Consider the following 109,819-nt stretch of genomic DNA (forward strand, 5'->3'; position numbering starts at 1 on the left):
GGCTTGGATGCCTCCTGAGGATGAGGCTCCCGTGGCGGATCCCGTCGTCAATGAGACCACCCTGGACCTCGGTCTCACCCCGGCAGGGCCCGCGGGTTTCAACGGGGACATTCAGCTGTGATGCGCCCAATCCCTTCCGGTCCCAATGGCGGGCAGAATGGACGCAGTCCTGCCCCTGCTCCATGAATCCCCTGCTGTGGCCCGTGCGCAGCTGCGCCAATGGTCTGGGCCTAGCTTGGTGGGCGCGGGTGGAAACCCGTTCACCGGACGCGGTCTACTGGTTTGGGCCGTTTGTGCGTCGTGGCACCCTTGAGGCCCACTTGCCAGCCTTCCTCGCCGATCTGCAGGCTGAATCGCCCGGATCCCTTGAGCATCAGCTGCTGCGCACCCGCCGGGGTGAGCCCCTCACCGAAGTGGGTTGATCGGGGTCAGCTGATAGCGTCCAGACCAGCTAGCAAGTAGGTGAATGGGGATCGCCGCATGGCGTGAGCAACTGCGCAAGGGCGACATCTCGGCCCGGGAGCTCACCGATCACCATCTGGCTCGGATCGCGGCGGTCGATTCCACCGTGCACGCCTATTTGGACGTCACTGCGGAGCGGGCCCGGGCCGATGCCGATCGCATCGATGCCCTCCGGGCCGCCGGTGAAGAGCTGCCTCCGCTGGCGGGGATTCCGTTGGCGATCAAGGACAACCTCTGCACCAAAGGGGTCGCCACCACCTGCTCCAGCCGCATGCTGGAGCACTTTGTGCCCCCCTATGAGAGCACCGTCACCGAGCGCCTCTGGCAGGCCGGTGGCGTGCTGCTGGGCAAAACCAACCTCGACGAGTTCGCCATGGGCAGCTCGACTGAGACCTCAGCCTTTGGCCCCAGCCGCAACCCCTGGAATCCGGAGAAGGTGCCCGGCGGCAGCTCCGGCGGCAGTGCGGCGGCGGTGGCCGCCGGTGAGTGCATGGCCTCCCTCGGCTCTGACACCGGCGGTTCGATACGCCAGCCGGCTGCCTTCTGCGGGGTGGTCGGGCTCAAGCCCACCTATGGCCGCGTCAGCCGCTACGGCCTGGTGGCCTTCGCCAGCTCCCTCGACCAGATCGGCCCCTTCACCACCTCGGTGGCTGATGCTGCCGAGCTGCTGCAGGTGATCGCCGGTGCCGACCCCCGCGATTCCACCTGCCTCAACGCCCCCGTGCCCGATTACGTCGAGGCCCTGCAGCAGCCGGTGGCCGGGCTGAGGGTGGGCCTGGTGCGCGAGTGCTTTGAAGCGGAGGGTCTCGATCCCCAGGTGAAGGCGTCTGTGCTCGCCGCTGCCGCCCAGCTGGAGGCCCTGGGCTGTGAGTTGGTCGACGTGAGCTGCCCCCGCTTCAACGACGGCATCGCCACGTACTACGTGATTGCGCCGTCGGAGGCTTCGGCCAACCTGGCTCGCTACGACGGCGTGAAATACGGCTACCGCGCAGCCGATGCGGCAAGCCTGGCGGAGATGACGGCGCGCAGCCGGGCCGAGGGCTTCGGCGATGAGGTGCAGCGGCGCATCCTGATCGGCACCTACGCCCTATCGGCGGGCTACGTGGATGCCTACTACAAAAAGGCCCAGCAGGTGCGCACCTTGATCCGTCGCGACTTTGACCGGGCCTTCGAGGCGGTGGATGTGTTGCTCACTCCCACCTCCCCCACCACGGCCTTCGGCTTTGGCGCCCACAGGGACGACCCCCTGGCCATGTACCTGGCCGACCTGCTCACGATCCCCGCCAACATGGCTGGCCTGCCGGCGATCAATGTCCCCTGCGGTTTCGATCTCCAGGGCTTGCCGATCGGCTTGCAACTGATCACCGGTGTGCTCGAAGAGCCGCGGCTGTTGCAGGTGGCTCACCACTACGAGCAAGCCGTACGGGTAATGCAGAGCCGTCCGGTGGCTGATCTGGTGCCCTAGCGGCACTCCAGATCTGGTGCCGGTAGCCGCGGGTGCTCCAAGCACCACGCTGGATCTTGCGTAGTCGCCTAACTTGGGCCTGCACCAGGTGCCCGCCGGCCGCTTTTGCCCTTGGCTTTCGTTCCGCTCCACAACCACAGCGACTACAGCCTCCTGGACGGGGCGAGTCAGTTGCCGGCGATGGTGGAGCTGGCGGTTGAGCTCGGCATGCCCGCCCTGGCCCTCACCGACCACGGCGTCATGTATGGCGCCATCGAGCTGCTGAAGCTCTGCACCAAGGCGGGGATCAAGCCGATCATCGGCAACGAGATGTATGTCATCAATGGCTCCATTGATGACCCCCAGCAGAAAAAGGAGAAGCGCTACCACCTTGTGGTGCTGGCCAAGAACGCTGTGGGCTACCGCAATCTGGTGAAACTCACCAGCATCAGCCACCTGCGCGGCATGCGCGGCCGGGGCATCTTTGCCCGCGCCTGCATCGACAAGCAGCTGCTGGCCCAGCACAGCGAAGGGCTGATTGTGGCCACCGCCTGCCTGGGCGGCGAGATTCCCCAGGCGATCCTGCGGGGCCGCCCCGAGGTGGCCCGCGACGTGGCCCGCTGGTACCAGCAGACCTTCGGCAACGATTTCTACCTGGAGATCCAGGACCATGGCGGCATCGAAGACCGCATCGTCAACACCGAGATCGCTCGCATCGGTGCCGAGCTGGGCATTGAGCTGATTGCCACCAACGACGCCCACTACCTCAGTGCCAACGACGTGGAGGCCCACGACGCGCTGCTGTGCGTGCTCACCGGCAAGCTGATCAGCGACGAAAAGCGTCTGCGCTACACGGGCACCGAATACATCAAAGGCGAGGTCGAGATGCTCGCCCTGTTCGGCGATCACCTGCCGCCAGCAGTGGTGGAGCAGGCTGTCGCAAACACAGCCAAGGTGGCTGAGAAGGTGGAGGCCTACGACATCCTGGGCCGCTACCAGATGCCGCGGTTCCCGATTCCCGAGGGCCATACACCGGTGAGTTACCTCACCGCGGTGGCCGAGCAGGGCCTGCGGGATCGCCTGCATCTGAAGAGCGATGCGGCGTTTAAGCCGGAGTACGGCGAGCGGTTGGCTTTCGAGCTGCAGGTGATGGAGCAGATGGGCTTCCCCACCTACTTCCTGGTGGTGTGGGATTACATCCGCTTCGCCCGGGATAACGGCATCCCGGTGGGGCCGGGTCGGGGCTCGGCGGCCGGATCCCTGGTGGCCTATGCCCTGGGCATCACCAACATCGATCCGGTCACCAATGGCCTGCTGTTCGAGCGCTTCCTCAACCCAGAGCGCAAGTCGATGCCGGATATTGACACCGACTTCTGCATCGAGCGCCGTGGTGAGGTGATCGATTACGTCACCCAGCGCTATGGCGAAGCGAAGGTAGCCCAGATCATCACCTTCAACCGCATGACCTCCAAGGCTGTGCTTAAGGATGTGGCCCGGGTGCTTGATATTCCCTATGGCGATGCCGATCGACTGGCCAAGTTGATTCCGGTGGTGCGGGGCAAACCCGCCAAGCTCAAGGAGATGATTGGTGCTGAATCGCCAGCACCGGAATTCCGCGAGAAGTATGAGAAGGACCCTGTGGTCCAGCGCTGGGTGGACATGGCCATGCGCATTGAGGGCACCAACAAAACCTTCGGGGTGCATGCGGCCGGCGTGGTGATTGCCGCAGATCCACTCGATGAGCTGGTGCCGCTCCAGCGCAACAACGATGGCCAGGTGATCACCCAGTACTTCATGGAAGACGTGGAGTCGATGGGCCTCTTGAAGATGGACTTCCTCGGGCTCAAAAACCTCACAATGATCGACAAGACCGTCGACCTGGTGGAGCAGAGTATTGGCATCAAGGTTGATCCCGACGACCTGCCCCTCAACGATGAAGGCACCTATGCCCTGCTGGCCCGGGGCGATCTCGAAGGCATCTTCCAGCTTGAATCGAGTGGCATGCGCCAGATCGTGCGCGATCTCAAGCCCTCATCGCTGGAGGACATTTCCTCGATTCTGGCCCTTTATCGACCGGGCCCTCTCGATGCTGGACTGATCCCCAAGTTCATCAACCGCAAACACGGTCGCGAAGCGATCGATGTGGCCCATGAAAAGCTGGAACCGATCCTGAAGGAGACCTACGGGATCATGGTGTACCAGGAGCAGATCATGAAGATCGCCCAAGACCTGGCCGGCTATTCCCTCGGTGAAGCCGACCTGCTGCGGCGGGCGATGGGCAAGAAGAAGAAAAGCGAAATGGAGAAACACCAGAGCATCTTCGTGAGTGGTGCCACCGAGCGGGGTGTTGATCCGAGGGTTGCGGAAGCCCTGTTTGAACAGATGGTGCTGTTCGCGGAATACTGCTTCAACAAGAGCCATTCCACCGCCTATGGGGCCGTCACCTACCAGACGGCCTATCTCAAGGCCCACTATCCAGTGGCCTACATGGCGGCGCTGCTCACTGTGAATGCCGGCGACAGCGCCAAGGTGCAGCGCTACATCGCCAACTGCAATGCCATGGGCATCGAGGTGATGCCGCCGGATGTGAATGCCTCCGGAATCGACTTCACACCGGTCGGCGATCGCATCCTGTTCGGCCTCTCGGCCGTACGCAATCTGGGCGATGGGGCGATCCGTCAGTTGATCGAAGGTCGACGCAACGATGGCCCCTATGAATCTCTAGCCGAGCTCTGCGATCGCATTCCCGGCCAGCAGCTCAGCCGCCGAGCCATGGAGGCCTTGATTCACTCCGGTGCCCTCGATGCCCTCGAACCCAAGGCCAACCGGGCCCAGTTGATGGCGGATCTCGAACTGGTGATCGATTGGGCCAGCTCCCGCGCCAAGGATCGGGCCAGCGGTCAGGGCAATCTGTTTGACCTGTTCGGAGCCGCCGCGGGGGCCGATTCCACTGCGGCGGGCGTGGCCGATTTGAGTACGGCGCCCAAGGCTGCTCCTGTGCCCGACTATCCCCCCACCGAGAAACTGCGGCTGGAGAAGGAGCTGGTGGGCTTCTACCTCTCGGATCACCCCCTCAAGCAGCTGGCCCACCAGGTGAAACTGCTCTCACCGGTGGCCCTTGGCAGCCTGGAGGAGATGGCCGATAAGGCCAAGGTGAGTGCTGTGGTGATGGTGTCTGAGTTGCGCCAGGTGACCACCCGCAAGGGTGATCGCATGGCCGTGCTGCTCCTTGAGGATCTGACCGGCAGCTGCGAGGCCGTCGTGTTTCCCAAGAGCTACGCCCGCCTGGCGGATCACCTGATGGTGGACGCCTGTCTGTTGGTGTGGGCGTCGGTTGACCGCCGCGATGATCGCGTGCAGCTGATTGTCGACGACTGCCGCTCCATCGACGATCTTCAGCTGCTGATGGTCGATCTTCCGGCCGAACAGGCTGCCGACATCGCCATCCAGCACCGGCTACGGGAATGCCTGCACCGCCACAAGCCACCCCAGGAAGAGGCCGGACTGCGGGTGCCGGTGGTGGCCTTGGTGCACCAGGCGGATCAGACCCGCTTCGTGCGACTCGGGCCCCAGTTTTGTGTGGGCGACGTGGGAGCCGCCCTGGACACGCTGACTGCCGCCGACTTCCGCGCCAGGGTCAGCTCACCCATCCTTGCGGCCTGAGCCGGGCGGCGGCTGGGCATTGCCCCCTGTGCGCATGCTCCGAATTGAGCTGCGCAGGCGGCTGATGTTCACCCCGATCTGCTCGGTGCCCAACAGGCTGCCCGGCTGGTCTTCCCAGCTGGCCGACAGCACACCAAAGCTCAGGCCGAGCAGGCCTAGAAAAAAACAAGCTCCCGATGCCGCCAAGGTGGCACCGGGAGCAATGTCGGCGATCTCTCGGCTCACCAGCAAGTAGCTGCCGACAAACACGCCCATGCCCATCAGGGTGGGGATGCCGGTGCCGATCGCAATGCGCCGGGCCATGCGGTTGGCTACCGCGTCTGGTATCACCTGCTGGCGAGCGGGTTGACGTGAGCCCTTGCCGGCTGGAACTCGGCGTTGAATTCCTTTGCCGGCCATGGACGCGCTCCGTTCAGCCGCGGATGCCGAGCTTGGCAATCAGGGCGCTGTAGCGCTCCTTGCTGATGCCGTTGAGGTAACCGAGCAGCCGCTTGCGGCGGCCGATCATCTTGAGCAGACCCTGGCGCGAGGAGAAGTCGTGCTTGTTCTTCTGGAGATGGCCGGTCAGCTGGCTGATCCGCTCACTGAGCATGGCCACCTGCACTTCCACCGAACCGGTGTCGGTGCCATGGGTCTGGTGACCGTTGATCAGTTCCTGCTTTTTGGTGGTGGTGAGCGGCATGGGCTGGGGAGTGAAGCGCAGGCTGGGCCCGGGTTGGGGACCTACGGTGCAAGCGACCACCATACCGCCCAGGGGTCTGGGTAGCTGTCGGTTCAGGCCACCTGGCGGGACAGCCAGCGCAGGCATTCGCGGATCCAATCTTCCGCCCCAGCCTCTTCCCCGAGCCCGCCTGCGGCCACGGCCCGCAGGGCCCGGTGAATCTCCAGGGCCTCGTAGCCCAGGGCCGCCAGGGTGAGGTGCACCTCATCCCGACCGGCGGCAGGCAGCAGCGGGCCGTCCGCTAAGGGATCGCTGTCGTCCTGCCCCTCCAGCTGCCCCAGGAATCGCTGCTGCAGCCGGGTGCGCAGTTCCACCGCCAGCCGTTCCGCGGTGCGCTTCCCCACTCCCGGGGCCTGGCAGAGCCGGCGCAGATCGGCCTGCACGATCGCCTGCACCAGCTCACCTGGATCCATCACGCCGAGTAGCCCCAGGCCCATCTGGGGACCCACACCACTCACGGCAACCAGTTCCCGGAACAGATCCCGCTCGTGGCGTTCGCCGAAGCCGTAGAGGATCCAGGCGTCGTCGCGGATGGCGTGGTGGATGTGCAGGCTCACGGCGCTGCCCTCCGCCGGCAGCTGCTGCCATTGCCGTTGGCTCACCTGAACGTCGTAGCCCACCCCCTGACACACCAGCATCAGGCCGAAGCGTTTGTCCTGCTGCCAGGGATGGGTGAGTTGCCCTTGCAGCCAGCCGATCATGGGAGCAGTGAAAGGTCCCCCATCGTGCCCGCCCTGCCCAGCCGTGCCCAGGCCTCGCCCGCGATTCGATCCCGGTGGCAATCTCGCCGGCTGCTCGGTTGGTTGTTGCCGTTGGTGCTGGTGGTCTGCACCGCGCTGACCGGTTGCAGTGGTGTCGCTCAGCCACCGCGCTCGGTGTTGTTGCAGGCCTTGGAGTTGCAGATCCAGCTCACCCAGGGGGCCATCGCTGAGGCCCTCGCCCTCGAGGCCGGCGGCACCCCGGAGGTGAGCCGGGTGCGGGTGTCTGAACAGGAGTCGGTGCGGATCGGCGACGCCAAGGGTCTGCGGGTGCTGGGTCAGTTCGACTGGCGCCTGGCCGGCGATCCGATTCGGGTCGACAGCCCCTTTGAGCTCTATCTGCAGTGTGGGGTACGGGGCGAGAGCTGGCGTCTGGCCAGGCCCAGGGGCCTCGCTGCCGATGGCGCTGCAGGGGACGATGCCAACGTGCAGGCCTGGATCACCGACCCCCTGCCGCTCAAGGGCTGACCAGGCTTCAGGACCCTTTCCTGCGTCATCCGCAGAGCTTCTCGACCCGCACCCCAACGCGAACCGCATGGAGACCCCCGCCCCACCCTGGCTGCCTCAGTCCGTGGCCCTCACCTATCCCGGCTGGGTGCAGCGCAAGGCCGTCACCCTGTGCAAGCGGGATCAGAAGCGCGGCGGGAGCGGCAATGTGCAGGACTACCGCCTGGCCATTCACAACGCCGTGGTGGCCTCGGCCGGTCTGGACCACTGGACCGGCGAGCCGCTCGACTGGCACCTGATCGGCACCTACGACAATCGGGAGGCAGCAACAGGCAAGGGCGAACACAAGAAGCAGTACGCCCTGCTGCCCACCATCGACCACCGTTTCAACACACCGAGCCCCGACTTTGTGATCTGTGCCTGGCGCACCAATGACGCCAAGCACGACATGACGCCTGAGGAGCTCCTGGCGTTTTGCCGCCGGGTGGTGGCCCACGCCGAGAGGATCAGCGCGCCCGCTGGCGGTGACTGAGGCTCACCAGGGTGGCGGCCAGAACCAGGGCCGCGCCAGCGATGGTCCAGGCGTCGATCGCTTCGCCGAACAGCAGCCAGCCCCAGCCCCCCGCAAACAACACCTGCACGTAGCTGATGGCTGTAGCCCGCGCCGCCGGCAGGGCCATCAGGCTGCGGGTCAGGTACACCTGGCCCAGCTGGGTGAACAGCCCCACGCCGAGGAGCCAGAGCACTTCCATCGGGGTGGGCAGCACCGGATGGAGCGCCACCAGCGGCAGGCTCAGGGGCAGGGCCACCAGGGGGAAGTAGAAGACAATCACGAGCGGGTGCTCGCTCTGGCCCAAGGAGCGCACACTCACGTAGGCCAGGGCCGTGAACAGGGCCCCGGCCACGGCGATCAGCACAGGTTGCCAGGCCAGGGCCATGCTGCCGCCGGGCTGGGCCACCAGCAGCACCCCAAGCCAGCCCAAGGCCATGGCGGCCACCACCCGCTTGCCGATGCGCTCGCCCAGCATCAGCCAGGCCAGCAGGCCCGTGAACGGTGGATAGAGGTACTGCAGCACCGTGGCTGAGGCCAGCGGCAAAGCGGCCAGGGCGGCATAGACGCAGAGCAGGGCGGCGGTGCCGATCACCCCGCGCCAGATCAGCAACCACCGGCGCTGGCCCCAGGGGGAAATGCCGGCCCGGCGCAGCAGCCACCAGCTCAGGGCCACACTCACAATGGCCCGCGCCAGCACCACCTCGGCGGCGGGAATGCGGCCCCCCACCTGTTTCACACACACGCCCATCAGCGAAAAACTCAGGGCGCTGGCCACCATTCCGAGCATGGCCCGCCTGCCCCGGTCAGAATCGGGCATCGCTTCAGCGCCCACCACCGCCCCCCATCGCCTTGAGCCTGCCGCGCCTCCACCCCCGCACGATCGAGGCCGTCAAGGAGCGGGCCGACATCGTCGATGTGGTGGGCGAGCACGTGGTGCTCAAGAAGAAGGGGCGTGAATACGTCGGCATCTGTCCCTTCCACGACGACACATCGCCGTCGATGACGGTGTCCCCGGCCAAGCAGTTCTACTACTGCTTCTCCTGCGGAGCCGGGGGCAATGCCATCAAGTTTCTGATGGAGCATCAGCGCCAGAGCTTCAGCGATGTGGTGCTGGAGCTGGCGCGCAAGTATCAGCTGCCGATCGAAACCCTCGATGGCCCCCAGCAGGAGCGCCTGCGCAAGCAGCTCTCCCGTCGCGAGCAGCTGCACCGGGTGCTCACCCTGGCGGCGGGTTGGTTTCGCAGCCAGCTGCGCGCTCCCGAGGGAGCCGCGGCCTTGGCCTACCTGCGCGACAGCCGCGGCCTGAGTGAAGCGACCCTGGAGGCCTTTGAGCTCGGCTACGCCCCCGACCGCTGGGACGGCCTGCTCAGCCACCTGCAGCAGGTGGAGGGGCTGGCTCCGGAGCTGCTGGAGGCAGCTGGCCTAGTGGTGCCCCGCAAAGGGGGGGAGGGTTTTTACGACCGCTTCCGCCACCGGGTGATGGTGCCGATCAAGGACCGCCAGGGGCGGGTGATCGGCTTTGGTGGCCGCAGCCTCGATGGCGGCGAGCCGAAATACCTCAACTCCCCGGAAACGGAGGTGTTCGAGAAGGGCAAGCACCTCTTTGGCCTCGACAAGGCCAGCAACGCCATCCGCAAGGACGACAGGGCGGTGGTGGTGGAGGGCTATTTCGATGTGATCGCCCTGCATGCCGCCGGTATCACCAACGCCGTGGCGGCCCTCGGCACGGCGTTGAGCAGCCAGCAGATCACCCAGCTGTGCCGCTGCTGCGAAAGCCGCCGGTTGATTCTCAATTTTGACAGCGACGGTGCGGGTGTGCGTGCTGCCCAGCGGGCCATCGGCGAGGTGGAGCAGCTGGCGCTGCAGGGGCAGTTGGAGCTGCGGGTGCTGCACCTCCCCGCTGGCAAGGATCCCGACGAATTTCTCAAGGGCCAGGGGGCTGGCGACTACCGCTCCCTGCTGGATCAGGCCCCCCTCTGGCTCGACTGGCAGATCGAGCAGGTGTTGGAGGGGCGCGATCTCGCCCGTCCCGACCAGTTCCAGCAGGTGGTAACGGCCCTGGTGGCTCTGCTCGGCAAGCTGCCCCAGAGCGCCGTGCGCAGCCACTACCTGCAGCGGGTGGCCGAGCGGCTCAGCGGCGGTCAGGCGCGTCTGGCGATCCAGTTGGAAGACGACCTGCGCCAGCAGGTGAAAGGCCAGCGCTGGCATGGCCGCTCCCAGAAGTGGGAACAGCCCGGCGAGGCGGGCCTGCGGGAACGGGCCGAGGCGGAGCTATTGCGGCTCTATCTGCACTGCCCCAGCCACCGCGCTGCCATCCGGGCGGAGCTGCGCCAGCGGGAGCTCGACGATTTCGCCCTGCAACACCACCGCCTGCTGTGGGCGGCGATCAGCGCCCTCGAGGAAGACAACCTGGGGGTTGGCCGGCTGGAGGCGATCAACCGCGGCAGCGATCCCGGCCACGACCTTGGCGATCTCGAGCTGCCCCGGTTGCTGGGTGATCAGCTGGTGGTGGAGCAGAGCGCCCTGCTCAGCCGCTTGACGCCCCTGCTGGAGCCCAATGAGTTGCAGCGCATGGCCCTCAGCCAGCCGATGCTGCAGCTGCGCGGTGCCACGGCGGCCCTGGAGCGCCAGAAGAGCGTCAAGCGCTGCCGGCACCTGCTGGATGCCTGGAGCACCCAGCGCCTCGAAACCCTGGAGCGCTGCATCGCCCGGCTGCTGGATGAGGAGCGGCAGGAGGCGCGAGCCGCCGCCTCTGGTCTGGCTCCGGTGAGCGACATGGAGGCGCGGATTGAAGCCCTGTTCACCCAGCTCAATGGCGATGCCCTGCGCTTCCAGGAGCTCTATTACAACGAGCGTAAACACCTGGAGCACCTCGACTCCCAGCGTCGCGCCGGCTACGGGGAGGTGATGGCCCAACCCGCTGCCTGATCCGCTGCCTGATCCTCTCTGCGGCTGTGCTCACCAGGGCGTTTCACAGCCCGTTCAACGGTTTGTTGAACGGTTTGTTCAACACCTCTGGATTCCCTAAACCCATCCCGATCTCCTCGGCCTTGTCCTGATGTCCCCGTCTCTGTTGCCGTCCCGCGTCGCCGTTGTCAGCGGGATCGGCCTGCTTGGCCTGGCTGCTGCTCTGTTGCCTTGCTCCCAACCGGCCCAGGCGCAGGCCCCGGCCCCGATCCAGGCCCAGAGCCAGGCTTGCCCCTGCAGCTGTGAGCAGCCCAGCGTGGGGCTGATTGGGCCGGATGGCTTGTGTCAGTGCCCCTGTGGGGCTGTGCCGATTCCCGGCATCAATGCCGAAACCCTGTCAGGGCCACCCAAGCCGCCCAAGGCCGGGGGACCGGCACCCACCTGGACCGTCGAACCCGGCTTCGAGGATGGCTTCGGAGGTCCTTTCTGGGGTGACTGGTGGTAAGCGCTCATCCATCGCCACCCGATGGCGCTGTAGTGCCCGGATACGCTGGATTTCTCTGTGCACTGCCAATACCTGCGGCCATGGGGTTTTTCGAGGTGTTCTGGCAGGGCGAGGCCATCGGGGATGGTGGCGATCTCGAGGAAGCCCTCACCGCCTATCTCGCTGTGCAGCCTGAGGAGGGCAGCTGGGCTGAGGCCTGCGCGGAAGCGGAGGTGCAGCCATGCATCCGGCGCTATGCCTCCTTCGAGGCCTACCTCGACAACGCCGACGAACTCGAGACGATCCCTGTGAGCGCCGCCATGATCGAAGCAGCCCTTGTGTCGCTCGCCTAAGCGCGGCCCTGCCAGACCCATCAACGGGCCTGCACCACCGGGATGGCGGCCAGCCGCGTGGTGGCGGCACCGGAGAGCCGCGAGCGTCGCATCCGCCAGGGCGTCTGCAGGCCTGCGGCGGCCCATTGCACGGTGCCGCTGCCGTAGTGGCGGTTGAGGCGATCGATGGTGGCCATCAGGGCCGAGCGGCGGTGCTGCTGCTCCAGGGGCAGTGGCACCAGCAGGTGGTGCTGCAGGATCTCCTCGCTCTGCAAGTTCTGCAGCAGAACGCCAGCCTTCTGTAGGGGTTTGTGGGGCTTGAACAGCCGCTCCACCAGGGGCAGGGCCGCCTGCAGCAGTACGGCCGTGTCGTTGCTGGCCAGCGGCAGGGTCACCGTGGCGCTGTTGCTGTAGAAGCTGGTGCCATTGAAGGGGCTGCTGCGCACAAATACCGTGATGGCCCCGGCCCGTTGCCGTTGGCGCCGCACCTTCTCCGCCGCCCGGCTCAGGTAGGTGGCGATCGCCTCCTGCAGCTCGGCCTGGGTGGTGATGGGCTGGCTGAAGCTGCGGCTGACGCAGGTTTCCCGCTTGGTGGCCGGCAGGGTGTCCAGTGGCAGGCAGGCGTGGCCGCGCAGCTCCTGCTGCAGGCGCACGCCCACCACACCGCAGCGGCGCCGCAGTTCGCCGCTGGGCATGTCCCGCAGGGCCCGGGCATGGCTGATGCCGCGCAGGCGGCACCAGCGGGAGAGCTGGCGGCCGATGCCCCACACGTCTTCGATCGCGACCGCTTCGAGCTGGGGATCGGGGTCACCGATGCCGCCGAAGTCCCACACACCGTCGCTTCCTGGTGCCGTTTTAGCGAGGCGGTTGGCGAGCTTGGCCAGCACCTTGCTGGGGGCGATCCCCACCGCCACCGGCAGGCCCAGCTCGCAGAGCACGTGGTGGCGCAGTCGCCGGCCCCAGTCGTGCAGGTCACCGTGGCCGGCGGGCCGGTGCAGCTGGCCGAAGGCCTCATCGATCGAATAGATCTCCAGCTGCTCGACCCACGGCTCCACGGTGGTCATCAGCCGCTGGCTCATGTCGGCGTAGAGGGCGTAGTTGGAGCTACGCACCACCACACCCTGGCGTTCCAGCTCGCGCCGCACCTGGAAGTAGGGCTGGCCCATGCGGATGCCGAGGGCTCGCGCTTCGGCACTGCGCGACACGATGCAGCCGTCGTTGTTGGACAGCACCACCAGCGGTCGGCCCAGCAGTGCGGGATCCATCACCGCTTCGCAGGAGGCGTAGAAGTTGTTGCCGTCGATCAGCACGATCGCTGGCCGGCCGGTGGCCTGAGAGCGGCAGGTCATGGCGCTTCAGCGATGGCCCGTGCCGGGCTCGAGGGTACGGATGACGTGCACGGCCACCCCCCAGAGGTGGGGCTCAGCGCCGGGATCCAGCTCCAGCGGGGGATAGGCGGGATGGGCCGCCTCCAGCCGCAGCCGGCCCCGGTGGCAGACCAGCCGTTTGAGGGTGAAACCACCAGCGAGCCAGGCCACCACGATCTGGCCAGGCCGGGGCTCCAGGCCTCGATCCACGATCAGCAGGTCGCCGTGGGCGATCCCGGCGCCCTGCATCGACTCGCCACTCACCCGCAGCAACACCGTGCTGGCACGGCAGCGGATCAGCTCGTCTTCAAGACTGATGGCGGTGAGGTTGGTGGGGGTGAGGCTGGTGGGGGGAGCGGGGGGTGCCAACGGCGCGCCGCAAACCCAATCACGTTAGTTCAGGTGTACTGGCATGGCGCCGGCCTAGTCCTGCGGGCCGGCATCCTTGGAGCCGGTGAAGCGCCGATAGAGCCACAGGCCGCCGCCGCCCCACAGCAGGGTCCACAGCACGAAAGTGGTGAGCGTGCCGAGCTGGCCCGTCTCGAGGGAATAGACGCCGGCCTGGATCAGCCCGGCATCGATCAGGGAACCGCCAATGCCCCAGCCCAGCACCCAGCTGAGCAAAAAGCCGATCGCCTGCAGATTGCCGGTCATGCCGGCGAGGTTAGGCGCTGGCTGAAGCGGCGGACGAACTGCGCCAGGGGCATCGGCCCGCAGCGGCGCTGCCAGCCCACTCCTTCCGGGTAGCGGCGCCAGCAGGACAGCCGATTGCCGCGGTTGTCGAGACAGATCAGGTAGCGGTAGGTGGCAGTGGCGGCGGTGGACGGGGCCTCCGCGCTGGGCAGGGGCCGCAGCGGCTCAAACACGGCAGCAAGCTCCCGCCAGTTGCGGGGCGGCAGCCCGCTGGCCCGCAGCGGCGCGCCGAGCAGGCTGGCGAGGTGCTGGGGGAAGCCGGCATCGGGAAGCCACCAGTGGCCCTGGCGTGACCGGTGGGACTCGAGCAGGGAGATCACGGCGCCGCAGGCCATGGGCAGGGAAGGGAAGGTCCCTTCACCAGTGCCCGGCCTGTCTCATCCTCAGCTGTCAGGCCGCAGCCAGTGCTGCTCCACCCGGTCGGCCAGGGCGAGGCAGCGATCCATCTCTTCCCAGAGGAGATCGCGCCGACTGCTGTGCACAGCGAAGGAGCGGTGATGCAGCTCCCGGGCCTGGTAGCGAAGGGCATCGCGGATGCGCTGCCAATCGTCGCGATGGAGCGTGTCGCTCAACACTGCTGCTGGGTCAGCCACTGCTGGGTCAGCCAATGGTGGCCATGTGGCGCATCAGGTCGATGCACTTGCAGCTGTAGCCCCACTCGTTGTCGTACCAGGCCACCAGCTTCACGAAGGTGTCGGTGAGGGCGATGCCGGCACCGGCATCAAACACTGAGGTGCAGCTCTCGCCCAGGAAGTCGGTGCTCACCACCTCGTCCTCGGTGTAGCCGAGGATGCCGGCCATGGGGCCTGCCGAGGCGGCCTTCATCGCGGCCTTGATCTGGTCGTAGCTGGTGGGCTTGGCCAGGTTCACGGTGAGGTCCACCACCGACACATCGGGGGTTGGCACGCGGAAAGCCATGCCGGTGAGCTTGCCGTTGAGCTCGGGGATCACGCGGCCCACAGCCTTGGCGGCACCGGTGGAGCTGGGGATGATGTTCTGGCCGGCACCGCGGCCGCCGCGCCAGTCCTTCACCGAGGGGCTGTCCACCGGTTTCTGGGTGGCGGTGGCGGCATGCACGGTGGTCATCAACCCGTTGACGATGCCGAAGTTGTCGTGCAGCACCTTGGCCACTGGAGCCAGGCAGTTGGTGGTGCAGCTGGCGTTGGACACGACGTCCTGGCCGGCGTAGCCGGTGTGGTTCACGCCCATCACAAACATGGGTGTGGCGTCCTGGGAGGGAGCGCTCATCACCACACGCTTGGCGCCTGCGTTGATGTGGGCGCGGGCCGCTTCGTCGGTGAGAAAGAAGCCGGTGCTCTCCAGCACGTAGTCGGCGCCCACGGCGCCCCAGTTGAGATTGTTCGGGTCGCGTTCGGCGCTGATGCGGATGGCCTTGCCATTCACCACCAGCTGACCGTTCTCCACGCGCACTTCGCCCTGGAAGCGGCCATGGGTGGAGTCGTAGCGAAGCATGTAGGCCAGATACTCCACATCGATCAGGTCGTTGATGCCCACCACCTCCACGTCCGGCATGCTCACGGCTCGGCGGAAGGCCAGACGGCCGATGCGGCCAAACCCGTTAATGCCGATGCGGATGGTCATCGCGGCGCTCCTGAAACCCTGAATAAAAAGGCTCGAAGCCACCTTAGGGGCACTGATCAGGCTCCTTGCCGTCAGCCCAGGGCCTGCTGGAGAGCCGCCAGACCGAACACCAGGAAGAGGCCACCACTGAGCCGGTACAGGAGCCGCTCGTTGACGCGCTGGCCGATCCATTTGCCCGCCCCCACCGCCAGCCAGGTGACCAGGGCGTGACCCAGCAGCGTGCCGGCGAGCAGGCCGGTGAAGCTGAACACCTGGGCTGGTGCCGTGGCCATGAAGATCGTGGTGAATTGGGTGCGGTCACCCAGCTCGGCGACAAACACCAGCACGAAGGCTTCCCAGATCACCGCCCAGGCCGTATTGACTGGCCGGCTGGTTTCGGCCGCATTGATCGCTTCCTCGGCTTCCTCAGCTTCCTCCGAGGCCGCGTCCGCTGCCATGCCCTGGGCATCGATCAGCAGCTTGAGGCCAAAGCCGAGAAACAGGGCGGCGGCCAGCCAGGGCACCACGGTGGGTGGCAGCAATTCCCGCAGGCCGTAGCCCAGGGCCAGGGAGATCAGCGTGACTGCCGTGAGGGCGGCAAAGGCACCGAGAAACACCCAGCGGCCCCGATGGCGCACCGCCAGGATCAGCGCCATAAAAAACGTTTTGTCGCCCAGCTCGGCCAGGGTGATGGCGGTGAGGCTGGAGCCGAAGGCGGCCAGGCTGGGGTCGCTCGAAAGAGTGATGCTCATCCTCTACCCCTACCCCAGCGGTGGGAAAAACGGCGTGAAAGCGGCTACGCCAGTGGTAAATCCATGGCCAGCACGCACCGGCTCGGGTCTGCAGCAGCCAGCTCAGGCGTCCTCGTCGTCTTCCAGCAGCAGTTGCTGGAATGCGGTGTAAAGGTCGACGTGGTCCGCGGCCGTGCGGGGATCCGCCCGGCCCACGGTGTTGGCTCCGGTGGGCCTGTTGCGACCCGAGGCGGGAGCGGCTGCCGGTGGAGGGTCCTGCCGGCGGGCTTTATTTCCCGCAACCGCTCCATCAGATGGGGCGGCACGGTGCCATCCGGGCTGACCTGCATCAGTTCGCGAAACAGGGCCTCCGGGTTCTCCTCGACTTCAACGCGATGGCGTTTGTCTGTGGCCTTGGGCGTGCCCTGCTGGGGCGGCGTCGGTGTGGGCAGCGGTTTGGGCAGGCTGCGGCCGAGGGCCTCGAGGCGTTCGCGGCTGCGGGCGTCGAAACTCATGGTTCGGGGGTCAGCTGCAGCCCAGGGAGGAACGGGTGTCGCGGCCGGTGACGGGGTTGGTGCCGCTGGCCACGCCGCAGAGGGTTTTGAGGGCATCGCCCCGCAGCGGCACGTTGGTGAAGTCGGCCCCCTCAATCACCACGTTGGTGAATTTGGTGTTGAAGGCAAAGGCATCTTCCAGCACTGCATTGGTGAGGTTGGTGCCATCGAAGATCGCCGAATCGAGGGTGGCTTCGCGCAGGTTGGTGTTGCTCAGATCGGCGTCCTGGAGCTTGGCGCCGAACAGGCTGGCTCCCTGCAGATCGGAGCCGGCGAAGGTGGCGTCCCGCAGGTTGGTGAGGTTGAAGGTGGCGCCGCGCAGATCCTGGTCGTGGAAATCAGCGCCGATCAGCACCTGCTTGGCCACATCCATGGCGGCCATGGCCGGGGCGGGGGCCAGCCAGGTGGTGCCGAGGGCCAGCAGCAGCGCCAGCACCCAGCGAGCCAGGCGGTGTGGGCCGCGCTTCGGAGACATCGGCGGATGCATGGCAACCTTTCAGCTCATCCCAGCCTAAGGAGGGCCATTCCGCCGGGATGCTCGACCCCTTGTGGGAACCCTGAGGCCACACCGGGGAGGGCCATGCCACGCACCACCGCACGCCGTCAGGGCGACTGGGCCGAGCAGCGCGCCCTGCGCCTGTTGCAGCAGCGTGGCTGGCGGCTGCTGGCCCGGCAGTGGGTCTGCCGCTGGGGCGAGCTCGACCTGGTGCTGGAGAAACAGGGGCGACTGCTGCTGGTGGAGGTGAAGGGTCGGCGCCGGCCTGGCCCCGATGGTTGGGGGGTCGGCTCCCTACGGCGCGGTAAGCGTCAGCGGTTGGAGCGGGCCTGGCATTGCTGGCTCGAGAGCCAGCCAACCTGGGCCGAGAGCCCGGTGGAGATGGTGTATGCCCTGGTGCCGCTCGCCCCGGCGACCGGCCCGGTGCGCTGGATTCGCCCAGACGGCTAAGCGACCACGGCGCATCGGGTCAAGGCCAGGCGTCAGGGTGTCGGGGTCGGAGTTTGTGTCGGAGTGGAGGTGGGTGTGCTGACGGCTGGAGCGGGGCTGAACTCCACCGTGCAGAGATAGCGGATGTTGCCGATCCCCACCTCCACCTCCTGACAGTGTTCGCCGGTGATGACAGCCCCCGGCGGCAGCTGCTGCCGTGCCCGAGCGAGGGCATTGGTTTTGTTCCAGATCGAGGAGGCGGTGGCGCTGCCAGCGCGGGCGGCGGGGGACAGCCCCGCGATGCCAGCCAGCAGCGATCCGGCGAGCAGCGATCCAGTCAGGAGCAGACGGGCCAGCGCGGGGGTGGGCCGCTGGGCGAGGCGGAGAGGGGAGACAGGCAATGTGGAGCAACTGCAGCGTCATCCATGAGTTTTGCTGCCCACCGCGCCCGCAAGCGTTTCGGCCAGCACTGGTTGGTGGATCAGGGGGTGCTCGGCCGCATCGTGGCGGCCGCAGAGCTCGAGCCCGCCGATCGGGTGCTGGAGGTGGGGCCGGGTCGGGGAGCGCTCACCGAGCGGCTGCTGGCCTCGCCGGCGGGGGTGGTGGCAGCGGTGGAGCTCGATCGCGATCTGGTGCACGGTCTGCAGGAGCGTTTTGGCGGCGAACCGCGGTTCAGCCTCACCCCAGGCGATGTGCTGGCGGTTGAGCTGCCGGCAGCCAACAAGGTGGTGGCCAACATCCCGTACAACATCACCGGCCCCCTGCTGGAGCGCCTGGTGGGCCGCCTCGATCGACCCGTTGCCCGCCCCTACGAGCGCCTGGTGCTGTTGGTGCAGCGGGAGGTGGGGGAGCGCATCCGCTGCCAGCCAGGGGCCAGCGCCTACTCGGCGTTGAGTGTGCGGATGCAGCTGATGGCCCACTGCCGCAGCGTCTGTGCCGTTCCCCCGCGCTGTTTTCAGCCGCCGCCGCAGGTGCACTCCGAGGTGATCCTGCTGGAGCCCCTGCCAGCTGCCCAGCAGCTGGAGCCGCTGCTGGCCCGCACCGTGGAGATGCTGCTGAAGCGCTGCTTTGCTGCCCGACGCAAGATGCTGCGCAACACTCTGGCGGGCCTGCTCCCGGAAGCCCAGCTGGCTGAGCTGGCGGCAGCGGCGGGTATCAACCTGCAGCAACGGCCCCAGGAGATCGCCCCGTCAGCCTGGGTGGCGTTGGCGGGCGGCTTGAATCAGACCACCACTGTCACTGCGCCCCCTCCCGCCCATGGCTGACCTGTGCGTGCGGGCCCCCGCCAAAATCAACCTGCACCTGGAGGTGTTGGGCCTGCGACCCGACGGCTTCCACGAGCTGGCGATGGTGATGCAGTCGATTGAGCTGGCGGACACCTTGCGGCTGCAGCCCACCGCCGATGCCCGGATCAGCCTGCGCTGCGACCGAGCCGACCTGCCCACCGATGGCAGCAACCTGATCGTGCGGGCTGGCGAGCTGTTGCGGGCCCGTTCGGGGTTTTCCGAGCTGGGCGCCGAGATTGTGCTTGAGAAACGCATCCCCATCGGTGCCGGGTTGGCCGGTGGCTCCAGCAACGGGGCGGCGGCCCTGGTGGGCCTCAATGCCCTGTGGGGGTTGGGCTTTGATGCCGAGACCCTGCAGACGATGGCCGCCGAGCTCGGATCCGACATGCCGTTCTGCCTCGATGGCGGCACCCAGCTGTGCTTCGGCCGTGGCGAGCGGCTGGAGCCGGTGGAGCGCGCGGAGCCCCTGGGTTTGGCGGTGCTGTTGATCAAGCACCCCGAGGTCAGTGTCAGCACCCCCTGGGCCTACGGCCGCTGCAAGGCGATGCGGGGCGATTTTTACCTCCAGGGCGAGCACGACTTTGAGCAACGCCGTCAGGCGTTGCGCCAGGGGCCGCTGCTGCAGGCCCTGCACCAGGGCGCTGCCCTGCCTGCGCTTCGCAATGACCTGCAGGCCGTGGTGGAACCCGAGGTGGAGAGTGTGCGGCAGGGCCTGGCTCTGCTGCGCCAGGCCGAAGGCCCGCTGGCGGTGGCCATGAGCGGATCGGGCCCGAGCCTGTTTGCCATCTTCGCCGGCCTCGCCGAGGCGCAGGCGGCCCAGGCCGGCTTGGCGTCCCAGCTCGAGCAGGCGGGCTTTGAGGCCTGGTGTTGTGGCTTCAGCAACCGAGGTGTCAGCCTGGAGGCGTGAGCGACCCCAATCCCCCGACCGAGTCCGATGCGGCTCCCCGCAAGGCCCCCCTGAGCTTCCTGTCCGGTTCGCTCACCGCCGGGCTGCTGGCCTGGTTTGCCCTGGGCTTGAGCCGCCGGATGGTGAGCTACTACGCCCTGCACCCGCCCAGTTACAGCTCTGCCATTGCCCAGAGCATTGCCACCGCCCTCAAGACCCTGATTGTGGGCATGGCCTTCCTGGCCACCTTCAGCTTTGCCTTCATTGCCGTGGGGTTGGCCCTGGTGTTCGTGCGCAGCCTGGTGTCCGGTTCCGGATCAGCCCCTGTGGAGTCGGGTAAAACTCCCTAACCTCCATCCACTAGCGCCGTCCTATGACCCCCCACGACCTTGGTCTGTTGGTGACGCTGTTGCTGCCCGGCATGCTGCTGTCGGTGCTGCTGCTCTCCACGTTCGCTGCCGGGGGCTGAGGCCACTGCCGCCGCTAGCGGCTGAGATAAGTTGGCGGCACCACCGGTCCTGTGCCGGAATCGCCTTCCCGCCGTGGCAGAGACGCTTCTCTTCAACGCCCTCCGCGAGGCCATCGATGAAGAGATGGCCCGCGATCCGCACGTCTGCGTGATGGGCGAGGACGTCGGCCAATACGGCGGTTCTTACAAGGTGACCAAGGACCTCTACGAGAAGTACGGCGAACTGCGGGTTCTGGACACCCCGATCGCCGAGAACGCCTTCACCGGCATGGCCGTGGGGGCTGCCATGACGGGTCTGCGCCCGATCGTGGAGGGCATGAATATGGGCTTCCTGCTGTTGGCCTTCAACCAGATCTCCAACAACATGGGGATGCTGCGTTACACCAGCGGCGGCAACTACACGATTCCCACCGTGGTGCGTGGCCCCGGTGGTGTCGGTCGGCAGCTGGGGGCGGAGCATAGTCAGCGCCTTGAGGCCTATTTCCACGCGGTGCCCGGCATCAAGATCGTGGCGGTGAGCACCCCCACCAATGCCAAGGGGTTGATGAAGGCGGCGATCCGCGACAACAACCCTGTGCTCTTTTTTGAGCATGTGCTGCTGTACAACCTTTCGGAAGACATTCCCGAGGGCGACTACATCTGCGCCCTGGATCAAGCGGAAGTTGTGCGCGAAGGCAGTGATATCACGATCCTCACCTATTCCCGCATGCGTCACCACTGCCTCAAGGCGGTGGAGCAGCTGGAGAAGGATGGTGTGAGCGTGGAGCTGATTGATCTGATCAGCCTCAAACCCTTCGACATGGACACCATCGCCCGCTCGATCCGCAAAACCCACAACGTGATCGTGGTGGAGGAGTGCATGAAGACCGGCGGCATCGGCGCTGAGCTCATTGCTCTGATCACCGAGCATTGCTTTGACGAGCTCGATGCCCGGCCGATTCGTCTCTCTTCCCAGGACATCCCCACGCCCTACAACGGCGCCCTGGAAAACCTGACGATCATCCAGCCCCACCAAATCGTCGCCGCGGCCCAGCAACTGCTCGCGGGCCAGATCTGAGATGGCCCGCCAACAGGGGTGGTTTGCCCTGATCCTTGCCCTGGCCATCGCGGCCGGAGCCCTGCTGTTCAGCTGGAACAGCCCCTCCACCCCGCTGGGGCAGAGGCTCGGCCTGGATCTCCGCGGTGGCAGCCAGTTGACCCTGCAGGTCCAGCCTGCCGGAGCCATCACCACCGTCCGCAAAGAGCAGCTCGACGCCGTTAAGGACGTGCTCGATCGCCGCATCAATGGGTTGGGCGTGGCTGAGTCGACTCTGCAAACCGTCGGCGACGACCAGTTGGTGTTGCAGCTGCCCGGCGAACAGGACCCCACCCGGGCGGCCACCGTGCTCGGCACCACGGCCCTGCTGGAGTTTCGGGCCCAGAAACCGGGAACGGAGCAGCGCATGCAGGAGCTGCTCACCCTGAAGCGTCAGGCCACGGCCCTGCTGGCGCGCCTGGGCCAGCCCAGCCAGGACAGTGCACCGTCAACCAGCGATTCCCAGCAGGCAGACCCCAGCCAGGCAGACCCCAAGCAAATCGACCGCGAGCAGGTGCAGGCCGATCTTCAGCGGATCAACGTTGACATCGTGGCGCTCTTTGAGCCGGCCAGCCTCAGTGGCAAGGATCTCGTGACTGCTGGGCGGCAGCAGCAGCAGAGCGGACCTGGCTGGGATGTGACCCTCAGTTTCAACAAGGATGGGGGCGACAAGTTTGCCCAGCTCACCCAGTCGATTGCCGGTACAGGGCGCCTGCTGGGGATCGTGCTCGACGGGCGCTCGATCAGCGAAGCCAGCGTGGGCCCTGAGTTCAAGGCGGCCGGCATCACCGGTGGCTCCGCCAGCATCACCGGCAATTTCAGCGCTGAAGAAGCCCGTGATCTGGAGGTGCAGCTGCGCGGAGGCTCTTTGCCCCTGCCGGTGAAAATTCTGGAGGTGCGCACGATCGGCCCCTCGCTCGGCGCCGAAAACATCCGCACCAGCCTGCTGGCTGCCCTCACCGGCCTGTTGCTGGTAGCGATGTTCATGGTGGTGGTGTACCGCCTCGCCGGCATCGTGGCAGTGATCTCCCTCTCTCTGTATGGCCTGTTCAATCTGGCCGCCTATGCCCTGATTCCCGTCACCCTGACCCTGCCAGGCATTGCCGGATTTATCCTGTCGCTGGGCATGGCGGTAGACGCCAATGTGCTGATTTTCGAGCGGCTCAAGGAGGAGTTGCGCACTGGCAACACCCTCATTCGCTCGATCGACACGGGCTTTTCCCTCGCCTTGTCTTCCATCCTCGATGGACAGGTCACCACCCTGATCAGCTGTATCGCCCTCTTCGCTCTGGGCACCGGTTTTGTCAAAGGCTTTGCGGTCACCCTTGGCATCGGTGTGCTGCTGAGCCTGTTCAGTGCTCTCACCTGCACCCGCACGTTGTTAAGGGTGCTGATGAGTTATCCAGCCCTGCGCCGGATCGATTACTTCATTCCGCTGGCCCAGCGCTCTGAGCGAGTGGCTTGAGTTGACCATGCCCCCCATCCCTGCCCCTTCCTCCACCAGCCGGCCGATGTTCGCCTTCCGCGTCAACCGTCATCGCCGCCGTCTTTGGCTGCTGTCGCTGGTGGCTTTGGTGTTGAGCATCCTTGGGATGGCCCTCAGCTGGACTTCTCCGTCGATCCGAGCCCCACTGCGGCCGGGTCTGGACTTCACCGGAGGCACCCAGATCCAACTCGAGCGGCGGTGCGAGTCCGCTTGCACCCCTCTGACGGTTTCCACCCTGCAGCGGTCGCTCGCTGCCCTGAAGCTGCCCGCCGATGGCGCCAATCCAGCCCCTGCATTGGCTGGGGCTTCGGTTCAGCTGCTGGATGGCGGCCGCTCCCTGGTGGCGCGCACCCCCAGCCTCAGTCCGGATCAGGCCCAGGTGGTGCTGCAGGCGCTCCAGGATCAGGTGGGAGACACGGTGCCCGGTGGTTTGTCCATCGACACGATCGGCCCCACGCTGGGCTCCCAGTTGCTCCAGGCCAGTTTGGTATCGCTGCTGGTGAGTTTTGTGGGCATTTCCCTCTACATCAGTTTTCGTTACGACCGCATCTATGCGGCCCTGGCGTTGTTGTGCCTGGCCCACGACGTGCTGATCACCTGCGGTCTGTTTGCCTGGCTCGGTCTGCTGGCCGGGGTGGAGGTGAACAGTCTGTTCGCCGTGGCCCTGCTGACCATTGCCGGCTATTCCGTGAATGACACGGTGGTGATCTTTGATCGGATCCGTGAGAAGCGGAACCAGCTCAAGGACCTCCCCTTGGCGGATCAGGCCGATGAAGCCGTGATCAGCACACTCACCCGCTCCGTCTACACCTCCCTCACCACCCTGCTACCCCTGATCGCCTTGATCTTCTTTGGCGGCAGCACCCTGTACTGGTTCGCGATTGCCCTCAGTTTCGGCATCCTCGTAGGCGCCTGGTCCAGCATCGGGGTGGCACCCACCCTGCTGCCGGTACTGTCCCGTCGCTGACCGTTCACTGCGGAGGCTTGGCTGGGCGATGGTCCCCGTATCGCTGGGCCTGCTGGCCCTGTTGGATCTGCGGGTTGAGTTGCAGTTGCTCCTGGAACACTTCACCTTGGCAGGGTTGGGGGCGGCGATCCGCAGCCATCCGCTGGCGGTGGCGGTGTTGCTGCTCCTGCCCTCGCTCCTGCAGCGCTACCGCGGTCGGCCCAGATAAAGAACTAGGTCCAGCGATCCATCACCTCCTTCACCACCACTTCCTCGCAAAGCACCTGCAGCACCACCACCAGGGGCAGGGCCAGCAACACCCCGGGCAATCCGAGCAGGGCCCCTAGGCACAGCTGGGCGGTGAGGGCCACGGTGGGCAGCAGATTCACCGTGCGACGCAGCAGCACCGGTGTCAGCAGAAAGGCCTCGGCGTTTTGGAGCACCACCCGCAACACCAGCACCTGAATCATCTTGGCCGGCGAAACCAGCAGGGCCAGGGCCAGGGGCAGCAGGGTGGCAGCGGTGGGGCCGATGGTGGGAACGAAGGTGAGCAGGCCGCAGATCAGGGCGCTCAGTAGCGCCAGGGGCACCCCCAGCAGCGCCAGCCCCGCCCAGGTGAGCAGAAACACGCTCACGGCGGAGAGGGTCATGCCGGCCAGCCAGCCTCCAAGGGCCTGGCGGGATTCGCTCAGCAGGTGGCCCATCTGGAGCCGCAAGAAGCTCGGCGTCAGCGCAACTACAACCTTCTGGTGACTGCGCGGATCCAGCGCCAGCAGGATGGCCAGCAAGGCCATTAACACCAGTTGGATCGACGTGTTGGCGGCCCCGCCGGCAAACCCCAGCAGCTGGCTGCCGAGGGGTTGCAGGTTGTCCCAGGTGCCCAGCTCCATCAGCTGGCGCTCCAGGCCGGGCAGCCAACGCACCTGACCGGCGAGGTCGGCCAACCTTTGGGCGAGGGCCGGCAGCAGCTCCGAGAGTTGGCTGATCTGCTGAAGCAGTTCCGGCAACAGCAGTTGGGCCAGCAGCCCACCCACCAGCACCAGGGCCACCAGCACCAACACCAGGGCGGCGGGCCGGTTCAGCGGCAGCAGGCGCCGCAGAAGTGTGATGGGCACATCGAGGGCCACGGCCAGCACCACCGCGCCAAACAGCACCAGCAGCACCCAGCGCAATTCCCAGCTGAGCAACCCCAACACGATCAGGGCCAAAGCCCCCAGCACCGTGCGGCCGTTCATGGGGTCAAGGGGCCAGCCGGTGGCGTTTCCATGGATCCAGGATGTCGTGGATCAGCAGGGCGCGCACGATCACCTGCAAGCACACCGCCAGGGGCAGGGCGAGCAGCAGGCCGAGGGGGCCGAACACCACCGTGAACAGCAGCTGGGCCGTGAGGGTGAGACCGGGCAGCAGCCGTAATTGGTGGTGCATCACCGACGGGGTGATGAGGTAACTCTCGAGATTTTGCACGGCGACATAAAGCACCAGCACCGCTGCAGCTTTCCACGGGGCATCCAGCAGGGCCACCGACATCGGAAAGAGGGTGCTGAGGGTTGGTCCCACGTTGGGAATGATGTTGAGCAGCCCCGCCAGTAGCGCATTGGCGGCCACCAACTTCACACCCAGCAGGCTCAGGCCGATGGCCGCCAGGGTGCCCACACACAGGGAGCTGATCAGCACTCCCACCATCCAGGCACTCAGGGCCTCGCCGCATTGCACCAGCACCTGGCGGAAACGGCGCCGGTAAAACGAAGGCACCAGCAACACGGCCACCTCGCGATAGGCGACGGGTTGCACCGCCACCATCAGGGCCACTGCAAATACAAACAGGGTTTGCAGCAAGCCGGTGCCGAGACCACCAGCCAGCCCCACCAGTCGCAGGGCGCCGGACCCCAGGCTGCCGCCCAGACCAGACGACAAGCCGCTGGATGCGTCGGCTCCGCCGATCAGGCCATTGCGCAGCCAGGACAATCCGCCTTCTCGGGTGCCGTAAAGCATCTGGCTCACCCGAGCCAGGCCATCACGCAGCAGCTCCAGGAGGGTTTCGGCGGCCGCCGGCAATTTGCTCAGCAGCTGGCTGAACTGGTCGACGAACGGGGGAATCACCGCCGTGGCCACCACCGCCAGCAGCAGGGTTGCCGTGCCCAGGCTGAGCAACAGGGCAACTGGACGGGAGCAGCGCAGGCGGGTCTGGATGGCACCCACGAGGGTGCAGAGCGCCATCGCCAGGACCACGGCAGCAAACAGATGCATCAGGCTCTGGCGCAGGTTCCAGAGCAGCACCAGGGCTGCCACCAGCGCCAATAGCCCCAGCCATTGGCCGAATTTCAAGGGATCAGGCCTCGTCCTGCTCCGCCTGATCTTCGCCCTTGTTGTTCGAGAAGCCGAGATCGTGACTGTCGGCGTAACGCTGGGCAAAGCGCATGAAGCGGTCGAAGTCTTCGGTGCTCTTCCAGGTGTAGGTGCACTCGAGGGCGCTGGCCTTGCCATTGACAAAGCGGGCCTTGACCTCACGGGTCACCAGCTCGCCCTCCTCATCCACCAGGAACATGCCGGTGATGTCTCCCATGCTCTCAGGGGCGAGGGCGTCGGGTTCTTCGAACACGAACAGGGCCTGACCGGTGCGGCCATCGCGGGAGCGGGTTAAGCGGATATCGGGCACGACCGGCTCATCCACCCCGCGGAAGAACTGAATGGCGGCGCCCATGGCAAGCGGGGACAAAAATCAATCCTAGGAGCCAGCCTCAGAGTGGACCGCAGTTGCAACACTGCGCTCCTCTGCCTCCTGCAGCAGCCGGCTGGCGGCGGCATCGGCAGCGATTCCCGCCAGGTCGACGCTGGTCAGCACTGGGCTGTTCCGGCGGCTCAGCTCGTGGTCGTAGCAGCGGTCGTAGTAATCCAGCATCTGGACGCAGGCGCTGGCCCAGTCGCAACGGTCGATTGCTTCCAGGGCCGTGGCGGTGCGCTGAGGCCCCAGCCGACGGGCGATCCGTTCGGTGGCCTGGCGCAGGGCCTCCTGCCCCTGGTTTCCATACACCGCCACGAGCTGCTCGACACGCTCTGCCAGTGGGCGCTGGATCTCGATCGCGGGCGCCTCCCCCATCTGCCGCCACAGACCGGCGGGGATCCGGCAGCGGCCCACCTGGGCGCTTTCCGCCTCGACCCAGATCGGCGCCTGGCCCTCGAGAGCCTGCAGGTTGGACGCAAGACGATTTTCGTAGTGCTCGCTGCTGGGTTGGGTCGGCAGCCCCAAGCCGCCAAAACTGCTTCCTCGGTGGTGGGCAAGCCCCTCCAGATCAACCACGGCTGCTCCCTGACGCCGCAGGGCCAGCAGCAGATCGGTCTTGCCGGTGCCGGTGCGTCCGCCCAGCACCAGCAGCGGCCAGGGCCGCTCGAAGGTGTCCAGCACCCAGCGGCGGTAGGCCTTGTAGCCACCCTCAAGCAGCAGCACCGGTAGCTCCAGGGTGCTGGCCAGCCAGGCGACGCTGCCTGAGCGCATGCCGCCCCGCCAGCAGTGCAGCCGCAGGGGTGTGTTGTGCTGACCCAGCCGGCGCAGCTCCTGGCCCAGCGCTGCCAACTTGGGACCCACCAGCTCCAGCCCAAGCTGGATCGCCGCAGGGCGACCCTTGTGCTTGTAGCAGGTGCCCACCTGAGCCCTTTCGTCATCGCTGAACAGGGGCAGGTTGAGGGCGCCAGGGATGTGGCCCTGGGCAAATTCCTGGGGACTACGTACATCGACGATGGGCCCGCCTGCCGCCAGGAAAGCTGCCACGGTGAGGGGGGGGCTGGCGCCCGGCATCGCTGTTGTGGATCTCTGCTGACATAGTGGTCCCACGCTGGCTTCGCTTCAGGCTTCGACCCCTTCCATGCTTTCCGGTCCTCCGGTCACCGCCACCACTAGCGCCAGCCCCGAGTCTCTGCTTGAGCGCTTTCAGAGCGGCAATCCCCGACAGCGTCGTGCCCTGCTGGCCGCCCTGCAGGAGCAGCGGCAGCTCCTGCGGCCGCTGATCGCCGACCACCTGTCGGCCCTCGATGCCACTGGCGACGACTGGGCCGCCGGTTTCCTGATCCAGTTGTTGCTCGACGAGAGTGACGGCCTGCGCGACGCCTTCCTGGCCCGGTATCCCCTGGGGTGGCTGGCCACGGTGTCGGCGCGAGGACTCGACTACGCGCCGCTGCAACAGGCCCTGATGGCCCAACAGTTTGAGGAGGCCGATCGGATCACCAGCGCCCTGCTGCGGGAGCTGGCCGGGCCGACCGCGGTGCGCCGTGGCTATGTGTATTACAGCGAGGTGCCGCCGATGCCGTCGGCCGATCTCGACAGCCTGGATCGCCTCTGGGTGTGCTTTTCGCGCGGGCGTTTCGGGTTTTCCGTGCAAGGGCGACTGCTGCGCAGTTGCAACGACCGCTGGGAGCTGCTCTGGCCCAAGTTGGCCTGGAAGGACGGGGGCCGGTGGACCCGCTACCCGGGCTCCTTCCAGTGGTCCATCGATGCGCCCGAGGGGCACATGCCCCTGGTGAACCAGCTGCGGGGGGTGCGGTTGATGGATGCCCTGCTCAGCCATCCCGCTCTGCAACAGCGCATCAACGCCTGAGCCAGGGTGCCGGCAGCGGCGTAGGGTCGAATTGGCCCCTGCGGATCCCAGCCGGATGGCGCTGCGCTGGTCAGATTTCATCACGCCTTCGACCCTGCAGCTCGCTCCGCTGCTGGAGTTGCTGATTGAGCCGATCCGCTGCCTGCAGCTTCAGAGCCAGGTGCAGCTGGGTCTCCAGGAGGCGCTGGTCAACGCGGTGCGCCACGGCAATGGTTGCGATCCGGCCAAGTGCCTGCGGGTGCGGCGGATTGAAACCCCGCGCTGGCTGGTGTGGCAAGTGCAGGATGAAGGCCCGGGGCTGCCGCCGGATGCCCGCACCACGTCCCTGCCGGAGCAGCTTGATGCCACCGGCGGACGAGGCCTGTTCTTGATCCACAACTGCTTTGACGACGTGCGCTGGAGCAGCCGCGGTAACCGGCTGCAACTGGCCGTCAGTCGCCAGCGGGCTGCGGTTCTGTCGCCGGTCGGTGGCTGGGGCAACCGGGGTCGCTGAGCTCCCCCCGCAACCAGCCCAGGCCGTGTTCCACCAGTTCGATGGCCTGCTGGCGGGCGGCGCTGGCCTGGGGGGCGCTGGGGTCATCGCCGCCCAGCAGGAGCACCAGGGCAGCGGCCAGCTGCTCCGCTCCCCGTCGGGACCGCTGGGCCTTGAGGGCGTGCCAATCGCGATCGCCGATGGCCAGTTGGCGCTGCAGGGCCAGGGCCTGATCCAGAGCTCCCTCAGGCCAGCACCGGGATGGCTTGGGCGGCGAGGTGGGCACTGGACGTTTGTTGATGGCAGGCCCCATCCTGATGCCACTGCTGCGTTGCTGTGAGCTGGCTATGCCGAGCCGACCCCTGGGCCACCATCTGGTACACCAGCCGATCCGTCTGCTGCACCTCTTGGACGGCTTGTTCACCCAGGCCTCGCTGACGCGCCACAGCTCCGGGGTGACCCAGCGGCGCCAACGCCAGCGCCTGGCCCTGACCCAGCGCCTGCTGGATCCGCTGCCGGAGTCTTTGGCACCCCCGCACCGGGTGGAGGTGTTGTTCTGGCGTGGGCTGCGCTGGTCGACCGCCGGATTGCTGCTGGCCTGGTTGCTGAAGCGTTAACGCGGTTTACGCGCTGTCCAGATCCGCGTCATGAAGTGGGATTCGGCGGCGACGGCTTCAAATCCAGCCTGCCGCATGCGGCCGTCGATGTCGTCGCTGATGTAATCGCGGTAGTAGGGCTCGTGGAACACGCGCCGGAAGTTTTCCATCGCGGCGCTGAATTGGGGGGAATCGGCCAGCTGCACCGAGTCGGCCAGCACCACCACCCCGCCGGGCTCGAGCACGCGATAGGCCTCATCAATCACCGCCTGACGGGCGTCTCCAGGCAGTTCGTGAAACAGGAAGACGCAGGTGAGGCCTTGGAACGTGGCCTCCGCAAAGGGCATGCTTTCGCCATTGCCCTGCACCAGCTGGGGCAGCTCGCCGGGCAACTGGCTCAGCCATTTGTTCGCCTGGCGAAGGTAGGCCGTGGAGAGATCCAGGCCCACCAGCTGGGCCTGGGGCAGGGCGGCCCGGATCTGGCGCAGCGTGCGGCCGGTGCCGGTGGCCACGTCGAGCACCCGCAACTGGCCCGCTGGCCGATCGGTAAAGGCTTTGATGCCTCGCAGCAGCGGCGCCAACACCCGCCGCCTCATCGGATCGGCGGTGCCGTTGAACAGAATCTCCACCTGCAGGTCGTAGAGGGCTGCGGAGTGGTCGCTCAGGTAGCCGTCAGTCTGGTGGTGAAAGTTCTGGAGGTAGTAGTCGGGGTAGGCGGCCGGATCCACATCCTGGGGTAGGTCACGCACGTTGCGCTCGCTGCGGCGGGTCCAGGTGCTGGGCATGTCCAGCCATACCAGTGGGTAACGGCTGGCCCAGTCGAGCCAAGGGGCATCGAATAGCAACGACGCTGGATACAGACCCTGCTCCGCCTCCTGCCAATCACGCTCGTGCAGGCAGTCCATCGACTGCTTGAGCCGGCCCATCAATTCCGGCGGCACCGGCACGGTTTTCGGGGTGCCATCCGGAGCCAGCAACCCCATCAGCCGGGTGCTCACTTCCTTATGGGTCAAGCCCAGCAAAGCCTTGCCCTGCTGCATGGTTTGGTAGGCCAGCTTGGTGAGCTGATCGGGCATGGCTGGGCAATCGCGTGCTGCCATTCCAGCCGATTGGCCCGGCGAGCGCGAGCAGCGAAGACCTGTGCCCCCCCCCCCTTGTGTTTCCAAGCAACGGCTTGAGACACAGCCCCCATGGCATGCAGCGATCCAGGAAGTGCTCGAATTCCAGGCCTGGAGACTCAGCTGAGCTGTGCTCGATCTGAGCTGATCAGTGTTCGGATTCGGCAGGTCCGCTTCGACCATCAAAAAGCCCCGGCCTTTGGCCAGGGCTCAGGGATTGAGCGCAATGCGACAGCTCCTTGATCAGGCGTCGTAATACATCACGAATTCGTGGGGGTGGGGCCGCTGGCGCAGCTGCTGGACCTCCTCGTATTTGAGAGCGATCCAGTTGTTGATGAAGTCTTCGGTGAAGACCCCGCCGGCCAGCAGGTAGTCCTTGTCGGCGTCGAGGGCCTCGAGGGCGCCGTTGAGGGAGGCGGGCACCGTGGAGATCTTGGACAACTCCTCCGCCGAGAGCTCAAACAGATCGACGTCGGTGCCATCGCCCGGATCGATCTGGTTTTTGATGCCGTCGATGCCGGCCATCAGCATGGCGGCAAAGCCCAGGTAGGGGTTGGAGAGGGCATCGCCAGAGCGGAACTCCAGGCGCTTGGCCTTGGGGCTGGGTCCGGTGAGCGGGATCCGCACAGCTGCGGAGCGGTTGCCCTGGGAATACACCAGGTTGACCGGAGCCTCGAAGCCCGGCACCAGACGCTTGTAGCTGTTGGTGGTGGGGTTGGTGAAGGCCAGGAAGCTGGGGGCGTGCCTGAGCAGGCCGCCGATGTACCAGCGGGCGGTTTGCGAGAGGTTGGCGTAGGTGCCTTCGCCGAAGAACAGCGGGTTGCCACCCTTCCAGAGGCTCTGGTGCACGTGCATGCCGCTGCCGTTGTCGGCAAACACCGGCTTGGGCATGAACGTGGCCGTCTTGCCGTACTTCTTGGCAATGTTGCGCACCACGTACTTGTAGATCATCACGTTGTCGGCCGCGCTGATCAGCTCGGCAAACTTGATGCCCAGTTCGTGCTGAGCCGTGGCCACCTCGTGGTGCTGCTTCTCGATCGGCACACCCAGGCTGCCCATGGTGAGCAACATCTCGGAGCGCATGTCCTGAAGGGTGTCGTTGGGCGAAACCGGGAAGTAGCCCTCCTTCAGCTGGATCTTGTAGGCCAGGTTGCCGCCTTCCTCAAGCCGGGCGGTGTTCCAGGGGGCTTCGATCGAATCGACGCTGTAGAAGCTGCTGCCACTACCGGAGGTGTAGCGCACATCGTCGAAGACGAAGAACTCAGGCTCCGGACCGAAGTAGGCCGTGTCGGCGATGCCGGTGGAGCCGAGGTAATTCAGCGCCTTCTGGGCCAGGGCGCGGGGGCAGCGGGCATAGGGCTGGCCGCTGCGGGGCTCCTGGATCGAGCAGATCAGGCTGAGGGTTTTGTGGCTGTAGAAGGGGTCGATCCAGGCGGTGTTCGGATCCGGCACCATCGCCATGTCCGATTCGTTGATCGCTTTCCAACCGCGGATCGAGGAGCCGTCGAAGGCCACACCTTCGCTGAAGGCGGCTTCATCGATCAGGTCGTTGCAGACCGTCAGGTGCTGCCATTTGCCGTGCAGGTCGACAAATTTGAGGTCGATCAGCTCGATGCCCTCGTCTTTGATCTGACGCAGGACCTCTTGGGCTGTTTTGGCCATGACGAACAAAAGAGTGGGTGCCGCCCTGGTCGCGGCGTGGCGGGACCGTACGGATCGCCCCGGCGCCGCTGTGTATCGCTTGTAACCAAATGGTGGGCAGCGCTTGCGTAACCGTTTCTGTCAACTTCCCCAGAACGCGCCCCTGGCCTGGGATTTGGCCAAATGTGAGTGCTACGTTCCGCTGTAGGTGCGTCGATTCGATCCCGCCATGCGCGATGCCATCACTGGTCTGATTGGCCGTTACGACCAGCTCGGCCGCTATCTGGACCGGGACGCGATTGACCGGATCTCGGCCTACTACTCCGAGTCGGAGGTGCGTCTGGCGGCCGTGGAGCTGATCAACCGGGAAGCGGCGGCGATCGTGCGGGAAGCGGCCCAGCGCCTCTGGCTGGCGGATCCCGAGTTGATCCTCCCCGGCGGCAATGCCTACACCACGCGGCGGCTCTCGGCCTGCCTGCGCGACATGGACTACTTCCTGCGTTACGCCAGCTACGCCCTGATCGCCGACGACGCTTCGATTCTCAACGAGCGGGTGCTCAACGGCCTGGACGACACTTACAAGAGCCTGGGCGTCCCCACCGGCCCCACCGTGCGCAGCATCGCCCTGATGGCGGATGTGGTGTGCGAGATGTTGCTCGATGTCGGCGTAACCGCCACCAACGTGGTGCGGGTTCCCTTCGAGCATCTCTGTCGTGGGCTCGGCGCCACCAACGTGCGTGCTCGCTAGGCCGTTCGTCGCTGCTTAGGCTCGATCGATTTGTTCATCCGGTTTTGGTTTCCCTCCCCGTGCTGCCCCCCGTTAATTCCGCCCACCGCCGCACGCTGGGTCCCATCGCCACCCCAAACCGCCTGCTGCTCGGTCCTGGGCCGTCCAATGCCCACCCCACGGTGCTCCAGGCCCTAGCCCGCACCCCGATCGGCCACCTCGATCCGCTCTACGTCGAGCTGATGGGTGAGGTGCAGGAGCTGCTGCGTTACGCCTGGCAAACCGACAACCGCCTCACCATTCCCATGAGCGGCACTGGCAGTGCCGCGATGGAAGCCACCCTGGCCAACACGATTGAGCCCGGCGACACCGTGCTGGTGGCGGTCAAGGGGTATTTCGGTCTGCGCCTCGCCGACATGGCCGGCCGCTACCGGGCCAATGTCGTAACGCTGGAGAAGCCCTGGGGCGAAGCCTTCAGCCTGGCCGAGCTGGAGGAGGCTGTGGCCACTCACCGGCCCAAGATCCTGGCGATCGTCCATGCCGAAACCTCCACCGGCATCTGCCAGCCCATGGAGGGCATCGGCGATCTCTGCCGTCAGCACGACTGCCTGCTCTTGCTCGACACGGTCACCTCGCTTGGGGCCGTTCCCCTCTACCTCGATGCCTGGAAGGTGGATCTGGCCTACAGCTGCAGCCAGAAGGGCTTGAGCTGCCCTCCCGGTCTCGGTCCCTTCACCATGGGGCCCCGGGCCGAAGCCAAGATGATGGCGCGCCAGGGCAAGGTGCCCAACTGGTACCTCGATGTCACCCTGCTCAACCAGTATTGGGGCAGCGACCGGGTGTATCACCACACTGCTCCGGTGAACATGAACTTCGGCATGCGCGAGGCCCTGCGCCTGCTGGCCGAGGAGGGGCTGGACTCGGCCTGGGCCCGCCACCGCAGCAATGCCGAACGTCTCTGGGCTGGCCTGGAGCGTCTCGGCCTTGAGCTCCATGCCCCCGAGCACCTGCGCTTGCCCACCCTCACCACCGTGCGCATTCCGGAGGGTGTGGACGGCAAGGCCTTCACCCTCCACCTGCTCAACCAGCACGGCATCGAAGTGGGCGGCGGTCTCGGCGCTCTGGCGGGCAAGGTGTGGCGCATTGGTCTGATGGGCTACAACAGCCAGCCTGAAAACGTCGATCGGCTGCTCAATCTGTTCGAAACCGAGCTGCCGGCCTTCCGTCCCGCTGGAACCCCTGCTGCCGTCGCTGTCTGAACCACGCGGCCAGCTGATCTCCAGCTGGTTCCCCCAACACTCCGCCGATCACCCGCATGTAGTGATGGGCGCTGGCTGCGGTGGCAAGGTTGTGGCAACTGCCCAGGGCGCCACGCTTGGGATCCAGTGCGCCAAACACCACGGTGCCCATGCGGGCCTGCACCAGGGCACCGGCGCACATCGGGCAGGGCTCCAGGCTTACCAGGAGGGTGCAGCCGTTGAAGCGCCAGTCGCCCCGCAGGCGTGCCGCCTGCCCCAGGGCCACCAGCTCAGCATGGCCGAGTGGATCGGCGTGGGCCTCGCGTCGGTTGCTGCCCCAGCCAATGCAGCGCCCCGCCTCATCCAGCACCACCGCCGCCACCGGAATCTCGCCGCTGGCTCCCACCCGCTGGCTGTGGCGCAGCAGGCGCTGCATCCATTGCTCATGGGTCCACAACGGCGCGTGCTGCGCCAGGGGCTGGGGGTCTGGGGATTGGGTGGACTCCAACGCCTGAGCCGCAGCAGCAACCACACCCTTGTAGCTCACCTCCGCAGGTGAGAATGGAGTCATTCGAGCGTTCCCCGTTGGCAAGCGCGCCACCTGCCCCGCGGGCGAGCCAGCCCCTGCCGTTTGCCAGTCCTGAGCAGCTCGACCCGCAACTGCAGGACTTTCTGGAGCAGGCATCCCGCCAGCTCTGCAGCTGGCTGGGGTCGGCCTCCCAGCGCTCGCCGCTGCCGGGTCTGAGCGTGTTGCCGGGGGTGGAACCCGCCCTGGAGGGATTGGAGCCTGCTGCGTTGCTGGCCGACCTGCAGCTGGTGATGGACGGCGCCTACAACCCCAACCACCCCGGAGCCCTCGCCCACCTCGACCCGCCGCCGCTGGCGGCATCGGTGGCAGCCGACCTGATCTGCGCCGGGCTCAACAACAACCTGTTGGCTGAAGAGCTCTCCCCCAGCCTGACGCGCCTGGAGCGCAGTCTCACGGCCTGGCTGGCGGAGCAGCTGGGCCTGCCGGCTGGCAGCGGTGGCGTGGCGGCGAGCGGTGGCACCCTCTCCAACTTGATGGCTCTGGTCACGGCCCGGCGCTGCCGTGGTCTGGCAACACGGGCCGATGCGGTGGTGCTGGCCAGTGCCGATGCCCACGTCTCCCTGGCCAAGGCGTTGGCAGTGATGGGCCTGCCGGCTGCTGCCTTGCACGCGATCCCGGTGGACCATGAGGGGCGCCTGGATCCTGCGGCCCTCGAGCTGGAGCTCGATCAGCTGGCGCAAACCGGAACGCCGGTGATCGCCGTGGTCGCCACCGCGGGCACCACCGTGCGGGGCGCCGTCGATCCGCTCCTGCCCCTGGCATCGATCTGCCGGAAACGCGAGCTGTGGCTTCACGTCGATGGAGCGATTGGCGCCGTCTTCGGTCTGGTGGCCGGTCATCGCTTCCGGGTGGCGGGCCTGGAGCGGGCCGACTCCATCACGATCAATCCCCAGAAACTTCTGGGCATCACCAAGACCTCGTCGCTGTTGCTGTTGGCCAGGCCCCAGTGTCTAGCTGAGGCTTTTCACACCGGTCTGCCCTACATGGAGCCGAGTTGGGGCAACGGCCACGGTGGGGAGACGGGGTTGCAGGGCACTCGGCCCGCTGAGATTCTCAAGCTCTGGCTTGGTCTGCGCCAGTTGGGTTTAGAGGGAATTGAGGCGGTGCTCGATGGGGCCATTCAGCGGCGCCGCCAGCTCGCGGCCCTGCTGGAGGCCAGTGGCCGCCTGCAGCTGCGTGGGGGATCCTTCCACCTGCTGGCCTTCACACCCCGGGGCTTGGACGCCGCTGCTGCCGAGTGCTGGAGCCAACACACCCGCCAACGGCTGCTGCAAGAGCATCTGATGCTCTCGCGACCCTTGTACGCCGGTCGCCACCACCTCAAGGCCGTGCTCGGCAATCCCCACACCCGCAGCAGCCACCTGGACAGCCTGGCCAGGCTGGTGCAGCTCAGCTTGGACGAGCTGCCATGACCGACCCTTCTGCTGAATCCCAGGCTGGTCGGGGACGTTGGGTCGCGATCCTCACCGGGGCGATCTCGATTCTGATCGGCGTGCTGTATCTGGCCCTGATCGTGGTGCTTGACAGCCGGGGACCGCTGCAGCCGCCTCCGCCGGAAGCCCTTGTCGACAGCGCCGTCATTCGGCCGGAGGCCGGGGCGGCAAGCGCGGCTGCTTCGCCTGCAGCGGTTCCACCACCCGCCTGAACGCCGCCTCGAGAAAGCGGCTCAGCGCCCCATCGCGGCGGCTCAGGTCGTACTGCTGCTGCACCACCTCCTGCACACCGCCATCGCCCCAGTCCTGGTCGCGCTCGAAGTAGGTGACAAAACTGAGGCCCGCCACCCGGGTCAGCCAGGCCGCACTGACCGCCTGAATGGCCCGGCTCACCACCAGGGCGGGCAGATTCAGGCTCAGGGCCGCACTCAGCAGGCTGACCCCACCTTTCACCAGGCCCAGGCCGGCCATGGTGCGCCCCACCGACAGGGCTAGGTCCTGGGCGTTTTGGCGGCTGAGGCTGATGCCGTAGATCCGGCCGATCTCCACCACCATCTGGGCATTGACGGCCGCCGCGCCCAGCAGGTCGAGCCCGGGCAGGGGCGTGACGGCCAGCACCCCGGCGCCGATCCACATGTAGCGATCCACGATGGCTTCGCTATCACTGCGCCGCTGCCGGGCCAGCAGGGAGCGGCTGGCTTCGCTCAGCTGGCGGCACTGCAGCAGCAAGTTGTCGGCGATCAGCTCTTCGCCATCGGCATGGAGCACCGCCGCGATGCGGCGCAGTAGCGCGTCCACTTCAGCGGGCGGTTGGAGCGGTCTGCCGCCCGGCATCGGCACGCTCTGGGGAGCCGCGCTGGACGGCAACACATCCTCGGTGGCGATGCGGCCGCGGGTGCGTTGGCGCAGCAGCTGCAGCAGCCGTGCTTCCTCCTGTTCGCCACGCAAGTCGCACTTGTTCAGCACCAACATCAAGCGTTTGCCGAGGCTGGCCAGGGCTTCAAACACCTCCAGTTCGGCAGCACGCAGATCGCCATCCACCACCAACAGCAGCAGGTCGGCCTTGCCGGCCTGCTCCCGGGCCAGCCGTTCACGCTCCAGCCCCGCCGCGCCGGCTTCGAGAATGCCTGGTGTGTCCACCAGCCACACGGCCCGTTGCAGCCCACGCAGGCGCAGGCGGTAGCGCTGGCTGCCGGTGGTGGAGCCCATGGCGGCGCCCACCTCGCCCACCAGCTCCTGCAGCAGGGCGCGGATCAGCGAGGTTTTGCCAGAGGAGCCGATGCCGAACAGCACGATCACCAGGTCGCCCCGCTCCAGTTCGGCGGCCATGCGCTGGCGCTCCTGGCGCAGGGCTTCCCGCTCGACTGCATCCCGCACCCGGTCGAGGGTTTGATCAATGGCGGCCAGGTTCTGGGCGGCGGCCTCGCGGCGGTTGCCGGGAGGCGGCAGCTGCGACGCCGTGCCAGGGCCTGCCTTGCCCCCCAGGGCGGCCCGCAGCCAAGGCCAGGCCAGCTGCACCAGCAGCAGCACCAGGCCAGCGAAGACCACAAAAAACACCGGCTGGACGATCCAGTACGGCAGATACCAACTCAGTTGCAGGTAAAGGGTGTTGATCGCCTGCAGCACCACACCCACCGCGATCAGGGCCAGCAGGGCCAGACCAGCGATCAACCACAGGCGGGTGCGGGTTTTCATCGATCAAACCCAGGCATCAGGTTCGGGAGGCGCGCAGAATCTCACCCCACAGACTGGCGGCGAGGGCGCTGCTGGCGCGGGTGGGGCTGTTGTCGTCGTTGCCCAGCCAGATGCCCACCACCCAGTTGCGCTGGGGCTCATAGCCCACAAACAGCAGATCGCGGCTCTCGTTGGTGGTGCCGGTCTTGCCGCCCTCCTGGCCCCCCAGACTCGCCATCTGACCGGTTCCCCGCTGCACCACAGCCCGCAACATCTGCTGCATCGCCTGGGCCGTGGCCAGCGTGATGACCTGGCGGCCCGGCTGAGCAGGGGCCTGGCCAGTCCCCGAACCCCCACCGGCAGTTGTGGTCTGACGGCATTGACTGGACGTTTGGCCGCTGCAGGCCTCTGCATCGGTGAGGCGCAAGATGGTGGTGGGGGCATGCCAGATGCCGTCGTTGGCGATGGCGGCGTAGGCGGCGGTGAGCTCCAGCAGGGTCACCTCGCTCTGGCCGAGGGCGAGACCCGGCACGGCGGCCAGCGGGCTGGTGATGCCTAGATCGCGGGCCTTCTGCACCAGCGCGTCGAGGCCCACCTGCTGGGCTAACCGCAGGGCTGCGGTGTTGCTGCTGATCGCGAAGGCTGAGACCAAACTCAGGGAGCCGCTGCAACCGCTGGCGAAGCTCTGACCGCGCCAGCGGAAGGGAGCGCAGCTGATCCCATCCCCGGGGCGCAGACCCCGTTCCAGGGCCACCAGATAGGGGATCAACTTGAAGGTGCTCCCCGGCTGGCGCAGGGCCATGGAGGCCCGGTTGAACTGGCTCTGGCGGTAATCCCGGCCCCCGGCAATGGCCAGGATGCCGCCGCTGCGGGCATCGAGCACCACCACAGCGCCCTCGCTCACCCTCAGGCCAGCACTGCTCTGCAGCCTCTGGCGCAACAGCCGCTCCACCTGCTCCTGCAGGGAACGATCCAGGTGGGTGTCAATCAGAAAGTTGCCTTCGGCGGCCACATCTCGGCCTACCAGCTGATCGAGGTCGCGGCGCACCTGGTCGGAGTAGAAGGGCACGCCGCGCTGGGCTGGGCTGCTGCGGCAGGCCTGGGGTGACAAACGGATGGGGCTGCGGCGCCCACTGCGGGCCTGGTCGGCGGTGAGGCGCCCGGTTTCCCCCATCTTGCTGAGCACGGCGTTGCGGGCCTCCAGGGCTGCCTGGGGATCAAAACAGGGGTCGTAGCCGTTGGGGGAGGGCAACAGCCCCACCAGCAGGGCCGCTTCCTCGCGTTGCAGTTGGCTGGCGGGCTTGCCGAAGTAGTGGCGAGAGGCATCTTCGAAGCCCCAGCCCACGCCGAGATACACCCGGTTGAGATAGCTCAGCAGCAGGTCGCGCTTGCTGAAGCGGGCTTCCAGCTGCAGGGCTACGAGCAGCTCCCGCCACTTGCGGCCCAGGGTTTCCCCCTGGCCCACCTGATCGGGATACAGGCTGCGGGCCAGTTGCTGGGTGAGGGTGCTTCCGCCCTCGAGCACCCGGCCTCCGAGCACGTTGGTCACCAGGGCCCTCGCCGTGCCCACCGGGTCGACGCCCGGATGCCACCAGAAGCGGCTGTCCTCACTCGCCAGCAGCGCATCGATGAGCACCGCCGGATAGTCGCGCAGGGCCTGGCGCTCCCGGTGCTCGAGAGCATCGGCCGTGGTGATGGGCTTGCCCTGGCGGTCGTAGAGCACCAGCGGACCGCGCACCGTGGCCAGGCTGCCGCGGATCGGGGCTTGCACGACGGAGAGGGCCAGAAGACCAAGCCCTCCAATAGCCATGCCCGCCAGCGCCCAGCTGACGCCTCGCAGCAACCGCTGAAGCTGAGGTAGTGGTCGGATCTGAAAGTCCAGTTCGGGCAGGCCCGCTTCCTGACTGGGGCCAAAGCGGAGGCTGTCGCCGTCGCGCAGCAACAGCTGCCGCACGCGGCGGCCTTGCCACCACAGGCCATTGGTGGAGTTCTGGTCACTCAGCAGCCAGTGGGGGCCGCACCGTTCGAGCAGGGCATGGCGCCGACTGACCGCCTGGTGGTCGATGCTGATCTGGCAGTCGCTGTCGCGGCCGATGCCGTATGCGCCCGGATGCAGGGGCAGCAAGCGCGAGGCCTGGCCCGGCTGGTGAATGCGCAGCTGGGCCTGGCCAGGCTGGCTAAACCGCTGCCAGCGGCGGCGCAGGGCCTCAAGGGCGGGGTTGGCCATGGCTCCCCAGTAGATCGATGGCGAAGCAGAGCACCGCCAGGTTGATCGCCACATCGGCGAAATTGAACACCGGGAAGGAGATCGGCACCAGGGCCAGGAAATCGACGACGTAGCCCAGCCGCCAGCGATCCAACCCGTTGCCGATGGCGCCGCCCAGCACGAGCCCCACCCCCAACCAGCGGGCCGGAGCCAGGGCGCCCTGCCGCTGAATCCAAACGATCACCCCCAGGGCCACTAGCAGACTCACCAGGCCGAGCAGTTCAGGGTGGCCCGTGAACAGGCTGAAGGCGGCGCCGGTGTTGCGGGTGAGGTGCAGATCCAGCAGACCCGGCCAGAGTGGTGTTGTGCCAAATAGGGCCAGCTGGGCTACGGCCCAGGCCTTGCTGAGTTGGTCCAAGAGCACCACCACACCGGCTGTGGCATAGGCCAGGGTGCGGGCCCGTCTCATGGCTCCACCAGCAGCAGCCGACGCAACAGCAGGGCCGCCACGGCGACGCCGCAGCACAGCAACAGCTGGGGCAGCAGGGGCGCGACGCTGTAGCTGATCAGCAGCATGCCGAGATTGGGCCCCCAGCGGCCCGGCAGGGCGCCGAGCAGCAAGTTGGCGATCCCGCAGAGTTGCAGCACCGCCAGGCCCACCACTGCTGCGCCAAGCAGGCTGAGCAGATCGTTCATGCCCGGTTGGCGCGCCAGCTTGCCGGTGAGCCAGGCGGCGGGAAGGAAGCCGGCCAGGTAGCCGAAGCCGGGATCGAGCAGATAGGCGGCGCCACCACCGCCGTGGAACACCGGCAGCTGGAACAGCCCCAGGCTGAGGTAAGCCACCGCCGCCAACATGGCGCTGCGGGGCCCACAAACCAGGGCGGTGAGCAGCAGCGCCGGCACCTGCAGGGTGATCGGCAGGGTGGCCAGGCTCCAGCCCCCATCGGCCGCCGGCAGGGGAGCTGCGGCCTGGATCAGTCCCCCCACCAGGATCAGCAACAGGCCGGCAATGGCGCCGCTCCAGGTGGCTAGGGCCCGCAACTGATCCCATCGTGTCTGCGACCATTTTGGGGGGTCGTGCCACCAGGGCCGGTCCCATCTGCCCTCCCACCTGCCGGTATGGACCAACCCACAAGCCCGGAGCCCCGCGAGTCCCAGCTCTTTACGGTGGGCGACGCCGTGCAGCTCAAGGGACGGCAGCAGTACCTGAAAACGGCCGATCCCATGCCGATGCTCCGCCCCCCCGATCTCGTGGATCCGGAGGAGCTGGGTGAGGTGCTGGCGCTGAAAGCGCGCAACCTTCTGGCAGTCCGCTTTCGGCGGGGCACTTTTTTGATCGAGGCCGATCAGCTCCAGCCTCCGGAGCCCCAGAACGCCGACTGATCGGCGAGTCCTCAGCGGCTGAGGGCATGGCGCTGCCAGGCCTGTTCGGCGGCAGCCAGAGCCTGCGGTGGTCCACAGAGGCTCAAGGCCGGCTCGGTTAGTCGCCGTTGGGCCGCGGCCAACAGGGCTGGGGCATCGAGCTGCTGGGCCCGGTCCAGGGTGTCCTGCACATAGGTCCAGCCCAGACCATGGCCGAGCACCAGGGCCTGTCGATCAGCGATCTGGCCGCAGGTCTGCCGTCCCATGGCGTCCTGGCCGCGGTATTTGGCTTTGGCTAGGGCGAGTTCGCCGTCGCTGAGTGGCTGCTCCAGCATGCGAGCCCATTCATCGAGCAGGGAGGTGGTGGCTTCGGCGGCCCGTTCCGCCGAACTGGACAGGTGCCAGATGAAGGGGCTCGCCCCGCGCCGCGCCGGCATGTGCACTCCCACGTCGTAGGCCAGGCCGCGCTCCTCCCGCATCGTCACAAACAGCCGGCTGGACATGCCCATGCCGAGGTGGGCCTGCAGCAGCCGCAGGGCCAGCCCGTCGGGATCCCCCAGGGGCACGGTGGCCACCCCCAGCATCAGCACCAACTGCTCGGTCTCCTGCTCCAGGCTGTTGAAGCGCTGGCTGCAACCGGGCGCCTGCGGGCCTGGGCCCGCTAGGGGCGTGGTGGTGGACCATGGGCTGCGCGCCAGCCAGGCATTGAGCAGGTCCGGCAGCTCGGCCCCCAGATCGCCACAGGCCACCAGCAGGGCACCGTCCTGGCCAAGCACCGGCACCAGAGCACTGATCTGCTCGCCGCCGATTGCGGCCAGCTCCTCTTCCACCCCCAGGGGGTCGTGCCCATAGGGCCCCAGGCCGTAGAGCTGGTGCCGCAGCTGGTCGTGGGCCAATTGGAAGGGATCCTCCCGCTGGCGCTGCAGGCTCTGCAGGTTGAGGCCGCGCTCGAGCTCGAGTTGGTCGCTGCTGAGCCAGGGCTGCCTCGCCATGGACAACAGCAGGGGCAGCAGCTCGGGGGCATCGCTGCTGGCGCACTTGAGGCTCAGCACCAGGCTGTCCTCCGTGGCCTCACAGCGCAGGGCGGCACCCCGACCTTCCACCAGATCGGCCAGGGCTTCGGCGTTGTAGTCGCCGCAGCCTCGCGTCAGAAGCCCGGCCAGCAGCTGGGCAGCTCCCCGCTCGCCTGGACGATCCCCACTGCTACCGCCGCGGATCCAGAGGCGGCAGGCCACGATCGCAGGCCCTGGCCGCCGTTGCCACACCAGGGGCAGGCCCCCCTCCAGGGTTGTGTTCTGCCAAGTGCCTGTTGGCCATGGGGAATGGCTCATGCCGGCACCGCTTCAAGGACGCAGGCCGCCGCTGGATCCAGCAGGGGCAGCGTCCGCCGCACCAGCTCCTGCCGATCCCAGCGCTCGATATCCTCCAGCGGCTGGGCCAGACCGTGCCGCCGCCCCCAGAGCCTGTTGTTGCCGATCAGCCCCGCCACGCCACCGGCGGCCTCCAAACCGAAGCGATAGCCGTTCGCCACCAGCCGCTGGGCCCGCTGCCACTCCACATCCGGCAGCCCGTCCTGCTGCAGTTGCGACCACACCTCAGCGATGGCCTGGCGCACCGCCGGCAGCTCGTCGGGTTCGCAGATCGCCTCCAGCAGGGCAAAGCTGCCGCTCTCCATCACATGCAGATCGAGATCGATACTCTCCACAATGCGGAGCTGCTCGCGCAGTCGCTCCACCAGGCGGCTGCGGCGACCTTCGGCCAACACGGTGGTGAGCAGGTCGGCACCCATCACTCCGTGGAGATCGGCGGCGGGTGGGAGCCCCCAGAGCATCAGCAACCGGGCTGATTCAAGCCGGGGCACAGCCAGTCGGTGCTCACCGGGTTGTACAGCCAGGGGAGGGCGGCTCGGGGGTTCAAGCACCGCCGGCAGGTCGGCCAGGGCGCTGCACTCCAGGCGATCGCCGAGGGCGGCGGGTTCTACGGCACCGCTGAGGGCGAGCACGCAGCGGTTGGCGCCATACAGACGCTGATGGAAGCCGGCCATGGCCTCGGGCGTTTGGGCCAGCAGCAGCTCCCGCTGACCCAGGATCGGTTCGCCGTAGGCATGGCCAGGGCAGCCCAACCGCAGCAACTGCTGCAGGGCGATTTCATCGGGCTGGTCTTCGCTTTGGGCCAGCTCTTCGAGCACCACCTGGCGCTCCATCACAAAGGCGTCGCGGTCCAGCCGCGGGTGCAGCACCAGATCCAGCAGCAGATCCAGGGCGTCGGCAGCGGCCTCAGGCGGAATCAACACGTGGTAGTGAACGTCGTCGAAGCCGGTGGCGGCATTGCTGTTGCCGCCCATCGCTTCGATGCGCAGGTCGAATTCCCCCGGCCCCAGCCGCTCGCTTCCCTTGAACACCATGTGCTCGAGGAAGTGGGCCATGCCGCTCTCCCCGGGACCCTCAAACACACTGCCGGCCCGGCACCAGAAGTCGAGGCAGACCAGGGGGGAGTCGGCCAGGGGCAGATAGACCACGCTGGCACCGTTGGCTAGCGGGTGATCGCTGGGTGACGCCAGCCCTGGCAACAGGGTCTCGGACGGGGCCAGGGTCAAGGCTCAGATGCGTGGCAGGATCTGCATTCTGCTGGCTGCACCCCCTGCCGTGAGTTCCGCCCCCGCTTCCTCCCAGGCTTCCGGTATCCACCCACTGGTCGATGCCCTGGCCGAGCGGATGCGCCAGTGGTGGCAAACCCTGCCCGAGCTGGCCCCCCTGGCGGTGGATCCGGAGCTGGAGGCGATCAGCGGCAGTCTCGATGGCGATGCCCTGTTCATCCGCAACGAGCTGCGCCAGTGCCGAGGGTTGCGCAAACTGCACCTGGAGACGGCGCGCCTCGGCGCGGGGCTGAAGATCCTGCACTGCGTGATGTTCCCCGACCCCCGCTTCGATCTGCCGGTGTTTGGCGCCGACATCGTGGCGGGTCCAGCCGGGGTGTCGGCTGCCATCGTCGATCTCTCGCCGGTGCTGGGGGAGCTGCCAGTGGGCATTGCTGCCGCATTGACCGCCCGGCCTCGCCCCTCCTACAGCCAGGAGCGGGAGCTGCCCGGATGGGGATCGATCTTTTCGCCCTTTGTGCGCTTTGTGCGCCCCACCAGCCCCGAGGAGGAGAAGGCTTTTGTCGATGAGGTGAGCAGCGTTTTGGCTGTGTTGGGCGATGCCATCGCCGCCGCCGCGCCTCAGGACCCAGACCATCCGGCTACGGTTGAGCGCTGGCAGGGGCAGCTCCGGTATTGCAAGCAGCAGAAACAAAACGACAAGACCCGCCGGGTGCTGGAGAAGGCCTTCAACCCCGCCTGGGCCGACCGCTACATCGAGGAACTGCTGTTCGACGATCCGCCGGCTCCGTGAAACGGACCCTTCAGCGGGTGCCGCGGCTGTGGTGGCTGGCTGGTGTCGCCGTGGTGGTGGTGCTGGGGGGGCTGGCCGTCAGTCGCCAGCAGCGTCCAACGCCCATCCCCGCCACAGCTGCCTCCCAGTCGCCTCGCCCGCCTGAGGCCGTTGCAGCTCTGGGCCGGCTCGAACCCGCCGGAGATGTGCGGTTGCTGGCCGCCCCGATCAGTGGCATTGGTGGCAGCCCCCGCATCACGCAGTTGCTGGTGGAGGAAGGCGACACCGTGCAGAGCGGCCAACTCCTGGCCCGTTTTGATACGGCACCCAGCCTGCTGGCCCAGCAGCGGTTGCTCGAGGCCCGGATTCGCAACCTCGACACCCGGCTGCAGGTGCAGACCCGCGACATCAGCCGCTATCGCCAGCTGAGCCGCTCCGGTGCCATTCCCAGTGGTGAGCTCGACACCCGCGAAACCGCCCTGCTCGAGCTGCAAGGGGCCCGCACCGAGGCCTGGGCCGAGCGCGAGAAAGTGAAGGCGGAGTTGCTGCTCACCCAACTGCGGGCACCCATCGCCGGCACGGTGTTGAAACTCCATGCCCGGGTGGGCGAGCGGCCTGCCGACAAGGGCGTGCTCGAACTCGGGGCCAGCGACCGAATGCAAGCGCTGGTGGAGGTCTATGAGAGCGACATCGACCGGGTGCGCCTGGGCCAGCCCGTCTCCCTGATCAGTGAGAACGGCGGATTCCAGGGCAACTTGAGCGGAGAGGTGATTCGGATCAGCCCCCAGGTGCGGCAGCGCTCGGTGCTCTCCACCGATCCCACCGGTGATGCCGATGCCCGCGTGGTGGAGGTGCGGGTGGCGCTCACTCCCACCGACAGCCTGCGGGTTCGCGACCTTACCGGCCTGAAGGTGATCGCCCGGCTCGGTCGCTGATGCTGGGTCGCCTCTGGCAGGGCCGGCGCATTCCGCTGGCCTGGCTGTTGCTGACGCGGCAGCCGGTGCGCCTGCTTGTGGCCCTGGCCGGCATCGCCTTTGCCGGCATTTTGATGTTCATGCAGCTGGGCTTTCGCGACGGGCTGTTCGACGCCAGCGTCACGATCCATCGGCTCTTTGACGCCGACCTGGTGCTGATCAGCCCGCGCTCCAGCAGCTCGGTGAGCATGGCAGGGTTTCCCAGGCGTCGGCTCGTGCAGGCCATGGCCGACCCCGCTGTGGAGGGGATCACGCCGGTGCACTGGAATCTGCTGCTCTGGCGCAACCCGGAAACCCGCGGCACCCGTTCGATCCTCACCCTCGGGTTTGAACCGGGTGATCCCCTGTTCACCGATCCCTCCCTGGCGCCCAAGGCCAAGCTGCTCCAAGACCGGGGTCGCGTTCTGTTCGACGAGCGCTCCAGGCCCGAGTTCGGTCCGGTGGCGGAGTGGTTTCGCAGCGGCCGCACGGTGGAAAGCGAAATCGGCGGCCAGCGGGTGCGAGTGGCGGGGCTCGTGGGTCTGGGCACGTCCTTCGGGGCCGACGGCAACCTGCTCACCAGCCACGAGACCTATCTGAAGCTGCTGCCCAACACCCCTCCGGGCAGCATCGAGGTGGGGCTGATCCGGCTGCAGCCGGGCTCCGATCCGGCTGCGGTGGTGGAGCGGCTCAGGCAGCGCTTGCCAGCCGATGTCACCGTCCTCACCAAGGAGGGCTTCATCGCCTTCGAGCAGAACTATTGGCGCACCAGCACCTCGATTGGCTTCATCTTCACGCTGGGCGCTGCGATGGGATTCGTGGTGGGCTGCGTGATCGTGTATCAGATCCTCTATTCCGACGTGAGTGATCACCTGCCGGAATACGCCACGTTGATGGCGATGGGCTATCGCCTGCCCAGCCTGCTTGGGGTGGTGGCCCGTGAAGGCCTGCTGCTCGCCACCTTCGGCTACCTGCCGGCCTACGCAGCCGGCCAGGGCCTCTATTGGTTGGTGCGCAACGCCACCCAGCTGCCGGTCACGATGAACACGACCCGGGCCCTGACCGTGTTCACCATGATCCTGGTGATGTGCATGGGCTCGGCGGCCCTGGCGATGCGCCGGCTCGCCGACGCCGATCCGGCGGAAATCTTCTGATGGATCTGGATCGTCTGGAGAGTGGGCCTGCTGCATCGGGCACCGTGGTGCAGGTGGCCGGGTTGAGCCACTGGTATGGGGCCGGCTCGATGCAACGGCAGGTGTTGCAGTCGGTGGATCTCGCCATTGCTCCCGGTGAGGTGGTGCTGCTCACGGGCCCCTCCGGATGCGGCAAAACAACCCTGCTCACCCTGGTGGGAGCCCTGCGCCAGGTGCAGCAGGGCTCGGTGCGGGTGTTTGGCGAAGAGCTACACGGCGCGGGGCGAGCCTCCCGCCAGCGTCTGCGTCGCCGGATCGGCATGATTTTTCAAGGTCACAACCTGCTGCGCTGCCTGAGCGCCGAGCAGAACGTGCAAATGGGTGCCGACCTGCTGCCGGGATTGGGTTATCGGGCCCGCCGCGATCGCGCTCGCGAATGGTTGCGCGCGGTGGGGCTTGGCGATCACCTGAACAAATTGCCCCACGATCTCTCGGGCGGCCAGAAGCAGCGGGTGGCGATTGCCCGAGCTTTGGCGGCCCGGCCCCAGTTGCTGTTGGCCGATGAACCCACCGCGGCCCTCGATTCCCGCAGCGGACGGGAGGTGGTGGATCTGCTCAAAGGCCTGGCGCGGGAACAGGGCTGCGGTGTGCTGATGGTGACTCACGATCCCCGCATTCTCGATGTGGCCGACCGGCTGGTGCAGATGGAGGATGGCCAGCTCTGCCAGGGGGCCAGGCCCATTGAGTAGGGTGAGGATTCGCATCTCTCCCCGTTGCCGTACGCATGGCCAAGCGCAGGAATCTCAAGAAAGAAAAACAGGAGCGTAACCGCGCCTACGCGCGCAAGTTCAAGAAGCGCAAGCTGCGCAACGACGGCCGTGGTGAAGGGGCTGGCAACGGTGTGACCGGCACGGCCAACAACGGCGGCGCTGCAGACTGATCAGCGCTTTGACGCGTTGCTGGGGGGATCCTGCGGGGTCCCCTTTTTGCTGTTCACGACCACTCGGCTCAATCTCTCCCGGCGGTTCCGATGTTCCTCAGCGTCGTCATCCCCACCTACAACCGCCTGCCGATCCTGCAGAAGTGCCTGCGGGCCCTGGAGGCCCAGGAGCTAGCTGCGCCGATCTCCGGCTACGAGGTGGTGCTTGTTGACGACGGCTCCACCGATGACACGGTGGCCTGGCTGCGGGGGCATGCGGCCGAATTGCCCCATATCCGGCTGATCCAGCAGGAACACGGTGGTCCTGCTGAAGGGCGCAACCGAGGGGTGCAGCAGGCCCAGGGTGAGGTGATTGTTTTCATCGACAGCGACCTGGTGGTCACCCCCAGTTTTCTGCGCTGTCACGCTCAGGCCCTGGAGCAGCACTGGACGAGGCGGGGCGATCGCCGCTGTTTCACCTATGGCGCGGTGATCAATACCGCCAACTTCGACACTCCCACCAGCGAGCCCCACAAGTTGCAGGACGTGTCGTTTGCCTATTTCGCCACCGGCAATGTGGCGATCGATCGCACCTTGCTGGAGCAAGCCGGCCTTTTCGACACGCGCTTCCGCCTGTATGGCTGGGAGGATCTGGAGCTGGGGGAGCGGTTGCGGAGTCTGGGTGTTGCGCTGGTGCGCTGCCCTGAGGCGGTGGGTTATCACTGGCACCCGGCTCTGCGGCTGGAGCGGATCCCCGACCTGATCCGGGTCGAGCGGGAGCGGGCCAAAATGGGATTGGTGTTCTATTTGAAGCACCCCACCCGGCGGGTGCGATTCATCATTCAGTACACCTGGTTGCACCGGCTGCTCTGGGAGCTAGTCACCCTGGGGGGCCTGCTCAATGAGCGCAGCCTGCGCCCCCTGCTGGCTTGGTTGATCCGTTGCGGCCACCCCGGTCTGGCGATGGAGCTGTTGCGGCTGCCCCTGAACCGTCTGGGGGTACGCGCTCTGTATGCCGAAGCCCGGGCCCTTGCGGCCACAAGCCAGGCCTGCAGGCCCGTTTGATAGGGTGCTGGGGTTCCATTCACCCCGCACACCTGCGTGTTTCGGGTGATCTGAGCGCTTCACCCCACCGGCCCCTCTTGGCTGGCTGGGCGGCTCGAGATCCCTGGCAGGTGGAGGCAAACCCGAAACCCCCAACCAAACCATGGCTGTTGTCACACTCGCCGAAATGATGGAGGCGGGTGCCCACTTTGGGCACCAAACGCGCCGCTGGAATCCCAAGATGTCGCGCTACATCTATTGCGCGCGCAACGGCGTTCACATCATTGATCTCGTGCAGACCGCCGTCTGCATGAACAACGCCTACAAGTGGACCCGCAGTGCCGCGCGCAGCGGCAAGCGCTTTCTGTTTGTTGGCACCAAAAAGCAGGCCTCCGAGGTGATTGCCCTGGAAGCCACCCGCTGTGGAGCCTCCTACGTCAACCAGCGCTGGCTAGGCGGCATGCTCACCAACTGGACCACGATGCGCGCCCGCATCGACCGGCTCAAGGATCTTGAGCGCATGGAGAGCTCCGGCGCCATTGCCATGCGTCCCAAGAAGGAAGCTGCAGTGCTGCGCCGCGAGCTGGAGCGCCTGCAGAAGTATCTCGGCGGTCTCAAGAACATGCGTCGGCTGCCCGACGTGGTGGTGCTGGTGGACCAGCGCCGTGAAACCAACGCCGTGCTCGAGGCCCGCAAGCTCGATATCCCCCTGGTGTCGATGCTCGACACCAACTGCGATCCCGACCTCTGCGACGTGCCCATCCCCTGCAACGACGACGCTGTGCGCTCGGTGCAACTGGTGCTCGGACGCCTGGCGGACGCCATCAACGAAGGCCGCCACGGTGCCCAGGACCAGGGCCGTGACGACGAAGGCTGATTTCGCCCCTGCCCATTTCTCTCTGAATTCCGTACCCCATACCCTCCATGGCTGAGATTTCGGCAAAGCTGGTTAAAGAACTGCGCGACAAGACCGGCGCAGGGATGATGGACTGCAAGAAGGCGCTGTCGGAGTGCGACGGCGACGCCACCAAGGCCACCGAGTGGCTGCGCCAGAAGGGCATTGCCACCGCCGAGAAAAAGGCCGGCCGCACCGCTGCTGAAGGAGCCATCGGCAGCTACATCCACACCGGTGCCCGCGTGGGCGTACTGGTGGAGGTCAACTGCGAAACCGACTTCGTCGCCCGCGGCGAGGGCTTCCAGGAGTTGCTCCGCAACGTGGCCATGCAGATCGCGGCCTGCCCTGGGGTCGAATACGTCAGCGTGGATCAGATCCCTGCCGAGGTGGCCGAGCGCGAGAAGTCCATTGAGATGGGTCGTGACGACCTGGCCGGCAAGCCCGACCAGATGAAGGTCAAGATCGTCGAAGGCCGTATCGGCAAGCGACTCAAGGAGCTGGCCCTGCTGGACCAGCCCTTCATCAAGGACAGCTCTGTCACCGTGGCCGAGATGGTCAAGCAGGTGGCCGGCAAAGTGGGCGAAAACATTCAGGTGCGCCGCTTCACCCGGTTCACCCTGGGTGAAGGCATCGAGGTGGAGAAGGCCGACTTCGCCGCGGAAGTGGCGGCCATGACCCAGCCAGCCTGAGCGCCCCCCCTGTGATGGTGCTGGAGGCTGCCCGCCAGCAGCTCACGGATCTGGAAACCCAGCTGTCGGCCTCCAACCCGCAGCTGTATCGGCACCTGGCCCTCTACCTCCAGGTGCTGCGTGATGGCCTGTTGAACACCGTTCAACAGGCCTGCTTTCATTTGGCGACTCAGGCCTATCCCGATCGCTACCTCGAGCTGGATGCTTCCCAGCGGCAGGTGTTGCATCGGCGTCTCCGCAGCCTGGTTCAGCGGGCCACCAGCCTGCTCACGGTGGAACATCTGGCCCACCTGGCGTCCCAGATGGCGCGGGAACAGCATCGTCAGCGTCAGCGGCGGCGCAGCCGTCTGCTGGAGGCCCTTGAGCAGGGCGAACCCAGCGAGTCTTTGGCCGATGCGGACGAATCGGACCAGCCGCCGCACGGTTCGGTGCATCTCGGATTGGCATTGCCGATCGGAGCTGATTTTCTTCCCACCTCCAGCTTTGCCATATCGTCAGCGCCCCAAGCACCTTCGCTTGCGTCCGACGCGGCCGATACGGATCCAGGGGAGGAGGGTGAGCAGGACTCAGCCATGCAGGCCATGGCCGAAGCCTTCAGTGAATGGCTCGAGCAGTCCCCGCCCCGGGCTCCCACCCCCTGGGATGGTGGCTCGTTGCCGAGCGAACCGGCCCTGCTGATGGCCTGGATCGCAGGTTTTGAGCTGGCCCTCAGCCGCCGGCTGCGCAATCTTTCCCATGCCCTCAACGTGGAGCTGTTGCGGCTTGGGCTCAGCCGCACCCTGCTGCCGGTGAGCCTGCTGGATGCCGTGTTGGCTGGTCAATTGGATACCTTGGAGGCTCCGGCCAACCTGCTGCGGCTGCCCTTGCCGTTTGGCCCCGATGCGGGCCCGGCGCGGTTGGAGACCATGACGGTGCTGCTGCGACCGGATGATCTGGAGTTGGCGCTTCCCAAACTGCGCACCTGCCGCACCCGGATTCAGCAACACCGGCAGGAGGTGCGCAGAATGGCCCAGCACTATCGCCGCATCCAGCGGCGCGTTCAGGCGCTTGAGGCGGAACAGCTGTGGCTGCAGGACATCAACCCAGCCCAGACACCCCCGCTGCCCCCGACCTAGAGGCCTGGCTGCGCACCCTGCAGCAGGCGCTGCAGGTGGAGGCGGATCGTGGCTTCATTGATCTCAAGGGCCGCCATAGCCGCTTCAGTGCTTTTGTGATTCAGCAGCTGCGGGAGCGACCTGCTGATCTCCCGGACGAGCCACTGCAGCGGATCCTTGAGCTGAAGGCGGGCTTCGACACCTACAGCCAACTCTCGCTGGCACGGCGCCAGTCGCTGGTGCGGCAGTGCCGCGAGCGCCTGCATGCCTTGCGCCAGGCTCAGCGCCCGGTGTTGGCGGTGGCCCCACCGCGGCTGCGCCTGGTGTCCAGTGCACCCGGAACCACGCCCAGCGCAGGCGCGGCGGACTTCACGGCCGACACGCCGCTCTCGGAGGTCCGCGGCGTCGGCCCCAAAACGGCGGCACGGCTGGCCCAGCTTGGGCTCTGGGTGGTGCGCGACCTCGTGCACTACTACCCCCGCGACTACCTCGACTACGCCAACCTCGTGCGGATCAGTGGCTTGGAGCCGGGGCGCACGGCCACCATTGTCGCCACGGTGCGCCGCAGTCACGCCTTTGCCAGCCCGCGCAACCCCAATCTCTCGATCCTGGAATTGCATCTGGTCGACTGCACCGGGCGGATTCGGGTCAGCCGGTTCTTTGCCGGCCAGCGTTTCTCCAGCCCAGGTTGGCTGAAATCCCAACAACGTCTGTTTCCAGTGGGCGCCACGGTGGCAGTGAGTGGCCTGGTCAAAGAAACCCCCTATGGCCCGGCATTCCAGGACCCGCTGATGGAGGTGCTGGACTCGCCCCAGGCGCCGGTGCGCTCCGAAACGATCGGTCGCCTGCTGCCGGTGTATGGGCTCACCGAAGGCCTGGGGGCCGACCGCTTGCGTCAGGTGGTGGAGGCGGTGCTGCCGGTGCTGCGCCGCTGGCCCGATCCTTTGCCCGAAGGCCTGCGCCGCAGCCAGGGGCTGATCACCCGCTCCGAGGCACTCACCCAGATCCACGCGCCGGCCAGCCAGGAGCAACTCCAGGCCAGCCGCCGCCGGCTGGTGTTCGATGAGTTTCTGCTGCTGCAACTGGGCCTGGCCCAGCGGCGACGCCAGCTCAGCCAGCGCCCTGCCCCGCCCCTGGCCCTGCCCGCCGGGGGTGAGGGCCTGGTGCAATTCTTCCTGGCAATCCTGCCCTTCGCGCTCACCGGCGCCCAGGAGCGGGTGCTGGCAGAAATCCGCGCCGATCTGGCTCGCCACCAGCCGATGGCTCGGCTGGTGCAGGGGGATGTGGGTAGCGGCAAAACCGTCGTCGCCCTGGCCTCCCTGCTCACCGCCATCGAAGCCGGCTGCCAGGGGGCGTTGATGGCGCCCACCGAGGTGTTGGCGGAACAGCACTACCGCAAGCTGGCGGAATGGCTGCCCCAGCTGCACGTCACCTCGGCGCTGCTCACCGGCTCCACGCCGGCCCCGAGGCGCCGGCAGTTGCTCCAGGACCTCGCCAATGGCCAGCTGCAGCTGCTGGTGGGCACCCACGCCCTGCTTGAAGACCCGGTGCAGTTTGATCGCCTGGGTCTGGTCGTGGTGGATGAGCAGCACCGCTTCGGGGTTCGCCAGCGCAACCGCCTGCTGGCCAAGGGCCTGCAGCCCCACCTGCTCACGATGACGGCTACCCCGATCCCGCGCACGCTGGCGCTCTCGCTGCATGGCGATCTGGATGTCAGCCAGATTGATGCGCTGCCGCCAGGCCGCCAGCCCATCCGCACCCACCTGATCAAGGGCAGCCAGCGCCAGCAGGCCTATGGCCTGATCCGCGAGCAGGTAGCCCTGGGCCAGCGGGCCTACGTGGTGCTGCCTCTGGTGGAGGACTCGGAGAAACTCGAGCTGCGCTCCGCCGTGGAGGTGCACCGGCAACTGAGTGAGGAGGAATTTCCCGAGCTCAGCGTGGGTCTGCTTCACGGACGGCTTAACAGCGCCGACAAGCAGGCCGCCATTGGCGCGTTTGCCCGCGGTGAATGTCAGGTGCTGGTCAGCACCACGGTGGTGGAGGTGGGTGTGGATGTACCCGAGGCGAGCGTGATGGTGATCGAACACGCCGAGCGCTTCGGCTTGGCCCAGCTGCACCAGTTGCGCGGCCGCGTCGGCCGGGGAGCTGCTGCATCCCATTGCCTGTTGATCAACGACAGCAGCAACGTGCTGGCCCGGCAGCGGCTGGAGGTGCTGGTGCGCTCCAGTGATGGTTTCGAGATCGCCGAGATGGACCTGCGGCTGCGGGGGCCTGGACAGGTGCTCGGCACCCGCCAGAGTGGCCTGCCCGATCTGGCCTTGGCCAGCCTCACCGAAGACGGTGCGGTGCTCGAAGAGGCCCGCGACCTGGCCAGGCAGATCACCGCCACCGACCCCAATCTGCAACAGCATCCTGGGCTCGCCCAGGCCCTGGCAGAGCAGCGTCGCCGCCAGATGGATCAGGCGGCCCGGCTCAACTGATCAACCCCTTCCCTTCCTGTTATGGCCCTGCGACCCTGGAGTCCGATTCCGATCGTGGAGGCCGGGGAGCCACTGGTGGGGCTGCCGCCGCAGTTGTGGCGGCTGCAGCCCCATCCCTACGTCAGCCTCGGAGCGCCCTATGGGGCCCACGGGAATCCTTTCCAGCTGCGCAGCAGTGTGGTGGAGCGGCTACTCCAGGCCGAGCACGCCCTCCGGCAGGCCCAGCCCCAGTGCCGCCTGGCGATTTTTGATGCCTGGCGGCCCCTGGCCGTGCAGCGCTTCATGGTGCGCCATGCCGTGCTGCAGGAGTGCGCCCGTGCTGGTGTCAATCCCGATCAGCCCTCCCCTGTGCGCGACCGCGTGATCACCGAGGTGGGGCGCTTCTGGGCCCCGCCGAGTAACAATCCGGCGACACCGCCCCCCCACAGCACCGGGGCGGCTGTCGACCTCACCCTGGCGGATGTCTCAGGGATGCCGCTGGAGATGGGGGGCGAGATCGATGCGATTGGCCCTGTATCGGAGCCGGAGTTCTACGCGGAGGCAGCCCTGGCGGATCCCAACGGTGCTGAGGCCCTCTGGCATGGGCGTCGCCAACGCTTAGCCCGGGTGATGGCCGGAGCAGGCTTCGTGCAGCATCCCAACGAGTGGTGGCACTTCAGCTGGGGCGATCAACTCTGGGCCTGGCGCCGTAGCGAAGGGCAGGCCCGTTATGGCCGGATTGGCGAGGCCGCCAGCTCCCTGGCCAGCTGATCAGCCTGCTGGGCGGTCAGCAACTGCCGCAGGCGGGCGAGCACGGCTGGGCTCTGGTCGGCATAGGGCTGCAACTGTTGCTGAAACGCCGTTCGAATGCGCTCCGCATCGCAGGTGGTGCGATCGGGGTCGTAGACGGTGGGCCTGGAGGGGGCGGTTCCGGTTGGTGGCGGCCCTGGCTCAAGGCCACTGGGGTAAGCAGCGCCGAACCCAGGGCCACGGCGAGCAGGGGCCTGATCACCCAGCCCCCGCGCTGAGCCACTGCTGCACGGGGTGGCGGCCACTCTTGACCACGAAATCACCGAGGCTGCGGCGCCCTCCGGCGCTCTGCCAGGCCTGCAGCAGGGGCTCAAGCGTGGCTTCCAGGGCCTCCAGGGGCATCTTCTCGAGATAGGGCTCCGCCAGGCGGCTGAGGTTGGGGGTTCCACCCAGCCAGAGTTGGTATTGATCGACGCCGCTCCCCACCAGGCCGATCTCGGCCATGTAGGGGCGGGCGCAGCCGTTGGGGCAGCCGGTCATGCGCACCAAGACCGATTTGGTGATGCCGAGCCGTTGCATCAGCGCCTCGAGCCGCTCCAGCACCTCGGGCAGGATGCGCTCGGCTTCTGTCACCGCCAGGCCGCAAAGGGGCAGCGCCGGGCAGGCCAGGGCATGGCGCGCCAAGGGGGCGGGACTCTCGGGCGATTCAAAGCCGAGAGCCGCCAGCTCATCGCGCACGCTGGAGCGCTGGGCCACACCGATGTTGCAGAGCAGCAGGTCTTGGTTGGGGGTGAGGCGCACCTCGAGCTTGTAGGTGTCGATGATCCGGCGCAGGCCGCTCTTGACGGTGCCGGAGAGGCGGCCACAGAGCACAGGAAGGCCGACAAACCACAAGCCACGGCTTTGGCGGTGCCAGCCGAGGTAATCCTCGAGCTTGGCCTTGGGCTCCAGCCGCATGCCCTTGATCGGATGGGCGAAGTAACGGGCCTGCAGCTCCTGGCGGAACCAGGCGACACCACGGTCGTGGATCAGGTATTTCATGCGCGCATGACGGCGCTGCTCCCGGTCGCCATGGTCGCGTTGCAGCGCCACGATCGACTGGAGCAGATCCAGCACGTGTTCGGCGGCCACATAGCCCAGCGGGTCGGCCGTGCGGGCGAACGTTTCCTCTTTGTTGTGGGTGCGGCCCATGCCACCGCCCACGTACACGTTGCAGCCCTGGGGCTGGCCCTGGGCATCGCAGAACAGCACCAGGCCGATGTCCTGGGTGAGCAGGTCCACCGAGTTATCGCCGGGCACGGTGACAGCCACCTTGAACTTGCGCGGCAGATAGGTGTCGCCATAGAGGGGTTCAGCGGCGTCGCCGCTGAACACACGTCCGTCGTGCTGACGTGCCTTCACTTTGGTGACGGCAGCGCTGGGCTTGATCCGGTAGCTGAGCTCACCATCCACCCAGAGATCGAGGTAAGAGCCTTCCGCAGCCTGGGGGGCGAGCAGGTCGGCAATCTCGTCGGCCAGTTGGCGTGCCGCCGGGTAGCCGCCCTTCTCAAACGGTGCCGCCGGTGCCATCACATTGCGGTTGATGTCACCGCAGGCGGCCAGGGTGGAGCCGAGATGACGCACGATCGTGCCGATCACCTCCTTGAGGTTGTCCTTGCGGACGCCGTGCATCTGGAAGGCTTGGCGGGTGGTGGCCCGCAGGGTGCCGTTACCCAGGCGATCAGAGAGCTCGTCAATAGCGAGATAAAGCGGCGCCGGAACCCGCCCACCCGGGTTGCGCAGGCGCAACATCATCTGCCAGTCCTTGTCCTGGCCTTTGACGCGATGTTCGCGGTTGTCCTGTTGGTAACTGCCGTGGAACTTCAGGATCTGGACGGCGCTGTCCGTGAAGTTCGGGGCGTCGTTGCCAAGTTCGGTGAGCAGCGGTTCCTTCAGGTGACCGCTACCGGCCTTGAGCTGTTCAAATTTTGATGGGGCCTTGTCAGAAGAGGCCTTGGCATCGGAGCCGTGCATGACTTGGGGCATCGGGTCCTGACTCAAGGCTCGGCACGACACCGAAGTTAGCGAACAGCGTTCAATACAGTCGCGCTGTCTCGCCTGCCACCCGTGTCGACCTTTTTGCTCGAAATCGGCACTGAGGAACTTCCCGCCGACTTTGCCCGGCTGGCCTTGCCCCAGTTGGAGCAACTGGTGCGGAAGGATCTCGACGGGTTGAGGCTTCGCTTTGATGCAATCCGTTGCACCAGCACGCCGCGCCGCTTGGTGGTCACGGTGGCCGGGCTGCCGGAGCGCCAGCCGGATCTGAAGGAAGATCGCAAGGGCCCCCCTAAAGCCCAGGCCTGGAAGGAAGGCAAGCCCACGCCAGCGGCCCTGGGGTTTGCCAAACGCTGTGGCGTGGCCGCTGAAGCTCTGGAGATTCGCGACACCCCAAAAGGACCGTTTGTATTTGCCCGCTGCCGCGAGGTTGGGCGACCCGCAGCGGAGGTGCTGGCGGGCCAGATTCCGCAATGGATCGAAGCGCTCCAGGGGCGACGTTTCATGCGCTGGGGGGAGGGGGAGATCCGCTTCTCCAGGCCGGTGCGCTGGCTCGTGGCCCTGCTGGATGCCACTCCGCTCGCCGTGACCCTGCCTGGCAGCGACCCGCTGGTGGCGGCGGGCAACATCAGCCGGGGGCATCGCCTACACACCGATGCGGTGTCCATTCCCAATGCGGAGGGTTACGTAGCCGCTTTGGCGGCGGCCGGCGTGACTGTGGATCGCGGGCATCGCGGTGCCCTGATTCACCAGGCCGTCACCACGGCGGCGGCCGCCCAGGCTGCCGATGCGGATCTCCCCGAGGAGCTGTTTGATGAGCTGATCGATCTGGTCGAATCCCCATCGCTGCTGGAAGGCCAGTTCGATGCCCACTACCTGGCCCTGCCAGCCGAGGTGCTCAGCACCGTGATGCGGGCCCACCAGCGCTATGTGCCCCTCTATCGCCAAGGCCGCGCCAGCGATCCCCTGGCCCTCGATGCCCGCGACAGTCTGCTGCCCCGGTTCCTGTTCATCAGCAACGCGCTTCCCGAGGCGGCCGTCACCGTGGCCCGCGGCAATGAGCGGGTGCTGAAGGCTCGATTGGCTGACGCTGAGTTTTTTGTGCGGGCCGACAGGGCCGTGGCCAGCATCGATCGCCGTGATCAGCTCTCCCGCGTCACCTTCGCCGCAGGTCTCGGATCCCTGCTCGACCGCACCGAGCGTCTGGAGTGGTGCACCGACGTGCTGCTGGAGCAACTAGACCTGCCCGCCGGCTGTGGCGACCATGCCCGCCGTGCCGCCCATCTCTGCAAACACGATCTGGTGAGCCAGATGGTGGGGGAATTCCCCGAGCTGCAGGGTGTGATGGGCGGCAAATATCTGGTGGCGGAGGGGGAGCCCCGCGAGGTTGGCCTGGCCGTTTTGGAGCATTACCTGCCCCGCGGCGCCGCTGATGCCTTGCCCACTTCTGCTGCCGGGGCCGTGGTGGCCCTGGCTGAGCGGCTGGAGCTGCTGCTGAGCATCTACGCCAAGGGGGAGCGCCCCACAGGCTCCTCCGATCCCTATGCCCTGCGGCGGGCCGCCCAGGGGCTCCTGCAGATCCTCTGGGATCGCGGCTGGCGGCTCGATCTGCTGTCTCTGCTGCACCGCTCCGCCCTGCATTGGGCCCAGTTGCTGCCCCACTGCGGTGTCGATGGGGAGGCCCTGGCCGCTGAGCTGGCCGAATTCCTGCGCCAACGGCTGGTGAGCCTGCTCGAGGAGGAGGGCTTCGATAGCGACCTGGTGAAGGCTGCAGCGGGCTCCTCGGTGCCGCTGGGGCGGGTGCTCGGGGATCCTGAGGATGCCCGCCAACGGGTGGCTCTGTTGGCCGAGCTGAGGGAGCGGGGTGAGCTGGCCGCCGTGCAGGCGGTCGTGACCCGCGCTGCCCGCCTGGCGGAGCAGGCAGATCTCGGCACCACGGTGCTAAGCGCCGCAGGCGTGGTCCAACCGGCCCTGTTCGAGAAGTCGAGTGAGGTCGGCATGCTTGCAGTGCTCAACGAACTTGAGCCGATCGCTACACGCCCATCGAGCGACCGCTACGCACAGCTGGCTCGTGGTCTCTCAGCCGGATCGGATGCCCTGGCGGCCTTCTTTGACGGTGATCAGAGCGTCATGGTGCTGGCCGAGGATCCCGCGGTACGCGAAAACCGGCTCAATCTTTTGGCGGTGCTGCGCAATCAGGCCAACGTGCTGGCCGATTTCAGCCGCATCAGCGGTTGAGGGCCACAGACACCCTTGAGGGGCCGTAGGTCCTACTGGCCGGCCAGAACGGGTTCCCGCTCGGGCTCCTGATCGGCCTTGGTACTGGATGCCTGATCAGGCTTGCTGGCTTGGTTACGCACCTTGATGCCGCCCTTGATCGTGCTCACGGCAAGCATGGCGTTGACTTCAGCCTCATCCCGCACGGCGCTGTCGACAGGCTTGTAGCCCTGGGGCGCCAGAGCGTTGCCGCGAAGCACCGAACCCAGGGTGAGCAGGGTGAGCTTCAGTTGCTGCCAGGGATTCATCATCACCACCCGCTTGTAGAGGTAGCTGTCGAAAGTGAGGCGCTGCACGTCTTTGTCATCGCACATCTCCACGAAGGCTTCCCGGGCCGCATCGTTGCGGTAAAAGATGTTTTGCAGAAGCTCCAGCACCTTGTAGGTGGCGCCGTACTGGCGATCCCACTTCTTGAGGTACTTCTTGAGGTCTGCCTCGCTGGGCACCTTGGTGCCACCGGCGCTGGCCTCAACGATCTGCTCAGCGCACATCCGGCCACTCTTGGCTGCGAAGTAGATGCCTTCGCCCGAGCTCTTGGTCACATAGCCGGCGGCATCACCCACTAGGGCCATGCGGCCCACCACCCGCCGCGGGCGGGGATGCTCAGGAATCGGATGGGCTTCCACCTTGATCACTTCGCCGTTGACCAGGCGCTTCTTGGCCCGCTCACGGATGCCTTCCTGCAGGCTTTTGATCAGCCCCTGGTTCTGTTGCATCGTGCCGGTGCCCACGGCCACGTGGTCGTACTTGGGGAAGACCCAGGCGTAGAAATCGGGAGAGACGTCTGTGCCGACGTACATCTCGGCGAGGGTCTCGTAGTACTTCATCTCTTCGGGCGGGAGTTTGATCCGCTCCTGGAAGGCGATGGCCACGTTGTAGTCGCCGGCATCCATGGCCTTGGCCACGCGGCTGTTGGCGCCATCGGCGCCCACGATCAGATCCACTTCGAGGGTCTTGGTTTCGCCGGTGGCCTCACCTGAGGCGTAATCGGAGTAGGTGAGGGTGTACGGGCCCTGGCGGTTGGCGCCCGTGTCGATCTTGGTGACCAGACCGTTCACAAGGTGAGCGCCCAGATCAGCGGCGCGGTCGCGCAGGAAGGAGTCCATCACCTCCCGCCGACACATGCCGATGTACTCGTCAGCGTTATCGAGGTTGATGTCCACCTCCCGGTTGGAGGGAGAAATCATTTTCATGTTGCGGACCTTGCGGTCGATGATCGACTCCGGCAGGTCGAACTCGCTGACCATGCAGAGGGGAATCGCCCCGCCACAGGGCTTGGCATTGTCGAGCTTGCGCTCAAAGATCCAGGCTTTGATGCCGGCCTTGGCAAGCACTTCGGCCGCACAGGAACCACTGGGGCCGCCACCCACCACTGCCACACGCAACATCGGAAAACCGCTCCGCCAGGAAGGATGCGGCTGGGAAGCTAACACTGTTGAGCGGCCTGTTGATGGCCAATCCGCACGCCCCGCCTAGGATCTTTACTGCTCCCATTCCTAGGGCTGTTGATTGGTGCCAGGCAGGGGACCCGCGTGACCCGTCGCAATCCCCTTAGTAGCCCCAAGAGGCGCCCACCTGGCCAGGATGGGTTGTCCCAGGCAGGCGGCCTGGACGACATTCCTGTTGCGCACCGCTCTGCGCGCCAAGGAGCCCCGGCCAACCGGTGGCTCTTTCGGCTCACGGTGGCCACCGGGTCGCTCCTGCTGGGTTTGGTTGTGCTGCTGTTGTGGCGGCCCCAGCCCCTGCAGGGTCTGTTGGCGCCGCAGCCGGTCAAGGGCCTGAATGCCCGCACGGGCCCCGATGGGAGGCTGCTGGGCCATTTCCCCTATACGGAACTGCCCCCCTCCGACCAGGTGGCGGTGGCTCCAGGCCTGATGTTGCACCGAGACGCCGCCGCCGCCCTCTTGGCCATGCAGCGGGATGCGGCCAGCCGTGGGGTCGAGCTGGTGGTGCTGAGTGCCTTCCGCTCGATCACGCTCCAGAACGAACTGTTTTTCGACGTGAAATCCGAGCGCAATCAAAGTGCCCGCGAGCGGGCGATGGTCAGTGCTCCTCCAGGCTTTTCCGAGCACAGCACCGGCTATGCGGTCGATCTGGGTGACGGTCGCGCTCCGGCCACCAACCTCTCCCCCGCCTTCGACCAAACCGAGGCGTTTGCCTGGCTCCAAGCCCATGCGGCCCGATATCACTTCACGCTCTCCTTTCCCCGCGGCAACGCCCAGGGGGTGAGCTATGAGCCCTGGCACTGGCGCTTTGAAGGCAGCGCCGAGGCACTCCAGGTGTTTGAGCCGGCCCAGCGGTTGGCCCGCTGATGGTGCCCGTTCCCGAACTGCTTGCACCGGCGGGCAACTGGGAGGCGCTGCGGGCCGCGGTGGCCAACGGTGCCGATGCCGTTTATTTCGGTGTGGAGGCTTTCAACGCCCGCATGCGTGCGGCCAACTTTCGGCTCACCGAACTGGCGGAGGTGATGCACTGGCTGCACCAGCGCGGGGTCAAAGGTTTCCTCACTGTCAACGTGCTGGTGTTCAGCGACGAACTGGACGAAGCCGCCGCGTTGGTGCAGTCGGCTGCAGCGGCGGGGGTGGATGCGCTGATTGTTCAGGACATCGGCCTGGCCCGTCTGGCCCAAGCCGTGGCGCCGCAATTGGCAATCCATGGATCGACTCAGATGTCGATCACAAGCGCCGCCGGCGTGGCCCAGGCCGCCGCGCTGGGGTGTGAGCGGGTGGTGCTGGCCCGCGAGCTGACCCTCGCCGACCTGGGGCGTCTGCAGCACCAGCTTCAGCAGCGCCAGCTGGCCATGCCGCTGGAGGTTTTCGTGCACGGGGCCCTGTGCGTGGCCTATTCGGGCCAATGCCTCACCAGCGAAGCCCTCGGCCAGCGCAGTGCCAATCGGGGTGAATGCGCCCAGGCCTGCCGCCTGCCCTATCAGCTGATTGTGGATGGCGAGGAGCGCGACCTGCACGACCAGCGCTATCTGCTCTCACCCCAGGATCTGGCGGCCTGGGAGCTGCTGCCCCAACTCCAGGCGATCGGGATTGCCAGCCTCAAGATCGAGGGGCGCCTGAAGGACGCCAGCTACGTGGCGGCCGTCACCGATGCCTACCGCCAGAACCTCGATCGGCTCGCCGCGGGCAGCAACCCAGGCGCCATGCCCTCCGAGCAACGCCGCTCCCTGGAACTGAGCTTCTCGCGGGGGCTCTCCACCGGTTGGTTGGCGGGCATCAACCACCGGGCCCTGGTGCATGGCTGTTGGAGCAAGAAGCGGGGGCCCCGGATCGGCATGCTCGAGCACTGGGATCCCCAGGGGGGATGGTGGATCGTGGACACCCGCGAGGCCCTCAAGCCCGGCGATGGGCTCGTGTTTGAAGCTGCTGGTGCCGCACCACTGGAGGCCCCGTTGGAGGTGGGGGGCCGGGTGATGGCGGTGCAGCAGCGGCCGGGCCAGCGCCTGGCGATTCGGCTGGGGCCTGGCCGGGTCGACGGCCTTGGCTTCCGGCCCGGCAGCCCCTGCTGGCTCACCAGTGACCCCAGCCTGGAGCGCCATTGGCAGCGGCTGGCCAGCCAGACAGTGCCGGAGCGAAGCCGGCTGCTGCACATTCAAGTGAGCGGTCAGGTGGGTCAACCCCTCGAGGTGCGGGTGCTCACAGCCGAGGGCCTGCCGCCCGATTGCACCGGCTGCCTCGTGCTGCGCTCTGCCTCAGCGCTGCAGCCCTCCACCGGTCAGCCTCTCAACCGGGAGCGTCTTGAGGCCCAGCTTGGCCGGCTCGGCGGCACCTGTTGGACCCTGCAGGGCCTGGAGCTCGCGCTCGATGGCGATCTGTTTCTGCCCATGGCCCAGCTCAACCAGCTGCGGCGTGAGCTGGTGGATCAGCTGGCGGCGCTGGAGCGCAATCCCGGGCTGGCTGGATCGGGCGAGCCGTCTGAACCCTGCGCCGATCTCAAGTCTGTTCTGCAGCAGCTGGCTGCCGTCGAGCCGCGCGAAATAACTCCGGCGGGTGTGGATCAAGGCCCCGCGTTGATTGTTCTGGTTCGCACGCTGGAGCAGCTGCGAGCCCTGCGAGATCAACCGGTGGCGGCGGTGATCGCCGACCTCGACCAACCCGCTGAGCTGCGGGAGGCAGTGGCGATCGGCCGGGGCTGCTGGCCCCAGGGCATCTGGCTTGCGGGTCCGCGCATCACCCGACCGGATGAACGCTGGACGCTCGAGCCGCTGCTGCGGGCTCGCCCCGATGGCTACCTGGTGCGCAATGCCGATCAATTGGAAGCCCTCACACCCCTGGCCCCCTGCAGCGGTGACTTTTCTCTGAACGTTGCCAATCCGCTCACCGCGGCTTGGTTTCTTGAACGCTGGGGCCTGCAGCGGATCACCGCCAGCTACGACCTGGATCTGCCGCAGTTGTTGGCTTTGCTCCAGGGCTGCCCACCTGAGCGGGTGGAGGTGACGGTGCATCAGCACATGCCCCTGTTTCACATGGAGCATTGCCTGTTCTGCGCCTTCCTTTCGGAGGGCCACGACCACACCGATTGCGGTCGCCCATGTGAGCAGCACACCGTGGTGCTGCGGGATCGCAGCGGCAGCGAGCACCCCCTGCTGGCCGATCTCGGTTGCCGCAACACGCTGTTTAACGGCAAAGCCCAAACTGCCGCCGAGGCCCTCCCCCAGCTGCAGCGTGGCGGAGTGCGCCACCTGCGACTCGAACTGCTGCAGGAATCGTCGGCCCAAGCCCGTCAGCGGGTCGAGCAATACGCCGCTGCGCTGCGCGGCGAGATCAGCGGCCGCAGCCTGTGGCAGCGGGAGCAGCTCGACAGCCGCCTCGGTGTGACCCGCGGCAGCCTCAGAAGCGGCAAGGGCGTGGGATAGAGTTGAGAGCTGGCTTCGAGTCTTCGTAAACGTTCCGCATCCCGTTCCGTCTACATAAACTTCAAGTCAACGTACTTAAAACGTACGGCCATCAAGTACTCAGTAGGACCTTATTTATATGAGCGGCGCACACACAGGCACGCCCATTCGCAACATTGCGATCATCGCCCACGTTGACCACGGCAAAACCACGCTGGTGGATGCCCTGCTCACCCAGTCGGGCATTTTCCGCGAAGGAGAGGCGGTTCCCACCTGTGTGATGGACTCCAATGATCTGGAGCGCGAACGCGGCATCACCATTCTGTCGAAGAACACGGCTGTTGATTACGACGGGATTCGCATCAACATCGTCGACACCCCTGGCCACGCCGACTTTGGCGGTGAGGTGGAGCGGGTGCTGGGCATGGTGGATGGCTGTCTGCTGATCGTGGATGCCAACGAGGGCCCGATGCCCCAGACCCGTTTTGTGCTCAAGAAGGCTCTGGAGAAGGGCCTGCGGCCGATCGTGTTCGTCAACAAGATTGACCGGGCTCGGGTCGACCCTGAGGTAGCGGTCGACAAGGTGCTTGATCTGTTCCTGGAACTGGGCGCCGACGACGACCAGTGCGATTTCCCCTACCTGTTTGGTAGTGGCATGGGCGGCTACGCCAAGCCAGACATGAAAACCGAAAGCGACAACATGTTGCCGCTGTTCGAAGCCATCCTGCGGCACGTTCCGCCGCCGGTCGGGGATCCCGAGAAGCCCCTGCAACTGCAGGTGACCACTCTCGATTACTCGGATTTTCTCGGCCGGATCATGATCGGCCGCATCCACAACGGCACGATCAAGGCTGGCCAGCCCGCCGCCCTGATCCGCGATGACGGCAGCATCAAACGTAGCCGCATCAGCAAACTGCTCGGCTTCCAGGGCCTGCAGCGCGTCGAGATTGAAGAAGCGCGCGCTGGCGACCTGGTGGCCGTGGCCGGCTTTGACGAGGTGAACATCGGCGAGACGATCGCCTGCCCGGATCACCCAGAAGCCCTGCCCCTGATCCGGGTGGATGAACCCACCCTGCAGATGACCTTTGTCATCAACGACTCTCCTTTTGCCGGCAAGGAAGGCAAGTTTGTGACCAGCCGCCAGGTGCGTGATCGCCTGCAGAAAGAGCTGCTCACCAACGTGGCGCTGCGGGTCGAAGACACCGATTCACCCGACCGCTGGGCCGTCAGCGGCCGCGGTGAGCTGCACCTCGGCATCCTGATCGAAACGATGCGCCGCGAGGGCTACGAGTTCCAGGTGTCCCAGCCCCAGGTGATCTTCCGCACCATCGACGGCACCCCTTCCGAGCCCTACGAAACCCTGGTGCTCGATGTGCCGGAGGAGTCGGTGGGCGCCTGCATCGAAAAGCTCGGCGTGCGCAAGGCCGAGATGCAGAACATGGAGAACACCAACGACGGCCGCACCCAGCTGGAGTTTGTAGTGCCGGCCCGCGGCCTGATCGGCTTCCGCGGCGAGTTCATCCGCGCCACACGGGGTGAGGGGATCATGAGCCACTCCTTCCTCGATTACCGCCCGATGCAGGGCGACATGGACAACCGTCGCAACGGTGTGCTCATTGCGTTTGAAGAGGGTACCGCCACCTTCTATGCACTCAAGGGTGCGGAAGACCGGGGCCAGTTTTTCATCACGCCAGGCACCAAGGTGTACAAGGGGATGATCGTGGGAGAGCACAACCGTCCGCCCGACCTCGAACTCAACGTCTGCAAGGCCAAGCAGGTAACAAACATCCGCTCCGCAGGCGCTGAGGTGCTCGACACTCTGCAGGCTCCGATCCAGATGACCCTGGAGCGGGCCCTCGAGTACATCGGACCTGACGAGATGTTGGAGGTCACCCCTGAATCGATCCGTCTGCGCAAACTGCCGTCCAAAAAGGCAGCCAAGCGCTGATCGGTGCCCCTCGACCTCGAAGAACAGGCGTTGATGGCCGATCCGCGTCTCGCGGAGGCCATCGCCCTGTTCAATGCCAGCGACTGGTACGCCTGCCACGACGGCTTTGAAGCCCTCTGGCATGAGACGGCGGGAGCCATGCGGCCTGTGCTCCAGGGCATCCTGCAGATCGCCGTGGCAGAGCTGCACCTCGATCGCGGCAACCTGCGGGGAGCCACGATCCTCATGGGCGAAGGGCTGGGCAGGCTGCAGGGCGTTGCAGATGGGGCGCTGGGTCTGAACCTCACTCCCCTGCGGGAGTGCGCCAGCCAGCGGCTGCGGGCCCTGCAGGAGGAGCGCTCGCTGGAGGGGCTTGAGTGGCCGAGATTGCTTGCGGCGCAAGCGCAGCACTGCTCTGTAGATTGATGCAAGAGCCTCTTGGGCCCCAGCTGTTGCTCGTATCCCTTCTGCGCCCGTGGCCCCTCCCGGGGGTGGCCCGCCTGATGGCGTGCCTCGCCGGCGCGACCTTGGCTGCGTCCGCGGCAGCTGCCGATCTTCCGCCCAGCGCCCCTGGGGTCATCACCCCCACCAGCGGTCTGGTCACGATCGAGTCCGACCTGCAGAAAGCCGACAACAGCACCGGCGTCGTGACTGCCACGGGCAACGTGCGCATCGTCTATCCGGATCAACGGGTTGTAGCAACCGCACGCCAGGCGCAATATTTCAGCCGCGAGGGGCGGGTGGTGCTCAGCGGCGATGTCGATGTGGTGCAGGACACCGGTCACAGCATCCGGGCTGAGCGCCTGGTGGTTTTGGTGGAGCGGGAGCGGATCGTGGCTGAACCAGCGCCAGGCGACCAGGTGATCACCCACTACCGACTCAATGCCCCGCAGCCGAAGCCGGGTTCCCAGCCATGAGCCTGGAGTTGGTTGATGTGGTGCTGGCCATCAGCGGCCGGTTGTTGGTGAACCATGTGTCCCTGCAGCTCGAGCCCGGTGAGGTGGTAGGCCTGCTGGGCCCCAACGGCGCCGGCAAGACCACCACCTTCGGACTGGTCACAGGTCTGCTGCGTCCAGATTCCGGCCGGGTGTCCTTGGATGGCCTGGAAATTGAACAGTTGCCGATGCCCCAACGGGCCCGGCTCGGCATCGGCTACCTCCCCCAGGAGCCAAGCGTGTTTCGTCAGTTGAGCGTGCGTGACAACCTCAGCCTGGCCTTGCAGGAAAGTGGCACTCCGGTTGACCTGCGTCGCGATCGCCTTGAGGGCTTGATTGAAGATTTCCACCTCACGGCCTTTCAGCACCGCAAGGGCTACCAGCTCTCCGGTGGAGAGCGCCGCCGCTGTGAGGTGGCCCGGGCCCTGGCGGTGGGGGTGGAAGGTCCGCGCTACCTCCTGCTCGATGAGCCCTTCGCCGGGGTCGACCCGATCGCCGTGTCAGATCTGCAGCAGTTGATCGACCAGCTGCGGAACCGGGGGATGGGTCTGTTGATCACCGACCACAACGTGCGTGAGACCCTGGCCATCACCGATCGGGCCTACATCCTCTCCGAAGGTTCCATCCTGGCTTCGGGCAGCTCCGAAGAGGTGGGATCCGACCCCTTGGTGCGTCGTCATTATCTCGGCGAGTCATTCCGTCTATGAGCTGGACCCTTCGCTTCCGCCGCCAGCTGTTGCGTCCCTGGGGCCGGCTGCCCCTGATCGACCGCTGGCTGCTGTCTGAGTTGATCGGCCCGCTGGTGTTTGGCATCGCGGCCTTCACAGCGGTCTCCCTGTCGGTGGGAGCGGTGTTTGAACTGGTGCGGCGGGTGGCCGAATCCGGTCTGCCCCTCGACGTGGCGCTGCGGGTGCTGCTGCTTGAGCTGCCGTCGTTTCTGGTGCTCTCCTTCCCGATGGCCACCCTGATGGCCACCCTGCTCACCTACTTCAAGCTCTCGGGCAACAGTGAGCTGACCGCCCTGCGCAGCGTGGGGGTGGCCACCTGGCGGATGGTGATGCCGGCGGTGGCCGTCGCTCTGGTGATGACCCTGCTCACCTTCACGTTCAACGAGGCCATCGTGCCGCGCACCCTGCTGGAGGCCAAAAACACCCTCAACCGCGCCATCGGAAGGGCGGTGGCCGGGGAGCAGAAGGACAACGTGATGTTCTCCAAATACGGGGAGATTCAGGCTGCGGATGGCAGCACCGAGCGGGGCCTGACCCATTTCTTCTATGCCCAGCGCTTCAACAAAGGCGTGATGGAGCGGGTCACCCTGCTCGATCTGTCGCGGCAGGATCAACGGGTGCTGCTCAGTGCCGATCGGGCCCGTTGGAGCGAGCCCGATGCCCAGTGGGAATTCCTTGATGGCCATGTGTTTGGTGTTACCGAGGGATCGAACAGCTCCACAACGTCAGCGGATTTCGACCGCTACCTCTACCCGCTCGGTAGTCAGCCCTTGCAGGTGGCCAAGCTGCCCAAGGATTCCAACTCCATGACGATCGGTCAGGCCCGGACCGCCGAACGGCTGCTGCGCGAGGCCAGTGATCTGCAGGGCGCCCGCAAGCTGAGGGTGCGGATTCAGGAGAAATTCGCCTTCCCCGCCGTGTGTCTGGTCTTTGGCTTGATCGGCAGCAGTCTGGGGGTGCGACCCCACTCACGCCGAAGCCGCAGCCAGGGGTTTGGGCTCAGTGTGCTGTTGATCTTCGGCTACTACCTCGTGGCCTTCGTGTTCAGTTCCCTAGGGGTAAAGGGCATCCTCATGCCTTATTTCTCAGCCTGGCTGCCCGTGGTGATTGGTCTGGGTGCCGGCATGTATCTGTTGCGCCAGGCCAGCCGCTGAGGTTGCCGGTGATTCGCCAAACTGGGCACTGGTTTCTGCGATGCCCGTGCCCGCCCTGTTGAACGATCCGGTGCTTGGCCTTGGCCTGACGGCGTTTGCCCTGTTGCTGCTGGTCCTGCCCCTGGCATTCTGGTCGTTGAGTGGTGGCCGAAACAGTGGGCTGGTGCGGCTGCTGGTGGCGGCGGCCAACCTCTGCCTCACCGCCCAGCTGGTGCTGCGCTGGTGGGAGTCCGGCCACTTCCCAATCAGCAACCTCTACGAGTCGCTCTGCTTCCTGGCCTGGGGGTGCACCCTCACCCAGTTGCTGGTGGAACGCAGCTGGCCCTCACCGCTGGTGCCGGCAGCGGCCACGCCGATGGCCCTGGGGTGTGTGGCGTTCGCAAGCTTTGCCCTGCCCGATCGGCTGCAAGAAGCATCCCCCCTGGTGCCTGCGCTGCGCTCCAGCTGGCTGGTGATGCACGTCAGCGTGATCATGCTGAGCTACGCCGCTCTGCTGGTTGGTTCGCTCTTGTCCCTGGCCGTGCTGTTTACGGATCGTCACAACACCTTGGAGCTGCGCAGCAGCTCCATCGGCAGCGGTGGCTACCGCCAAGCCCAACTGGCCACGGCCATGGAAGGAGCGGGCAACGCTTCTCCACCACTCCAGCTCAGCAGCGTGGCCATGCCGATCGCTGAGCAACTCGATTCGCTCAGCTACCGCACCATCACCGTGGGCTTTCTTTTGCTCTCGGTGGGGTTGGTCAGTGGGGCGGTGTGGGCCAATGAGGCCTGGGGCAGCTGGTGGAGCTGGGACCCGAAGGAAACCTGGGCCCTGATCTGCTGGCTTGTCTATGCCGCCTACCTGCACACCCGCTTGATCCGGGGCTGGCAGGGCCGTAAGCCAGCCTTGGTGGCAGCCGCTGGCCTGGTGGTGATCGTGGTCTGCTACATCGGCGTCAACCTGCTTGGCATCGGCCTGCACAGCTACGGCTGGTTCTTCGAGAGCTGAGGCTTTTCGCGCGCGTTTCGCGTCGCAGCAAACCCTCGGAAAGCAGGACCCCAAGCCAGCAAAAAGCCCCCCTCGATGAGGGGGGCAGGGTTTGGTGAGCGGCGCTCGACGAATCCCAGCTGCTCAAGCCGCCACAGCCACGGGACGCTTGCTGTTGCGGATGCCGGTGATCGCTTCGGCGTAGTTGGGCTGGTTGAACACGCCCGATCCACTGACGATGGCGTTGGCTCCGGCCTCAATGACCTTCCAGGCGTTTTCTGCCTTGATGCCGCCATCCACCTCAATCCAGGGATCGAGACCGCGCTCATCGCACAGGCGGCGCAGATCACGAATCTTCTGCACCTGGTTGTCGATGAAGCTCTGACCTCCAAAACCAGGGTTGACGCTCATGATCAGCACGAGGTCGCACAGCTCAAGGCAGTACTCGAGGGTGTCGAGGGGTGTGCTGGGGTTCAGCACTGCACCGGCGAGCTTGCCTAGATCCTTGATTTGGGCCAGGTTGCGGTGCAGGTGGGGGCAGGCTTCGACCTGAACGGAGATGATGTCAGCCCCGGCTTTGGCGAAGTCGGCGACGTATTTCTCGGGCTCAACGATCATCAGGTGAACGTCGAGGGTTTTGCTGGTGACCGGACGCAGGGCTTCGACAATCAGGGGCCCAATGGTGATGTTGGGCACGAAACGGCCATCCATCACATCGATGTGGATCCAGTCGGCACCGGCCTGGTCGACGGCACGCACGTCATCACCGAGACGGGAGAAGTCGGCGGACAGAATCGACGGAGAGATCACCAGGGGCTTAGTGCTCATGCTGGGGTCACCGCAAGAAGAGTGGCGGGATTCTAAAGAGCGACGGTTTGGGCGTCCTGTGGAAGGGGCGGCTTTCACTGATACAGTTGCAGCCGCTTCATCTCCGAAAGGCCTAGCGGCAGCAGGACTCTGACCCCTTGTCCCGCCTGGCCAACGCCATTCCCTGAAGCCCATTCCCCTGCCGGATCACCGTGGATCGCACCCTCATCCAGGAAATTCTTGAGGTCGTTGAGCAAGCCGCCATCGCCTCCGCCGAACTGACCGGCTTGGGCAAAAAAGATGAGGCCGACGCTGCGGCTGTAGAAGCCATGCGCAAGCGCATGGGCCAGATCCAGATGCAAGGACGCATCGTGATCGGAGAAGGCGAGCGCGACGAGGCTCCCATGCTCTACATCGGTGAAGAGGTCGGCAGTGGCACCGGCCCCGGCGTGGATTTCGCCGTGGATCCCTGCGAAGGCACCAACCTTTGCGCCAACAGCCAGCGCGGCTCGATGGCCGTGCTCGCCGCCTCCGACCGCGGCGGTCTGTTCAACGCCCCCGACTTCTACATGAAGAAGCTGGCGGCCCCCCCGGCAGCCAAGGGCAAGGTGGACATCCGCAAGTCGGCCACCGAAAACATCAAGATCCTGAGCGAGTGCCTCGGCCTGGCCGCGAGCGAGCTCACCATCGTGGTGATGGATCGTGCTCGCCACAAAGACCTCATCGCCGAGATTCGCGCCACTGGCGCCCGCGTGCAGCCGATTTCCGACGGTGACGTGCAGGCCGCCATTGCCTGCGGTTTCGCCGGCACCGGTACCCACTGCCTGATGGGTATCGGCGCCGCCCCCGAGGGTGTGATCTCCGCCGCCGCCATGCGCGCCTTGGGCGGCCACTTCCAGGGTCAGCTGGTGTACGACCCCGCCATCGCCCAAACCTCCGAGTGGGCTGACTACACCAAGGAGGGCAACATCGCCCGCCTCAACGAGATGGGCATCACCGACGTCGACAAGATCTACGAGGCCGAGGAACTGGCCTCCGGTGAGAACGTGGTGTTCGCCGGCAGTGGCATCACCGATGGCCTGCTGTTCCACGGCGTGAAGTTCGAGAAGGACTGCACCCGCACCAGCTCACTGGTGATCAGCACCCTGGACAACACCGCCCGTTTCACCAACACCATCCACATCAAGGATGGGGCGAAGAGCATCGCGCTCAGCTGACTCCCCCGCCGCACGAGCAAACGAGCCAGCCTCCATGCACATCGCCGTTGTCGGCCTCAGTCATCGCACGGCTCCAGTAGAGATCCGGGAGCGCCTCAGCATCCCGGAACAGAGCATGGAGGCCTCGCTTCAACAGCTGCGGGCTGATGAGCAGGTGCTGGAGGCTTCGATCCTCAGCACCTGCAATCGCCTGGAGATTTACACCCTGCTCCGCCATCCGGATCAGGGGATTTCTGCGGTCGGATCCTTTCTCAGCAACATCTCCGGGTTGGCGGTCGAAGAGCTGTCACCCCACCTCTTCACCTACCACCACGAAGAGGCGATCGGTCACCTGCTGCGGGTTTCCGCCGGCCTCGACTCGCTGGTGCTTGGTGAGGGGCAGATCCTGTCCCAGGTGAAAAAGATGGTGCGCCTCGGGCAGGAGCACCGCTCCGTGGGGCCGATTCTCAACCGCCTGCTCAACCAGGCGGTGAGCACCGGCAAGCGGGTTCGCACCGAAACGAATCTGGGCACTGGTGCGGTCTCCATCAGCTCAGCAGCAGTGGAGCTGGCCCAGCTGAAAGTTGGGCAGGGTCGCGGTGTCGATGATTTGGTGCCCCTGGATCAAGAGCAGGTGGCAGTGGTGGGTGCGGGCCGCATGGCCCGCCTGCTGCTGCAGCACCTGCAGGCCAAGGGCTGCCGCGGAGTGGTGCTGCTCAACCGCACGGTCAGCAAGGCTGAACTGCTCGCTGCAGACTTTCCCACCCTGCCGGTGCAATGCCGTCCCTTGGGCGACCTCGACCATTGCCTCAGCACCTGTTCTCTGGTGTTCACCAGCACGGCCGCTGATACGCCGATCATCACGGCGGAGCGGCTCAGTGGCCTGAACCGGCGCTCCAGCCTGAAGTTGATTGACATCGGCGTGCCCCGCAATATCTCTGCAGACACGGATGGACTGCCAGGCGTGCAGTCCTACGACGTGGACGACCTGCAGGAGGTGGTGAACCGCAACCAGGAAGCCCGGCGAGAGATGGCCGCCGAAGCCCAGGGGCTGCTGGAGGAGGAAGCCAGGCTGTTCCTCGAGTGGTGGGATGGTCTGGAAGCCGTGCCCGTGGTCAACCGGCTGCGCCGACAACTCGAAGACATCCGCGAACAGGAGCTGCAGAAGGCCCTCAGCCGCATGGGCCCAGACCTCTCCGCCCGCGAACGAAAGGTGGTGGAGGCACTCAGCAAAGGCATCATCAACAAGATCCTGCACACCCCCGTCACAAATTTGCGGGCCCCCCAGCCCCGCCAGCAGCGCCACAGCGCCATGCGGATACTCGAAGAGCTGTTTGAGCTTCGCGAACAGCCTCCAGAGGCCTGATCACTGACTCGCCCGCTCTGCAACAGTTCGTGCTGGCGATCTTCGAAAGGGTCGCGCTGAGGCGGGCTTCTCCAGTACGGTCAGCGTCAAAAGACGCCGGCAACAAAGGTTATGAAACGTGTACTGGCAATCATTTTGGGAGGCGGTGCCGGCACACGTCTCTACCCGCTCACCAAAATGCGTGCCAAGCCAGCCGTGCCGCTGGCTGGCAAATATCGTTTGATTGATATTCCGATCAGCAACTGCATTAATTCCGATATCAACAAAATTTATGTTTTAACGCAGTTCAACAGTGCTTCGCTGAATCGTCACCTGACGATGAGCTACAACCTCTCAGCTGGATTTGGCCAGGGATTTGTTGAAGTCTTGGCGGCCCAGCAAACGCCTGAAAGCCCGAGTTGGTTTGAAGGCACGGCCGATGCCGTGCGCAAATACCAATGGTTGTTCCACGAGTGGGATGTGGATCACTACCTGATCCTTTCCGGTGACCAGCTCTACCGGATGGACTACAGCCGCTTTGTGCAGCATCACATCGACACCGGCGCCCAGCTGAGCGTGGGCGCCTTGCCTGTGGATCAGGCCCAGGCCGAAGGGTTTGGCCTGATGCGCACCACGGCCGATGGTCGCATCCAAGAATTTCGCGAAAAGCCGAAGGGGCAGGCCCTTGAAGCCATGCGGGTGGATACCCAGGCCCTGGGCCTCTCCCCCGAGGAAGCGGCCAAGCGCCCATACCTGGCCTCGATGGGGATCTATGTGTTCAGCCGGGAGACCCTGTTTGATCTGCTGACCAGCAACCCCTCCGCCACCGATTTCGGCAAGGAGATCATTCCAGCCTCCCTGGCCCGGGGCGACCGGCTCCAGAGCTACCTCTTCGACGACTATTGGGAGGACATCGGTACCATTGGCGCCTTCTATGAGGCGAATCTGGCCCTGACGGATCAACCGAACCCTGCCTTCTCCTTCTACGACGAGAAGTTTCCGATCTACACCCGTCCCCGCTATCTGCCCCCTAGCAAGATGCAGGACGCCCAGGTGACGGCCTCGATCATCGGAGAAGGATCCTTGCTCAAGGCCTGCAGCATTCACCACTGCGTCCTTGGTGTGCGCTCCCGAGTCGAAGATGAAGTGGTGCTCCAGGACACCCTGGTGATGGGTGCTGATTATTTCGAGTCTTCCGAAGAACGGTTGATGTTGCGAGAGCGCGGTGGAATTCCAATGGGCGTGGGCAAGGGCACGACAGTGAAGCGCGCGATTCTTGATAAGAATGTTCGCATCGGCAACAACGTCACCATCGTCAACAAGGACCACGTTGAGGAGGCCGATCGGCCTGAGCTCAATTTCTATATCCGCAACGGCATCGTGGTCGTGGTCAAAAATGGCACCATCGCCGATGGCACGGTGATCTGAAGCCCAGCGCAGATGGCCCTAGGCGTAAACCATGGCTCAGCCCGGTAGCGGCGCACGGGCAACGGTTGGCACCTCGGGCTTAAAGCCAGGAGTTGCTGACACGTTGCCACCAAGTTGTGACGGTTGCACGGGATGGCTGAGCTGCCTCGCCACACTAATGGCGAATGGTTTCAGTCTCAGCCATGGGTAAGGCACATTTCGGCCTGATTGGTCTTGGTGTGATGGGAGAAAATCTTGTGCTCAATGCGGAGCGCAATGGATACTCCTCCGTCGTTTACAACCGCACCTACGCCAAAACCGAGGAGTTCTTGGCTGGCCGTGGCGCCGGCAAGGACATCATCGGAGCAGCCACCCTTCAGGAGTTTGTGGCGAGCCTGGAGCGACCCCGGCGGATCCTGATGATGGTCAAAGCCGGTCAACCGGTGGACGACACCATCGCATCCATCTCTCCCTTCCTGGAGGAGGGCGATCTGCTGATCGACGGTGGCAACTCCCTCTATGCCGATACGGAACGGCGGGTGGCGGAGCTGGAGAGCAAGAGCTTTGGCTACATCGGCATGGGGGTGTCCGGCGGAGCCAAGGGAGCTCTCGAGGGGCCGAGCATGATGCCAGGTGGCACCAAGGCTGCCTACGACGCCATCGAGCCTTTGGTGCGCAAGATGGCCGCCCAGGTCAATGATGGCCCCTGTGTGGCCTACATCGGCCCGGGTGGTGCTGGCCACTTCGTCAAGACGGTGCACAACGGCATCGAATACGGCATCGAGCAGATCCTGGCCGAGGCCTACGACCTGATGAAGCGCGTGGCCGGTATGAACGGCGATCAGATGGCGGATGTGCTCGCCGGTTGGAACGACACCGAAGAGCTGGCCTCCTTCCTGGTGGAGATCACCGAGGTGTGCCTGCGCACCAAAGACCCCGACAGCGGCGCCGATCTGGTGGAAGCCATTGTGGATGCCGCTGGCCAAAAGGGCACTGGCCTCTGGACCGTGGTGAGTGCCCTGGAGATGGGCGTACCGGTCCCCACCATCTATGCGGCCCTCAACGCCCGGGTGCTGAGCTCGTTGCGCTCCGAACGGCTGACGGCAGGTGCACTGTTGCCCGCACCGGCGCCCCATACCTTTGCGCTCGGAACCCCCGGCGACGGCATGGCCCCCCTGCGGGATGCCTGCATCGCCGCCTGTATCGTCAGCTACGGCCAGGGCATGGCCCTGCTGCAGGAAGCCTCAAAGCTGCACAACTACAACCTCAACTTTTCGGCCATCGGTCAGATCTGGAAAGGGGGCTGCATCATTCGGGCACGGCTGTTGCAACGGATTCAGAACGCCTATGGCGCCAACCCCAGCCTGTCCAATCTGATGCTCGACCCCTGGTTTGCCGAGCAAATCAACCGCCGCCTCCCTGGCCTGCGTCAGGTGGTGGCTGGGGCCGCCCTGGCGGGCATCCCCGTTCCCTGCCTGAGCAGCACCCTCGACTACATCGACAGCTACCGCAGTGGCCGCCTGCCCCAGAACCTGGTTCAGGCGATGCGCGACTGCTTCGGCTCCCACACCTACGAGCGGGTCGATAAGCCCGGCAGCTTCCACACCGAATGGCTCGACTGATGCAGTCACACCCCCCCTCCTCCAGCAATTCCCCAACCCGCTATCGGCTGATCGTGGCCGAATCGGCCGAAGACCTTGCTCGGCAGACGGCCCAGTCGATCGCTTCGGCCTTGGATCTGGTGCTGGCGGAGAGGGATCGGGCCCAGATCGCCCTGGCTGGCGGTGAGACCCCGCGGGCCACCTACAGTCAACTTGGCCAACAACATCTGCCCTGGGATCGGGTGGATGTCTTGCTGGGTGATGAGCGCTGGGTGAGCAGCAGCGACCCTTCCAGCAACGCCCGCATGTTGCGGGAAACCCTGATGGCGGAAGCACCCGGCAGCCACGCCTGTCTTCATCCGGTGCCCACGGAGCTCAGCAGCCCGCAGGAGGGTGCTGAGGCCTATGCCGCCCAGGTGCAGCAACTGTGCGGGGGCACACCACCGGCCCTCGATCTGGTCTTGCTCGGGCTCGGTGACGATGGTCACACCGCCTCCCTGTTTCCAGGAACGGCCGCACCAACCGTCACGGATCGGGCGGTCACCTTGGGGGAGGGCAAGGGGCTGCCTCGCGTGACCCTCACCGCCCCCACGCTCTCGGCGGCGCGTCGGGTGCTTTTCTTGGTGAGTGGTGCTGGCAAGGTGCAGGCCTTGCAGCGCTTGCTGGATCCCTTGGAGTCGCCCGAGCGCACTCCAGCCAAGCTCGTTCAACCGGCTGATGAGGTGATGATCCTGGCCGATCGGGATGCAGCTGCAGGGCTGCAACGATGATCCCGATTGCAGCAGGCGACGGTTTCAGCGGCTGGCATGCCCTCAACGACACCGTGATGGGCGGACGCAGCCAGGGCGCCTGCCGCATCGGCCCCACGGGACTGGTGTTTGAAGGCACCTTGATTGCTGAGGGGGGTGGCTTCATCAGCTGCCGCTCGCCCCTGTTTTCACCGCCCTTGGATCTCTCCAGCTGCAGTGGCCTGGAGCTGGAGCTGGTGGGCGATGGACGCCGGTTCAAGCTGGCGGTGGCCTGTGCCGACGGCTTCGGCGGGCTCACCAATTTGATTCCTGGTGGCCTGCGTTGGGTGGTCGAATTCGGCACGGCAAACTCGGGAATGACGCTGGTGCGGATTCCCTTCGCCGACCTGACAGCCTCCGTGCGCGCCAAACCCGTCGGCCTACCAGTGCGTTTTGATGCGAGCCGGATCACGCGGCTGCAACTGCTGCATTCCCGTTTCGCCGATGATGGGGGGCTGAATGCAGGCTTTCGAGCCGGCCCGATCCACCTCGAACTGCACGCCATCCGTGGCTACCCCTGAGCTGGTCAACAGCAACCTGCAGCAGTTGGTGGCCGCCGCGGCCGACCTCTGCCGCAAACCGCTGCGGCATGCGGTGCTGCTGGTGGGTGAAGCGGAGAGCTGTGACGATTGCTGCCTGCGGCTGGAGGCACGCCATCCCGATGGCGAGCGTTGGCCCGATGGCGATCTGGAGCTGGAGATCTACCGCAGTGGTGGCGATCTCAACCTCACCTTGGCGTGGTGTCAGGGGCCTGATCGCCCACTGTTGTGGCAGGGGAGCCATCCGGTGTGGATGGAGGCTGAATCGGGTCTGCGCTGCGAGCGGCCTGCAGATGGTGCGCCCCTGGAGGCCCTGGCGAGGCGGCTCAGGGCCCTGTTGATTCCCGTCGACTGATGGTCAGGGTTGATCGGTGACGGCCCCCAGGCTGCTGGAGCTCACCTGACGGGCGTATTTGCCCAGCACTCCCGTTTTGTAGCGGGGTGCGGGCCTGGTCCAGGCCGCGCGGCGCTGAGCGATCTCATCGTCGCTGACATTGAGCTGGATCAGCAGCTGGTTGGCGTCCACGGTGATGCTGTCGCTCTCGTGCACCAAGCCGATGGTGCCACCCACGGCGGCCTCGGGGGCCACGTGGCCCACCACCAGGCCGAAGGAGCCACCGGAAAAACGACCATCGGTGATCAGGGCCACCGAATCCAGCATCCCCTGGCCCACGATCGCGGCGGTGGGGCTCAGCATCTCGCGCATGCCCGGTCCTCCAACGGGACCCTCCTGGCGCACCACGACCACATCACCGGGTTGGATCTGCTTGTCGAGGATCGCGGCCAGACAGGATTCCTCGCTTTCAAACACCCGGGCCGGGCCAGTGATTACCGGATTCTTGACGCCGCTGATCTTGGCCACAGCACCTTCTTCGGCCAGGTTGCCCTTGAGAATCGCCAGGTGCCCCTTGGCATAGAGCGGATTGCTGAGGGGGCGGATCACGTCCTGCCCTGCGGGCGGCGCAGAGGGCACCTCAGCGAGCACCTCCTTGAGGGTCTTGCCCTCGATGGTCTTGCAGTCGCCGTGGAGCAGACCGGCATCGAGCAGCAGCTTCATGACCTGGGGGATGCCGCCGGCCTGGTGCAGCTCAACGGTCACGTAACGGCCACTGGGCTTGAGGTCGCAGATCACCGGCACCCGCTGGCGGATGGTCTCGAAGTCGTCGATCGAGAGATCGACCCCGGCGGTGCGGGCCACGGCCAGCAGGTGGAGCACCGAGTTGGTCGATCCACCCACCGCCATGATCACGCTGATGGCGTTCTCAAAGGCTTCGCGGGTGAGCAGATCGCGGGGACAGATGTTGGCTTTGATTGCTTCGACCAGCACCTCGGCGCTGCGGGCGGCGCTATCGGCCTTTTCGGGATCCTCGGCCGCCATGGTGGAGCTGTACGGCAGGCTCAGACCCAGCACCTCAAAGGCGGCGCTCATCGTGTTGGCGGTAAACATGCCGCCGCAGCTGCCGGCGCCCGGACAGGCGTTCTTCTCGATCGCCGTGAGCTCCTGCTCGTCAATGCGGCCGCCGCTGTATTGGCCCACCGCCTCAAAGGCGCTCACCACGGTGAGATCGCAGGCGCCGAGTTTGCCGGGCTTGATCGTGCCGCCATACACAAAAATGGAAGGAATGTTCATGCGGGCCATGGCCAACATGGCGCCGGGCATGTTTTTGTCGCAGCCACCGATCGCCAGCAGAGCATCCATGCTCTGGCCGTTGCAGGCCGTTTCAATCGAATCAGCGATCACCTCCCGGCTTACCAGGGAATACTTCATCCCCTCGGTGCCCATCGAAATGCCGTCGCTCACCGTGATGGTGCCGAACAGTTGGGGCATCGCCCCGGCCGCATGGGCAGCCGCTTCCGCCCGTTGGGCCAGCTCGTTCAAGCCGAGGTTGCACGGCGTGATCGTGCTGTAACCGTTGGCAATGCCGATGATCGGTTTGCTGAAATCGCCGTCACCGAAGCCAACAGCCCGCAGCATGGCGCGGTTGGGGGAGCGCTGGATCCCCTGGGTAATCGCGGCGGAGCGAAGCATGGGCGGCTGCGGTGTCTCTGATGGAAAACCTACCCACCGGCCCTGAGCCGCCAGTGGCCTCAGCCTTGGGTGTTCATGGATTCCAGCTGACGGCGCACATCGTCGATGGCCTGGTTGAGCTCGTGCACGCGATCGTGCAGGTCGCGCTCGTGCGGCTCGCTCGGCGTGCCTGTGCCAACTTCGGCGGACACCGGGGTCCGCAGGGCTGAGAGCCGTAGGGAACGTGGCTGGCGAGGCTGTTGGCGGCGCCGTTCAGCCTCCGACAGCAACCACCAGGCCAAACCAGCGGCACCGATCACGGCCCCGGCCATGACGCTGAGGGCCGATCCGCCGCCCCCTTGGGTGGAACAGCCGTTGCGATCGCCCATTGCTGACAGTTGCTCTCTTACCAGCCTAGGCATGGGCTGGGCTGGATTCCATCACGGGGTGGCAACCACCGTGCCGCCAAAGAGGCGCTCGGCCACCGGGCCGATACCGGGCACGATCTGACCCGGTTCATTGAGATCTGGATCGATCCCCGCCGTGTACAAGGTGAGGGCGCCATGGCGTTCTCCCACCGCCTTGAGACCGGGACCCGAAGCCAGCGCGGTTACCACCCGCAGCCGATCGCCGCTTACGCCGAGGGTGGCCAATTGATCGAGCAGCTGGATTAACGACGTCCCGTCAGCCAGTTCAGCTGTGAACACCAGCACTCCACAGCGGGATTCAATCGGGCCATCCAAACCGGTCAGGACTCCGCCGTGGTCCCACAGGTGCCGCACTTGGGCCGCAGGAATCACGGTTTGGGCGCCCTGCCAGAGGCCTAGGCCCGCCGTGAGATGGGGCAGGGCCAGCAAGGGAATCGCCGGATCAACCAGATCGGCCTCACACGGACCGAGGTGGGTATCGAGCACCAGGCGCCGGTGGGGTAACCAATCGCGCAGGGCCTCATAGGTGAGCCATCGCCCGAGCTCAGCGGTGGCCGTGACGTAAAGAGCAGGGGGGGTGTGGCGATCCCGCAGCACGCCCAGCCAGTGGGCGATCAGGGGGTGGGGCGGGACTACAACCCGCAAGGCCATCGCCATGGTTGACATAACTTGATGGCTCACCGTAAGTGCGCGCCCATGGGCTCCCATTCCTCCAGAACTGAGAGCCGTTGGTCCCGATGGGTTGTGGCGTGCCTGACGCTGGTGCTGGTGTGGAGCTTGGGGGTGGCGCCGGCCTCGGCCATTACGGCTCCGGAGCTGCGTAGCCAGCGTTCACTTCAGGATCTCCAGCCCGATATGCACGGCCGCAACCTGCAGCAGCAGGAATTTCTCAAAGCGTCGCTGGCGGGTTTTGATCTGAGCGCGGCAGATCTGCGGGGTGCGGTGTTCAACAGCAGCGACCTGCAGGGCGCCGATCTGCGGGAGGCCAACCTGGAGGACGCGGTGGCCTTTTCCAGCCATTTCGAAGATGCGGACCTGCGCGGGGCCCTGTTTCGCAACGCCATGCTGATGCAGAGCCACTTCAAGGGCGCCAACATTGAAGGTGCCGACTTCACTGATGCGGTTCTGGATTTGCCGGAACAGAAGGCACTGTGCAAACGCGCCGCTGGGGTCAACCCGGTGACGGGGGTGGAGACCCGGGACAGCCTGGCGTGCCGGTAGGGCTTCAGCCGGATACCATTAGCGCTCCGGTTCCGGTGGGGAACAGCCACCGGAGGTAAGGGGGAAAGTCCGGTGCAAATCCGGCGCTGTCCCGCAGCTGTGAAGGCGCGCTTTTGATCGATCCGTCCCCTCCCGGGAACTGGTCTCGACCAGCCGCCCAGTCAGAACGCCCGCCGGTGTTGATTGATCTACGGCGCGGACCGGCCCCATGACACCTCTGGATTTGCATCGTTTCGGCTCGCCCCAGGCCGCACAGGCATTGGGCCTCGGCCTGCTGGCGTCCCTGCTCCTGATCCCCTTCTGGAGCGCAGCTCCGGCGTTGGCTCACCACGTCGCCGATCTCAGCGCGATGCAGCCGACTGTGCTGAACGGGATCTTGAGCGGTCTGGCCCACCCGGTGTTGGGGCCAGACCACCTGCTCTTCCTGCTCGCGCTCTCCCTGGTGGGACTGCAGCGCCGCCTGCGCTGGGCCCTGGGCCTGCTGGTGGTGGGTCTGCTGGGCAGTGCCTCCGGTCTCATCTGGCCTGGCTTGCCCGGGGCCGAGATCCTCGTGGCAACCACCCTCGTTGTGGAGGCTTTGGTGTTGCTGCGTCGCCTGCCAGCCCTGACGCTGTTGCCTGCGATGGCCCTGCACGGCTACGTGCTGAGCGGCCCGGTGTTCGGCTGGAGCACCATGCCGCTCACGGCCTACGGCTTTGGATTGCTGCTCTCCCAGGCAGCTCTGTTGGTGATGTCTCTCGTGGTGCTGCGGCCTGCCGTGTCTCGCCTCTCCCCCACCGCCCTGCGCTGGCTGGCCTTGGCCCTGATCGGCTGCGGCGGCACCTGGGCCTTGGCCGGGCTGGCGGCCTGAGATGGCCAACCCAAGCGGACGCCTGCCGGTCACCGTGGTGACCGGTTTTCTGGGTGCCGGCAAAACAACCTTGTTGCGGCATTTGTTGCTGCACAGCGGTCAAAGGCTGGCTGTGCTGGTCAACGAATTCGGTGAGGTCGGCATCGATGGGGCCCTGCTGCGCAGCTGTGGGTTCTGCCCCGACGACGACGTAGACAGTCGGCTGATTGAGCTGGCCAATGGCTGCCTCTGCTGCACCGTGCAGGAAGACTTCCTCCCCACCATGGAGCGGCTTCTGGAGCGAACCGACAACCTCGATGGAATCGTGGTCGAGACCAGTGGTCTGGCCCTGCCCGAGCCCTTGATTGCCGCCCTGCACTGGCCCGAGATCCGCACGCGGATCCGCCTCCATGGGGTGGTGGCCATGGTTGATGGTGAGGCATTGGCCGCCGGCAGCGTGGTGGCCGATCCTGCGGCCCTCGAGGCGCAGCGCCTGGCCGACCCCAGCCTTGACCACGCCTCAGCCATTGATGCGTTGTTTGCGGAGCAGCTGGAGGCGGCTGATCTGGTGCTGATGAGCCGTGCCGATTGCCTCGCCTCAGAGGCCATGGAGGCCGTGCATCAGCGCCTCAAGCCCCTGCTCCGGCCAGGGGCCGTTGTGCTTCCGGTTGCCCGCGGAAACGTCGATCCTGAGCTCGTCCTGGGCCTGGAACGCCGGGCCAGCAACGATCGCTCTGATGATCACGAAGGCCACCACGATGCGCATGCCCACCACGACCATGAGCACCACGACCATGAGCACCACGATCACAGCCATGTAGCGATCGAAGCGCTGGCCCTGGATCTTCCAGGTGCGTTTGGGCGCCAGGCTTTGGAGCAACAGCTGGCGCAGCTGCTGCGCCAAAGCGCAGTGATCCGCCTCAAGGGACGGCTTTGGCTGCCGGGTAAGGCCCGTCCCCTGCAGATTCAGGCAGTGGGCCCCCGCCTGGAGTGCTGGTTTGACGCGGGGGGCGCTGCCCCAACTGACGCCGACACTCATAGCCCTGGGCTTGAGCTGGTGGTGCTGGGATTTCAACTCGACCAGGGGGCGATCGAAGCCTCCCTGCAGCAGGCCAACCAGCTCAATACCAGGGCCGCTTAGTCGAGGGGAATGTCACCCTGGGCGCAGACGCCGTTCCAGCAGAGGGCCGGGCCAGCGATCCAGGAGGTTTCCACGGCGATCCAGTTGCCGCCACTCGATCCACGCTGGTGGCCGCGAATTGGGTTCTGCATGCGCACCGTGCCCGAGCCGTCGTGGCGGAAGCCAATGCGGCGCTTGCCCACCACAAGGGTCCAGCGCGCTCCAAGCTCCTCCACCTCCATGGCGCAGCCCTGCCATGGCCCATCCCCAACCCTGCAGCGAAGCGGCACGGCAGAGGCACTTCTCGGCTTGTGGGCCCGGCCATGGTGGCCGCGGGCTTAAACAGGCCCCCCAAGGCCGCAACAGCAACCCACAGCGCCACCTGTCCAGGCGCTGACAGGCAGCGATGCAGGCAGCGCGGAGATGGGTTGTTAAACCGGGACACGGCCGGACGACAGGGGGGCTGCCTTCAAGCTGATCAGCGGCGCGGGTGAAGGTCCACCGGGCTGCCAAGATTTAACAAACCTCCAGCTCCTCAGGTGCCCGTTTTCCGCGCTCGTGTTCAGGTTTCGCTCAGGCCATCGGTGCTTGATCCCGCTGGAGAGGCCACCAGGGCGGCAGCCGCTCGATTGGGGGTGGAAGGGATCCGTCAGTTGCGCATCGGCAAATCGATCGAATTGGAGCTTGAGGCCACCGATCGCCAGGTCGCCCAGAGCCAACTGGAATTGCTCAGTGATCGGCTGCTGGCCAACCCCGTGATCGAGAACTGGTGCCTGGAGCTGCTGGACGGCAACGGGGAGCAGCAGCCATGACGGTAGGGATCGTGGTGTTTCCTGGCTCCAACTGCGACCGGGACGTGCGCTGGGCCCTGGAGGGCTGTGTGGGGCTGCCAACCCGCTTCCTCTGGCATGAAGACCGCGATCTCAGCGGCCTCGACGCCGTGGTCATTCCTGGCGGTTTCAGCTATGGCGACTACCTGCGCTGCGGCGCCATCGCCCGCTTTGCGCCCGTGCTGGAGTCACTGCGGGACTTTGCCCAGGCCGGTGGCGCCGTGCTCGGCATCTGCAACGGATTTCAGGTGCTCACGGAGCTGGGTCTGCTGCCCGGAGCCCTGACCCGCAACGCCAAGCTCCACTTCCTGTGCGAGCCCACGGGTTTGCGCGTGCAGCCCGGATTCTGCCGCTGGTTGCAGAGCTACGCCCACGACGAGCAGATCGTGCTGCCGATTGCTCACGGGGAAGGGCGCTACCAATGCGACCCCCAACAACTGGCGGAATTGGAGGCCAACGGCCAAGTGGTACTTCGCTATGCCAGCAATCCGAATGGATCTGTGGGGGATGTGGCCGGCCTGACCAATGCCACCGGCAACGTGCTCGGCCTGATGCCCCACCCCGAGCGGGCCTGCGACCCCATGATCGGCGGCCTGGACGGCCACCGGTTGCTGGCGAGCCTCAAAGGCTGAGCGAGGGTCAATAAAAAAGGGGGGCCGGTAGGCCCCCTGCGGATGGTCCAGCTGGGGACCCGAACTGAACGGATCAGTTGACAGCGGCGAAGAACTCCTTGCTCTTCACGGGATCAGGATTCATGGTCTTGTCGCCGGGGGTCCAGTTGGCGGGGCAGACCTCGTCGGGGTTGTTGCGGATGTGCTGGAAGGCCTGCAGCAGACGCAGGGTCTCGTCGACGCTGCGGCCGACGGGCAGGTTGTTGATGGTGCTCTGCATGATCACACCATCGGGATCGATGATGAACAGACCGCGCAGGGCCACGCCGGCTTCCTCGTCGAGCACCTCGTAGGCGCGAGCGATGTCCTTCTTGAGGTCGGCCACCAGGGGATAGGCGATGTCACCGATGCCGCCGTTTTTACGATCGGTCTGCACCCAGGCCAGGTGGCTGAACTGGCTGTCCACCGAGACACCCAGCACTTCGCAATTGCGGCTGGAGAAATCGCCGTAACGGTCGGAGAAGGCGGTGATCTCCGTGGGGCACACGAAGGTGAAGTCGAGGGGGTAGAAGAACAGCACTACGTACTTGCCGCGGTAGTGGAAAAGGGTGATCTCCTTAAATTCCTGGTCCACCACGGCGGTGGCGGTGAAATCGGGAGCCTGCAGGCCAACGAGCCGGGACATGCTGGATGGGGTGAGAAAGGATTGAACGCCGCTGGAATTGCCCCGACCGCCTCTGCTGCTCCCGCTTCCTGAATCCAGAGATCTGGTAGGCAAAGCAAGAAATCACGGGCTAGGCCAAAGTCGGACCGACTTCCAGTTGCAACCTCATCAATTTATCACGGCTGTGCGGGCCCTGCGGCCATAGGCTGGAAGGAGTCCCGTTTCAAAGAGAAGAGCATCCATGGCCTGGGAGCCAACTGTGCTGCGGAAATACAACACCACTGGTCACTTTCGGCTGCTGAATCAGCTGCGCACCGAATTGAAGGGCAACCCGCTGGTACGTCCCAAGGAGGGGCAGAGCATTGGCGAAGTGAACCGCAGCAAATCGCTGATCCGCGCCATCGAGGGGCGCTCCCAGGGCTACGCCCGGGCACGCCGTGCCGCCGCCGCTGCGGCACCCCAGCCTGTCCAGCCACAGGCTGAACAGACCGTTGAAGAATCCGCTTCCTTCCTGGCTCGACTCAATGCTGTCGAGCTGCGCTGAAGGGGCCTGTTGACCTGCTTGCACGCCATCAACAAAAAACCCCGCCAAGGCGGTGTTGGAAGCGCAAACGCGCAGATGGCTCGGGGGAGACTTGAACTCCCGACCTTGGGGTTATGAATCCCACGCTCTAACCAGCTGAGCTACCGAGCCGCGGTGACCTGACTTTATCAGGCCCTACTCCCAACCCCTGTCAGGCTCTGGGGGGCAGGAATTGGAGCGGATTAGCGGCACCTGCGCTGGGGGGATGAATCTCGAAGTGAAGGTGGGGGCCGGTGCTGCGTCCGGTGCTGCCCATGTGAGAAATCAAGCTGCCCTGTTCCACCTCCTGGCCCACCCGCACCATCAAGCGGCTGTTATGGGCATACAGCGAGCGGCTGCCATCGGAATGGGCGAGGGTGACCAGATAGCCATAGCCGCCGTCGTGCCAGCCGGAGAAGACGACACGACCTGCCTTGGCGGCCACGATCGGCGTACCGACATTGTTGGCCACGTCGATGCCCTTGTGCATCCGCCCCCAACGCCAGCCGTAGCCGGAGCTGAACACGCCCTTGGTCGGCCAGATCCAGCCTTGTGCTGAGCTCGGGCCGTCAAAGGGCTTGTTGAGCTCGTCGAAACCAGGCAACTCAGGCCAGCTGACTCCACCGCTGCTGGTTGGCTTGAGACCAAGGGTCATTCGGGTGCGGCCCGGCGCCGACTGGGCGAGCCGCACCTGACTGCCAACCACCAACCGAGCCGTTTCCAGACCTGGATTGAGGCGAAGCAGATCCTGCAGGGTCAGGCCGTAGCGCTGAGCGATCTTGAGCAAAGTGTCCCCGAAGCGAACCTCGGTGCGCTCTTCGACGGGGGGCAGGGATTGCAGCGGTGGGGTACGACGCAACTCACTGGTGTCAATCGACGCCAGTTGCTTGATCTGACGGGTCTGCTGGCTGGGCACCACCAGCCAATCGCCTTGTCGAAAACGGTGATCCTCGTTGACGTCATTGAGCCTGGCGAGGCGCTCTTCGTCGAGCTTCAAACTGCTGGAGAGTTCTTCAACACTGATCGGTTGCCGCACCTTGACCCAGATCTTGTCGGTGCTGGGTGAAGGCAGGGCGGCGATCTCGATGTCGATGGAAGCCTTGTCGATGTCGGCGGGGGCCAGAGCGACGACCACGGCCGGAACGGCCACAGCACAGGGGATCAGGATTCGCAGACTCGTTTGCAAAGGCTTCATGCAGTTCTTCCCATCGGACAAAGCTCGTGGAGAAGCCGCCATCCCCGAGCCGGCCAGAGAGTAGCGGACGGAACCCAAGGCCACAAGTGACGTTGGCGACAACGGGGACGCTCACAGGCCCTAGATCCCAGTGATGGCCTGCGATCCCGGCAGCGTCAGGAGATCCTGTTGCCGCAGGCTCTCAAACAGCGCCACCGCCACCGCCACCGACAGGTTGAGGCTGCGTACCCCGCAGCGATCCGCGCGCGCCGCCCGGGCCATCGGAATCGTGAGGGCCACATCGGCGCAGCCCAGCACCTCACTGGGCAACCCATCACTCTCCCGGCCGAACAGCAGCCAGTCGTCGGGACCGAAGCGCCAGTCGAGATAAGACTGGCGTGCATGGCTGCTGAAGGCGATCAGCTGTCCCCCCAGGGCCTCGCGGTGATCGGCGAACGCGGTCCAGCTGGCATGGCGCTGCAACGGCACGAGCGGCCAATAGTCGAGGCCGGCTCGCTTGAGCTGGCGATCATCGATCGAGAACCCCAGGGGTTCCACCAGGTGCAGGGGAGTACCCGTCGCCGCGCAGGTGCGGGCCACATTGCCCGTATTGGGGGGGATCTCCGGTTGGTACAGCACGATCTGCGGCATGGTCATCCCGCGGGCACGGCCACACTGTGGGCCCTCAGATCGAGGGCCCGGCCAGCCACCACCAACCACAGGGCGTCGCAGAGGGGAACCAGTTGCTGCTCCAGGGCACCGAGGCGATCCCGGAACAACCCACCGATGGCCGTGGCGGGAACGACCCCCCAGCCCGTCTGCTCACTGACAAGCACCACGGGCACCGCACAGGTGCTGAGGCTGGTCGAGAGGGCGGTGCATTGCTCTCTCCAGCTCTCAGCATCATGGTCAAGGCCGGCCGCCACCCAGGTCCCGAGGGAATCCACAAGGGCCAGGCCAGGGGGCTTGAGGCCCCCAAGGGCTGAGCAGAGCTCGGCACCCACCTCCAGAGTCGTCCAACCTGACGGCCGTCGGTCGCGATGGGCCGAGATGCGCGCATTCCAGGTTGGATCGCTGGCTGCAGGGCGAGGGCCAGTCGCCAGGTAGGAGACGGGCAGGCCGGTTTGATGGGCCAGGTGTTCGGCCCAGCGGCTTTTGCCACTGCGGGCCGGACCCAGCACCAGAGCAAAGCGCGGGCAAGACTCAGCCGCCACCATTCATGTTGTGCAGGGTGGCCACCGAAGACGGAGAAACGCGGTTGAGGTAGCGGAAGATCCAGTACTTGAACACCGTGGCCAGCACCACCGGGAATGTGGCAATGAACAACATGATGAAGTTCTCGCGGGCCGGTAATCCGAGATGGTGGGCAACACCATCGAGCAACACCGTCCAGCCCTCTGGACTATGGAAGCCCACGAAGATATCGGTAAAAAGAATGATCGCGAAGGCCTTGGCGCTATCGCTGAGGCCGTAGACCAGCTCATCAAGGAAACCTCGCAGCACCTGTAGATCGCGACGACCGAACAGGCAGACCAGCACAAAGCCCAACAAGCCGCCCAGATCAGCCAACACGTTCTTGATGGCGTGGGTGCTCTCCAGATCAGCCTCCTGCTTGAGCTCCTGGGCCCGACTGGCCAACTGGGCCTGCAATTCCTCTCGGCTCGGTAAGGGGTTGCCGTTCAGCAGGGCGTCAAACTCAATTTCCGCCTGGAAGACCCTCAACTTTTCAACGGCCTGCTCCTCAAGCTTGGGTTTGGGGTAGGTGAGAAAGGCGTTATCGGGGGCAAAGCGATCAACCAGCGGTGACACGACATAGGTGCGGCTGATCTGCTGCACCAGCACCGGCACCAGGATCAGCAACAGCAACACACGCAGCGACACCAAGGTGGAGTCGCGCCGGCGGCGGAAGCCGGCCACCACATTGGCTTCCGCTTCCGGGTCAAGTTGCCGCCGCACCTGGTCGACCACGCCGATCAGGCTGCGGGGCAGCACCTCCGGAGAGCGGCTGATCGCGGGCAGTGGCTCCCGTTTGGCGCCGTAGCGGGCCACCACGGTTTCAATCAGCTGAAACTGACGAATCTCCTGACCCGCCAGCTCCCCCCGGTTGGGCTCGAGGGTGAGGAGCGACTGACGACACACCTCCAGGGCCGCCCGGAAGCGGCGCAGCAGCTGGGCCTGGGCCGCCCGCGGAATGCGCAAGTCGAGTTCAGGCCGCACAGGGCGATCGTTGTAATGCTCCAGCTCAATGCTCTGGATCAACAGGGCCGATTCGTAACCCCGCTCGAGATCGTGGCTGAGATCGAGGGCCTGGGCCCGGCCGAAAGCCCCCATCCAATTGGTAGGTGCCATGGGGTCAGCGTGAAAAAAACCACCAGGTGAGCATCGGGACCAGGGTGCCCAGGACCAGCAGCACCACCACCCAGGTGAAGGCGTTGCTGGACGCTGTTTCCTCTTTGGTGGGAATGTTGGTGGGCTGGGTGACCACCTCGGCGGTGGCTGGTTCACCCGGATCGTCGCCGCCCTCGAGCACCGTCAGCAGACGGTTCATGGCGTCGAGACTGCCCTGGCGATAGCGACCGCCCTCACGAATCGGCTGGGCCATCGTGGTGCGTGCCGTGCTGCGCAGCAGACTCGGATCCAGCTGGCCATTGAGATTCGGCGAAGCCACTACTGCAGCGCTGTTGGTCTGACTGTCGATCAGAAACAGCAGCTGCAAGGAGTCGGCGCCGGCCTCCGCCCAGCGCTCCAACATCTGGGCGCCGAGCTGGGGCAGGCTGAGGCCGTAATCCAGGCGATTCACCGTGATCAGGTGGGCATCCACGCGATCGGCGGAAAAACTCTCCAGGGTTTTGCCGAGCTCACCGATGGCAGCGCGGCTCAGCACATTGGCGGTGTCCAGGATGCGCTCCTGGGGAGGCGTGTCGGGTAGGCCACTCGCCGCGATGGCCAGGGCGGGAGCGGGCGCAAGGCAGAGAAAACCTCCGAGCAGGGCAGCAATCAACCCCTGAAGGGAGAGCCAGCGGCTCTTGTGAAGTGAGGGCGCCAACGAATTCGACCCAGCGTGGCCCTAGTTTGCCGCTAACGGGCCCTGCTGTCGCCTCCTGCTTGCTGTTCATGGCCGCCTCCCTACCTGCGCGGATCTGTCTGGGGTCAGGTATCGGTGCCCTGGCCCTGGTGGTGCTCAACCAAACCAGCGCTGTCAACACAGATCCGGCCCTGGAGCGAGCTGCCGTGCTGGCCAGCTTTCTGGCGGTGGGGTTGATGTTGGTTGGGGTGTTGTGGACGCGGGCCGTGCCCGAAGCGGCAGGCCGGGTGGCCTTGGAGGGGCGCCAAGGGGTGGAACTGGCGGAGGGTCTGCCACCCGAGCTGGCCGAAGAGCTGGGCTGGGGCAGCCAGATGCTGCTTACCGCCAGTCCGGCGGCTGTGGTTGTTGTGCTGTGGCAGGGGCGCTGCCTGCTGCGGCGGGGTCTGCTGGCCGACTGCAGCTTCACCCCTGGGGTGATCTGTGCGCGCACGCAGGCAAAGGGGAGAGCCATCTCCCTGGTGGACCTACGCCTCTACCCGGGCCGCGACGAATTCACCAGCCTGCTGCCGGGCCTGCCCTCGGCGGTTGTGCAACCCCTGGGGGAGCAGGGCCTGGTGGTGTTGGGTGGCTGGTCACCACGCTGTTTCAGTCGCAGTGATCTGGTGTGGCTGGAGGGCTGGGCTCAACGCATCACAACCCGAATGGTGGCGCTTTCGGGGACTGCTTGCGCGCGTCTCGACGGGGCGGCGGCACCTTCAACTGGCTCTCCACCCGACTCCCCGGACTGCTGAACACCACCTGCCCCTGCTGGGTTGCCACACCTTGCAGTTGCTGGGCTCGGGTGACCTGCTGGAAGGCCGAGCGGCGCAGCTCCACCGAACCCTGCGCCGTCACCTGGTTGGTCTGCCAGTTCCAGGTGCAGCGATTGGCGACCAGGGAATCGGTGGGTTGCTGGAGTCGGCACGCCTGGGGAATCACCAGAGTTTGACTGCCACCCAGGGCCTCAAAACCCTGCCCACTGAGCCGTGACTGGTCGAGCTGGGCACGGAAAGGGTGGGGGCTGCTGATCCGCTCCACATCCAACTCCAGCCGGGTTGCCCTGGCATCCAACCGCGCCTTGCGGCCCGGATCGAGCACTTGGACGGGAGCCTGCAGGTCGATCACTTGGCGCAAGGAGTTGCCGGTCAGCGAGGGGGACGTGAGGGTCTGCAGACCACTGCCAGCCAAGCGCCGCTCACCCCGAACCGGTCCGCGACCGATCAGCTCGCCAGTGCCAAGGAACCAGTCGGCGGAGGTGAGGGCCAGGGTCCAGGTGCCTTCGTCGGAGCGCTCCAGCAGCGGCCGGCCCCGCAACTCGAGTTTGTCCTGCTGAATCCAGAAGCGGGCCCGCCTGGCGGTGAGACGGAGATCACCCTGGCTGGCGCGGGGGCTCCGATCGATTTCCATCCGCTCCTGGCGCGGATACCAGCGCACGCGGGTGGCCGTGACCACCAGCGGCTTCGGCCCCACCCGAACCAGCTGGGTCGGCCCTTCCAGCTGCACCACTTCGCCGTCATTGATCACCGTGCCACTGCTTGCTGTGATCGTGTAAAGGGGCTTGCCTTTGGCATAAATCGTGCCGCTCAGGTCCCGGGCCTGGGCCACCCGGCGGCTCAGGTCATAGCGGGCCTCCGGGCTGCTGATCTCCCAGAGGGGGCGACCGCTGGGATCTTTCTGCCGCAGGTTGAGGGAGCGGAACACAAACGGTTGGGCTGGTTCCTCTTTGGTGGCGGGCGCCTGGCAGCCGGCCAGCAGGGTGGGCACCGCAAGGCCCGCCAGGCTCAAGACCAGCAGGAACTGCGGCAGCCGCCGGTAGGTGCGCATGGTCACAGGGGGGTCTCGAGCTCGAGCCGCTGCATCACCGGCTGGGGTTCGATCAAGGCCAGTCCAGGCTCCAACGCGCCCCACCGCTGAGCCGCACGCCACGGCGATGGCGTGGTCACGCTGGTGCCAATGCCACTCTCAAAGGGCTGCTGACCGAGCTGCACCAGCATCCGCTCGGAGAGTTCGGGCAACAGGGGGGCCAACAGCACCGCCACCCAGCGGGTGGCTTCCAACACCGCATAGAGATCCGCCGCCACGGCAGTCTCCTGACCCTCCAGTTTCATCTGCTTCCAGGGGGCTTGGTCGTTGAGGAAGCCGTTGGCCGTGATGGCCAACTGCAGGCTGGCTTCAGCGGCAGCGCGGAAATCCAGGGCATCCAAGGCGGTGTTCACCGTCTCACCGGCGGCCAGGGCCGCCACGGCCAGGGGGTGGTCGGGTTGGGCGGCAGGCCCGGCGGGGGGCACCGCATCAGCAAACCAGCGCCGCGCCATCGACGAGGTGCGGTTCAGCAGGTTGCCGATCGTGTTGGCCAGGTCGTTGTTGACCAGATCGGTGAAGCGCTGCTGCTGAAAGTCGCCGTCGTCGCCGAAGGGGATATCGCGCAGCAGATACCAGCGCACCGCATCACGCCCACAGCGCTCGAGCAACACCTCCGGATCGAGCACGTTGCCGAGGGACTTGCCCATCTTCTGACCCTCCCGGGTCAGGAAGCCATGGCCAAACACCCGCTCGGGCAGGGGGAGTCCCGCCGACAGCAGCATTGCCGGCCAGTAGACCGCGTGGAAGCGCAGGATGTCCTTGCCGATGACGTGCAACTGGGCCGGCCAGCCACCCTGGCTGATCAGCTCCAGGTTGACCGGATCCTCTGGAGGGATCAGGGCCGTGAGATAGCCCAGCAGGGCGTCAAACCATACGTAAAAGGTATGGCCGTCATGGCCAGGCACCGGGATCCCCCAGGGTAGATTGATCCGGGAGATGGAAAAGTCACGCAGGCCCTGGGCGACAAAGTTTTCAACCTCTTTCTGTCGGCTGGCCGGGGCGATGAAACCAGGTCTGCGGATCAGCTCCTCGATCTGGCTCTGGTAGCGGGAGAGGCGAAAAAACAGATTCACCTCATCGCGCCACTCGAGCGGTTTGCGGTGAATGGCGCATTCCGGGTCTTCACTTCCCGGGGCGTCATCCTTGAACTCCTCACAAGCCACGCAGTACCAGCCCTGTTGGCGGCCTTCCACCACATCGCCGTTGGCCTCGACCCGGGCAAAAAACTGCTCGACCAGGGCTTGATGGCGAGGGTCGGTGGTGCGCACAAACCGGTCGTTGCTGATCTGCCAGCGGTTCCAGAGGGCGCGGTAGCCCTCGCTGACCGCATCGCAGTGGGCCTGGGGACTCAGCCCCGCGGCTTCAGCGGTGCGTTGAATCTTCTGCCCGTGCTCGTCACAACCCGTGATGAACAGCACTTGCTCCCCCTTGAGCCGCTGGTAGCGGGCCACCGCATCGCAGGCCAGCGTGGTGTAAGCACTGCCGAGATGGGCGCGATCGTTGACGTAATAGAGGGGTGTGGTGAGGGTGTAAGACATGCGACCGGGAAGGGTGGCTCGCGGCGCCGCGACCGCGACCCACCCTGCCACGCTGGGCTGCACCATCCCCCGTGCCGGTAGCCATGGCGATCCCCCCCGCGCAGGTTGACGTGCTGGTGTGGGGCGGTGGCACCGGTGGGGTGGCCGCTGCCCTGCAGGCTGCCCGCGGCGGCGCCACCGTGGTGCTGCTCACGCCTGGGCCCTGGCTGGGGGGCATGGTGAGCGCCGCTGGCGTCTGCGCTCCCGATGGCAATGAGCTCACGCCCTGGCAAACCGGGCTGTGGGGCGCCTTTCTGCGGGAATTGCAACGGCGGGAGCCCGAAGGACTCGACCACAATTGGGTGAGCTGTTTCGGCTACCGCCCCGCCACCGCCGAAACCCTCCTGCGCGAGTGGTGTTCGGCAGAGCCGTTGCTGCATTGGTCCCCGGGGGCACGGGTGACCGGTGCCCATCGCCAGGGTCGGCGTCTCACGGCGCTCGATGTGGAGGTCGCAGGAGAGGCGCAACGCATTCAGCTGCAGGTGGTGATCGATGGCAGCGATCGCGGCGACCTGCTGCCGATCTGTGGTGCCAGCTACCGACAGGGGTGGGAAGCGCAGGAGCTGTGGCAGGAGCCCAGTGCCCCGCTCCAGGAGCGTCTCGATCAGGACTCTTTTTTTGCGAAGCATCCGCTGCAATCCCCCACCTGGGTGGTGATGGGGCAACTGGCGGATGAGGCCGGTGCCGGCACCATGTCCGGGCCCCCGGCCGCTAGCCCTGCAACCTTGCCGCCCCCGTTCAAGCAGGCCGACCAGGCCTTTGGCCTGGAGCGCACCATCAGCTACGGCCGTCTGCCCGGCGGGTTGGTGATGCTCAATTGGCCGCTTCACGGCAACGATTGGCATGGCCACGGCCTGGAGCTGCTGGAGCGCGAGGCCGCTGATGGGCCGATCGGAGCAGCGATGCAGGCCCACAGCCTTGCCTTTGCCGATGCCCTGGAGCAGGCCTCCGAAGGCTGGCTGAAGCCAGCCGCCTGCTTTCCAACAGCGGGGGAGCTTGGCGCCAGCGCCGTGAGTGGGCCCTCACCCCTGGCCCTGATGCCCTACTGGCGCGAAGGGCGCCGCTTGGTGGGGAACACGGTGGTGCTGGAACAACATCTGCTGCCCCTGGGAGGCGGCGAATCCCAAGGACCGTTGCCTTGGGATGGCACCGGGGCACTCGAAGCCGTGGCGGTGGGCAACTACGCCAACGACCACCATTACCCGGGCCCCGATTGGCCGCTGGCAGCCAAAAGCATCCGCTGGGGTGGCCGCTGGAGCGGCACCCCCTTCACCGTCCCCTATCGGGCCCTGCTGAGTGCCGATTTCGACAACCTGCTGGCAGCCGACAAAGGCTTCAGCGTCAGCCACATGGCCAATGGCGCCACACGTCTGCAGCCGCTGATCCTCAACATCGGTCAGGCAGCCGGCGCAGCCGCCGCCCTGGCGGTGCAGCGGGGCGTTCCCCCCTGCGATCTGCCGGTGCGCGAGCTGCAGGAGCGACTCATTCACGATCCCCTGGCCCCGGCGGCGGTATTGCCGCTCTGGGACACGCCTTGGCATGCGGCCGACTGGGCCGCTCGCCAGCTGCTGTTGCTGGAGTCTCCAGATCTGCTCCAGGGCGATGGCCAGCTGCAGCGCCGTGCGGCGCGAGCCAACGATCCCAGGGCAGGTGCAGCCGAGTTCGGCGAAGCAGCCTGGCGCGGCACGGTGCATGCTGATGGCCAGGGGGGCTTTCTGTTCAGCACAGGCAGCACCGCATGGCCATTGATCACCCTGGAACCAGGGCTGAACTGTTGGCTTCAGGATCTGGAGCGGCCCACAACCACCACGTTGGTGGGTTGCCTCAATACCTGGGGCCCATGGCTGCGGGCCTCGCGGCTGGCGGGGGATTAGCCGCTGGCCAGCAGGCGCAGCTGATCCCGCAGCGGATCCACCGTGTGAACCCGCAGCTGCAGCAGATCGCCCGGATCGGAGCCGGCCGGGCAGTCGGCGGCCAGATCCATCGCCAGGCTCTCGACATGCACCAGGCCGAGGCGATCCTGGGGCCGTAGCCAGCGCAGGAAGGTGGCCGGCCAGTGGTCGCTGCGATGGGCATCGAACCACACCTGTTGCCAGTGGCGCTGGTCTTCCCGACTGATCTGCTGCCCCTGCCGCAGCGGACCCTCAAGATCGGTCAGGAGGACCTGAAGGGCCTCGGACTCCAGGGGCTGGCGTTGCTGCTGCAGGGCCAGCAGTTGACGTTGCACCACCAGGTCGGCGTAGCGGCGGATCGGCGAGGTGGCCTGCACATAGGCGGGAAGCCCCAGGCTGAAGTGGCCACTCGGCTGGGTGCCGGTGTGCCCGCGGCTCAGGCAGCGCTTGATGGCCGCATGCCGCACGGGCCCGGCTGGCAGGGCGGCCAGCTCCGCCTCGGGGGGCAAGGCAGCCGGCAACTGGCTCCGGTACGGCAGGGCGAGGTTGTGCTCACGGCCCATTTCGGCCACCACCGCACCGGCCAGGATCATGGCCTCGGCCACGAGCAGCCGAGCCGGGCTGGGCTCAGTGATCTCCAGCAGGGGTTCTTCGCCGCCGCACTGGATGCGCCCCTCCGGCTGGTCGAGCAGCAGGGCGCCATGGCGCACTCGCCACTGGCGGCGTCGCTGCAACAAGCCATGCAAATCGGCGAGATCGCGCTCCTGAGGGGGCGCCAGGTCGATCAGGTCGTCGGCATCTCCGTAGGAGAGCCGGTAGGTGGGCTTCACCCAGCTGCGTTGCAGGCCGGATGCGGCGATGGCACCTTCGGCATCGAGCTCCACCCAGAGACTCCAGGCGGCACTGCGGCACCCAGCTCTCAGGCTCATCGGGCCGGTTCCTAGCTGCTCGGGAAACATCGGCAGGATGCCGCCGGCCAGGTAGAGGCTGCTGCCCCGGCGTCGGGCCTCCTGATCCAAGGGCGAATGGGCTTCAATCAGGCGGCCGGGATCCGCCACGTGGATCCAGATGCGCTGCTGCCCGGTCGGGGTGGTTTCCAACGCCAGGCCGTCGTCGATGTCGCGGGTGTCGGCATCGTCGATGGTGACGCTGCGCTGGCCCATCAGATCCACACGGTCGATGTCGCCGGGGCGATCAGCCTCGGCCATCTCCAGCAGACGATCAGCCTCCGCCAACAGCTCCGCCGAAAAGCCCTGCTCCCAGGTGGTGGCGCGCAGCGATGGCAGGTGATGGGCTTGCCAGAGGCCCAGGTCAACCAGCAGATGGCGGATCGAGCCGGTGTCGGCCGTGCACTGGGCCGCGTGGAGAGCCTGTTTGAGCTGAGTGGGCAGAGGGCTGGTGCAGTCGCCCCCGGCCCAGCACTCCAGGAGTTCGAGTTGCTGCCGGTGCTCGCTTGCCAGGTCGTGGGGATCCAGGGGCTGGCGGAGCCGCAGGGCTTGGTGCCAGCGCTGCTCCGCCTCGGCCTGCAGTTGCTGATGACGCCGCTCTCGGCGCAGCTGCCGCAGGTCGTTGAGGCCACGGGCCTCCACCTGGCCCTGGCGCAACCGAAACAGGGTCTGGGCTCCGTGGCACCATCGCCAGCAGGCCGCCACGGTGAGGCCATCGCGGCGGGAGCACACCAGATCCACCCAATCGGGCAGGGTTAACGGCTGCCCATCCGCCTGCATCAACAACCAGGCCGCGGCCACATCACGCCTGGAGGGCACGGCTGCCGTTAAAGCGTCTTCCGTGATGTGCCAGGGCAGTTGCTCCAACCGCTGGGGCTGGGCCCCATCGCCAGGGCACGCGCCGAGCAGCTGCAACTGGCGCAGCGGTTGAATCTGTTGACGACCGGATGCACCGATCGCCAGCGAAGCCTTGTTGGACTGAACACTGAGAACGACAGCAACCTGGGGGCCGCGCTCGTCGCTGAGGCCCACCAGATCGCCGGGTTGGAAGGTTGCTGAGGCCAGCGGTCGCGCCTCAGCCTTCCGGATTCACAAAGGGCAGCAGGGCCACGATGCGGGCACGCTTGACCGCATTGGTGAGATCCCGCTGCTGCTTGGCGGTGAGGCCAGTGAGACGGCGGGGCAGGATCTTGCCCCGCTCGGTGATGAATTTCTTGAGCAGATCGACGTCCTTGTAGTCGATCGGATCGCCGGGCTTGATCGGCGACAGACGCTTTTTAAAGAAGGAGCTGGACATGGGTTCGAACGGAGGGAAAAACGAACTGGTGCCTAACCGTGCAGAGGCGTGACGGAGACCAAGGAAATCGGCTTCAAGCTGACGTTGAGTTGACGTTGAGTTGACGTTGGTGCAAGCGCAACCGAGTAATCGGAGCGCTAGGCGGCCAGGTCAGTTGAAGATCACTTGATTTCCTTGTGCGTCGTCGAGGCGTTGCAATGGGGGCAGAACTTCTTCAGCTCGAGCCGTTCGGTGGTGTTGCGGCGGTTCTTTTCGGTGGTGTAGCGAGACACACCTGGAGACCGCTTGGCGGGGTTGGACCGGCATTCCGTGCACTCAAGAGTGATCACGATCCGGACGCCCTTGTTTTTAGCCATGAAGGACGTTGCGCCGCTGGTGCGATGCGAGAGGACAAGTTGCCACCATACCTTCCGGCAGTTCCCCTGCCTGTTGATCTCTAGGATCACCCTTCTTGAAGGGATGGGCTGATGCGGGTCTCGCTCCAATGGTTGCAGGAGCTGGTGACCGGCCCTGAGCAGGCCCTCGCTGTCGACGTTCTGGCCGAGCGGCTTTCGATGGCTGGCTTTGAGGTGGACGCCATCGACGACCTGGCGGCCCAGGCCCAGGGGGTCGTGGTGGGCTACGTGCGCGACCGGCAAGGCCATCCCAACGCCGACAAACTCAGCGTCTGCCAGGTGGATGTCGGTGCCGCGGAATCGCTGCAGATCGTCTGCGGGGCCGCCAACGTGCGGGCTGGCATCCACGTGCCGGTGGCCCTGGTGGGGTCTACTTTGCCCGCCGTCAATCTGACGATCAAGCCCGCCGAACTGCGTGGCGTGGCCAGCAGCGGCATGATCTGCTCCCTGGCGGAACTGGGCCTGAGCAGCGATGCCGATGGCATCGCCGAGCTCGATCAGCTGCTGGAGCAGGTGCCACCGGTCGGTAGCCCCGTGGGCCCGTGCCTCGGCCTCGACGACCAAGTGCTGGAGTTGGCCATCACCGCCAACCGCCCCGACGGGCTCTCCATGCTGGGCATCGCCCGGGAGGTGGCGGCCCTCGTCGGCGGACAGACCCACACCCCCGTGCCGGCTGGCGCCGCCCTTGACAGCCAGCCATTGCCCGTGGCCGCTGCGGATCTCGCCGCGATTGAAGCCGGCGGTCTGTTCAGCGTGACGGCCCTGGACGGCCTCCAGGTGGCCCCGTCGCCCCGCTGGCTGCAACAGCGCCTCGAAAAGGCCGGCGTACGCCCGATCAACAACGTCGTCGACATCACCAATCTGGTGATGCTGGAAACAGGGCAGCCCCTGCATGCCTTTGACAGCCAGCAGCTGGCGGCTATCAGTGCCACATCCGCCCCCCAGGTGGACGCCCTGGGCCTCAGGCAAGCTCACGACGGGGAGCCGTTCACGGCCCTGGATGGCAGCGAGCACCAGCTCAGCCCCGAAGCCCTGGTGGTGACCTACAGCGGTCGGCCCATCGCCCTGGCCGGCGTGATGGGTGGTGCCGAGGAAGCGGTCGGTGAGGGCACCTGCGCCATCTGGCTGGAAGCCGCGGTGTTTGCACCCCAGGCCGTGCGCCGCTCAGCCCGCAGCGTCGGACTGCGCACCGAGGCCAGCAGTCGCTTTGAGAAGGGCTTGCCCCGGGACAGCACCCTGGCAGCGGCCAACCGCGCCGTGGCACTGCTGCAGCAGCTCTGCGGCGCCAAGCTGGTCGGGCGCTGGCTGCATCAGAGCCCGCAGCTGGCCACCCAGCCCCTGCAGTTAAGGCGGGATGCCCTGCACAACCTGCTGGGGCCTGTGCAAGACGGAGACGCGTTCAGCGACCTCAGCGATGACCGCATCCTGCAAACCCTCACCGCTTTGGGCTGCAGCCTTGAGGCCGATGCCGACGACGAGGGTTGGCTGGTAACCGTGCCGGCTTCCCGTTCGATGGACCTGCAGCGGGAGGTCGATCTGATTGAGGAAGTGGCCCGCCTGGTTGGTTACGACCAATTCGCCTGCCATCTGCCCGATCCCCTCGAACCCGGCGGTCTGGACCCAGCCCAACAGGTGGAGCGCCGCTTGCGGCGTCAGCTCTGTGGGGCTGGGCTGCAGGAAGCCTGCAGCTTCTCCCTTGTTGCCGCTGCTGCAGGGCGCATCCCCCTGGCCAATCCCCTGCTGGCCGACTACGGCCACCTGCGCGACAACCTGCACGGAGAGCTGCTGGCGGCAGCGCGCCGCAACCTGCAAAGCGGCCAAGCCGGCTTCTGGGCCTTCGAGATCGGCCAGGTGTTCAGCACGGCGGCCGCCCAACCCGATCGCCAGCTGCTGGTGGGGGTGATCTGCGGGGAGCGACGCGGTGAGCGCTGGAGCAGCAGTGGCAAACCCCAACCGCCCAGCTACCACCAGGCCCGCGGCGTGCTGCAGCAGGCATTGGTGGCCTCGGCGATTCCCATCGAGGATCGGCCGCTGACGAGCCACCCCTTGCTGCATCCGGGCCGGGCGGCCGAACTGGTGGTGGAGGGCCGCCCCCAGGGTTGGTTTGGGCAGCTGCATCCTGAGCAGGCCGACGCGCTCGACCTGCCGGAAGCCACCTACGTGTTTGAACTCGAGCTGGCGGCCCTGCTCACCGCCGCCACGCGTCGCAACCGATGGCAACCCGCCTTTGCCCCCTACGCCACCGTGCCCGCCTCAGAGCGGGATCTGGCGGTGGTGGTGTCAGCTGAGATCCGCTCGGCCGACCTGCTGCAGGTGATTCGCAAGGCTGGCAAGCCCCTGCTGGAGCAGGCCGAGCTGGTGGATCGTTACGCCGGCGACCAGCTGGCCGCCGGCCAATGCAGCCAGGCCTTCCGTCTGCGCTACCGCGATCCCAAGCGCACCCTGACCGACGAAGATGTGGAACGGGCCCATACCGCCATTCGTTCCGCCCTGGAACAGCAGCTGGGAGCTCAACTGAGGGCCTGAGCCGCACCGGCTGTTGCACCCTGCGGTGGTGCCCCACGGTGCAACACGGCCAGCGTTTCAACGTGACTGGTCTGGGGAAAGAAATCGATCGGCTGGAGACTCGCCAGCTGGTAGTGGCAGCTCTCCACCAACTGGGCCAAGTCCCGGGCGAGGGTGGCAGGATCACAGCTGAGATAAAGGAGATGGGCCGGAGGATTCGCCACGATGGCCTGCAGGGTGGCGGGTTCGAGACCTTTGCGTGGCGGGTCGAGGAACAGCACGTCGCAGTGGGCAAGATGCTCCCCGAGGCACCCTGAAACCACCCCCGCCTCAAAGGATGCCCGTTCCCCCAATCCGTTCTCCTTGGCGTTGGTCTTGGCTTGATGCACCGCCTCCGGGCTGAGTTCGATGCCATGCACCTGCCACCCCGCCGCTGCCACCGGCAGGCTGTAGGTCCCGATGCCGCAATACGCATCCACCATCACGCCGGCCGGTAGGCCGTCGAGGGCCGCCAACACGAGCGGCACCACCCGTTCCGCTTGCTGGGTGTGCACCTGGAAGAAGGTGTCGGCCGAGATGCGCAGGCTGAGATCGCAGAACCGTTCCTCCACCCAGCCACGTCCGACCACCACCCGGGTCTCAGGGCCCAGCAGGGTATTGGTGGGGAGTGGTTGCAGGTTGAGGCACACACCCACCAGCGCGGGCCAGCGCTGCATCCACTGGGCCGCCAGGATCTCCAGGCCATCGAGCTCATCGTGACTGCTCACCAGGGTGATCAGCAGCTCGCCGCTGTGGCTGCCCAGGCGCAGCGCCAGATGGCGCAGACCACCACCCTCCTGGCAATCGCGATCGACGGGCCAGTCGCTGGACTCCAGATCGGCTTTCAACGGCGCGATCAAGGCATCCAGGCGCGGATCGAGCACCGGACAGTGGTTCATGTTGACGATCCGGTGGGTGCCGCGGCGGTAGAACCCCGCACGCAGGTGGCCGTCTTCACAGCGCTCCAGCGGAATGATCGCCCGGTTGCGGTACCCCAGGCCCTCGGGAGCTGCCAACAGGGGGGCCACTGGATGGTCGAGGTGAGCAATGCGACGAATGGCATCCACCACCTTCTGGTGTTTCCAGTGCTGCTGGCCGGCATCCTCAAGGTGTTGCAGGCTGCAGCCACCGCAATGCTCCGCCAGGATGCAGGGCGGCCGGCGCCGATCAGGAGCCGACTCCAGCACCTGCTCCAGCTCTGCCAACCAGTGGCGGCGGGCCTTGTGGGTCAGGCGCACCTGCACCTGCTCGCCTGGCAGGGCGCCGGCGACAAACAGCACCCGATCGGACAGCCTGGCCACCCCCTGACCATCGTGGGACAGGCCGGTGATCGACACTGTGACCCGGTTGCCGGTGGCCAGGTCTGGCTTGCTGTTGCTGATGTTGCTGCTGCTCGACGCCACGCCCGCCCGCCAATCGTTCACCCTACGCCGTGCAAAGGGGCGTTACACGTTGCAGCCAGGGAAGGGGTTCCTGCTGCGGAGTCGATACAGTGAAGCTCGCGTGTGGCCGCTGCGATGAGCGTCGTTCGGGATCTGATCCTCCAGGCAGATGATCAGCTGCGCTATCCCAGCGGCGGCGAGCTGCGCTCCATGGTGGAGTTCCTCAGCGGAGGGGCCGAGCGCCTTGCCGTGGTGCGGGTGCTTACCGACAACGAAAAAAAGATCGTCGACGAAGCGGCCAAGCAGCTGTTTCAGCGCAACCCCGACTACGTCGCGCCTGGCGGCAACGCCTATGGCCAAAAGCAGCGGGCTCAATGCCTGCGGGATTACAGCTGGTATTTGCGCCTTGTCACCTACGGCGTTTTGGCTGGCAGCACCGAGATGATTCAGCAGATCGGCCTGGTGGGAGCCCGCGAGATGTACAACAGCCTCGGCGTGCCGATGCCGGGCATGGTTGAAGCGATGCGCACCATGAAGTATGCCGCGATTGCCCTGCTCAGCACCGAGCAAGCAGCAATGGCCGGCCCCTACTTCGACTATCTGATCCAGGGCATGCAAACCAGCACCTGAACACCACCCGCCTAGCCTCCTTTCGCCCCGGTTGAGCATCCGTCTCATCCGGGGCTCTTTATTGGACCCTTTGAGAATCCCGAATGGGATTATTGAGACGCTGGCCGAAGCGAAGGCTGTCGTCGATCCGTCCATCACCGCATCCACTCCTGCGCCGACAGATGCGTGCGTGATCGGCGAGGAAGAGTCGGTGTTGCGAAGCGCGGTCGGCTCATCATCACGCTCACCCCTTCAAACCGAATGCGTGGATCTGGCCAGATCAAGAGCCCCAAGCCAAGGTCAGGCTGCCCCCACCTCCGTCTCAGGTTCTTCGTTTAAGACTTGTTTCTGGTCTCAGGCTAAGTCTGGCCTTGGTTAACCAAGAGAGGCGGTCGACTATCCGATGCCGCGGGCGTCACGCCACTCCTGCTGACCATTGTTCAAGCCGCGTACCTGCATTAGACACAGGTACTCGTAGTCGAAAAGCTATATCATTACTCGTCTTCATCACTGATTCGAGCCACTGGACAGCGTCCTATCCCCACCCTGGACACAGTCCATTGATCGTCGTTGTACCCAGAAACACCAGCCGGCATTCCGTGAAGGAGTACCTCCCAGGCTTGACCCAGGCAGAATCACTGAAATATTCAAGTCTCAGGAGACGGCATCCGAGATCAATGCTTGGACGCCAATGGAATCAGCACGCTCCGCGAGGCCCCACGGCCCTGGCGCGCGCAACTATTCGCCCGTCTGATCTAAGTCCGCATTCAAGACTCAAAACAGGACACAGGCGAGACCACCAATTCGCCATTGGAGCGATGTCGTGGTGAACAAGATGGAGAAGCCCGCACGAGCAAGGCTGAGCAGCGCAACCGAGCGGCAGAACGCATTTTTTGGATGAGTCTTATGTAAAGACCAATTTTGCGTCGCAAAAGAGTCTTCTGCGCAACTGCCGATCGGCCCGGCGGAGCAAGGGTCGCTCAGGAGCTCCTACTGATCTCACTCAAGACCCATCTATAGTCTCAACGAGTGGCTCTCGCGAGCCATGCGAGACGCATTAATGATTGCGGTACAACTCCTTGAGGAGTTGGTAGGCCTCATTCAGCCGGCGCATCGTCTCTTCGCTGCCGCCGGAATCGGGATGGTGGCTCATTGCCAGGTCGCGATAGGCCTCACGGATCTCAGCCAGGGTGAGTCGATGGCCCGGAGCGGTGGGTAACTGCAACAGCTTGAGCGCCCCGTGCAGGGTCATGGTGTGCTCGAGGGTCTGGAACGATGTGCCTTTGCGTCGCTTGCGGAAGCGATGCACAAAGCGACGAATCAGGGTGGGCAGTCGCACCTCCAGGGTGGACGTGCTGAAAGGATCCTCCAGCAGACCGGCCATCACCATCACCCGCTCAAAACTGGCGGGCTCGTGCCCCCAACTGGGCGCCGTGTTGGCCACCACCTCGCAGGCCAACGACCAAGTGAACGGTCTGTTGTCACTTTGATCACTCTGGGCCCAGATGTCTTGGGCCAACCAGACCATCGCCGCTTCCAACACGGCGTCATTGGCATCCTTTCCGTAGAGCTCGATCCAGTGGTTGCGGGCCCGCACCAGGGCCCTCTCCACCATTTCTCCACCCACATGGGGCAGGGGTTCGACGGACGCTTCAACGGTTTGCTGGCGCGGCTGAAGACTGCGCTTGAGTTGATCCGACTGGCGCCTCACAAACCCCGGCAGGTCGATCCCGCCCGAACGCGGCGGAGCGCTGACGCGCATCGTCTCCCCAAGGGGGAAGTCGATGTCTTCCAGATCGAGGCAGAGCTCGCCCCCCGAACCTCGGCTGACGAGCACCAACGCACCCTGCTCGTTGAATGTCGACGCATGATCGGCATCGCCAGAGGCAAGCGTGCCCTTGGCAGAAGCCTGATCAGCCGCCAAGTCGTTCTCCCCATCCTCATTGCTGGGGAAGAGTTCTTGCAGCAGGCGCTCGACAATGTCACCGCGACTGCGCAGGCCCCACTCCGCCTTGAGTCCGTCAATTTTCCCCAGCAGCTCAACCGGGAGCTCCAGGCTGAACCGACGACGTTGGGGATCACCTGGGGAAGCCATCCCTAACGGTCCATCAAGCTGCGCATCATTTGTTGTTGCGCCTCAAGCGCTTGCTGATAGCGATCCACCAGCGACGGGTTCAGAGGTGACGACGAGGCCCCAGCGGCGGAACGCGGTGACAGGATCGCCGGCGGTGGTGGTGGCGGTGGATTGGACCGTAACGGCGGTAGGCCCGGCAGGGGGGTCTGAAGGACAAGCGGGGGCATCCTCTCCGCTGGATCCGCGTCAACGCCAGTGGGATCGGGGACAGCGGGAGGGATCGGAATCAGGGCGGGAGCGGTGGTGGCTGCGGTGCTGCGGGCAATCTCGAGCTGGCGCTCCTGGTTTTGCACGATGGCGAGTTGGCTTGCAGGAACCACACTGAGCAAATGGCCGGGTGTGGCATCCGCGGGATAAACCAGGCTCACACGCACCGGATTGGGAACTCCAGGCCGCAGGTTCAAGGTTGTGAGGGCAACACTCTGGCCGGAACGCAGGCCTGCGTGCATTTCCTGCAGCCCATCCTCAGAACGCACCTGAAAGGATCCCCGAAACGCGGTGAACGGCTTACTGCTGCCGGTGCTGGAGGGGTGGCTCAGCACCAGCTCGTAGGGACCGGACCCCTTGAGGTTGAGATCGACGTCAAAGCGGACCCCGTAGGTGCCGACGTTGTCCAAGGAGGAGTCGACCATGCGGCTCACCAGCGGATTCACTTGCACCTCTCGGGTGCCGAATTTGTGGCGGTGGGTGCTGGTGAGGGGCACATGCAATGGTCCCTGCTGGGTCAGATCATGGTCGAGGCTGGCCCCGTAGGCGTCGCCAATGGCAACACCACCCACTCGGGAGAACACACGCCGCCCATTGATATCAGCGATCCGATTGAGATAAACGCGGCCTGGGGCTAAGCGACCCCGGTCGAGCACAGCCAGCACATCCCAATCGCTTTGGGGGTTTTTGGCCGCCACCACCGCCATTTGGAAGGGCCCATCACTGCGTCCCTTCAGCAGGGCATTGGCGATGCCCAAGGCAGGCAGTTGGGTCTGGAACAGCACGATGCGGCTGCGGGCCGGAATGGTGATCTCCTGGCTGAGTTTGGAATCGAGGCGCCCCCGCAGAACCTGAATGGCGGTGGCATCACCCGGCCCTGTGTTCCACGGCCTTGGCCCCAACGGCCTCACCCCCATTTTGTACTGCTGGAGATAGGGGGCTTCAAAGCTGTTGCGCACCGCTCCGTTCTCAAAACGGATGTGCACAGGACGTGCACCCGGGTTGATCAGAATCAGACCGAGGGTGAGTTCGGGACGCCTCGCCGAGGCTGAAATCTTGCCACGGTTGGGAGGGAAGTATTTGTGGTGCATGTGCACGCCGAACTCCCCGTTGAAGGTGTACTCAGCGTTGCGCAGGGGTTGGCCAGTTTCGGAGGCATAGGCATAGCCAGGGGCCGTATTGATCAGGATGCCGGCGCCCTCAACCTCCTCGGGTTGGTTGGAATGCAGCACCGGCACTTTGTTGAAGCTGCCATTCAGGGGGCGGGCCTGCTGTCCAGCCATCAGCGCCACATAGGCGGATGCCGGCTGCACCTGAAGCAGCACCACAGGCGCTCCCAGGGCAGCCGCCATCAACCAGGGGAACGGACGCATGCGAGCTCCGTGACCGACTGCCCCCACGCTGGAGGGCTGAAACGACTGGGCTGAAGAATCAATGGAGTGCCTTCCCAATGGACGCGAAAGGCCTGTTGCAAATGGGATACAGAGGCTTGCCCAAAGGTGTTTCAAGGCCATTGCTGGGGAGGAAACACGACACTCGGGTGACCCGCGCAGCTCGCTAGAACCTTTGGGCACTCTTCCACTTTCTCATGCTTCCCCCCCTGGGCTGCTGCGGCATCGGCGACGAAGGAGGTCGCGACAGCTGGCGGCGCCATCAGCATCGCAAGCTGCGCATGCTGCAGTTCTGGCGTGATGGTGTGGAGCGCCAACTGGCCGCCGTCAACGCGGCGATCAGCACGCTGGAGCAACAGATGCAACGGGATGCGGCCTCCGCCGAGAGCTGAGTTCAACTGCTGCGGGAGGGCTTAGCGCCGCCCGCAGCAACGCCAGGCCCCGCTTCAGCCGACGCTGCACGGTCATCGGGCTCACCTGCAACCAGGCCGCGGTGCGCCGATAGGTCCAACCCGACAGCACCACCTTCTGAATCACCTGTCGCACGCCAGGCTCAAGGTTCAGGAGTTGCCGCTGCAGGAGCTCCCGCTGCTCCTCTGGCTCACGGTCCAGGCGGGATTCATCCTCAGCCAAGCCGCTGCCTAGACGCCAAAGGGCCAAAGGCTCATCTCCTCCGGGCTCAAAGGCCATGGGGCGTCCCATCGCCTGGCCCTGCAGCAGATCTTGCCACTGGGTTGGGCTAAGCCGCAGAGCCATGCGCAGATCGGTTGCACTGGGCTCCTGGCCGTGCTGGGCACACCAGCTGGCTTTGAGTTGTCGCAGCTTGTCGTGCAGCTCCATCTGGCGACGAGGCAAGCGCACCACCAGGGCTGAATCCCGCAGGTAGTGGAGAATCGCGCCGCGGATGTGCGGCCTGGCAAAGGCTTCAAAGGGTGTGGTGGTCTGGGGCTGGTAGAGCTCCGCAGCCCGAAGCAGGCCGAGCAGGCCCACCTGGACAAGATCGTCGAGAGGTTCGGGGCAACGGCGGCCGTAGTGGACAGCGATGGGCGTAACCAGTCCGCGGTAGAGGTTCACCCGCTGGTTGCGTTGTTGCAGGGCCCGGCGTGACAGGTTGCCGGTGGGGTGGCTTGGACGCTTCGTGTGGTCGGTCATGGGTCAGTGGTCGTTCGACAAGGGGCCGCAACCCCTTCCTTTCCAACCAGCCCCAGCCGCATCGGCTTTGGCAACCGAGAAATTACGGAACGGCGCTCAACGGATCGGCAGCGGCGCACTGGCCACCGCCTGCAGCAAGGCCCAGGGCCCTTCCCGTGCCAGCCAGCTGAGATCGGAGCGCTCGGTGCACAGCAGATAGCCCGCAAAGGCCAGGGCGTTGAGGCTGAAGCCCGCACAGTGCTCCTGGCGGCGCCGCACCGTTAGCAACCAGTGATCGTCGAAGAGCAGGTTGTAGGGATGGAGGGGCTGGGGGTCGTGCTGGGGGCAACCCAGGCCCAGCTGCGCCGCATGCTCCCGGTACAGGCCCTCCAGATCGCTGTTGCCTAGGGGATCGATTCGCCGACTCAGCCGATAGGCCCAGGGCATCGGCGCGGCGCCAGGCATCGACTCCCCTGGGGGCTCCAGTTGGGCCGCAAACAGCGCAGCAAGGGGGCAACTGGGTTCTCCGGCATGGCGTGGCAACACTTGAAGATGCCGATGGGGTTGGCTGGCACCAGCGGCGGCGCAGCTGTTGAAGAACCACAACCCCCCCGTATCCGCGTCAAGCTCTGCCACGGCCTGCCAGTCGACGGCTGTCAGCCAGCCGGACTGGGGCTGCCAAGCCTGGGTGATCAGCAACAGGTGGCCCGGTTGCACGGGGTATTTGTTGAGCAGCACCACATGGCTGGATCCCAGACGGTCCACCTCCAGGGCTGGTTCCCAGGGGAGGAAGGGGTTCGGCTTGGGCCCCCCACCCCGTAGGTGTTTGGGGGTACGGCTGAGCAGACGGCGCAGCACAAAAGGCTCCAGCTCGGGGGCCTGTACCACTTCTGTGGCCAGGGGCACCAGGGCTCCGCAGCGCTGGGCCTCCCCGCAACGCTCCATGGCCCGCTGCCAGGTGCGCTCAGCCCGCACCGGCCTTGAGACGGGCCAGAGATGCACCCTGGTAGTAGTGGCCAAGGATCTGGTTGTAGCGGTAGCCCTGTTGAGCCAGATCCTGGGCCCCGTGCTGGCTCATGCTGGCGCCGAGATGGCCGTGGGCTTCCAGGCTGATCTGGCGGTTGGCGGCGTAGAGGCTTTCGACGATGGCGCCCTGGTAGCTGAGAATCAGGCCAGCGGTGCTGGCGGCGGCCTGGCGGGTGCGGTTGTTGCTGCTGGAGAGGCCCTTGTAGGCCTGCCAGCGGGTCGTATCGCCCAGGTGCCAATGACGGTTGGCCGGGCGAGCCATGTGGGCCAGGGCATAGGAGCGAGCGGCCACGGCCTGGGCCCTGAGGGCCTCCATCGACCAGCTGCTGGGCATCTCAGCCCCCACCACGGCGGCGATGTAGGTCTCCAGAGCCAGGTGGTTCACCAGCCGCGGGCCCTCGGTATCGCGGATCAGCCGCAGCCGGCCGCCGTAGGGGCGTCCATTGACCAGCAGCGACCCACCCTTGGTTTGCAGCCAAGCCTCCGGGCCTTGCTGCCACACCTTGGCCAGATCAACCCGACTTTCGGCATCTCCTTGCTGCAGCAGCTGGCCATCTCGGCTCAACAACTGCCAGGGGCCAGGTGCCGTCAGATCCGGTGCCGCACCGGCGCTGAGCAGGGCGACGCGTATCTCCAGATCCACGCCCGGCCCCGCTTCGGGCTCCACCAGACCCACGCTGGCTGCGCTGCCCTGCGCGGGTGCACGACGGGCCTCTAGTCGCCGCAGCTGCTCCGCCGCGGTGGTGGTGTCGGCGGCCGGTGGTGGTGAGTCGATCAGGGCATCCAGCAGCTCGCCCTGGGCGGCGCCATAGGGCCGGGGCACCAGGCCCTGGGCCGCAAAACCAACCGCCACCGCCGCCACCGCCATGGGGCCCGCCAGCATCAAGCGAGGGCGCACAGGGACGACCAGGCCTCGGCTCCGGAGCCATCGGCGTGCACCCGCAATGTGCCGTTCCACAGGAGATGGCCCGTACCGCTTAGGCGGATCATGCCTGAGGACGCCGGTTCGCACACCACCTCGCAGACCATGCCGCCGGGACGCGGGGAGCATTGCCAACCCACCACGGAGCTGCGGCCCAGCCGCTCCAACCAAAAGGGCGCCACCAGGGCGTGGGCCGAACCGGTCACGGGATCTTCATCGATGCCCAGTCCCGGCGCGAAAAACCGCAGTTGGTAATCGGCTGGTTGACCCAACACGGTGGGAGGCGGCTCGGCCGGATCGTCGGCACAGGCCTGCATCAGCACCAGGCCAGCCCGATCTGGACCCTGGAGCTCCCCGGCAAGGCCCGCCATGGCCTGCAAGGGCGCAGCCGGCAGCAACGCCACGCGATACCCCAGGCTCGAGGCCCAGTAGGCCAGCGGGGTGACACCCAGATGGGCCTGCAGGAGCCGAATCAGCGGCGGGGACGGTTCGGCCGGCAACAAGCCGGCACTGGGGAGCACCAAGCGTCCCGAGGCACCACCGGGGTCGAGCGCCACCGCCAGGGGGCCGCTGCGGCTGAGCAGCTCAACCTCCTCGTTGGGACCCAGCAGCTGCCAATGGCCCAGGGCCAGAAGGGCCGCCAGGGTGCCGTGGCCACAGAGGGGCACCTCGCACCTGGGGGTAAACCAGCGCAGGCACCAGCGGTCCTGCTGGCGCAGCAGAA

116 protein-coding genes, 1 tRNA gene and 1 riboswitch (2 of these 118 cut by a window edge) are annotated in these 109,819 nt (G+C 65.9%); of the genes, 62 read left to right on the forward strand and 55 right to left on the reverse strand.

The genetic code is table 11. The annotated features are described in order from the left end of the window. The 4 genes from rlmB to KBY70_RS02635 form a co-directional block, all read left to right on the forward strand. A protein-coding gene (rlmB, locus tag KBY70_RS02620) for a 23S rRNA (guanosine(2251)-2'-O)-methyltransferase RlmB (RefSeq protein ID WP_254987282.1) crosses the window boundary here: on the forward strand, positions 1 to 121 show its end. It extends 1,559 nt beyond the left edge of the window; 121 of the gene's 1,680 nt are visible here — the last part of the coding sequence; its start codon lies off the left edge, out of view; it ends in the stop codon at positions 119 to 121. A 61-nt stretch (positions 122 to 182) separates the two neighbouring features. Next, entirely contained in the window at positions 183 to 422 is a 240-nt protein-coding gene (locus KBY70_RS02625; protein WP_094559540.1) for a DUF1816 domain-containing protein, read from the forward strand. 44 nt (positions 423 to 466) lie between these two features. Next, positions 467 to 1,927 carry an Asp-tRNA(Asn)/Glu-tRNA(Gln) amidotransferase subunit GatA gene (gatA, locus tag KBY70_RS02630; RefSeq protein WP_254987283.1) on the forward strand — a complete coding sequence of 487 codons (1,461 nt, stop codon included), beginning with the start codon at positions 467 to 469 and terminating at the stop codon, positions 1,925 to 1,927. Positions 1,928 to 2,038: 111 nt separating this feature from the next. Then, complete coding sequence (locus KBY70_RS02635; RefSeq protein WP_254987284.1) at positions 2,039 to 5,569, forward strand: DNA polymerase III subunit alpha; 3,531 nt, start codon at positions 2,039 to 2,041, stop codon at positions 5,567 to 5,569. Here KBY70_RS02635 and KBY70_RS02640 read toward each other — a convergent pair. The 3 genes from KBY70_RS02640 to ruvA form a co-directional block, all read right to left on the reverse strand. Further along, positions 5,549 to 5,968: a PAM68 family protein gene (locus KBY70_RS02640; RefSeq protein ID WP_254987285.1), complete on the reverse strand. Its 420-nt coding sequence runs from the start codon at positions 5,966 to 5,968 to the stop codon at positions 5,549 to 5,551. The genes KBY70_RS02635 and KBY70_RS02640 overlap by 21 nt on opposite strands. 13 nt (positions 5,969 to 5,981) lie before the next feature. Next, positions 5,982 to 6,251 carry a 30S ribosomal protein S15 gene (gene rpsO / locus KBY70_RS02645; RefSeq protein ID WP_094559543.1) on the reverse strand — a complete coding sequence of 90 codons (270 nt, stop codon included), beginning with the start codon at positions 6,249 to 6,251 and terminating at the stop codon, positions 5,982 to 5,984. A gap of 92 nt (positions 6,252 to 6,343) precedes the next feature. Beyond that, on the reverse strand, positions 6,344 to 6,991 hold the full coding sequence (gene ruvA / locus KBY70_RS02650) for a Holliday junction branch migration protein RuvA (RefSeq protein WP_094559544.1): 648 nt from the start codon (positions 6,989 to 6,991) through the stop codon (positions 6,344 to 6,346). A 21-nt stretch (positions 6,992 to 7,012) separates the two neighbouring features. Between ruvA and KBY70_RS02655 the strand changes: the two genes are divergently transcribed. Together KBY70_RS02655 and KBY70_RS02660 are read left to right on the forward strand one after the other, a co-directional pair. Beyond that, complete coding sequence (locus KBY70_RS02655) at positions 7,013 to 7,516, forward strand: hypothetical protein (protein WP_254987400.1); 504 nt, start codon at positions 7,013 to 7,015, stop codon at positions 7,514 to 7,516. A gap of 67 nt (positions 7,517 to 7,583) precedes the next feature. Beyond that, the gene (locus KBY70_RS02660) at positions 7,584 to 8,027 is read left to right on the forward strand and encodes a hypothetical protein (RefSeq protein WP_254987286.1); all 444 of its coding nucleotides are present in this window, start codon (positions 7,584 to 7,586) and stop codon (positions 8,025 to 8,027) included. On the opposite strand, the gene KBY70_RS02665 is transcribed toward KBY70_RS02660, so the two are convergent. Next, positions 8,002 to 8,865 carry a DMT family transporter gene (locus tag KBY70_RS02665; protein WP_254987287.1) on the reverse strand — a complete coding sequence of 288 codons (864 nt, stop codon included), beginning with the start codon at positions 8,863 to 8,865 and terminating at the stop codon, positions 8,002 to 8,004. The two genes, KBY70_RS02660 and KBY70_RS02665, sit on opposite strands and share 26 nt — an antisense overlap. A 32-nt stretch (positions 8,866 to 8,897) precedes the next feature. On the opposite strand from KBY70_RS02665, the gene dnaG reads away from it, so the two are divergent. From dnaG to KBY70_RS02680, 3 genes are all read left to right on the forward strand, one after another. After that, entirely contained in the window at positions 8,898 to 10,976 is a 2,079-nt protein-coding gene (dnaG, locus tag KBY70_RS02670) for a DNA primase (RefSeq protein ID WP_254987288.1), read from the forward strand. 130 nt (positions 10,977 to 11,106) lie between these two features. Then, a complete protein-coding gene (locus KBY70_RS02675; RefSeq protein ID WP_094559547.1) occupies positions 11,107 to 11,460 on the forward strand; it encodes a hypothetical protein in 354 nt (117 codons plus the stop codon). 80 nt (positions 11,461 to 11,540) lie between these two features. Beyond that, positions 11,541 to 11,792: a hypothetical protein gene (locus KBY70_RS02680; protein ID WP_094559548.1), complete on the forward strand. Its 252-nt coding sequence runs from the start codon at positions 11,541 to 11,543 to the stop codon at positions 11,790 to 11,792. Positions 11,793 to 11,812: 20 nt separating this feature from the next. Here KBY70_RS02680 and KBY70_RS02685 read toward each other — a convergent pair whose 3' ends face one another. The 9 genes from KBY70_RS02685 to KBY70_RS02725 all read right to left on the reverse strand — a co-directional run bounded on the left by KBY70_RS02685 (position 11,813) and on the right by KBY70_RS02725 (position 17,172). Beyond that, positions 11,813 to 13,120 carry a Y-family DNA polymerase gene (locus tag KBY70_RS02685; RefSeq protein ID WP_094559549.1) on the reverse strand — a complete coding sequence of 436 codons (1,308 nt, stop codon included), beginning with the start codon at positions 13,118 to 13,120 and terminating at the stop codon, positions 11,813 to 11,815. Between the two features lie 6 nt (positions 13,121 to 13,126). Then, positions 13,127 to 13,507: a LexA family protein gene (locus KBY70_RS02690; RefSeq protein ID WP_233128462.1), complete on the reverse strand. Its 381-nt coding sequence runs from the start codon at positions 13,505 to 13,507 to the stop codon at positions 13,127 to 13,129. A 54-nt stretch (positions 13,508 to 13,561) separates the two neighbouring features. Next, positions 13,562 to 13,792 carry a hypothetical protein gene (locus tag KBY70_RS02695; RefSeq protein WP_094559550.1) on the reverse strand — a complete coding sequence of 77 codons (231 nt, stop codon included), beginning with the start codon at positions 13,790 to 13,792 and terminating at the stop codon, positions 13,562 to 13,564. Then, on the reverse strand, positions 13,789 to 14,166 hold the full coding sequence (locus tag KBY70_RS02700; RefSeq protein WP_094559551.1) for a hypothetical protein: 378 nt from the start codon (positions 14,164 to 14,166) through the stop codon (positions 13,789 to 13,791). Before KBY70_RS02700 ends, KBY70_RS02695 begins: the two co-directional genes overlap by 4 nt. Positions 14,167 to 14,214: 48 nt before the next feature. Continuing rightward, on the reverse strand, positions 14,215 to 14,403 hold the full coding sequence (locus KBY70_RS02705) for a hypothetical protein (RefSeq protein ID WP_094559552.1): 189 nt from the start codon (positions 14,401 to 14,403) through the stop codon (positions 14,215 to 14,217). A gap of 28 nt (positions 14,404 to 14,431) precedes the next feature. Beyond that, a complete protein-coding gene (gene gap, locus KBY70_RS02710) occupies positions 14,432 to 15,433 on the reverse strand; it encodes a type I glyceraldehyde-3-phosphate dehydrogenase (protein ID WP_254987289.1) in 1,002 nt (333 codons plus the stop codon). A gap of 71 nt (positions 15,434 to 15,504) precedes the next feature. Beyond that, positions 15,505 to 16,164 carry a TMEM165/GDT1 family protein gene (locus tag KBY70_RS02715; RefSeq protein WP_094559554.1) on the reverse strand — a complete coding sequence of 220 codons (660 nt, stop codon included), beginning with the start codon at positions 16,162 to 16,164 and terminating at the stop codon, positions 15,505 to 15,507. Positions 16,165 to 16,208: 44 nt separating this feature from the next. Further along, complete coding sequence (locus KBY70_RS02720) at positions 16,209 to 16,658, reverse strand: hypothetical protein (RefSeq protein ID WP_315859676.1); 450 nt, start codon at positions 16,656 to 16,658, stop codon at positions 16,209 to 16,211. Positions 16,659 to 16,668: 10 nt separating this feature from the next. After that, complete coding sequence (locus KBY70_RS02725) at positions 16,669 to 17,172, reverse strand: pentapeptide repeat-containing protein (protein WP_254987290.1); 504 nt, start codon at positions 17,170 to 17,172, stop codon at positions 16,669 to 16,671. Between the two features lie 105 nt (positions 17,173 to 17,277). On the opposite strand from KBY70_RS02725, the gene KBY70_RS02730 reads away from it, so the two are divergent. Then, positions 17,278 to 17,643 (forward strand): YraN family protein, encoded by a 366-nt coding sequence (locus KBY70_RS02730; RefSeq protein ID WP_094559557.1) that lies wholly within the window; start codon positions 17,278 to 17,280, stop codon positions 17,641 to 17,643. A 32-nt stretch (positions 17,644 to 17,675) separates the two neighbouring features. Here the strand turns inward: KBY70_RS02730 and KBY70_RS02735 are convergent, their stop codons facing one another. Then, a complete protein-coding gene (locus KBY70_RS02735) occupies positions 17,676 to 18,023 on the reverse strand; it encodes a hypothetical protein (protein ID WP_254987291.1) in 348 nt (115 codons plus the stop codon). A gap of 24 nt (positions 18,024 to 18,047) precedes the next feature. Between KBY70_RS02735 and rsmA the strand changes: the two genes are divergently transcribed. From rsmA to KBY70_RS02770, 7 genes are all read left to right on the forward strand, one after another. Continuing rightward, complete coding sequence (gene rsmA / locus KBY70_RS02740) at positions 18,048 to 18,887, forward strand: 16S rRNA (adenine(1518)-N(6)/adenine(1519)-N(6))-dimethyltransferase RsmA (RefSeq protein WP_254987292.1); 840 nt, start codon at positions 18,048 to 18,050, stop codon at positions 18,885 to 18,887. Then, the gene (ispE, locus tag KBY70_RS02745) at positions 18,880 to 19,815 is read left to right on the forward strand and encodes a 4-(cytidine 5'-diphospho)-2-C-methyl-D-erythritol kinase (RefSeq protein ID WP_254987293.1); all 936 of its coding nucleotides are present in this window, start codon (positions 18,880 to 18,882) and stop codon (positions 19,813 to 19,815) included. Before rsmA ends, ispE begins: the two co-directional genes overlap by 8 nt. Continuing rightward, positions 19,812 to 20,144 (forward strand): DUF3082 domain-containing protein, encoded by a 333-nt coding sequence (locus KBY70_RS02750; protein WP_254987294.1) that lies wholly within the window; start codon positions 19,812 to 19,814, stop codon positions 20,142 to 20,144. Before ispE ends, KBY70_RS02750 begins: the two co-directional genes overlap by 4 nt. Before the next feature lie 192 nt (positions 20,145 to 20,336). Then, on the forward strand, positions 20,337 to 21,320 hold the full coding sequence (locus KBY70_RS02755; protein WP_094559561.1) for a pyruvate dehydrogenase complex E1 component subunit beta: 984 nt from the start codon (positions 20,337 to 20,339) through the stop codon (positions 21,318 to 21,320). Between the two features lies 1 nt (position 21,321). Beyond that, positions 21,322 to 22,803, forward strand: a complete 1,482-nt coding sequence (gene secD / locus KBY70_RS02760) for a protein translocase subunit SecD (protein ID WP_254987295.1) — start codon at positions 21,322 to 21,324, stop codon at positions 22,801 to 22,803. 7 nt (positions 22,804 to 22,810) lie between these two features. Continuing rightward, positions 22,811 to 23,791, forward strand: a complete 981-nt coding sequence (gene secF, locus KBY70_RS02765; protein ID WP_233128463.1) for a protein translocase subunit SecF — start codon at positions 22,811 to 22,813, stop codon at positions 23,789 to 23,791. 28 nt (positions 23,792 to 23,819) lie between these two features. Then, complete coding sequence (locus tag KBY70_RS02770) at positions 23,820 to 23,999, forward strand: hypothetical protein (RefSeq protein ID WP_254987296.1); 180 nt, start codon at positions 23,820 to 23,822, stop codon at positions 23,997 to 23,999. Between the two features lie 4 nt (positions 24,000 to 24,003). On the opposite strand, the gene KBY70_RS02775 is transcribed toward KBY70_RS02770, so the two are convergent. The 4 genes from KBY70_RS02775 to mnmH are packed head-to-tail and all read right to left on the reverse strand — an operon-like array spanning position 24,004 to position 27,563. After that, positions 24,004 to 25,005, reverse strand: coding sequence for an AI-2E family transporter (locus KBY70_RS02775; RefSeq protein ID WP_094559565.1), 1,002 nt, complete (start codon positions 25,003 to 25,005; stop codon positions 24,004 to 24,006). 4 nt (positions 25,006 to 25,009) lie between these two features. Further along, positions 25,010 to 26,095: an AI-2E family transporter gene (locus KBY70_RS02780; RefSeq protein WP_254987297.1), complete on the reverse strand. Its 1,086-nt coding sequence runs from the start codon at positions 26,093 to 26,095 to the stop codon at positions 25,010 to 25,012. 4 nt (positions 26,096 to 26,099) lie between these two features. Further along, positions 26,100 to 26,471 carry a photosystem II reaction center protein Psb28 gene (gene psb28 / locus KBY70_RS02785; protein WP_094559567.1) on the reverse strand — a complete coding sequence of 124 codons (372 nt, stop codon included), beginning with the start codon at positions 26,469 to 26,471 and terminating at the stop codon, positions 26,100 to 26,102. A gap of 24 nt (positions 26,472 to 26,495) precedes the next feature. Continuing rightward, positions 26,496 to 27,563: a tRNA 2-selenouridine(34) synthase MnmH gene (mnmH, locus tag KBY70_RS02790; protein WP_094559568.1), complete on the reverse strand. Its 1,068-nt coding sequence runs from the start codon at positions 27,561 to 27,563 to the stop codon at positions 26,496 to 26,498. Between the two features lie 67 nt (positions 27,564 to 27,630). Between mnmH and KBY70_RS02795 the strand changes: the two genes are divergently transcribed. After that, positions 27,631 to 28,359: a GUN4 domain-containing protein gene (locus KBY70_RS02795; protein ID WP_254987298.1), complete on the forward strand. Its 729-nt coding sequence runs from the start codon at positions 27,631 to 27,633 to the stop codon at positions 28,357 to 28,359. A gap of 55 nt (positions 28,360 to 28,414) precedes the next feature. Beyond that, positions 28,415 to 28,852: an ATP-binding protein gene (locus KBY70_RS02800; protein ID WP_094559570.1), complete on the forward strand. Its 438-nt coding sequence runs from the start codon at positions 28,415 to 28,417 to the stop codon at positions 28,850 to 28,852. Here the strand turns inward: KBY70_RS02800 and KBY70_RS02805 are convergent. Further along, entirely contained in the window at positions 28,791 to 29,144 is a 354-nt protein-coding gene (locus KBY70_RS02805; protein ID WP_254987299.1) for a DUF6439 family protein, read from the reverse strand. The genes KBY70_RS02800 and KBY70_RS02805 overlap by 62 nt on opposite strands. A gap of 34 nt (positions 29,145 to 29,178) precedes the next feature. Here KBY70_RS02805 and KBY70_RS02810 point away from each other — a divergent pair, with 34 nt between their 5' ends. Further along, positions 29,179 to 29,448 carry a hypothetical protein gene (locus tag KBY70_RS02810; protein ID WP_158217025.1) on the forward strand — a complete coding sequence of 90 codons (270 nt, stop codon included), beginning with the start codon at positions 29,179 to 29,181 and terminating at the stop codon, positions 29,446 to 29,448. On the opposite strand, the gene KBY70_RS02815 is transcribed toward KBY70_RS02810, so the two are convergent. Both KBY70_RS02815 and glnA read right to left on the reverse strand, forming a co-directional pair. Further along, entirely contained in the window at positions 29,445 to 30,503 is a 1,059-nt protein-coding gene (locus KBY70_RS02815) for a class I SAM-dependent methyltransferase (RefSeq protein WP_254987300.1), read from the reverse strand. The genes KBY70_RS02810 and KBY70_RS02815 overlap by 4 nt on opposite strands. A gap of 285 nt (positions 30,504 to 30,788) precedes the next feature. Then, on the reverse strand, positions 30,789 to 32,207 hold the full coding sequence (glnA, locus tag KBY70_RS02820; RefSeq protein WP_254987301.1) for a type I glutamate--ammonia ligase: 1,419 nt from the start codon (positions 32,205 to 32,207) through the stop codon (positions 30,789 to 30,791). Between the two features lie 208 nt (positions 32,208 to 32,415). On the opposite strand from glnA, the gene KBY70_RS02825 reads away from it, so the two are divergent. Both KBY70_RS02825 and KBY70_RS02830 read left to right on the forward strand, forming a co-directional pair. Further along, positions 32,416 to 32,934, forward strand: a complete 519-nt coding sequence (locus KBY70_RS02825; RefSeq protein WP_094559574.1) for an allophycocyanin subunit beta — start codon at positions 32,416 to 32,418, stop codon at positions 32,932 to 32,934. Positions 32,935 to 32,978: 44 nt separating this feature from the next. After that, positions 32,979 to 34,172 carry a pyridoxal-phosphate-dependent aminotransferase family protein gene (locus tag KBY70_RS02830; protein ID WP_254987302.1) on the forward strand — a complete coding sequence of 398 codons (1,194 nt, stop codon included), beginning with the start codon at positions 32,979 to 32,981 and terminating at the stop codon, positions 34,170 to 34,172. Here the strand turns inward: KBY70_RS02830 and KBY70_RS02835 are convergent. Beyond that, positions 34,105 to 34,587 (reverse strand): nucleoside deaminase, encoded by a 483-nt coding sequence (locus KBY70_RS02835; protein ID WP_094559575.1) that lies wholly within the window; start codon positions 34,585 to 34,587, stop codon positions 34,105 to 34,107. The genes KBY70_RS02830 and KBY70_RS02835 overlap by 68 nt on opposite strands. A gap of 149 nt (positions 34,588 to 34,736) precedes the next feature. On the opposite strand from KBY70_RS02835, the gene KBY70_RS02840 reads away from it, so the two are divergent. Continuing rightward, positions 34,737 to 36,152: a pyridoxal phosphate-dependent decarboxylase family protein gene (locus KBY70_RS02840; protein ID WP_369802010.1), complete on the forward strand. Its 1,416-nt coding sequence runs from the start codon at positions 34,737 to 34,739 to the stop codon at positions 36,150 to 36,152. A 165-nt stretch (positions 36,153 to 36,317) separates the two neighbouring features. On the opposite strand, the gene KBY70_RS02845 is transcribed toward KBY70_RS02840, so the two are convergent. Genes KBY70_RS02845 through KBY70_RS02860 form a run of 4 tightly spaced genes read right to left on the reverse strand, consistent with a single transcriptional unit; the run spans position 36,318 to position 41,094 of the window. Next, the gene (locus tag KBY70_RS02845) at positions 36,318 to 37,868 is read right to left on the reverse strand and encodes a YcjF family protein (RefSeq protein WP_094559578.1); all 1,551 of its coding nucleotides are present in this window, start codon (positions 37,866 to 37,868) and stop codon (positions 36,318 to 36,320) included. 16 nt (positions 37,869 to 37,884) lie between these two features. Next, on the reverse strand, positions 37,885 to 40,074 hold the full coding sequence (locus tag KBY70_RS02850; RefSeq protein ID WP_254987303.1) for a transglycosylase domain-containing protein: 2,190 nt from the start codon (positions 40,072 to 40,074) through the stop codon (positions 37,885 to 37,887). Continuing rightward, on the reverse strand, positions 40,055 to 40,522 hold the full coding sequence (gene lspA / locus KBY70_RS02855) for a signal peptidase II (RefSeq protein WP_254987304.1): 468 nt from the start codon (positions 40,520 to 40,522) through the stop codon (positions 40,055 to 40,057). The genes KBY70_RS02850 and lspA overlap by 20 nt, the downstream gene beginning before the upstream one ends. Then, positions 40,519 to 41,094: a biotin transporter BioY gene (locus tag KBY70_RS02860; protein ID WP_254987305.1), complete on the reverse strand. Its 576-nt coding sequence runs from the start codon at positions 41,092 to 41,094 to the stop codon at positions 40,519 to 40,521. Before KBY70_RS02860 ends, lspA begins: the two co-directional genes overlap by 4 nt. A gap of 78 nt (positions 41,095 to 41,172) precedes the next feature. Between KBY70_RS02860 and KBY70_RS02865 the strand changes: the two genes are divergently transcribed. Next, positions 41,173 to 41,436 carry an NAD(P)H dehydrogenase assembly family protein gene (locus KBY70_RS02865; RefSeq protein ID WP_094559582.1) on the forward strand — a complete coding sequence of 88 codons (264 nt, stop codon included), beginning with the start codon at positions 41,173 to 41,175 and terminating at the stop codon, positions 41,434 to 41,436. Between the two features lie 11 nt (positions 41,437 to 41,447). Here KBY70_RS02865 and KBY70_RS02870 read toward each other — a convergent pair whose 3' ends face one another. Continuing rightward, positions 41,448 to 42,746: a M16 family metallopeptidase gene (locus KBY70_RS02870; protein ID WP_254987306.1), complete on the reverse strand. Its 1,299-nt coding sequence runs from the start codon at positions 42,744 to 42,746 to the stop codon at positions 41,448 to 41,450. Beyond that, positions 42,743 to 44,011 (reverse strand): M16 family metallopeptidase, encoded by a 1,269-nt coding sequence (locus KBY70_RS02875; RefSeq protein WP_254987307.1) that lies wholly within the window; start codon positions 44,009 to 44,011, stop codon positions 42,743 to 42,745. The genes KBY70_RS02870 and KBY70_RS02875 overlap by 4 nt, the downstream gene beginning before the upstream one ends. Positions 44,012 to 44,018: 7 nt before the next feature. On the opposite strand from KBY70_RS02875, the gene KBY70_RS02880 reads away from it, so the two are divergent. The 11 genes from KBY70_RS02880 to KBY70_RS02930 all read left to right on the forward strand — a co-directional run bounded on the left by KBY70_RS02880 (position 44,019) and on the right by KBY70_RS02930 (position 54,740). After that, positions 44,019 to 44,804 (forward strand): phycocyanobilin:ferredoxin oxidoreductase, encoded by a 786-nt coding sequence (locus KBY70_RS02880; protein WP_409996007.1) that lies wholly within the window; start codon positions 44,019 to 44,021, stop codon positions 44,802 to 44,804. Next, entirely contained in the window at positions 44,801 to 45,718 is a 918-nt protein-coding gene (locus tag KBY70_RS02885) for an HlyD family efflux transporter periplasmic adaptor subunit (protein WP_233128464.1), read from the forward strand. Before KBY70_RS02880 ends, KBY70_RS02885 begins: the two co-directional genes overlap by 4 nt. Then, positions 45,718 to 46,890 carry an ABC transporter permease DevC gene (gene devC / locus KBY70_RS02890; RefSeq protein ID WP_094559586.1) on the forward strand — a complete coding sequence of 391 codons (1,173 nt, stop codon included), beginning with the start codon at positions 45,718 to 45,720 and terminating at the stop codon, positions 46,888 to 46,890. Before KBY70_RS02885 ends, devC begins: the two co-directional genes overlap by 1 nt. Continuing rightward, the gene (locus KBY70_RS02895; protein WP_094559587.1) at positions 46,890 to 47,618 is read left to right on the forward strand and encodes a DevA family ABC transporter ATP-binding protein; all 729 of its coding nucleotides are present in this window, start codon (positions 46,890 to 46,892) and stop codon (positions 47,616 to 47,618) included. Before devC ends, KBY70_RS02895 begins: the two co-directional genes overlap by 1 nt. A gap of 35 nt (positions 47,619 to 47,653) precedes the next feature. Continuing rightward, positions 47,654 to 47,809 (forward strand): hypothetical protein, encoded by a 156-nt coding sequence (locus tag KBY70_RS02900; RefSeq protein WP_006171625.1) that lies wholly within the window; start codon positions 47,654 to 47,656, stop codon positions 47,807 to 47,809. 90 nt (positions 47,810 to 47,899) lie between these two features. Then, a complete protein-coding gene (locus KBY70_RS02905; protein WP_254987309.1) occupies positions 47,900 to 48,853 on the forward strand; it encodes a glycosyltransferase family 2 protein in 954 nt (317 codons plus the stop codon). A 142-nt stretch (positions 48,854 to 48,995) separates the two neighbouring features. Further along, the gene (gene rpsB / locus KBY70_RS02910; RefSeq protein ID WP_094559589.1) at positions 48,996 to 49,709 is read left to right on the forward strand and encodes a 30S ribosomal protein S2; all 714 of its coding nucleotides are present in this window, start codon (positions 48,996 to 48,998) and stop codon (positions 49,707 to 49,709) included. A gap of 47 nt (positions 49,710 to 49,756) precedes the next feature. Beyond that, the gene (tsf, locus tag KBY70_RS02915; protein WP_254987310.1) at positions 49,757 to 50,416 is read left to right on the forward strand and encodes a translation elongation factor Ts; all 660 of its coding nucleotides are present in this window, start codon (positions 49,757 to 49,759) and stop codon (positions 50,414 to 50,416) included. Between the two features lie 14 nt (positions 50,417 to 50,430). Next, positions 50,431 to 51,531: a hypothetical protein gene (locus KBY70_RS02920; RefSeq protein WP_254987311.1), complete on the forward strand. Its 1,101-nt coding sequence runs from the start codon at positions 50,431 to 50,433 to the stop codon at positions 51,529 to 51,531. Continuing rightward, complete coding sequence (gene recG, locus KBY70_RS02925; RefSeq protein WP_254987312.1) at positions 51,480 to 53,990, forward strand: ATP-dependent DNA helicase RecG; 2,511 nt, start codon at positions 51,480 to 51,482, stop codon at positions 53,988 to 53,990. Before KBY70_RS02920 ends, recG begins: the two co-directional genes overlap by 52 nt. Before the next feature lie 21 nt (positions 53,991 to 54,011). Further along, positions 54,012 to 54,740, forward strand: coding sequence for a M15 family metallopeptidase (locus KBY70_RS02930; RefSeq protein WP_254987313.1), 729 nt, complete (start codon positions 54,012 to 54,014; stop codon positions 54,738 to 54,740). Here KBY70_RS02930 and KBY70_RS02935 read toward each other — a convergent pair. Together KBY70_RS02935 and sir are read right to left on the reverse strand one after the other, a co-directional pair. Continuing rightward, positions 54,698 to 55,024, reverse strand: a complete 327-nt coding sequence (locus KBY70_RS02935; protein ID WP_143592839.1) for a hypothetical protein — start codon at positions 55,022 to 55,024, stop codon at positions 54,698 to 54,700. The genes KBY70_RS02930 and KBY70_RS02935 overlap by 43 nt on opposite strands. Further along, positions 54,978 to 56,732 (reverse strand): sulfite reductase, ferredoxin dependent, encoded by a 1,755-nt coding sequence (gene sir, locus KBY70_RS02940; RefSeq protein WP_254987314.1) that lies wholly within the window; start codon positions 56,730 to 56,732, stop codon positions 54,978 to 54,980. The genes KBY70_RS02935 and sir overlap by 47 nt, the downstream gene beginning before the upstream one ends. Before the next feature lie 93 nt (positions 56,733 to 56,825). Between sir and glyS the strand changes: the two genes are divergently transcribed. Beyond that, the gene (gene glyS / locus KBY70_RS02945) at positions 56,826 to 58,991 is read left to right on the forward strand and encodes a glycine--tRNA ligase subunit beta (RefSeq protein ID WP_254987315.1); all 2,166 of its coding nucleotides are present in this window, start codon (positions 56,826 to 56,828) and stop codon (positions 58,989 to 58,991) included. A gap of 32 nt (positions 58,992 to 59,023) precedes the next feature. Here the strand turns inward: glyS and chlP are convergent, their stop codons facing one another. Then, positions 59,024 to 60,418, reverse strand: a complete 1,395-nt coding sequence (gene chlP / locus KBY70_RS02950; RefSeq protein WP_254987316.1) for a geranylgeranyl reductase — start codon at positions 60,416 to 60,418, stop codon at positions 59,024 to 59,026. Positions 60,419 to 60,712: 294 nt separating this feature from the next. Between chlP and KBY70_RS02955 the strand changes: the two genes are divergently transcribed. The 8 genes from KBY70_RS02955 to ccsB all read left to right on the forward strand — a co-directional run bounded on the left by KBY70_RS02955 (position 60,713) and on the right by ccsB (position 69,605). Then, positions 60,713 to 61,342 carry a D-alanyl-D-alanine carboxypeptidase family protein gene (locus KBY70_RS02955; RefSeq protein ID WP_254987317.1) on the forward strand — a complete coding sequence of 210 codons (630 nt, stop codon included), beginning with the start codon at positions 60,713 to 60,715 and terminating at the stop codon, positions 61,340 to 61,342. Then, positions 61,342 to 63,894, forward strand: coding sequence for a U32 family peptidase (locus KBY70_RS02960; protein ID WP_254987318.1), 2,553 nt, complete (start codon positions 61,342 to 61,344; stop codon positions 63,892 to 63,894). Before KBY70_RS02955 ends, KBY70_RS02960 begins: the two co-directional genes overlap by 1 nt. 118 nt (positions 63,895 to 64,012) lie before the next feature. Continuing rightward, positions 64,013 to 65,821, forward strand: coding sequence for a translational GTPase TypA (gene typA / locus KBY70_RS02965; RefSeq protein ID WP_254987319.1), 1,809 nt, complete (start codon positions 64,013 to 64,015; stop codon positions 65,819 to 65,821). Positions 65,822 to 65,824: 3 nt separating this feature from the next. Then, positions 65,825 to 66,226, forward strand: coding sequence for a DUF309 domain-containing protein (locus KBY70_RS02970; RefSeq protein WP_409996008.1), 402 nt, complete (start codon positions 65,825 to 65,827; stop codon positions 66,224 to 66,226). Positions 66,227 to 66,303: 77 nt separating this feature from the next. Further along, positions 66,304 to 66,717 carry an LptA/OstA family protein gene (locus tag KBY70_RS02975; protein WP_254987320.1) on the forward strand — a complete coding sequence of 138 codons (414 nt, stop codon included), beginning with the start codon at positions 66,304 to 66,306 and terminating at the stop codon, positions 66,715 to 66,717. Beyond that, on the forward strand, positions 66,714 to 67,442 hold the full coding sequence (gene lptB, locus KBY70_RS02980; RefSeq protein WP_254987321.1) for an LPS export ABC transporter ATP-binding protein: 729 nt from the start codon (positions 66,714 to 66,716) through the stop codon (positions 67,440 to 67,442). Before KBY70_RS02975 ends, lptB begins: the two co-directional genes overlap by 4 nt. Beyond that, positions 67,439 to 68,617 carry an LptF/LptG family permease gene (locus KBY70_RS02985; protein WP_254987322.1) on the forward strand — a complete coding sequence of 393 codons (1,179 nt, stop codon included), beginning with the start codon at positions 67,439 to 67,441 and terminating at the stop codon, positions 68,615 to 68,617. Before lptB ends, KBY70_RS02985 begins: the two co-directional genes overlap by 4 nt. A gap of 40 nt (positions 68,618 to 68,657) precedes the next feature. Then, positions 68,658 to 69,605, forward strand: coding sequence for a c-type cytochrome biogenesis protein CcsB (gene ccsB, locus KBY70_RS02990; RefSeq protein ID WP_254987323.1), 948 nt, complete (start codon positions 68,658 to 68,660; stop codon positions 69,603 to 69,605). Between the two features lie 123 nt (positions 69,606 to 69,728). On the opposite strand, the gene rpe is transcribed toward ccsB, so the two are convergent. Then, positions 69,729 to 70,412: a ribulose-phosphate 3-epimerase gene (gene rpe / locus KBY70_RS02995; protein ID WP_254987324.1), complete on the reverse strand. Its 684-nt coding sequence runs from the start codon at positions 70,410 to 70,412 to the stop codon at positions 69,729 to 69,731. 215 nt (positions 70,413 to 70,627) lie between these two features. Between rpe and glpX the strand changes: the two genes are divergently transcribed. From glpX to KBY70_RS03030, 7 genes are all read left to right on the forward strand, one after another. Beyond that, positions 70,628 to 71,608 (forward strand): class II fructose-bisphosphatase, encoded by a 981-nt coding sequence (glpX, locus tag KBY70_RS03000; protein WP_254987402.1) that lies wholly within the window; start codon positions 70,628 to 70,630, stop codon positions 71,606 to 71,608. 34 nt (positions 71,609 to 71,642) lie between these two features. Further along, complete coding sequence (locus KBY70_RS03005) at positions 71,643 to 72,953, forward strand: glutamyl-tRNA reductase (RefSeq protein WP_254987325.1); 1,311 nt, start codon at positions 71,643 to 71,645, stop codon at positions 72,951 to 72,953. Positions 72,954 to 73,064: 111 nt separating this feature from the next. After that, entirely contained in the window at positions 73,065 to 74,360 is a 1,296-nt protein-coding gene (locus KBY70_RS03010) for a glucose-1-phosphate adenylyltransferase (protein ID WP_254987326.1), read from the forward strand. A gap of 182 nt (positions 74,361 to 74,542) precedes the next feature. Further along, on the forward strand, positions 74,543 to 75,961 hold the full coding sequence (gene gndA, locus KBY70_RS03015; RefSeq protein ID WP_254987327.1) for an NADP-dependent phosphogluconate dehydrogenase: 1,419 nt from the start codon (positions 74,543 to 74,545) through the stop codon (positions 75,959 to 75,961). After that, positions 75,961 to 76,710, forward strand: a complete 750-nt coding sequence (gene pgl, locus KBY70_RS03020) for a 6-phosphogluconolactonase (protein WP_254987328.1) — start codon at positions 75,961 to 75,963, stop codon at positions 76,708 to 76,710. The genes gndA and pgl overlap by 1 nt, the downstream gene beginning before the upstream one ends. Then, positions 76,707 to 77,249, forward strand: coding sequence for a CIA30 family protein (locus KBY70_RS03025; RefSeq protein ID WP_254987329.1), 543 nt, complete (start codon positions 76,707 to 76,709; stop codon positions 77,247 to 77,249). The genes pgl and KBY70_RS03025 overlap by 4 nt, the downstream gene beginning before the upstream one ends. Further along, the gene (locus KBY70_RS03030; RefSeq protein WP_254987330.1) at positions 77,236 to 77,622 is read left to right on the forward strand and encodes a hypothetical protein; all 387 of its coding nucleotides are present in this window, start codon (positions 77,236 to 77,238) and stop codon (positions 77,620 to 77,622) included. Before KBY70_RS03025 ends, KBY70_RS03030 begins: the two co-directional genes overlap by 14 nt. Before the next feature lie 3 nt (positions 77,623 to 77,625). On the opposite strand, the gene ilvD is transcribed toward KBY70_RS03030, so the two are convergent. The 3 genes from ilvD to KBY70_RS03045 are packed head-to-tail and all read right to left on the reverse strand — an operon-like array spanning position 77,626 to position 80,360. After that, a complete protein-coding gene (ilvD, locus tag KBY70_RS03035; RefSeq protein ID WP_254987331.1) occupies positions 77,626 to 79,296 on the reverse strand; it encodes a dihydroxy-acid dehydratase in 1,671 nt (556 codons plus the stop codon). Between the two features lie 59 nt (positions 79,297 to 79,355). Next, a complete protein-coding gene (locus KBY70_RS03040; protein ID WP_254987332.1) occupies positions 79,356 to 79,664 on the reverse strand; it encodes a hypothetical protein in 309 nt (102 codons plus the stop codon). Between the two features lie 51 nt (positions 79,665 to 79,715). Further along, positions 79,716 to 80,360 (reverse strand): uracil phosphoribosyltransferase, encoded by a 645-nt coding sequence (locus KBY70_RS03045; protein ID WP_094559610.1) that lies wholly within the window; start codon positions 80,358 to 80,360, stop codon positions 79,716 to 79,718. A 39-nt stretch (positions 80,361 to 80,399) separates the two neighbouring features. On the opposite strand from KBY70_RS03045, the gene KBY70_RS03050 reads away from it, so the two are divergent. The 3 genes from KBY70_RS03050 (at position 80,400) to cobW (ending at position 82,894) form a co-directional block, all read left to right on the forward strand. Then, a complete protein-coding gene (locus KBY70_RS03050) occupies positions 80,400 to 80,924 on the forward strand; it encodes a pentapeptide repeat-containing protein (RefSeq protein ID WP_094559611.1) in 525 nt (174 codons plus the stop codon). Positions 80,925 to 80,934: 10 nt separating this feature from the next. Next, positions 80,935 to 81,117: riboswitch (cobalamin riboswitch) on the forward strand. A 15-nt stretch (positions 81,118 to 81,132) separates the two neighbouring features. Continuing rightward, positions 81,133 to 81,774, forward strand: a complete 642-nt coding sequence (locus KBY70_RS03055) for a HupE/UreJ family protein (RefSeq protein ID WP_254987333.1) — start codon at positions 81,133 to 81,135, stop codon at positions 81,772 to 81,774. Position 81,775: 1 nt separating this feature from the next. After that, positions 81,776 to 82,894 carry a cobalamin biosynthesis protein CobW gene (cobW, locus tag KBY70_RS03060; protein WP_254987334.1) on the forward strand — a complete coding sequence of 373 codons (1,119 nt, stop codon included), beginning with the start codon at positions 81,776 to 81,778 and terminating at the stop codon, positions 82,892 to 82,894. Here the strand turns inward: cobW and KBY70_RS03065 are convergent. Beyond that, positions 82,891 to 83,163, reverse strand: coding sequence for a hypothetical protein (locus tag KBY70_RS03065; protein ID WP_254987335.1), 273 nt, complete (start codon positions 83,161 to 83,163; stop codon positions 82,891 to 82,893). The two genes, cobW and KBY70_RS03065, sit on opposite strands and share 4 nt — an antisense overlap. A gap of 249 nt (positions 83,164 to 83,412) precedes the next feature. Between KBY70_RS03065 and purS the strand changes: the two genes are divergently transcribed. Continuing rightward, the gene (gene purS / locus KBY70_RS03070; protein ID WP_254987336.1) at positions 83,413 to 83,685 is read left to right on the forward strand and encodes a phosphoribosylformylglycinamidine synthase subunit PurS; all 273 of its coding nucleotides are present in this window, start codon (positions 83,413 to 83,415) and stop codon (positions 83,683 to 83,685) included. Continuing rightward, positions 83,682 to 84,335: a phosphoribosylformylglycinamidine synthase subunit PurQ gene (purQ, locus tag KBY70_RS03075; RefSeq protein WP_254987337.1), complete on the forward strand. Its 654-nt coding sequence runs from the start codon at positions 83,682 to 83,684 to the stop codon at positions 84,333 to 84,335. Before purS ends, purQ begins: the two co-directional genes overlap by 4 nt. Before the next feature lie 73 nt (positions 84,336 to 84,408). Here the strand turns inward: purQ and KBY70_RS03080 are convergent, their stop codons facing one another. Then, a complete protein-coding gene (locus tag KBY70_RS03080) occupies positions 84,409 to 84,999 on the reverse strand; it encodes a peroxiredoxin (RefSeq protein ID WP_254987338.1) in 591 nt (196 codons plus the stop codon). 220 nt (positions 85,000 to 85,219) lie between these two features. Here KBY70_RS03080 and KBY70_RS03085 point away from each other — a divergent pair, with 220 nt between their 5' ends. Continuing rightward, positions 85,220 to 85,522 (forward strand): hypothetical protein, encoded by a 303-nt coding sequence (locus tag KBY70_RS03085; protein WP_094559617.1) that lies wholly within the window; start codon positions 85,220 to 85,222, stop codon positions 85,520 to 85,522. Between the two features lie 76 nt (positions 85,523 to 85,598). Here the strand turns inward: KBY70_RS03085 and KBY70_RS03090 are convergent. The 6 genes from KBY70_RS03090 to psb32 all read right to left on the reverse strand — a co-directional run bounded on the left by KBY70_RS03090 (position 85,599) and on the right by psb32 (position 89,760). After that, positions 85,599 to 85,672: transfer RNA gene (locus tag KBY70_RS03090), tRNA-Met, on the reverse strand. Between the two features lie 40 nt (positions 85,673 to 85,712). Next, positions 85,713 to 86,675, reverse strand: coding sequence for a M23 family metallopeptidase (locus KBY70_RS03095; RefSeq protein ID WP_315859679.1), 963 nt, complete (start codon positions 86,673 to 86,675; stop codon positions 85,713 to 85,715). A 180-nt stretch (positions 86,676 to 86,855) separates the two neighbouring features. Then, positions 86,856 to 87,365 (reverse strand): tRNA (cytidine(34)-2'-O)-methyltransferase, encoded by a 510-nt coding sequence (locus KBY70_RS03100; RefSeq protein ID WP_254987403.1) that lies wholly within the window; start codon positions 87,363 to 87,365, stop codon positions 86,856 to 86,858. A 2-nt stretch (positions 87,366 to 87,367) separates the two neighbouring features. After that, a complete protein-coding gene (cobU, locus tag KBY70_RS03105) occupies positions 87,368 to 87,931 on the reverse strand; it encodes a bifunctional adenosylcobinamide kinase/adenosylcobinamide-phosphate guanylyltransferase (protein ID WP_254987340.1) in 564 nt (187 codons plus the stop codon). Beyond that, a complete protein-coding gene (gene pxcA / locus KBY70_RS03110) occupies positions 87,918 to 89,063 on the reverse strand; it encodes a proton extrusion protein PcxA (RefSeq protein WP_254987341.1) in 1,146 nt (381 codons plus the stop codon). The genes cobU and pxcA overlap by 14 nt, the downstream gene beginning before the upstream one ends. A gap of 4 nt (positions 89,064 to 89,067) precedes the next feature. Beyond that, a complete protein-coding gene (gene psb32 / locus KBY70_RS03115; RefSeq protein ID WP_254987342.1) occupies positions 89,068 to 89,760 on the reverse strand; it encodes a photosystem II repair protein Psb32 in 693 nt (230 codons plus the stop codon). A 68-nt stretch (positions 89,761 to 89,828) separates the two neighbouring features. Between psb32 and KBY70_RS03120 the strand changes: the two genes are divergently transcribed. Beyond that, a complete protein-coding gene (locus KBY70_RS03120) occupies positions 89,829 to 90,530 on the forward strand; it encodes a cofactor assembly of complex C subunit B (RefSeq protein ID WP_094559664.1) in 702 nt (233 codons plus the stop codon). On the opposite strand, the gene KBY70_RS03125 is transcribed toward KBY70_RS03120, so the two are convergent. After that, positions 90,430 to 91,602, reverse strand: a complete 1,173-nt coding sequence (locus KBY70_RS03125) for an LPS export ABC transporter periplasmic protein LptC (RefSeq protein ID WP_254987404.1) — start codon at positions 91,600 to 91,602, stop codon at positions 90,430 to 90,432. The two genes, KBY70_RS03120 and KBY70_RS03125, sit on opposite strands and share 101 nt — an antisense overlap. Before the next feature lie 2 nt (positions 91,603 to 91,604). Then, a complete protein-coding gene (locus tag KBY70_RS03130; RefSeq protein WP_254987343.1) occupies positions 91,605 to 93,179 on the reverse strand; it encodes a methionine--tRNA ligase in 1,575 nt (524 codons plus the stop codon). Positions 93,180 to 93,262: 83 nt separating this feature from the next. Here KBY70_RS03130 and KBY70_RS03135 point away from each other — a divergent pair, with 83 nt between their 5' ends. Continuing rightward, positions 93,263 to 95,092: an FAD-dependent oxidoreductase gene (locus tag KBY70_RS03135; RefSeq protein WP_254987344.1), complete on the forward strand. Its 1,830-nt coding sequence runs from the start codon at positions 93,263 to 93,265 to the stop codon at positions 95,090 to 95,092. Here KBY70_RS03135 and KBY70_RS03140 read toward each other — a convergent pair. The 3 genes from KBY70_RS03140 to rpmG all read right to left on the reverse strand — a co-directional run bounded on the left by KBY70_RS03140 (position 95,089) and on the right by rpmG (position 97,710). After that, positions 95,089 to 97,089 (reverse strand): ribonuclease catalytic domain-containing protein, encoded by a 2,001-nt coding sequence (locus KBY70_RS03140; protein ID WP_315859680.1) that lies wholly within the window; start codon positions 97,087 to 97,089, stop codon positions 95,089 to 95,091. The two genes, KBY70_RS03135 and KBY70_RS03140, sit on opposite strands and share 4 nt — an antisense overlap. A 43-nt stretch (positions 97,090 to 97,132) precedes the next feature. Then, complete coding sequence (gene rpsR, locus KBY70_RS03145) at positions 97,133 to 97,354, reverse strand: 30S ribosomal protein S18 (protein ID WP_006041316.1); 222 nt, start codon at positions 97,352 to 97,354, stop codon at positions 97,133 to 97,135. Positions 97,355 to 97,515: 161 nt separating this feature from the next. Next, positions 97,516 to 97,710 carry a 50S ribosomal protein L33 gene (gene rpmG / locus KBY70_RS03150; protein ID WP_094559626.1) on the reverse strand — a complete coding sequence of 65 codons (195 nt, stop codon included), beginning with the start codon at positions 97,708 to 97,710 and terminating at the stop codon, positions 97,516 to 97,518. 111 nt (positions 97,711 to 97,821) lie between these two features. Here rpmG and pheT point away from each other — a divergent pair, with 111 nt between their 5' ends. Beyond that, the gene (gene pheT, locus KBY70_RS03155) at positions 97,822 to 100,275 is read left to right on the forward strand and encodes a phenylalanine--tRNA ligase subunit beta (protein ID WP_254987345.1); all 2,454 of its coding nucleotides are present in this window, start codon (positions 97,822 to 97,824) and stop codon (positions 100,273 to 100,275) included. Here the strand turns inward: pheT and rlmD are convergent. Continuing rightward, positions 100,260 to 101,696 (reverse strand): 23S rRNA (uracil(1939)-C(5))-methyltransferase RlmD, encoded by a 1,437-nt coding sequence (rlmD, locus tag KBY70_RS03160; protein ID WP_254987346.1) that lies wholly within the window; start codon positions 101,694 to 101,696, stop codon positions 100,260 to 100,262. The genes pheT and rlmD overlap by 16 nt on opposite strands. A 114-nt stretch (positions 101,697 to 101,810) precedes the next feature. On the opposite strand from rlmD, the gene KBY70_RS03165 reads away from it, so the two are divergent. Beyond that, complete coding sequence (locus KBY70_RS03165) at positions 101,811 to 102,305, forward strand: allophycocyanin subunit alpha-B (RefSeq protein WP_254987347.1); 495 nt, start codon at positions 101,811 to 101,813, stop codon at positions 102,303 to 102,305. Between the two features lie 1,036 nt (positions 102,306 to 103,341). On the opposite strand, the gene KBY70_RS03170 is transcribed toward KBY70_RS03165, so the two are convergent. Both KBY70_RS03170 and KBY70_RS03175 read right to left on the reverse strand, forming a co-directional pair. Then, on the reverse strand, positions 103,342 to 104,379 hold the full coding sequence (locus KBY70_RS03170; RefSeq protein ID WP_254987348.1) for a J domain-containing protein: 1,038 nt from the start codon (positions 104,377 to 104,379) through the stop codon (positions 103,342 to 103,344). Positions 104,380 to 104,381: 2 nt separating this feature from the next. Continuing rightward, entirely contained in the window at positions 104,382 to 105,998 is a 1,617-nt protein-coding gene (locus KBY70_RS03175) for a DUF3370 family protein (protein WP_254987349.1), read from the reverse strand. Positions 105,999 to 106,213: 215 nt separating this feature from the next. Here KBY70_RS03175 and KBY70_RS03180 point away from each other — a divergent pair, with 215 nt between their 5' ends. After that, positions 106,214 to 106,408 carry a sigma factor SigF gene (locus KBY70_RS03180; protein ID WP_094561220.1) on the forward strand — a complete coding sequence of 65 codons (195 nt, stop codon included), beginning with the start codon at positions 106,214 to 106,216 and terminating at the stop codon, positions 106,406 to 106,408. On the opposite strand, the gene KBY70_RS03185 is transcribed toward KBY70_RS03180, so the two are convergent. The 4 genes from KBY70_RS03185 to KBY70_RS03200 form a co-directional block, all read right to left on the reverse strand. After that, positions 106,356 to 107,168 carry a sigma-70 family RNA polymerase sigma factor gene (locus tag KBY70_RS03185; protein ID WP_254987350.1) on the reverse strand — a complete coding sequence of 271 codons (813 nt, stop codon included), beginning with the start codon at positions 107,166 to 107,168 and terminating at the stop codon, positions 106,356 to 106,358. The genes KBY70_RS03180 and KBY70_RS03185 overlap by 53 nt on opposite strands. A gap of 96 nt (positions 107,169 to 107,264) precedes the next feature. Beyond that, positions 107,265 to 108,149: an ATP adenylyltransferase gene (locus KBY70_RS03190; RefSeq protein WP_315859681.1), complete on the reverse strand. Its 885-nt coding sequence runs from the start codon at positions 108,147 to 108,149 to the stop codon at positions 107,265 to 107,267. Continuing rightward, positions 108,112 to 109,056: a SpoIID/LytB domain-containing protein gene (locus KBY70_RS03195; protein ID WP_254987351.1), complete on the reverse strand. Its 945-nt coding sequence runs from the start codon at positions 109,054 to 109,056 to the stop codon at positions 108,112 to 108,114. Before KBY70_RS03195 ends, KBY70_RS03190 begins: the two co-directional genes overlap by 38 nt. Beyond that, a protein-coding gene (locus tag KBY70_RS03200; RefSeq protein ID WP_233128670.1) for a PhzF family phenazine biosynthesis protein crosses the window boundary here: on the reverse strand, positions 109,056 to 109,819 show its 3' portion. The gene runs 193 nt beyond the window's last position; 764 of the gene's 957 nt are visible here — the last part of the coding sequence; its start codon lies beyond the right edge, outside the window; its stop codon occupies positions 109,056 to 109,058. Before KBY70_RS03200 ends, KBY70_RS03195 begins: the two co-directional genes overlap by 1 nt.

The organism is Cyanobium sp. ATX 6E8 (genome assembly GCF_024346335.1).
Classification (GTDB): Bacteria; Cyanobacteriota; Cyanobacteriia; order PCC-6307; family Cyanobiaceae; genus Cyanobium_A.

Coding starts and splice junctions, on each gene's coding strand:
- KBY70_RS02625 (WP_094559540.1), top strand. CDS start 183: ATGAATCCCCTGCTGTGGCCCGTGCGCAGCTGCGCCAATGGTCTGGGC.
- gatA (WP_254987283.1), top strand. CDS start 467: ATGGGGATCGCCGCATGGCGTGAGCAACTGCGCAAGGGCGACATCTCG.
- KBY70_RS02640 (WP_254987285.1), bottom strand. CDS start 5,968: ATGGCCGGCAAAGGAATTCAACGCCGAGTTCCAGCCGGCAAGGGCTCA.
- rpsO (WP_094559543.1), bottom strand. CDS start 6,251: ATGCCGCTCACCACCACCAAAAAGCAGGAACTGATCAACGGTCACCAG.
- ruvA (WP_094559544.1), bottom strand. CDS start 6,991: ATGATCGGCTGGCTGCAAGGGCAACTCACCCATCCCTGGCAGCAGGAC.
- KBY70_RS02660 (WP_254987286.1), top strand. CDS start 7,584: ATGGAGACCCCCGCCCCACCCTGGCTGCCTCAGTCCGTGGCCCTCACC.
- KBY70_RS02665 (WP_254987287.1), bottom strand. CDS start 8,865: ATGCCCGATTCTGACCGGGGCAGGCGGGCCATGCTCGGAATGGTGGCC.
- KBY70_RS02675 (WP_094559547.1), top strand. CDS start 11,107: ATGTCCCCGTCTCTGTTGCCGTCCCGCGTCGCCGTTGTCAGCGGGATC.
- KBY70_RS02680 (WP_094559548.1), top strand. CDS start 11,541: ATGGGGTTTTTCGAGGTGTTCTGGCAGGGCGAGGCCATCGGGGATGGT.
- KBY70_RS02685 (WP_094559549.1), bottom strand. CDS start 13,120: ATGACCTGCCGCTCTCAGGCCACCGGCCGGCCAGCGATCGTGCTGATC.
- KBY70_RS02695 (WP_094559550.1), bottom strand. CDS start 13,792: ATGACCGGCAATCTGCAGGCGATCGGCTTTTTGCTCAGCTGGGTGCTG.
- KBY70_RS02700 (WP_094559551.1), bottom strand. CDS start 14,166: ATGGCCTGCGGCGCCGTGATCTCCCTGCTCGAGTCCCACCGGTCACGC.
- gap (WP_254987289.1), bottom strand. CDS start 15,433: ATGACCATCCGCATCGGCATTAACGGGTTTGGCCGCATCGGCCGTCTG.
- KBY70_RS02715 (WP_094559554.1), bottom strand. CDS start 16,164: ATGAGCATCACTCTTTCGAGCGACCCCAGCCTGGCCGCCTTCGGCTCC.
- KBY70_RS02720 (WP_315859676.1), bottom strand. CDS start 16,658: ATGAGTTTCGACGCCCGCAGCCGCGAACGCCTCGAGGCCCTCGGCCGC.
- KBY70_RS02725 (WP_254987290.1), bottom strand. CDS start 17,172: ATGTCTCCGAAGCGCGGCCCACACCGCCTGGCTCGCTGGGTGCTGGCG.
- KBY70_RS02730 (WP_094559557.1), top strand. CDS start 17,278: ATGCCACGCACCACCGCACGCCGTCAGGGCGACTGGGCCGAGCAGCGC.
- rsmA (WP_254987292.1), top strand. CDS start 18,048: ATGAGTTTTGCTGCCCACCGCGCCCGCAAGCGTTTCGGCCAGCACTGG.
- ispE (WP_254987293.1), top strand. CDS start 18,880: ATGGCTGACCTGTGCGTGCGGGCCCCCGCCAAAATCAACCTGCACCTG.
- secD (WP_254987295.1), top strand. CDS start 21,322: ATGGCCCGCCAACAGGGGTGGTTTGCCCTGATCCTTGCCCTGGCCATC.
- secF (WP_233128463.1), top strand. CDS start 22,811: ATGCCCCCCATCCCTGCCCCTTCCTCCACCAGCCGGCCGATGTTCGCC.
- KBY70_RS02770 (WP_254987296.1), top strand. CDS start 23,820: ATGGTCCCCGTATCGCTGGGCCTGCTGGCCCTGTTGGATCTGCGGGTT.
- KBY70_RS02775 (WP_094559565.1), bottom strand. CDS start 25,005: ATGAACGGCCGCACGGTGCTGGGGGCTTTGGCCCTGATCGTGTTGGGG.
- psb28 (WP_094559567.1), bottom strand. CDS start 26,471: ATGGGCGCCGCCATTCAGTTCTTCCGCGGGGTGGATGAGCCGGTCGTG.
- mnmH (WP_094559568.1), bottom strand. CDS start 27,563: ATGCCGGGCGCCAGCCCCCCCCTCACCGTGGCAGCTTTCCTGGCGGCA.
- KBY70_RS02795 (WP_254987298.1), top strand. CDS start 27,631: ATGCTTTCCGGTCCTCCGGTCACCGCCACCACTAGCGCCAGCCCCGAG.
- KBY70_RS02800 (WP_094559570.1), top strand. CDS start 28,415: ATGGCGCTGCGCTGGTCAGATTTCATCACGCCTTCGACCCTGCAGCTC.
- KBY70_RS02805 (WP_254987299.1), bottom strand. CDS start 29,144: ATGGGGCCTGCCATCAACAAACGTCCAGTGCCCACCTCGCCGCCCAAG.
- KBY70_RS02810 (WP_158217025.1), top strand. CDS start 29,179: ATGCCGAGCCGACCCCTGGGCCACCATCTGGTACACCAGCCGATCCGT.
- KBY70_RS02815 (WP_254987300.1), bottom strand. CDS start 30,503: ATGCCCGATCAGCTCACCAAGCTGGCCTACCAAACCATGCAGCAGGGC.
- glnA (WP_254987301.1), bottom strand. CDS start 32,207: ATGGCCAAAACAGCCCAAGAGGTCCTGCGTCAGATCAAAGACGAGGGC.
- KBY70_RS02825 (WP_094559574.1), top strand. CDS start 32,416: ATGCGCGATGCCATCACTGGTCTGATTGGCCGTTACGACCAGCTCGGC.
- KBY70_RS02835 (WP_094559575.1), bottom strand. CDS start 34,587: ATGCAGCGCCTGCTGCGCCACAGCCAGCGGGTGGGAGCCAGCGGCGAG.
- KBY70_RS02845 (WP_094559578.1), bottom strand. CDS start 37,868: ATGAAAACCCGCACCCGCCTGTGGTTGATCGCTGGTCTGGCCCTGCTG.
- KBY70_RS02850 (WP_254987303.1), bottom strand. CDS start 40,074: ATGGCCAACCCCGCCCTTGAGGCCCTGCGCCGCCGCTGGCAGCGGTTT.
- lspA (WP_254987304.1), bottom strand. CDS start 40,522: ATGAGACGGGCCCGCACCCTGGCCTATGCCACAGCCGGTGTGGTGGTG.
- KBY70_RS02865 (WP_094559582.1), top strand. CDS start 41,173: ATGGACCAACCCACAAGCCCGGAGCCCCGCGAGTCCCAGCTCTTTACG.
- KBY70_RS02870 (WP_254987306.1), bottom strand. CDS start 42,746: ATGAGCCATTCCCCATGGCCAACAGGCACTTGGCAGAACACAACCCTG.
- KBY70_RS02880 (WP_409996007.1), top strand. CDS start 44,019: ATGCGTGGCAGGATCTGCATTCTGCTGGCTGCACCCCCTGCCGTGAGT.
- devC (WP_094559586.1), top strand. CDS start 45,718: ATGCTGGGTCGCCTCTGGCAGGGCCGGCGCATTCCGCTGGCCTGGCTG.
- KBY70_RS02895 (WP_094559587.1), top strand. CDS start 46,890: ATGGATCTGGATCGTCTGGAGAGTGGGCCTGCTGCATCGGGCACCGTG.
- KBY70_RS02900 (WP_006171625.1), top strand. CDS start 47,654: ATGGCCAAGCGCAGGAATCTCAAGAAAGAAAAACAGGAGCGTAACCGC.
- KBY70_RS02905 (WP_254987309.1), top strand. CDS start 47,900: ATGTTCCTCAGCGTCGTCATCCCCACCTACAACCGCCTGCCGATCCTG.
- rpsB (WP_094559589.1), top strand. CDS start 48,996: ATGGCTGTTGTCACACTCGCCGAAATGATGGAGGCGGGTGCCCACTTT.
- tsf (WP_254987310.1), top strand. CDS start 49,757: ATGGCTGAGATTTCGGCAAAGCTGGTTAAAGAACTGCGCGACAAGACC.
- KBY70_RS02920 (WP_254987311.1), top strand. CDS start 50,431: ATGGTGCTGGAGGCTGCCCGCCAGCAGCTCACGGATCTGGAAACCCAG.
- KBY70_RS02930 (WP_254987313.1), top strand. CDS start 54,012: ATGGCCCTGCGACCCTGGAGTCCGATTCCGATCGTGGAGGCCGGGGAG.
- sir (WP_254987314.1), bottom strand. CDS start 56,732: ATGCACGGCTCCGATGCCAAGGCCTCTTCTGACAAGGCCCCATCAAAA.
- chlP (WP_254987316.1), bottom strand. CDS start 60,418: ATGTTGCGTGTGGCAGTGGTGGGTGGCGGCCCCAGTGGTTCCTGTGCG.
- KBY70_RS02960 (WP_254987318.1), top strand. CDS start 61,342: ATGGTGCCCGTTCCCGAACTGCTTGCACCGGCGGGCAACTGGGAGGCG.
- typA (WP_254987319.1), top strand. CDS start 64,013: ATGAGCGGCGCACACACAGGCACGCCCATTCGCAACATTGCGATCATC.
- KBY70_RS02975 (WP_254987320.1), top strand. CDS start 66,304: ATGGCGTGCCTCGCCGGCGCGACCTTGGCTGCGTCCGCGGCAGCTGCC.
- lptB (WP_254987321.1), top strand. CDS start 66,714: ATGAGCCTGGAGTTGGTTGATGTGGTGCTGGCCATCAGCGGCCGGTTG.
- KBY70_RS02985 (WP_254987322.1), top strand. CDS start 67,439: ATGAGCTGGACCCTTCGCTTCCGCCGCCAGCTGTTGCGTCCCTGGGGC.
- ccsB (WP_254987323.1), top strand. CDS start 68,658: ATGCCCGTGCCCGCCCTGTTGAACGATCCGGTGCTTGGCCTTGGCCTG.
- rpe (WP_254987324.1), bottom strand. CDS start 70,412: ATGAGCACTAAGCCCCTGGTGATCTCTCCGTCGATTCTGTCCGCCGAC.
- KBY70_RS03005 (WP_254987325.1), top strand. CDS start 71,643: ATGCACATCGCCGTTGTCGGCCTCAGTCATCGCACGGCTCCAGTAGAG.
- KBY70_RS03010 (WP_254987326.1), top strand. CDS start 73,065: ATGAAACGTGTACTGGCAATCATTTTGGGAGGCGGTGCCGGCACACGT.
- gndA (WP_254987327.1), top strand. CDS start 74,543: ATGGGTAAGGCACATTTCGGCCTGATTGGTCTTGGTGTGATGGGAGAA.
- pgl (WP_254987328.1), top strand. CDS start 75,961: ATGCAGTCACACCCCCCCTCCTCCAGCAATTCCCCAACCCGCTATCGG.
- KBY70_RS03025 (WP_254987329.1), top strand. CDS start 76,707: ATGATCCCGATTGCAGCAGGCGACGGTTTCAGCGGCTGGCATGCCCTC.
- ilvD (WP_254987331.1), bottom strand. CDS start 79,296: ATGCTTCGCTCCGCCGCGATTACCCAGGGGATCCAGCGCTCCCCCAAC.
- KBY70_RS03040 (WP_254987332.1), bottom strand. CDS start 79,664: ATGGGCGATCGCAACGGCTGTTCCACCCAAGGGGGCGGCGGATCGGCC.
- KBY70_RS03045 (WP_094559610.1), bottom strand. CDS start 80,360: ATGGCGATGGCCTTGCGGGTTGTAGTCCCGCCCCACCCCCTGATCGCC.
- KBY70_RS03050 (WP_094559611.1), top strand. CDS start 80,400: ATGGGCTCCCATTCCTCCAGAACTGAGAGCCGTTGGTCCCGATGGGTT.
- KBY70_RS03055 (WP_254987333.1), top strand. CDS start 81,133: ATGACACCTCTGGATTTGCATCGTTTCGGCTCGCCCCAGGCCGCACAG.
- cobW (WP_254987334.1), top strand. CDS start 81,776: ATGGCCAACCCAAGCGGACGCCTGCCGGTCACCGTGGTGACCGGTTTT.
- purQ (WP_254987337.1), top strand. CDS start 83,682: ATGACGGTAGGGATCGTGGTGTTTCCTGGCTCCAACTGCGACCGGGAC.
- KBY70_RS03080 (WP_254987338.1), bottom strand. CDS start 84,999: ATGTCCCGGCTCGTTGGCCTGCAGGCTCCCGATTTCACCGCCACCGCC.
- KBY70_RS03085 (WP_094559617.1), top strand. CDS start 85,220: ATGGCCTGGGAGCCAACTGTGCTGCGGAAATACAACACCACTGGTCAC.
- KBY70_RS03100 (WP_254987403.1), bottom strand. CDS start 87,365: ATGCCGCAGATCGTGCTGTACCAACCGGAGATCCCCCCCAATACGGGC.
- cobU (WP_254987340.1), bottom strand. CDS start 87,931: ATGGTGGCGGCTGAGTCTTGCCCGCGCTTTGCTCTGGTGCTGGGTCCG.
- pxcA (WP_254987341.1), bottom strand. CDS start 89,063: ATGGCACCTACCAATTGGATGGGGGCTTTCGGCCGGGCCCAGGCCCTC.
- KBY70_RS03120 (WP_094559664.1), top strand. CDS start 89,829: ATGGCCGCCTCCCTACCTGCGCGGATCTGTCTGGGGTCAGGTATCGGT.
- KBY70_RS03125 (WP_254987404.1), bottom strand. CDS start 91,602: ATGCGCACCTACCGGCGGCTGCCGCAGTTCCTGCTGGTCTTGAGCCTG.
- KBY70_RS03130 (WP_254987343.1), bottom strand. CDS start 93,179: ATGTCTTACACCCTCACCACACCCCTCTATTACGTCAACGATCGCGCC.
- KBY70_RS03135 (WP_254987344.1), top strand. CDS start 93,263: ATGGCGATCCCCCCCGCGCAGGTTGACGTGCTGGTGTGGGGCGGTGGC.
- rpsR (WP_006041316.1), bottom strand. CDS start 97,354: ATGTCCAGCTCCTTCTTTAAAAAGCGTCTGTCGCCGATCAAGCCCGGC.
- rpmG (WP_094559626.1), bottom strand. CDS start 97,710: ATGGCTAAAAACAAGGGCGTCCGGATCGTGATCACTCTTGAGTGCACG.
- pheT (WP_254987345.1), top strand. CDS start 97,822: ATGCGGGTCTCGCTCCAATGGTTGCAGGAGCTGGTGACCGGCCCTGAG.
- KBY70_RS03165 (WP_254987347.1), top strand. CDS start 101,811: ATGAGCGTCGTTCGGGATCTGATCCTCCAGGCAGATGATCAGCTGCGC.
- KBY70_RS03170 (WP_254987348.1), bottom strand. CDS start 104,379: ATGGCTTCCCCAGGTGATCCCCAACGTCGTCGGTTCAGCCTGGAGCTC.
- KBY70_RS03175 (WP_254987349.1), bottom strand. CDS start 105,998: ATGCGTCCGTTCCCCTGGTTGATGGCGGCTGCCCTGGGAGCGCCTGTG.
- KBY70_RS03180 (WP_094561220.1), top strand. CDS start 106,214: ATGCTTCCCCCCCTGGGCTGCTGCGGCATCGGCGACGAAGGAGGTCGC.
- KBY70_RS03185 (WP_254987350.1), bottom strand. CDS start 107,168: ATGACCGACCACACGAAGCGTCCAAGCCACCCCACCGGCAACCTGTCA.
- KBY70_RS03195 (WP_254987351.1), bottom strand. CDS start 109,056: ATGCTGGCGGGCCCCATGGCGGTGGCGGCGGTGGCGGTTGGTTTTGCG.